Genomic DNA, 115343 nt, shown 5'->3' with positions numbered 1-115343 from the left:
GACTGGTCGATCAGGCGGTGGACGCAGTCCTGGTTGCCGATGCCGCTGCCGCCGTCGTCGCAGATGACCACCTTGACGGTGCGCCCGTGCAGGCCGCCGCGGTCGTTGAGGGACTGGACGAAGGCCAGCGCGCCGTAGCGCGGGCCGCTGAACACCTCGCTGCCGACCGGGCTGGTCAGCGAGGTGACGATGCCGATCCGGATCTCGGAGGCGGTGACCCCGGTGTCGGAGGCCGGGTTGCCCCCCGACGAGGTGCCCGGGCCGGAGGCGGGGCGGGAGGTGAACGCGCTGTCCGGCAGCCGGGTCCCGCAGCCGGTCGCGAGCAGCAGGACGGCTGCCAGCAGCCCGGCGGCGAACCGGGCGGCGCGGGGCCGCCGGGCGCGGGGCCGCCGGGCGCGGGGCCCCGCGGCACCCGCCCAGCGGGCGGCGCCGGGCCGGTCCGGGCCCGGACCGGCGGCTTCCGGGCGGCCCGTGCGGGCGGACCGCCGACGACCGGACGCGTCGGCGGCCCGGGGGAACAGGCCCGCCGTCAGCTGCATCCGGGGATCGGGGTGCCGGTCGCGCCGCCGGCCTGGGTGAGCAGACCGCAGAGGCTGGCGCGGGACACCTTCCAGGTGCCGTTCTCCAGCACCGCCTGGCCGGTGGCGCTGGGCTCGACCACGGTGCCCTGGAGGGAGAGCTCGTACGTGACGGTGGCCTCGGTCGCCGAGTTGAAGCTCACGTCGGTGACCCTGGCCTTCACCTGGCCGACCCGCGGGTCCTGGGAGAAGCCCTGGAGGACCGGCAGCAGCTCCTCACCGTTCTGGAGCAGCGCGGCCTTGTCGGGGATCGAGGTGTTGGGGTCGAAGAACTTCTCCCAGTTGGCGGTGACCTGGCTCTTGGCCGCCGCCACGTCGGCGGGCGCGGTGGCCCCGGCGGTGGGACTGCCGGTCCCGCCCGCGCTGCCGGTCGGCGAGCCGGTGGCGGCCGTGGGGAGGGTCGGCGAGGGGGACGCCGAGGAGCCGGACCCGCTGCTGCCGCACGCGGCCGCCGCGCCCACCAGCAGCAGGGCCAGCAGGACGCCCGCCCAGCGCCGGACCGGAGCGCCCTGCCGGACCGGGACGCCGTGCCGGACCGGAGCGCCCTGCCGGACCGGAACGCCGTGCCGGACCGGAGCGCCGTGGGGGTCGTCGGCGTCGTGAGTGTCGTGGGCGTCGCTCTTCCTCACGTGCATGGTGTTCCTCTCGACGGCGGCGGGTGGGGTCCACCCGGCCCGCTCTGCCGGTGTCCGGATGCTGTTCCAGGCCGATGCTGGAAATGTCGCAAGTGACACCATCAAGGCGGATCCATGGACGAATCGCAATCCGAGGGCGAAATCGACCGGCGCGCCGCACCGGGGGACCCCGGCGGACGCGGCACCGGGCTGCGGCGACCCGGCGTGCGCGGGGGGCGGATCGTCCGGGACGCGCGCGAGTGGGTCGGCTGGATCGTCGCGGCCGCGGGCGCCGCACTCTGCGTCCTGGGCTGGTACGGGGTGTCGGGCGAGAGTTTCGCCGAGCAGCAGATCCCCTACCTGGCGTCGTCGACGATCCCGGGCGCGGCCCTGATCGTGGCGGGCGCCGTTCTGCTCGCCCACCGCCCGTGCCGCGGCCCCGCGCAGGAACGCCCGGAACCGCCGGAGCGGCGGGGAGGTGGCCGCCCCGACCTGACCGACCTGCGGGTGGAGCAGCTGCACGCCCTCCTGGTGGAGCCCGCCGACGGGGCGCCCCCCGACGGGAGCGCGGCCGGGCCGGCCGACCCGGCGGCCCGGCCGGCGACCGGCACTGCCGCACCGCGCGACACCGTCCTGCTGGCCGTGCCCGAGGGAACGCTCTACCACCGCCCGGACTGCCCGCTGGTGGCCGGCAAGTCCCGGGCCGAACCGGTCGACGCGGCCACCGTGCGGGTGCGCCGGCTGACGCCCTGCCGGATCTGCGAGCCCCGCGAGCCCGGCGGCCCCACCACCCCCGCCGGCCCCGCCGACGCCCCCGGCCCGCCCCCCGTCTCCGCCCCGGACCCGGCCGGGCACCCCCGCCCCACCCGTCCGGGCGAGTCCGCCCCACCGGCCGGCTGAGGCGGCGGTCCCCGTGCCGGACGTCCCCGCCCTCGACTCCCTCGGCCTTACCGTCGACCTCGCCCTCGCCGGGCTCACCGTCGGCAGCGCGGCCGCCCTGAGCGGCATCGGCCTGGTGGTCTGCCACCGGGCCACCGGCGTGCTCAACATCGCCCAGGGCGCCCAGGCCATGCTCGTCGCCTACCTGCTGCGCGACCTCGTCGTCGTCCGGCAGTGGCCGGTCTGGCCGGCCGTCGCGTGCTGCCTGCTGCTGGTCTCGCCCGCGCTCGGGGTGCTGCTGGACGTCCTGGTCTACCGGCCGCTGCAACGGCGCGGGGCGGGCGTGGCCGAGACGACGGTGGCCGGGATCGGGGTGTTCGTGCTGCTCATCGGGCTGGTGGTGCTGGTCTGGGGCAGCGCCCCGCTGGGCGGTGCGCCGTCGCCCTTCGGCGGCACGCCGATCGCGCTCCCCGGCGGCCACAGCCTGCGCCCGGACACCGTGGCGCAGCTCGCCGCCATCGCCGTCCTCTGGATCACGGTGGCCGCGATCACCCGGTTCACCCGCTTCGGCCTCCGCCTGCGCGCCGTGGTGGACGACCGCCGGCTCGCCGGGCTCGCCGGGGTGGACGCCGACCGGGTGTCAGCGGCCGGTTGGGCGTTCGGCTCGCTCACCGCGGGGCTGGTCGGCATCGCCCTCGCCCCCTACCTGCTGCTCGACCCGTACGGGCTGCCGCTGCTGGTGATGGAGACCATCGCCGTCGCGGTGGCGGCGCGGCTGCGCAGCATCCCGGTCGCGGTGGCCACCGGTCTCGCCCTGGGGATCGCGCAGGCCGAGCTGACCAGGGTGCGCCCGTCCGGGCAGCTGCTGCCGCTGGTCCAGGCCCTGCAGGCCAACCTCTTCGTGGTCGCGCTGCTGGCCACCGCCCTGCTGGCCGGGCCGGGGATCGCGGGCGAGTACGGCGACCGGGCCCCGCTGCCCGCCCGCCGTGCCGGGCGGGACGGCGCGGCCGTCGGGGGCCGGGCGGCCGGGGCGGTCTGCCTGGTGCTGCTCCTGCTGCCCCTGGGGTTCCGCGGGAACGACCTGCGCAGCGCGCTGCTCGTGCCGGCGCTGGCCCTCGTGCTGCTCTCCGTGGTGGTGGTGACCGGCTACGGCGGGCAGATCTCGCTCGGCCAGGCCGGGTACGCGGGACTGGGCTCGCTCGGAACGGCCCTGCTGATGTCGGGTCGGATCCCCGGCGTGCCGGCGCTGCCGGCCGCGCCCGCGCTGCTCTTCGCCGTCCTGGCCACGGCACCGCTCGGGCTGCTCACCGGCTGGCCGGCGATCCGGCGGCGGGGGCTCGCCCTGGCGCTGGTCACCTTCGCCGTCGGTACGGCGATGAGCCGGTTCGTCTTCCAGCAGCCGTACGCGACCACCGGGCTCACCCTGGACAGGCCCGCCTTCCTGGCCGGCGACCGGGCCTTCTACCTCGCCGAACTGCTGCTGCTGGGGCTGGGCCTGGCGGTGGTGCACGGGCTGCACCGGGGGCGGCTTGGCCGGGCGCTGACGGCGATGCGCGACCACGAGCCGGGCGCGGTCGCGGCGGGGGTCGACGTCCCCGGGCTCAAGCTGTTCGCCTTCGTGGCGGGGGCGGCCCTGGCGGCGCTCGGCGGCGGCCTGATGGGCCTGGCCGGGCGGGCCTTCGACGCCGCTTCGTTCGACCCGGTGCGCGGGCTGCTCTGGTTCGCGGCGGTGGTGGTGGCCGGTGCGGACAGCGCACTCGGGGCGGTCCTGGCCGCCGCGCTGCTGACCGGCCTGGACGCGGGCACGACGGCCGGGGTGTCGGCGGTGGCGGTGGGGCTGCTCGCGGCGGCGATCGGCCGGCTCCCCGGCGGCCTCGCGGGCCTGGCGGAGCGGCTGGCGGACCGTCGGCCGCAGCACCGGCCAGGCGCCCCGTCGGCGGGCGCCGGGGCGGCGCTCGCGCCCGCACGGCTCACCCCGGCGGGGCGGCGGGTCCGCGCGCTGGCCGCGGCGCGGCGGGCGGACGGTCCTCCGGCGGGAGCCGACCCGTGAGCCGGCCCGGCGCCCGCCCGGCCGCCGGGGCCCGGCCCGGCGCCGCCGCCCGGCTGACGGCACGCGGGCTGGTCCGCCGCTACGGCGGCATCGAGGCCGTGGCCAGCGTCGACCTGACCGCGCCGCCGGGGCGGATCACCGCCCTGATCGGGCCGAACGGCGCCGGCAAGAGCACCCTGTTCGACTGCCTGGCCGGGACGGTCCGCCCGGACGCCGGCCGGGTGCTCCTGGGCGGCCGCGAGGTGACCCGGCTGCCGGCCCACGCCCGGGTGCGGATCGGCCTGGCCCGGACGTTCCAGCAGATCGCCGTCTTCCCGACCCTCTCGGTCGCGGACAACGTCCGGGTCGGCGCCGAGCAGCGGCCCGGCGCCCGGCGGGACGCCCGCGCGGTGGACGCGGCAGCCGGACGCGCCCTGGCCCTGGTCGGCCTCCAGGAGCTCGCCGCACAGCCGGCCGGCGAGCAGCCGACCGGGGTGCTGCGCCTGGTCGAGCTCGCCCGTGCCCTGGCCGGCGACCCGCGCGTCCTGCTGCTCGACGAGCCGGCGGCCGGGCTGGACACGGCGCAGACCGCCCGGCTGGTCGCCGTCCTGCGCGGGCTGGCCGACCGGGGCATGGCGCTGCTCCTGGTCGAGCACGATCCCGACCTGGTCGCCGAACTCGCCGACGCCGTCTACGCGATGGCCGACGGCCGGGTGGTGGCCCACGGCCCGGCCGGCGCCGTGCTCACCGACGCCCGGGTCGCCCGGGCCTGGGGGCGGGACCGGCGGGGAGGCGACCCGCACCCGTGACCGTCGAAGCCGCCCTGCACGCCGCCCGGGTCCGCTACGGCCCGCTCGAAGCGCTGCACGGCGTGGACCTCGCCTTCCCCGCCGGGGCGGTGACGGTCCTGCTCGGCCGCAACGGAGCCGGCCGGACCAGCGCGCTGCACGCGCTGGCCGGGGTGGTGCGCCTGGCCGCCGGGTGGGTGGAGTGGCAGGGGCGGGACGTCACCGCACTCTCCGCCCACCGGCGGGTGCGGCTGGGGCTGGCGCTGGTGCCGGCCGAGCGGGCGGTGTTCGCCTCGCTCACGGTGGCCGAACACCTCGGCCTCGCCCGGGGCGGCGGCGGGCCGGCCCCCGCGCCCGCAGCGACGGACGAGGTGCTGGAGCTCTTCCCCGAACTGGCCGCTCTGCTCCCCCGCCCGGCCGGTACGCTCTCCGGCGGACAGCAGCAACTCGTGGCCTTGGCTAGGGCGTTGAGCACCGGTCCGCGGCTCCTGCTGCTCGACGAACCGGACCGCGGGCTGGCGCCGGCCGTCACCGCCCGGCTCCACGCGCACCTGCTCGCGCTGGCCGCGACCGGGGGGCGGACGGTCGTCCTCACCGCACAGTCCCTGCCGCTCGGCCTGGCCGGGGCGGCCGTCGTCCACGTGCTGCACCGCGGCGAGGTCAGCTTCTCCGGCGAGCCCGCCGAACCGGAGGCGCAGCGGACCGTGGAGTGGCGATCGACGGGCCCGGGGCGGAGATCAGTTCACCCGGGTCCGGCGCCGCCGTGATGGCGTCCAACAGGCTCCGGGCGGACTCCAGTTCGCGGATCGTCTCGGTGATGCGGGCTCGCTCGACGGCGAGGCCGTCGAGGAGCTCGGGGCAGGTCGGCCCGGGCCGGCGCTCGCCCGGGCCGGGGAGGCCGGGCAGGATCTCGGCGATCACCGCGCTGCCCAGGCCCGCCGCGAGCAGGGTGCGGATGCCGTGGACGGCGCGCACGTCGTGCTCGCCGTACTCGCGGTAACCGCTGGGCCGGCGTTCGGGGCTGAGCAGGCCCTGCTCCTCGTAGTAGCGCAGCGCGCGGGCGCTCACTCCGGTGCGCCGGGCCAGTTCTCCGATCCGCAACGCGATTCCTCCCGACTGCCTCGAACAGCGGCCGCGGCGCGACCGGCCGCGGCGGCCGGCTCCCCGGCGGTCCACCACCGGCCGCCCCGCGTCCTTGACTCTCACGTCGACGTGAAGGTCTAGCGTAACCGCCGTGAACGAGATTCGATCCTCCTCAACTTCCGATTCCCCCACTCCCGTTACCGTGCTCGGCCTCGGCCCGATGGGCCGGGCGCTGGCGGCGGCCCTGCTCACGGCGGGCCACCGCGTGACGGTCTGGAACCGCACGCCCGGCCGGGAGGCCGAGTTGCTCGCCAACGGTGCCGGAACCGCCGCCGACGCCGCCGAGGCGGTGGCGGCCAGCCCGCTCACGCTGCTCTGCGTCCGCGACCACGACGCCGTCACGGCGGTCCGCGCAGGCATCGCCGACGCCCTGCGGGGACGGACCCTGGTCAGCGCCACCTCCGTCGCTCCCGACCAGGCCCGCGAGACCGCGGCATGGGCCGCCGAGCACGACGTGCGACTGCTCAACGCGGCGATCCTCACCCCCACCGCGACCATCGGCGGACCGAACGGAGTGATCGTCTGCAGTGGTGACGCGGAGCCGTTCCACTCCCACCGGCCGACGCTGGCGGCCCTCGCCGGCACCGTCGACCACCTGGGCACCGACCCCGGTCGGGCGGCAGCCTACGACGCCGCGCTGCTCGACCTCTTCTGGACCACCGTGCACGGCTGCCTGCACGCCTTCGCGCTGGCCCGCGCCGAGGGCATCGCCGCCACCCGGCTCGCCCCCTACGCCCAGGGGTTGCCGCGGATCCTGCCCGCCCTCATCGACGGGTACGCCCAGTGCGTGGACACGGGCGATCACCCCGGTGACCGGAGCAACGTGGCCTCCGCCGCCGCCGGGCTGGCCCACGTCGCCCACACCGCCCGTGCCCGGGGTCTGGACACCGGCGTCCTCGACGCCGCGCTCGCCGTCACCGAACGGGCGGTCGCCACGGGCCACGCGGCGGCCGGGGTGTCCGCCCTCGCCGAGGTCCTGGGCGGCAGGCCGCCCCGGACCTGACGCGCCATGCGGCTCCGCGGACCGGCGGACCGGAGGACCGGCCGCCGCTACTGGGCCAGGTAGCCGCCGTCCACCGGCAGGACGGCGCCGGTGATGAACGAGGCGTCGTCGGAGGCCAGGAAGAGCACTGCCGCGGCCACCTCGGCGGGGTCGCCCAACCGCCCCATGGGGTGCAGCTTCTCGATCGCCGCCAGGTACTCGGGGCCGCCCGGCTCGTCCTGGAGCCGGCGGACGCGCTCGGTGGTGATGGTCCCGGGAGCCACCGCGTTGACCCGGATGCCGCGGGAGGCCCACTCCACGGCGAGGTGCTTGGTCAGCCCCGACGCGACGAACTTGGCCGGCCCGTAGACCGCCTGGCCGCGCTGGCCCGCCTCGCCGGAGATCGAGGAGACACAGACGATCGCGCCGCCGGCACCGCCGTGCCCGGCGGCGCCCGGTCCCTCCGCCCGGACCATCGCCTCCACGGCGTACTTGCAGGTCAGGAACATCCCGCGGCCGTCCACCGCCATCACCCGGTCCCAGTCCTCGGCGCCCGCCTCGGTGATCTCCATCAGCGGGATCACGCCCGCGTTCGCCACCAGGACGTCGAGCCGGCCGTGCCGCTCGACGGCGGCCTCGATCATGCGGCGGGCGTCGTCGTCCCGCGAGACGTCGCCGACCACCGTGGTGACGGCCCGGGGCAGCGCGTCCGCCAGCCGCCCCAGGCCGTCCCGGTCGACGTCGGTCGCCACGACCGCCGCCCCCTCGGCGGCGAAGCGCTCGGCGACGGCCCGTCCGATACCGCTCGCCGCACCCGTCACCACGCACACCTTGCCGGCCAGCCGTCCGGCGGCCGGCACCCCGCCCTGCGGGAGTCCGCTCAGTTCGGTCATGGCACCCGACCCTACCGATCGAACGTCAGGAACACGTGCAGGCGCCGCAGTTGATCCCGACGCGGCGGGCGGACACCGGCGGGTGCGCAGCGCCTTCCCGAACCTGACCACCGCCCGCGGACCGGGCCGGTGGCGGCGCCGCCCGGACGGAACACTGCCCGGGCGGCGCCGGCCCCTTCCGCGTCAGGACGTCGGGTGCGCCCCGCCGTCGGTCACCGGGGCGAGCCGGAAGTCGACGGCCTGCCACGCCGCCTCCGCCCTGGCGACGGCCTGCCCGCGGTCGGCGCCCACGGCCAGGACGTACCCCTGGCGGCTGCCGGACCCGGTCAGCGGGCCGAGCCGGCGGCCGGGCTGCGCCGCGGCCTTCACGGTGACGACACCGGGGAGCTCCCGGGCGGCGTCGATCCCGTCGACGGCGAGGACCTCGACGTTCTCATGGGCGAAGAACCGGATGGCGGCGCCGCCCCCGGCCGGCGTGCGGCGGAACCGGCCGTCGAGGCCGAGCATCCCGGCGGCCGTGGCGGCGGCCAGCGGCACACCGGTGACCAGCTCCACCATCTCCCAGATCTGGTCCCCGCCGAAGCGGGTCTGGGTCTCGATCACGACCGGCGAGCCGTCCGACCGCAGCATCACCTCGGTGTGGGCGGGCCCCCAGCGGTGGCCCAGCGCTTCGAGCAGCGCGACGACCGTCTCCTCGACGGCCTGGGTCGCTGCGGCGTCGAGGGCGGCCGGGAGCTGGTGACCGGTCTCGACGAAGGAGGGCGCGCCCGAGGTGATCTTCTCGGTGACCGCCACCAGCTCGTGCTTGCCGTCCAGGGTGAGCGTCTCGACGCTCAGCTCCCGTCCGGTGACGAACTCCTCGGCGATCACCGCGCCGCCGGCCGCCGCGGCCCGCCGCCACGCCTCGGCCGCCTCCTCGGGGCCGCGGGCCAGCGTCACGCCGCGGCTGCCGGAACCGTCGGCGGGCTTGACGATGACGGGGGCGTCGAGCTCCCGCTGGAAGCGGGCCGCCTCGTCGGCCGCGCCGCAGGGCCGGTAGCGCACGGACGGCAGGCCGTGCTCGGCCAGCAGTGCGCGCATCCGGGTCTTGTCCCGGCTGCGCTCGACGGCCGGCACCGGGTTGTGCGCGATGCCCAGGCTCTCCCCGATCAGGGCGGCGGTGAGCAGGTGCGGCTCGGCGAAGGAGACCACGGCGTCGAAGGGGGTGCCCGCCCCGTGCAGCTGCTCGGCCAGCGAGCGGGCCCAGGCGCCGTCCAGCTCCTCCTGGACGAACAGCCCGTCCGCCCGCTCCCGCTGGAGGTCGCTCAGGTTGGCGCGTTGCTGCAGGAGCGTGATCCGCGCGTCGAGCTCGGCCATCGAACGGAAGCCGGAGTCCTTGCCGCCGACGACCAGGAGGTGCGGCCGGTCGCGTCGGCGCTCCGCGGCTCCTCCCTGCGGGCGGGTCAGCACGAGGTCGGCCATCTCCCAGACCGCCCCGATGTCCCGCTGCAGGTCGTCCGCGCCCTCGGCGGTCAGCTCGGCGGAGAGGACCTGCCAGTGGCCCTCCGCCGCCGTTCCGGCGATCACCCCGGGCGCGTGGTAGAGGCTGTGCCGGGCGTACGTCGGCAGGGCGGTGACCCGGTCGAACCCGTTCAGCCCGGTGAAGACGCCGGTGACGCGCGGGAACGGGGTGACGATGCCGAAGGGCCGGTCGAAGCGGGCCTCGAGGTCCGGCCGCTCACCGCGCAGCACCGCCGCATAGGCGGCCATGAAGGAGATCCCGTGGGCCTGGTGGAGCACCCGGGCCCGGTGGCCCCCGGGCCGGACACCGACCTCCAGGAGCCGGGGCCCCTTGGCGGTGAGGATGAACTCCACGTGCGCGGCGCACAGTCGCAGCCCCATGGCCCGCACGGCGGCGACCGCGAGCTCGGCCATCGTCCGCCTGTGCTCCTCTCCCGCCAGGCTGGGAGCGAAGCGGGCGAAGTGGTGGAAGTCGTCGCCGCCCAGATCCGCCCCGGTGAGGACGTCGACGACCGGGCTGGGCCACGGCGTGCCGTCGCGGTCGACCACGAGGTCGACCGAGTGGTTGCTGCCGGCCAGGAACTCCTCGACCTGCAGGGCCGTGAACCGCTCGGGCAGTCCCTTGCCCCGCACGTGGTCGGCCACGCCCCCGCGGATGTGCTCGAAGGTCTCGGCCGCGGCCTCCGGGCCGGGCACGGTGAGCACGAAGAGACTGGAGTACAGCGCCGCCGGCTTGACCACGACCGGCCACCCGTGCGCCTCGCCGAAGTCCAGGACGTCCTGCACCGACTCGGCCGGGCCGAACCGTCCGGTGCTGTCCGGGCCGATCCGCTCGGTGAAGAGCCGGCGCATCAGCTCCTTCGAGCGCAGGCCCGCGACCTCCGCCTCCGGCAGCGCGGGCAGCCCGAGCACCGTCAGCAGCCGCGCGTAGGGCTCGACGTACGCCTCGCGCAGGTTGAGCACGCAGACCCCGGGCTCCTCGCCGAGCCGGGCGGCGAGCGGCTCGACGCCCTCGGCGGGATCCCACGGGACAACCACGTCGAAGGCCCCGTCGTCGGCGCACCAGCCGTGCGAGCGCACGTCGCGGATCAGCCCGACCCGGTAGCCGGCGTCCCGGAGCGGCTCGAACTCGCCGTACCGGGCGTTGCCGAGGAAGAGCACCAGGTCCTGTGCGGTCATCGGGCGACCTCCATCGCGTCCGCGTCGTCGAATCCGTAGGCCACCGAGGCGAACGAGCCGGCCAGGACGGCCACCTCGTCGGCCGTCTCGCGCGCCGCGCCCCCGGCCGCGGCGCGCGCCATAAGGTCCGCCAGTCGCCACATCTCGGCGGGCCCCATGCCCCGGCGGGTCACTTCCTGGACCCCCAGCCGCAGCACGACCCGCCCCTCCACCGGTCGGGCGTTGAGCATCAGCCCGGCCCGCATCAGTGCGCCGGCGAGCTCGTAGCCGCCCGGCCGCCCCGGGCGCTCCGGCGCCTCGACCAGGAGGACGTGGCTCGCGCTCTCCTGCTCCCGCCCCGGCGGGCGGTACACGGCGAAGCCCGATTCGCCCAGCGCGTGGGCCAGCGCGGCCCGGTTCGCCAGCATGTCCCGCGCGTACCCCGCGGCGTGCACGCCCATCTCCAGCGTGGTCACGTAGTTGGCGAGGGTCGGCCCGGTCTGCTGGGACGAGATCAGGGACATCCCCAGGCGGTCGGAGAAGTCCCGGCCGGCGTCGGCGTCGGCGAAGGCGACCAGGCCCTTGTGCGCCCCGGGGAAGCTCTTGTGGGTGTTGCCCTGGACGATGTCGCAACCCTCGCCGATCGGGTCCTGGAACTCACCGCCCGCCACCAGGCCCAGGGTGTGCGAGGCGTCGTACACCAGCAGGGCGCCGGGGCCGACGACCGCCCGCAGCTCCCGCAGCGGCAGCGGCGCCAGCGGCACGCCGTGGTCGAGGAAGACCATGGCGCCCGGGCTCCTGCGCCAGAGCTCCGCGAAGGCCGCGAGGTCGACCGTCCCGTTCTCGCGGGACCACGGGAGGCAGGCGCTGCGCCGGCCCATCGACTCCAGCAGCGGTCCGGTCGCGAAGTGGCCGCCGTTCTCCGGGGCGATGGACCAGACCGTCCCGCCCGGCTCGGTGAGCAGCGCGAAGACCGACATCGTGGCGTGCAGCCCGGACAGCGGCCGGAAGTCCACCCAGGCGGCGCCGAGCAGCCGCCGGGCCGTCTCGACGGCGGCCTGCTCCAGCCGGTCGACGCCGGGGTAGGCGGCCGACAGCAGACCGGAGCGCAGCAGCGGGTCCATGCCCCGGCGCTCCCGCTCGTGGCCGATCAGGTAGCGGTTCGCCAGGGGGCTGTGCAGCATGCGCTCGGCGGTGCGGGAGAGCACGTTCTCGAAGGCGGCGAGGTTGACGGTGGAGGAGATCCGGTCGGCGTCGGCGCGTACGGCGGCGAGCAGGCCGGCCGCCGGGGCGGCGGGGGCGCCGGACCGGCGCGCCCGCGCCGGTCCGGCGACGGCCAGGGAGGCCGTCATCCCTCGCCTCGCAGCCGGGCGCCCTCGGCGTCCCAGCGGCTGCGGAACTCCAGGGCCTTCTCCAGGTAGTCCTCCGGCTTGTAGCCCTTGGCGAACTCCTCGACGATCGCGGCGCCGCCGAAGCCGTACTCGCCCAGCTTCTCCAGCGATCCCCACAGGTCGAAGTCGCCCTCGCCGATCGGGATGTGGGTGTGGTCGGCGCCCTTGATGTCGGCGATGTGGGCCGTCTGGACGTACGGCGCGACGGTCGCCAGCGCCTCGTCGTAGTCGCCGCGCGGCAGGTGCACGGTGGCCAGGTGCGGCACGTCCAGGGTCAGCCAGGTGCCGGTGCTGCGACACAGCTCGACGTGCTCCTCGGGGGTGAAGACCACGTAGCGCGGGCGGTTGGCGCCCATGTTCTCGATGCAGAGCTGGATGCCCGTGCTGGCGATCAGCGGCTGCACCTTGTCCAGCGAGGAGCGCAGCACGTCGAGCAGCACGTCGTTGCTGCGGCGGGACATGTAGCCCGGGTGGTAGGTGACCCGCTCCACGCCGAGGTCGGCGGCGAAGTGCACGGCGCGCCGCAGGTAGTTGACCGACTCCGCGCGCTCGTCCTCGTCCGGCGACACCAGGTCGGTGTGCGGCCCGTACCAGGCCGCGTGCACCGACACGTCCAGGCCGTGGGTCGCGATGACGGAACGCATGCCGTCGACGATCTTCTCGTACTCGGGCGCGGTCGCCCCGAAGAGGACCTCCTGCGCCTCCTCGGCGATCTCGAACTCGATGTCGGTGAAGTGCCCGGCCAGGAACTCCATGTGCTCAACGATCTCGGCGGGGTTGTCCCAGATGTTGGTGGAGAACCCGATGCGCGGGCGGACCAGCGCCTTGCTGTCGAGGATGTCGGTCACAGGGCTACCTCTTTCGTGGAGTCGAAGCTGGCGAAGAAGTCGACGAGCAGCATGTCCCGGACGCCGATGGCGGCACCGGGGGCGGAGGTGATCGGCGAGACGTCGTGCAGGACCCGGCGGTCGTCGAGGACGATCGACTCCAGCGGGTCGGTGAGCACGGCCCGGTGGATCTCGCGCCGGTCGAGGTCGTACAGGCGCGACTGCGCGCCCTCCACCCCCTCGCGGCGGATGAGCACCTGGGCGACGTAGCTGTGGCCGTCCTGGTGGACACCCTCCGGCGCCGGGTCGCCCTCGGCGTCGGGCAGGGCGACCACCCGGATCTGGTGGACGCCGCAGGTGTCGACGGTGTGCCGGGGGCCGGGCAGGCGCTCCCGGAAGGCCCGCACGACGGCGCGCAGCGCCGGGCCGGCGGCGACGGCGTCGTGCAGCGGCGCGAACAGCCGGGGCACTCCGCCGACGAGGCTGTTCACCGCCCGGTCCTGGAGGAACGTGCCGTGCGGCAGCGGCTCCAGACCGTCGTCCAGCAGCCGGAACCTGCCGTACCGGCGGAAGCGGTAGGGCCGATCGGTCCCGAGGTACTCGTCGGCCGGCAGGTCGTTCCAGGAGTCCAGGAAGGAGTCCAGGGCCTGCGGCGGAAGGCCGTGGAGGGCCTCCCGCAGGACGTCGGAGGGGAAGTGGGCGAACGGGGCGGTCTCCGGTGCCCCGGCGGCGGCCGGTCTCCCGGCGCTCGCCGGAAGGTCGGGCGCGACCGCTGCGTCCGGTGTGGTCATGGGTGTGGTGGGCATGGTTCCTCGCTTGTCGTGCTGCCTCAGGTCTGGCTTTCCGGCAGTCGGACGACCAGGGCGCCGAGCCCGTCGCCGACGGTCAGCTGGCAGCTCAGACGGCTCTCCGGGCGGCGCTCCACGGCGGTGTAGTCGAGCATCTCGTCCTCGTCGTCGTCGGGCTCGGGCGGCGACTCCCCCTCGACCTCCTCGACGAACACGTGGCAGGTCGCGCAGACCATGCGTCCGCCGCACTGGCCGACGATGCCGTCGATTCCCTCCTCGACCGCGGCGTCCATGACGGTCACGCCGACCGGCACGTCCAGCACGGACCGGGATCCATCGGGTTCAACATAGGTGATCTTGGCCATGATGCCGGCAATTCACTCTCGGTGTGACGTGGCGTCAAATAGCTTTCCTCCGACCGGCGGAGGATGCCGGGAGTACCCGTGACGGGGCCCGGCGGAAGGACGTGCGGACCGGGCGCGGCCGGACCGCGTGAATGCACACCCGGCCGCCGGTACCCGGCTTCTGACAGGCAATCGGTAATCAGGAAACAGCTGGACGTGTCGCCCGCCCCCACGGGACGACATCCGGTCCGGTGCCCGTGATTCGGCACCGTCCTCAATCACGCGACGAGCCGGGCCAATTCGGCGTCGACTCCATCGGCGTCATCACGCAAACCCCCCGGCTCCACTCGGCGACGCGGCGCCACGCTAACGGCCCCTGAACTGGCGTGTCAACGGTTCCCCGAAGGCGAATTGACGCTTCGCCAGACACGGGTCGGTACGTACCGGTCGGACCCGATCGGTGTCAATCGTCGGCTGCGTCACAGCCAATTCGGAGGGGGCGGGGCGGCGGTTCCGGGACTACTTCGAGTGCGAAGCGGCCTGCTCGGCCGCCGACCGGTCCCCAGCCGCCGGAGCCGCCCCGTCCGCGGGTGCTCCCTCAGCGGCCGGCTCCGGCCTCCCGGACCACACCGCGCCGGCCGACGCCGCCGCGAACAGCGCCGCGAGGACCGCCCAGGCCCAGAACCCCAGCGGGAGCAGGGCCGACACCAGGAGGGTCGGCCCGACGATCCGCTGGGCCGTCATCCCCATGCTGAAGGTGGCCAGATAGCGCGCCCTGGCCGCGGCCGGCGCAAGCACGTAGGAGAGCTCCCAACCCGCCACCGACTGCAGGTTCTCGCCGACCGTCACCGCCACCACCGCGCCGGTCGTGCAGACCAGGCAGACCCACACCGGCACCCGCTCGGCGACGGCGAACAGCCCGCAGCCGACCACCAGCGACAGCGCCGTGGCCTTCAGCAGCCGCACGGAGCCCTCGACGCCCGTCGCGAAGCGGTGCACCCACGCCTGGAGCAGGACCGTGAGGACGGTGTTGACGGCGAGCAGGACGGAGAGCCAGGCGTGGGGCAGCTCGGTGCGCTGCACCACCCAGATCGGCAGCAGGACGACGATCAGCGAGTCGAAGAGCGAGAGCACGCCGTTGGAGACGGTGAACACCATGAACCGCGGGTCGCGGTACGGCGCGGCGCCGGACCGCACGTCCGCGGCGGGCGCCGTCGGGATCCCGTCCGAGGCCCGGACCGCCCACAGCGCCATCCAGGCGATCACCAGGAAGGACACCGCGTCCACCAGGAACACGGCCTGGAACGCGGCGGTCACGTGCAGACCGAGCACGAGCCCGGCCACCAGCAGCCCACCGGTGAGGCCCGCGTTGCGCACCGCCCGGATCGAGGCCAGGGTACGGGTGCGCTCCTCCTGCCCGGCCACGCCGGAGACGATCACCTGGAGCAGCGGCGAACAGGCACGCTCGGCCGCGAGCAGTGCACAGGTGAGAACGGCGTACCCGGCGAAGCCGTGGATCAGCGCGTAGGCGGCGAATCCCGCGCCGCGCAGGCACATCAGCGCGACGTAGGTGCGGACGACGCCCCACCGGTCGGCGACGTGCCCCAGCGGCAACGGACTGAGCAGGCCGAAAACGGCGGCGACCGAAAGGGTCGTCGCGACCTGGGCCGCGGGAAATCGCAGCACGCCCACGAAGTAAAGCGTGGACGCGGCCAGGAAAAGCCCGTTGCCGAACGAGTCGACCAGCGCCCCGGCGACCAGCATGCGGCTTCCGCGCTTTGCCGGGACGACCTCCGCCGCGATACGAGCGACAATTCCCACCGGCCCGAACCCCCGTCGCCGTGCACACCCCCGTGACAGCGGCCCACCCTAGTGGACCGCCCACCGACCGGCAAGTGACCGGAACGCCGCCTATTTCACTGAATTCCGAATGGAGTTGACGCCGCGTCGGGTCCGATCGGTTCCCGTCGATTCGGCCGTTGACCGTTGCCGACCCCGTTGTGCAGACTCTTCGAAAACCGATCCCGATGTTCCGGAGAGTCCGTTGCCCAGCACCACACCACCGCCCCGCGCCCTCCTGGTCGGATGGAAGCCGGTGGCGATCGAGGCCCTCCGGGCGGAGGGCTGCTCGGTCGTCTGCGCGGTCAGCGCGACCGATGCGGAGCGGGCCCGCAGCGGCACGGACGCCGGGATCGTGGTGGCCGACCAGGCCGGTGACGTCGAGTCGGTGCTCTTCGCGCTGGGGCGGGCCGGGCTCTCCCCGGGCGGCTTCGACCTCGTCACCAGCGGCCAGGAGTACTCGCTCGTGGCCGCCGCCGCCATCGGCGCGATCGGTGGCGTCCGCTCCCTCCCGGTCGCGGTCGCGATCGCGCTCCGGGACAAGTTCGTGCAGAAGGAGCGCGTCCGCGCGGCCGGCGTCGCCACCGCCCGGTGCGAGGCCTTCGACGACCCGTCGGGCGTCGAGCAGGCGGCCCTGCGGGTCGGCGGGTTCCCCGTCGTGGTCAAGCCGCTGGCGGGTGCCGGGGCACGGAACACCGCCCGGCTGGCCTCGCCCGAGGCGGCCCGGGCCTGGGCCGCCTCCGCCGCGGTCGGCCCCTGGCTGGTCGAGGAGTTCGTCCCCGGAGCCGAGCTGCACCTGGACGGCGTCGTGCGCGACGGGCGGATACGGCTGCTGGGCGCCTCCCGCTACCTCCGCAACGTGATCGACGTGCACAGCGGGGCGCTGGTGGGCTCGGTCTCCCTCACCGCCGCGGAACAGCCGGAGCTGTACGCGCGGGCCCACGCGCTGGTCGAGCGGGTGCTCGCCGCCCTGGGCCATGCCGACGGCGTGTTCCACATCGAGGTGTTCGAGCAGCCCGACGGCTCGCTGGTCTTCGGCGAGTGCGGCGGCCGGGTCGGCGGCGGACGGATCGACGAGGTCACCCGCCGGGCGTTCGGCGGCGACCTGCACCGGCACTGGGCCGCCGCGACGCTGGGCGCGCCGGCACCCGAGGTGGCGCGGACCGCCGGCGGCTCGTTCGGCTGGGCCTTCCTCACCGCCCCGGCCGGACTGGTGCGCTCGGTGCCTTCTCCGGACGAGCTCCGCACCCGGCCCGGCGTCGTCGACGCCACCGTGAAGCTGCTCCCCGGCGAGCTCTCCAGGCCCGCCGTGAAGTCCTTCGACCGCGCCGGGGACGTCGTGGTGACCGGGGCCGACTCCGCGGAGGTGGCCGCCCGGCTGACCGCCTGCGCGGAGTGGTTCGCCTCGGCGGTCACGGTCGCCGCGGACGCCGGACCCGCCGCGTGAGCGCCCCCGGCACCCCCTGGGACCCGGCAGCACCCGGGGTGATGCCGCTGCCCTCCGGCCGGCTGGTCCGGGGGCGCGGCCTGCGCCGACCGCCGCCGCCCGGGCCCCGGCCGGACTTCGGCCTCTACCTGACGAGCCGCCGCCCCGCCGACCCGCCGTGGGAGAGCCGTTGGCTCCGCTGGCCGGACTTCCGCTTGCCCGCCGACCCGGTCGGGGCCGCCGCGGCCCTGCGCGACGCCTGGGAACGGTCGGCCCGGCAGCGGGTGGAGCTCGCCTGCGCCGGCGGCCGCGGCCGGACCGGAACGGCACTCGCCTGCCTGGCCGTCCTGGACGGCGTGCCGGCCGGCGAGGCGGTGGCGTACGTCCGGGAGCACTACGACCGGCGCGCCGTCGAGACGCCCTGGCAGCGCCGGTTCGTCGAGCGGTTCCGCTGATGCCCACGGCCCAGGGCGCAGCCCCGGCGGGCCGGCCGCACCGCCGACCCGGAGAATCCCGTGCGCCCCGTTCCGCGGCCGTGTTACGGTCGGGCCGTTCCTGTGCGACCGGAGACCGAGAGAGACGGGGAAGGTGAGATCGTGGCCGCGGTGAGATCCGCTGCGCCGGCGATGCCGCGCGGCGACCGGACGGCCGTTCTCCGTTCCCGGGCCCTGGTCTGACCTTTCCGCACCCACCACGCGCTGTCGTGCCCGCGGTGCGCCGGGGCCCTTCCTCGAAGGGTTTCACCATGCGTTCCACTTCCTCCGCCCACGCCCGTTCCTGGCTCACCCGCGCCGAGACCGCTGCGGACGTTCCGACCGTCCGGGCGCTGACGCTCGCGGCGTTCGGGCGGCTCCACGAGGCCGACCTCCTCGACGGGCTGCGCCGGGACGAGGCCTGGATCGACGGCCTCTCCGTCGTGGCCACCGACCCGGCCGACCCCGCCGGCACGCCCGTCGGGCACGTCGTGCTGACCCGCGCCTTCATCGGGGACGTCCCGGCGCTGGCGATGGGACCGGTGTCGGTGCACCCGGACCACCAGCTGTCGGGCGCCGGGTCCGCGGCCGTGCGCGCCGGACTCGACGCCGCCCGGAGCATGGGCGAGCGGTTCGTCGTCCTGCTCGGGCACCCGACGTACTACCCGCGGTTCGGCTTCGTCCGGGCCTCCGCCCACGGCATCCGCCTGAGCATCGACGAGCCCGACGAGGCCTGGATGGCGCTCGCCCTGGACGACCGCCACCCGCTCCCGTCCGGCCTGGTCCGCTGGGCCGCACCGTTCGGCATCTAGAGCCTCTCCGCCTCCCGCGACAGCATGGTGACGGTCCGTCTGGAGCGCGGTCCGGACGGACCGTCACCGGGCCGAAATGCGGTGGACGGCCCTCGGCCCGCCGGTTAGGTTGCGGAGCATGGCGACCACCCCGGACCCGGCCGACTGGCGCGCGGCGAACCGCGCGAACTGGGACGAGCGCGTCCCGATCCACGTGGCCGGCGACTTCTACGACGTGCCCGGCTTCGTCGCGGGCGACGACTCGCTCCGCGGTTTCGAGCTCGCCGAGGTCGGCGACGTCGACGGGAGGACGCTGCTCCACCTCCAGTGCCACATCGGGCTGGACACGCTCTCCTGGGCCCGGCGCGGGGCCGCCGTCACCGGCCTCGACTTCTCCGCACCCGCCGTGGAGACGGCCCGCGACCTCGCCGCCAAGATCGGCGCCGACGACGCCAGGTTCGTCGTCTCGGACGTGTACGACGCCGTGGACGCCCTCGGTGGGCGGACCTTCGACGTCGTCTACACCGGCTTCGGCGCCCTGTGCTGGCTCCCGGACATCGACCGCTGGGCGCGGACGGCGGCCGCCCTGGTCGCACCGGGCGGATTCCTCTACCTCGCCGAGTACCACCCGATCACCGACGTCCTCGGCGAGGACGGCCGGACGATCGAGGAGGACTACTTCCGGCGCGAGCCGACCGTCTGGGACGAACCCGGCACCTACGCCGATCCGGACGCCGCCACCACGGCCACGGTGACGGTCGAGTGGCGGCACGGCCTGGGCGACGTGGTCAGCGCGCTCGTCGCGGCCGGCCTGCGCCTGGAGTTCCTGCACGAGCACGACCACGCCCACTTCCGGCTCCCCGACGGCGGGGGCATCCCGAAGGTGTACTCGCTCCGCGCCGCGAAGCCGGCGCAGGAAGCGGCGGCGCCGAAAACGTAGGCGCAGGCGGGCCGGGTCGGGAGGGCCACTGCGCAGGAAGTCGGAGGGGCCGACTTCCTGCGTGCAGGTTGAGTATCCGTGCTCATGCCCGACGCCGCACCGACCGGGCACGCTGGCTGTCATGAGCGAGATCAACACGGCCGTGGCCGGCGTCGGGTGGTACCAGCGGATCCGCGACTGCGACTTCGTGGTGGCGACACTGGTCGGCGTCGGCAACCTGCTGCTGGGCGGGATGCTGTTCATGATGTGCCTCGGGTCGTCGATCACCTTCGGCGCGCCCACCTCGAACGACACGGCCCAGATGCACGACACCAGCCGACTCGCCCAGGAGGTGTTCTTCGGCTGGCTCCTGGTGGGGCTGCTGCTCTTCGGGGTGTTCCGGATGACCCGCTCGGTGATCACCCACCTGGCCTGCCTGATCGTGCCGCTGATCGGGCTCGTCGTGGTCTCGGGGGTGAGCAGGTAGGCACCGCGGGCTCGGGCCGCGGCCGTGCGCCTCAGAGGCGGACGCGCCGCCCGAGGCTCGCGGCGCCGCCGACGGCGGTCGCGGTGGCCGTGATGGTGGAGGGGGTGCCGAGGGAGTCGCCCATGTCGACGCCGATGCGGCCGCCGGCGCCGGCGCCGAGCCGCCCCTCGCGGGCGAGGTGGGCGGCGAGGCAGGCTGTGCTGTTGGCGTTGGCCACGTCCTCGGGGACGCCGATGGAGGGTGCGAACATCCTGGCCGCGAAGCGGAGTCCGGCCGCACCGGCCGCACCGGACGTGCCCGTCTCGCAGTGGACGTAGCAGCCCAGCAGGCCCAGGCTGTCACAGGCGGCACGGAGCCGGTCGAAGTCCGGCACCAGCGCGGCGAGCACGGTCGGCGTGGCCACCGGGAGGAGGAGCCGCGCCCGGCCGAGGGTGGCGATCCGGCCGCCGGGGGCGACCGCGTCCGCGGCGACGCCCAACGCGTCCAGGACGGCGTCCAGTTCACCGGGCGCGGGGCCCCTCAGGGTGACCGGTCCCGGCTCGAACGCGGCGTCGTAGTCGCCGTGCGCACGGGTGACCCGGCCGGCGAAGGAGCCGCCTCCCGTGCGGAGGGTGGCCCGGTAGTCGGAGCTGCCGGCGCGGGCGGCGAGGAACGCCAGGGCCGCAACGGTCCCGTGACCGCAGCCCGGAAGTTCCCCGGTGGTGGTGAAGAAGCGGAGCGAGACGTCGGCCCCGGGCGAGACGAAGACGGCGTGCGATGCCCCCGTGAGCCACGGCACCGTACGGCGCTGCTCGTCGGTGAGGGCGCCGAGACCGCGGAGACCGCCGAGGGCCGACTCGTCGACGACGGCGGTGGGGCTGCCGCCCCGGCCGGCGCGCTGGCACGCGTGCACGAGGGTGACGGGCAGGCCGCTCACGTCCGCGGCGACGGTGGCATCGAACACCCGGCAATCCTAGGCCGCATATGCCCGTTGCGGGGAGGGAGTCCGAGTCGAGGCGGCGGGTGAGCCGCACCCGCCGCCTCGTGCCTGGGGTCAGCCCAGGCGGTCGGGGAGCGGGGCGAGCGTGAAGTTGTCCCAGATGAAGTTGTCCATCTGGTGCTGGTCCCCGCTGAGGTTGATCACGCGGTCGATCTTGCCCTCGGCGTTGAAGTGCCACACCAGCGCCCAGAGTGTGTCGACCTTGCCGACGCCCTGCGTGCTGTAGCCACGGTGGACGTCGACGACGTACTCGTCGTTGGTGCCGAAGAAGACCGGCTCGGCCTGGAAGCCGGCCTTGCCGAGCTGGTCGAAGAAGCTGCGGACCTCGGCGATCCCGTGCTTGGTGCCGGAGAGCGGGTGCCGGCCCGGAATGGTCCACGCGATGTCCTCGGCGAGGACCGCGCTCATGGCCTCGACGTCGCCGGCCGCGTAGGCGGCGAAGAAGCGCTCGATGACCTCGGCCTTCGGGTCCTTGGTGCTCATTTCCCGTTCCCCCAGTGATTGTTGAGCATGTTGTGACGAGCCCATGAAAGCACGTTCGGAGCCGCGGAGCCCATCGATGATCCGAAGTTTGAGATGTGGGAGCGCGCAGGAAGTCGGAGGGGCCGACTTCCGGTGTCGCGTTCAGCGGGAGGGAGTTGGGGCTGCGGTCGGGGTGGTGGTGGCCGGAGGAGGCTGCCAGCGGGAGTGGGTGCCGGGCGGAAGGGCCCAGACGATCAAGGCGAGGAGAAGCGCGAGCGGGAGGACGGTGAGCGCGGCGGCCCCGGTGGTGTCGTGGTGGTGCTCAGGCGACATGGGCGACCGAGGTGACGGCGGGGAGTTCGATCTCGGCCCAGACGGTCTTGCCGCCCGGTGGGCGCGGCACGGCGCCCCAGCGGTCGGCGAGGGCGTCGATGAGCATGAGGCCGCGCCCGGACTGGGAGTCGGCGGTGGGGAGGGCGCCAGGGGCGGGATAGCGGTCGCCCCGGCAGTCCGAGACCTCGATACGCAGCAGGGCGCCACCCGCGGCGGTGGGCGTGAGGGCGAGACCGAGCTCGAACATGCGCCCGGGAACGCGACCGTGGGTGATCGCGTTGGCGGCCAGTTCGGCGACGACCAGCCGGGCGGAGTGGAACGGCTCCGAGGCCACGGAATCCAGCCCCCAGTCGGCGAGTTGGCGGCACGCGGTGCGCCGGCAGAGGGCGGCCCCCTTGGGGGTAGCGGGGAGGAGCGCGACGAGGGAGCGCGGCACCGGTGTGTCGAGGGCAATTTCGGACTTCATGAGCCAAAGCGTGGTGTGACGGACGTAGGCTGACCAGGCATTCGGCGAGTACGGAACGTATCTGTCCGGGTGCGGAAGGTGGCCTGTTCGGGCCGTTGGGCGTGACCTGGATTCAGGGGTGGTCGCAATGGGTGACGTACGGCGTGGCGGGGCGAGCGGTGAGGCCCGACCGGAATCGGCGGAAGACCTGACGGAGGTGTCGGACTTCTTCCGCGCCCTGGGCAAGCAGATCAAGCTGCTGCGCGAGCGCGCGGGGATGACGCAGAAGGACCTGGCCGGCCACGTCGGCTACACCGAGGCCCTGATCGGCGCGGTGGAGCGCGGGAAGCGGACGCCTCAGCCGGAGTTGCTGGACGCGGCGGACAAACTGCTGGACGCGGGCGGGCTGTTGAGCATCGCGAAGGACGACGTCCAGCGCGCGAAGGCCAAGGCCCGCGTACGGCACCCGGCCTGGTTCCGGGACTACGCGCGGCTGGAGGAGGAGGCCATCGAGCTTCACGACTTCAGCATGGTCGGCGTGCCCGGTTTGCTTCAGACTGAGGCGCACGCCCGGGCTGTCTTCGCCATGCGCCAGCCACTGCTCACGGAGGAAGTGATCGAAATGCGGGTGGCTGCCCGCATGGCGCGGCAGGAGATCCTCACACGCTGGCCACGGGCCATCTTCAGCTGGGTCATCGACGAGGGCGTGTTGCATAGGCCGCTGGGCGGCACAGACGTGCACGCGGCACAGCTACGTCGACTGCTGGAAGTCGGTCAGACGCGCGGAATGGTAGTCCAGGTACTACCGCTCGACAGAACGGAGCATGCGGGGATGGATGGACCATTCATCCTGATCACCCCCAAAGGGCGCCCCCAGAACGCCTACATCGAGGTTCAGACGAGCAGTAGGCTGATCTCGGATCAGGAGGAGGTACGTATCCTCAACGCACGATACGGCACCCTCAGGGCCCAGGCGCACACCCCCCAGGAGTCCCTATCCTTGATCGAGAAGATGCTGGGAGAGCGATGAGCACGAAGCTGGCATGGTTCAAGAGCAGCTACAGCGGCAGCGAGGGTGGCGCGTGCATCGAGGTCGCCTGGCACAAGAGCAGCCACAGCAGCAACGAGGGCGGCGCGTGCGTCGAGGTCGCCGAAACCACCACCGCCGTCCTCGTCCGTGACTCCAAGGACAAGAGCGGCCCCCACCTCACCGTCGACCCCGCCGCCTGGCAGGCCTTCGTCGCCTATGCCGCCACCGCCGAGGTCTGAGCACCACCCCCAAACGGCCCGCCGCTGTCCAGCGACGGGCCGTTGGCGTACCGTCTAACCGTTGGCCCCGAGCAGGGAGAGCCATGAGCCCCGAACTGGACTGGTTCAAGAGCAGCTACAGCGGCAACGAGGGCGGCGAGTGCATCGAGGTCGCCTGGCACAAGAGCAGCCACAGCAGCAACGAGGGCGGCCAGTGCATCGAGGTCGCCGAAACCACCACCGCCATCCTCGTCCGTGACTCCAAGGACAAGAGCGGCCCCCACCTCACCTTCAACCCCGCATCCTGGCAGGCCTTCCTCACCTACGCCGCCACCGCCGAGGCCTGAGCACCACCCCCACCCCCCAACGGCCCGCCGCTGTGCAGCGACGAGCCGTTGGTGTGGGTGGGCTCGTCACCCCTGGAGCCGTACTCCGTCCTTCTGTACGGCGGCGACAGCTCACCGGTCGGGCTCTGTGCGGCTCGGTCGCCTGCGCCCCGGGGCGGGCCATGCGAACGACAGCAGGGGCGGAAGTCGAAACCGACTTCCGCCCCTGCTCTTTGGAGCGCCGGGCCCGAATTGAACGAACCCCTCCCACTGAAAGTGGGCGTGCTACCGCTGCACCACCGACGCCTGACCGCCGGTCCTCGACCGCTTCCGCGCTCTCGTCCCGTCGACGAGGTAAACCTACCAACAGCTGATCAGTACGTGAAATCGGGCCGCGATCCGGTCCGGGTCTCCCCCGCATTACCTGGCAGGTAATCGACGCTCATCTCCCCGTCCGCGAAGGTTCTGTCCGTGGCCGGACAGCCCCACCCAGGCCCCCTGACCAGCGCAGACGAACGAGGTATCCCCATGCCCGCCACCACCGCCCGCACCAGCCTGATCGTCGCCGCCGCGGTCGCCGTAGGCCTCTCCACCGTCACCGCCGTCGCCACCGGGGCTTCCGCCGACCCGCGGGACACCGGCGTGGAGTGCGCCGAGGTCCGCGCGAAGGTCGACCGCGTGGAGGGGCCGGCTCACTCCCAACGCCTGCGCCTTCATGAAGCGCCAGCTCGCCTTCGGCGAGGTCCCGACCGGTACCCCGCCGGCGCCCGGCGACCTCTCCCACCCCCGCGTCCAGGCCTACCTCGACATCTTCGACGACGAGGCCACCCTCCGGGAGGCCGGCAGTGCACCGCAGCGCGGCCGCACGGCGATCGGCACCTCGATCACGGGCTCCCTCCGCCTCGCGCCCGACTTCCGCTACCGGGGCACCGAGATCGTTGCCGAGGGCGCGTCGATGATGTTCGGGCAGCGGCAACGGCACCACCACCGTCGCCGTCTACGACCCGGCGACCCAGAGCTTCTACCTCAACGACTCCAACGAGACGGAGAACGTGCGGCCCGCGATCAGGTTCGGCAACCCGGGCGACGTCCCGATCAAGGGCGACTGGGACGGCACCGGCAAGGAGACCATCGGCGTCTACCGGCCGAGCGACCAGACCTTCTACGGCGCCGCCGAGAACAGCAACCTGGTGATCTACAGCACGAAGTACGGCAACCCGGGTGATGTCCCGCTCGTGGGCAACTGGGGCTGACACACCCCGCCCCACTCCCGAACGAACGAGCGGCTGCGTCGGAATCTCCGGCGCGGCCGTTCGTATCCACCCTCTATGATCCCGCCCCAGGGGGAAGGCCGCTGAGCTGGTGCGACACCGCCGTGTCCGCTCCCCTCGGCGATGCACACCCGTGCCGCCGACCCGACGCCCGGGAGAAGAAGACTCGGTGACACTCACTCAACGCCTGGGACGCGGGCTGCTGGCCGGCGCCTCGGCGCTCGCGCTGGCGCTGCTGCCCGCGGGCCTCGCACCAACCACGGCGGCCGCCGCACCGGCCGGTGACGGGTCCGGGCCGACGCCGGTGGACCTCAACACCTCGCGCGCCTTCTCGGACACCTTCCGGCTGGACCCGTCCCTGGACACCGACCCGCTGTACGGGCTGAACGTCGGGCTCGACGCCCGGCAGTCGCCGCCGGCCGGGCAGCACGGGATCTCCTACACCCGGGTCTCCGGCCGCTGGGACACCGCGACCCCGCCCGACCAGTGGTTCGTCCAGGCCGGCCACCCGGACCACCCGAACCGGATGCTCTTCGCCAAGGGCGTCTCCGCGGTCATGCTCGGCGCGCCGGCCGTCGCCGACGGCACCGGCCACTACACCGTCTCGACGGTGATCGACCCGGTGGTCGGGGATACGGGCAGCGCCGACTGGGGCTCGATCGTGCTGAGCCGCAGCCACCGCAGCAACGGCTACGTCACCGGCGGCGACGTCGACCTCGGCCTCACCGTCACCTCGGCTGGCAAGCTCGCCCTCTTCCACGGCGGGGGCGGCGAAACGCCGTTCTGGACCGGCACCGTGGCACCGACCGCGCAGTACGCCGTCTCGCTCACCGTCTCCACTGGGGCCGACCGCGCCGTCACCCTCACCGTGAACGGCACGCCCTTCACCGTCTCCGCGCCGGCCGGGGTGACCCGGTGGCCGGGTAGCGCCTTCCTCTACCTCGGCGCCTATCTCTCCACCGAGGACCGCGTCACCACCTTCGGCGACGGCTCCGGCCACGGCCTGAACGTCAGCAAGGTCGACACCGGTGCCACCCGCAGCGCCAAGCCGCTCGTCGACACCTTCGACGGCGTGCCCAACGCCACCGCCGACTTCGGGCTCAACCAGGACCTCAGCGCCCGCCAGCCCAGCCTGATCTCCGCCAACTACACCGCCGTCTCGGGCGTCAAGGGCCTGGCCCTGAACCCGCCCGCGGGCTCGGTGCAGGTCAACAGCCCGGACCACCCGAACGTGCTCTCCTTCCCCAAGGGCACCGCGGCCGTCCGCCTGAACAAGCCGGCCACCTCGGACGTCCCGACCGGCGCCTACACGGTGCACGCCGTCCTGACGCCCGTGGTCGGCACCACCGGCGGCCAGGACTGGGCCTCCCTCGCCGTCAGCAACGCCTCCGGCGGCACGGGCGCCGTGGACGCCGAGGACGTCGCGCTCGGCCTGCGCGTCCAGGCCGACGGCGCCCTGACGCTCTTCCAGGGCGGCACGCCGACCGCACTGCCGGCCGTCCCCGCAGCGGGCTCGTACGACGTGTCGGTCGCGCTGGCGACCGGCGACAGGCAGCAGGCGACCGTGAAGGTCAACGGCGCCACGGTCTTCTCCGGACGCACCGCCGCCCAGCTGCCCCGCGACGGCTACGTCTCGCTCGGCGCCCACCACTCGGCGGCCGGCCAGGTCACCACGGTCGACGATCTGCGGGTCTCCATGCTGGGCGGGCTCGGCTACTACGGGTTCTTCGACATCCGGGACCCCGACTGGCCGAACTACGGCGCCAACCACGCGCCCGAGGTGGCGGCCTGGACCAACTTCAACACCTTCAACCGCGGCACCGACCCGCGGCTGGAGTTCCTGGACCAGTGCCGACCGGCCTCCTGCGTGATCGACCTCAACCAGGAGACCGTCCTCCCGCGCGACCCGGCCACGGACACGTGGCACTTCAAGCCGAATCCGAACGCCGCGCAGAACCTCGCCAACCTGGTGCAGCGCATCGGCTCGAACATCGACAAGATCTCGGCCGTCAACCTGAGTGACGAGGCCTACGCCCACGACCTGAGCCCCGCCGAGGTTCAGACGCAGGCGGACCAGATCAAGGCCGCCTTCCCGGACAAGTTGCTGATCATGAGCCAGTCCCGCGGGGCCGTCGACTGGGGCGCCACCGCCCTCATTCCCGCGGCCGTCGACATCGTCGGCTTCGACGAGTACTGCGTTGGCCGTCGCTCGACCCAGGAGGTGCTGGCCCATCTCAAGACCTTCCTCTCCTCGCCCGACCAGCACCTGATGCTCTTCCCCGAGTCCACCAACGAGTACAAGATCGCCGACGGCTGCTACGCCGACGGCGATCACCCCGTCGCGAAGACCGACGCCGAGGTCGCGGCGTTCAACGACGAGTACCGCGCGATCGCCGCACAGGACCCACGCGTCGTCTACCTGCAGAACTTCCGCTGGCTCGGCCCCGACCAGCCGAACAAGGTGCCGCTGACCGTCGCCGCGCAGCAGCGGATCGGCAAGGCCGTCGTGAACGCCACGCCCACCCCGACGCCCGCCTCGGTCGGCGTGTACCGGCCGTCCGACGGCAGCTTCGGCGAGGCCGCCCACAACGGCTGGTTCACCGGCCGGACGGTGTTCGGCGGCGGCAACGCCGTCCCACTGACGGGCCACTGGAACGGACCGGGCACCGACACCATCGGCGTCTACCACCCCGACACGGCGACCTTCCAGCTCTCGAACGACAACGTCACGGTCGCCGCCACCTTCCCGTTCGGGGTCCCCGGCGACGTCCCGCTGGTCGGCGACTGGAGCGGCCAGGGCCGGACCACCGTCGGCGTCTACCGCCCCAGCGACCAGACCTTCTACCTCTCGGACGACAATTCGTCCGTCAAGTACCGGATCCCGCTGGGAAATGCGGGCTGGAAGCCCCTGGTCGGCGACTGGGACGGCAACGGCACCACCACCGTCGCCGTCTACGACCCGAGCACCCAGCTCTTCTACCTGAACGACTCCAACCGGACGGAGAACGTGCGGCCCGCGATCAGGTTCGGCAACCCGGGCGACGTCCCGATCAAGGGCGACTGGGACGGGACCGGCAAGGAGACCATCGGCGTCTACCGGCCGAGCGACCAGACCTTCTACGGCGCCGCCGAGAACAGCAACCTGGTGATCTACAGCACGAAGTTCGGCAACCCGGGTGATGTCCCGCTCGTGGGCAACTGGGGCTGACACCCGCCCCACCGTGCGCCCTCCCGATCGCGTCGCGGCGATCGGGAGGGCGCTCCTCGTCCGGGTGGGCCGCCGCTACTCGGCGGCCACCGTCGCGGGCGTCCCGCCGGTCAGCCCCAGCAACTCGTCGTAGGTCATCGGCGGAGGCCGGACCGGCAGCACGGCACCCCGCAGCGGGGCGCCGATCAGATCAGACCCCGCTCCGGCCACCAAGGAGGAGACGCCACGTCTGCATGGGCGTACCGTACCCCGGGCCCGTCGCCGTCCGTACCGGCTTCCACGGACCGGACACACCCTCCGGCGGGGACCACCACATCACCCGTACATGATCACCAAGGTTACGCCCCGTCACGTCCGCGCCGGTCGATACCGCTCCCCCGTATGGGCTTCTGACGCGCCACCAGCTGCCGCAGGGATGCTTCGCCGGCAGACGATTAACCGGAGCATGACATTCTGTCAAGGAAGTGTGTGCACCTCGCTCAGGCACCGAACGGGCTTTCACTCCTATCACACGGTATGACTAGTATCGCCTCGTCATATAGCCCGTGCCCGGACGGTCCGGCCCCACCAGGCCGGCCGCCAGCCCCTAGGAGTCTGCTCTGCGCGCGCGTGCGAATCGGCGTCCCCGGACACCGAAGGCCCCCCGCAGGCGTCCACGCCTGTCACTGCGGACGGCTCTGCTCGTTCTGGCCATCGTCCCCAGCATCGCCCTCACCGCCATCTGGGCGGCCACCAGCGGCCACACCTTCCTGGACTTCCGGAGGCAGGCGGACCAGGGCATGCTGGCCAAAAAGGTCGGAAAGCCGTCCAACCACGTCTACTACAACCTCCAGGAGGAACGCCGACTCACCACCGAGGCGCTCGCCCGGCCCGGCAGCGTCACCGACGCGTTACGCCGCCAGCGCCAACTCACCGACGAGGCGGTGCGGGAGTTCCGGAGGGTCTCCGACGAGACCGCCGACACCGCGCCCGCCGAGATCCGCACCGCCGCCGCCGAGGCGCGGCAGGCGATGGACAAGCTGGCCGACCAGCGCGCGGCGGTCGACCGGGCCGCCGTCGACCAGCAGGCCGTCTACACGTACTTCACCGACCTGATCGCCGTCGACCTGCGGCTGTTCACCGAGCTCAGCCGCATCGACAACGGCGAGGTCACCTGGACCTCCAGGGCGCTGGTGAGCTCCCTCTGGGCCAAGGAGATGCTCTCCCGCGAGGACGCCCTCCTGGCCCGCGGCTGGCCCTCCGGCAAGCTCGCCATCGCGGACTACCAGCAGGTGCAGCAGGCCATCAGCACCCAGGACTACCTGTTCAACCTGCAGATCGTCCCGTTCGTCCCGGCCCAGGAGGTCTCCGCCTGGCACGAAGTGATGAACAGTCCGGTCTGGCGCAACAAGATCGCCGTCGAGCAGGCGCTGCTCCGCCCGGTCTCCGCCGACGCCGGCGGCTCGGTCAAGCTGCCGACGACCCAGGACCAGTGGCGCCAGGCCGTCGACCAGATCAACCCGCAGCTGGTGATCGTCATCGACACCCGCACCGACGACGTGGTCGAGGTCAGCAGGAGCTCCTTCCTCGCCCTGCTCTCCCGCTTCGTGCAGACCACCATCGCCGGCCTGATCGCCGTCATCGTCGTGGTCGTCACCAGCTGGCGGCTGACCCGCTCGATGCGCCGCCGGATCAAGGACCTCCAGGGCCAGGCCCAGGAACTCGAGCTCACGCTGCCCGAGGTCGTCGAACGGCTCTCCCGGGGGGAGCAGGTCGACGTCGAGGCCGAGACCCGCGCCATCACGGCCGGGGAGCACGGCAAGGGCAACGACGAGCTGGCCCGCCTCGGCCAGGCACTCAACCTGGCGCGCACCTCGGCGCTGGCGACCTCCGTCCGGCAGGCCGAGCAGCACCGCGGCTTCGAGCGGCTGCTCCAGCGCATCGCCCGCCGGACCCAGCTGCTGATCGGTCAGCAGCTGCGCAAGCTGGACGAGTTGGAGCGCAAGCATGACGACCCGGAGGTGCTGGAGGGCCTGTTCGACCTCGACCACCTCACCTCGCGCCTGCGCCGCTACGAGGAGAACCTCGTCATCATGGCCGGCGGCCAGCCGCAGCGGAAGTGGCGCAAGCCCGTCCCGCTGCTGGACGTGCTGCGCGCCGCACAGGGCGAGGTGCAGGACTACCGACGGATCATGGTCGACGTCGAGGGCCACCCGTGGATCTCGGAGCGGGCGGTCGGCCCGGTCGCGCACGTGATCGCCGAGCTGATGGAGAACGCGGCGACCTTCTCCAAGCCCCCCACCCCGGTCGAGGTGCGGGCCGCCATGGTCGGCCGCGGCCTCGCCGTGGAGATCGAGGACCGCGGGCTCGGCATGGACCCCGAACAGTACGACGCAGCAAACGAACTGATGAGCCGTCCGCCGCGCATGGACGTGCTGGCCCGGGCCAACGACATCCGCCTCGGCTTCTACGTGGTCGCCCGGCTGGCGGCCAACACCGGGCTGAAGATCGAGTTCCGGCCCTCGGCCTTCGGCGGCACCCGGGTGGTCGTGCTGGTCCCCGCCGAGCTGGTCATCGACGGCGACGCGGGTCTGCCGGACGCCACGCCGGTGGAGCCGATCCCGCTCGCCCGGCGGACGCGCAAGGCCGCGCTCGCCGCGCTGACGCCGGCCGCGGACGTACCGGCGGCCGGCGGTGCCGCGGGCACCGCCGCGGGGGTGCTTGCCGACGCCGCGGGCGCCGGTGCCGGCTCCGCCCACGGGCCGCTGAGCGCGACGGACGACGGGCAGCTGTCCGGGGCCGCGGTCGAGCCGCCGGAGACCGTGCTGGGCCCGTCGGCCGCCGCGGGGGCGCCGGTCGAGGCCTTCGCCCACGTCGAGTACATCCAGCCGCTCACCTCCGAGCCGGTCGAGCACCAGTCCCCGGCGGACGACCAGGGCACGGGCCCGCACGGAGGGTACGACCGGGTGGACGGGTTCGGCGGCGGCCGGTTCGGCGGCGACGGATTCGCCGGTGACGGGTACGACGGCGACGGGTACGACTCGCTGTTCGACGCGAAGCGCGCCCCCGTCCCGGCCCAGGCCGGGCACGACGCCCCGTCCGACGGCCACGCCGGCTACGTCGGGACGGCCGGGCAGTCCGTCGAACCGGGCCCGGTCGTGGAGTCCGATCGCTCCGGATCGTCCGGCTACGACGGAGCCGAGCACGCCGAACCGGTCCACAGCAGCCCCGAGCAGGGCACCCCGGTCCACGGCGCCCCGGTCTCCCCGGTCTCGCCCGCGTACGACGCGCCGGCCTACCCGGACATCGCCTACGCCAAGGTGACCGCCGCCGAGGCCCCGTACGCCGACGAGCAGTACCGGCCGGCCGAGCACTACCGCCTGGCCGAGCGGCGCGAGTACGCCCCGTCGGTCCCCTACAGCGCGCCGGCCGACGGCCAGCCGCCGCTGCCGCAGCGGATCCGCCAGGCCAGCCTGGCGGCCGAGCTGCGGGTGCCGCCGCCGGCCCGGTCCGACACCGCGGCCGCCGGCCACGGCGGCGTGCACGGCGCGCTGCCCGGCTCGGCCGGCCCGTTCGGCGACGCGACGAGCCCGTTCGAGCGCCCCCGCCCGACGCGCTCCGGCGCGGCGATCGGCGCCTTCCAGCGCCAGTCCCGCGCGGCCCGCGTCCAGGAGCCCGGCGAGGCCCACCTCCCGGCCGCCGCCGGCCCCGGCCGCCGGTCCCTCCCGGCGCCCTTCGACCCCCCGACCGCCGCGCCGGGCCCCTCGCCCTGGGCCCTGCCCGCCGCGGATCCCCGAACCACCAGGACGGATGACCAATCATGAATCGCACGATCGCCACCCACCAGGACCTGGACTGGCTGCTGGACGGACTCGTCGACTCGGTGGCCGGGACCAGAAGCGCCGTCCTGCTCTCCGACGACGGCCTGGTCGTCAGCCACTCGCGCACCATCGACCGGGCCGACGCCGAGCGGCTGGCGGCCGTCGCCACCGGCCAGCAGAGCCTGGCCCGGGGCGTGGGCCAGCTGTTCGACGGCGGGCCGGTGCACCAGGTCATCGTCGAGCTGTCCGAGGTCTGGCTGTTCGTCATCGCGGCCGCCCAGGGCACCCACCTGGCCGTGGTCGCCTCCCAGGAGGTCGACGCCGAGGTGATGTCGGTGGCCATGCACACCCTGGTGCAGCAGGTCGGCCAGAAGCTGACCACCCCGGTCCGCGGCGAGTTCGACGCCTTCGCGGCCAGGAACCGGGGTTGATGACCCGGTGATCCCGCACTGGAGCGAGGCGGTCGACGAGGACGAGGACGACGGCGCGGAGTCGATGGTGCGCCCGTACACCATCACCCGCGGCCGGACCACCCCCGAACGCGACGACCTCACCCTGATCACGGTGCTGACCACCGTCGAGGACGAGGCCCGCGCGGCCCTGGCCCGGGGTTCCCGTCCCGGGTCGCGCGGGCTGCAGCCCGAGCACCGGCTGATCCTGGAGCGCTGCCGCCGCCCGGCCGCCGTCGCCGAGGTGGCGGCCGGACTGGACCTGCCGATCTCGGTCACCAAGATCCTCCTCGGCGACCTGGTCTCCCACGGCCTGCTGCTGGCCCGGGCCCCACTCGCGGTGGCCCGGGCCGGCGGGGGCGTCGACCTCGGCCTGCTGACGGCCGTACGCGAAGGACTCCGGAGGCTCTGAACCATGGCACCGACCGCACCCCTCTCCCCGACCTCACCCCTCCCCTCGACCGCGCCGCTGCCCTCCGCGGCCGCCGGTACCCCCAGCGCACCGGCGGCCGTCAAGATCCTCATCGCCGGCGGCTTCGGCGTCGGCAAGACCACCCTGGTCGGCTCGGTCAGCGAGGTCGCCCCGCTGCGCACCGAGGAGTACCTGACCCGCGCCAGCGTGGGCGTGGACGACCTGTCCGGCGTGGACAGCAAGGACACCACCACCGTCGCGCTGGACTTCGGCCGGATCACCGTCAACCCCGACCTGGTGGTCTACCTGTTCGGCACGCCCGGCCAGGAACGCTTCTGGTTCATGTGGAACGACCTGGTGAACGGTGCGCTCGGCGGGATCGTCATCGCCGACACCCGCCGGCTGGACACCAGCTTCGCCTCGATCGACTTCTTCGAGAGCCGGGGCATCCCGTTCGTGGTGGCGATCAACTGCTTCCACGCGCAGAACACCCGCACCCCGGAGGAGATCCGGGCCGCGCTCGACCTCGACCCGCAGGTGCCGATGCTGCTCGGCGACGTGCGCGAGCGCGCCTTCGGGCGGGACCTGCTGCTGGCCTTGGTGGACCACCTGATGGACCTCGCCGACGTCCGGGGCGAGCCGCTCGGCTGAACGGCAGGGGCTCCCCGCCGCCCGGGCCGCCGCCCGGCCGGCCCTGCGCGGGTCCGTGCCAGCGCAGGGCCGGGACCGGGTTCGTCGGGATCAGCCCGCTCGACGCGACGGCGGGGGCGGGGGCGGCGGGCCCGGGGACGCCGACGGCGGCCGTGCCGTGGCGATCGCGTGCCGCCGCTCCCAGACCGCGGCCGAGATCCGGGCCAGCACCCGGGCCGCCGGGTCGTCCTCGTCCGCCCCGGAGGCCAGCGGCCCGGTGTAGCAGACCGCGAGCAGGTACGGCGGGCAGTCGGGCGGGGGGACCAGGCCGACGCTGTGCCGCGCCCCGGGGATCCAGCCGTTCTTGAAGGCGATCCGCGTCCCCGGCGGCAGGCCCGCCGCCAGGTCCACCCGGAAGGCGTTGCGCTCCAGGAGCGCGAGCAGCTCCGGCTCGTCGGCGACGGACTGCAGCAGGCGGACCAGGTCGCGCGCGCTCACCCGGTTCTGCACGCCCGCGTCGCGCGCCGCGTAGTCCTCGATGCCGCGCGGACTTCCGCTGCCTCGCGCCCCAGCCCGGCGCCAGACCTCGGCGACGGCCTCGGGCCCGACCTGCGCGAGGCAGAGGTTGGTGGCGAGGTTGGACGAGTGCGTGATCATCCGCTCGGCGAGGGTGCGCAGCGGCGCCGACCGGCCGAGCAGGCCCCAGGGCACCGGATCGCTGTCCCAGTCCGGGTCGTTGGCGAACTCGCCGCCGACGGCCGAGGCGAAGCGGTTCACGACGGGGATCTCGGCGTCGAGGTCCGCCCCGCTGCGGTGGAGCGCCGCCAGGACGGCCACCTTCATCGTGCTCGCCGCGTCGTGCAGCTCGTCCCCGGCCCGAACGAACACCGGCTCGCCGCGCCGGGGTGCCACCACCACAGAAACCATGCCCGCCCCCGTTCCCGAGCGGCACACCGCGCAAACCGATCCGGGCTCGGCGTGCCGCCTCCCCGGGAGCGGGGGCGCGGACGCCGTCACCGCCTGCGCCGCCTGCGCCCCGTGCCGCCGTCCGGCCCGCCGCCCGTGCGCGCTCCCGAACCGCCACCCGACCGGCCCAGGCGGGCGGCCGGGAGGGCGTCCGGCGCCGGCGGGCGGACGTCGTCCGCCGGGGCGGTCAACTCGGCGAGGTAGTGACGGCGTTCGATCGGGACGGCACCGAGGGCCCGGACGTGGGGGGTGTCCCACTGGGCGTCGAGCAGGCGGCCGCCGGCCGCACCGAAGCGGGCCGCGAGGTCCGCGACCGCGACCCGGCCGGCGTCGGGGCGGCGGTTGAACATCGAGTCCAGGCTCAGCACCGGCCCCGCCCGGATGCCGAAGACCCCGCCGACCAGCTCCTCCCCCTCCCAGACCTCCGCGCTGTGCGCCGCGCCGCAGCCGTGCAACCGGATGAGCGCCTCGCGCAGTTCAGGGGTGAGCCAGGCCGGTTCGCGGCCGTCCGCGCAGGCGGCGACGACCCGCTCGAACGCACGGTCGACGCTGGTCCACCAGCCCAGGCCGTTGCGCAGCCGCCGGGCCAGCCGGCTGCCGATGCGAACACCGTCCGGGGCGATCACCGGACGCGGGTCGGGGGACCACCAGGCCAGTCCGTACGGATCGTCCTCCGCGGAGGCGGCGCCCGGCAGCAGTACCACCTCGCCCGCGGCCACGGCCTCCTCGAAGCGGGCCTCGTTGAAGGCGCTGGCCAGCTCGTCGGCCGCTGGCATCGGGAAGAGCCCGTGCCGGTAGGCGGCCAGCAGGACGTCGGGGCCGAGGGCTCCGCCGAAGGCCACCGGAGCGTCGCCGGGCGCCCGCGCCAGGTCGAGGGCGGCGAACGCCCCGCCGTCACCCGGCGCGTGCGCCGCCCCGTCGGCGGCCCCGAGCGGACCGGGCGGCTCAGGCGGCCCGGGCGGCTCAGGCGGCCCGAGCGGGCCGTTCGCGCCGGGTGCGCCGGGTGCGCTAGGTGCGCCGGGTGCGCCGCTCACCGCTGCACCATCCCGACCGGCGGGGCCAGGAAGCCCTCCGCCGTCAACTGGTCCAGGTAGTGGTCGAGCAGTGCGTCGTCGACCGCCGGCAGGGCGATCCCGCTTCCCGTCAGCGCCCGCTCGGTGTTGGCCCGGTCGAAGAGCGGGAAGGTCGGGCGGAAGTACATCTCGCTGATGGAGAGGTCCGTCCCCGGGCTGCGGTCGACGAACAGCGGCACGAACGGGGTCATCGGGTGGGTCGGGTGCCGGGCGGCGAACCGGACCAGGTCCTGGACCCACGCGTGGTACGGGACTTCGTCCACCGGGTGGCCGCGCGCCCGCAGCCGCTCGGCGAGGTCGGCGAGGACGGCCGGGCGTGGCGAGGTGATGTGGTACACCTCGCCGATCGCGGGGGCGTGGGCCGCGATGTGGGCGACCGCCCGGCTGAACCGGTCGGCCGGCACGAAGTCGAGCAGCAGCCGGACGTCCGGGCACGTCCCGCTGTCCACCATGTACTTGATCAGTGCGCAGATCTCCGTCCCGGTGTTCATCACCCCGGTGGCCAGATCGCCGGTGACGTCGTTGGTGCGCAGCACGGTGACCGGCAGCCCGGCCGCGGCCGCGTTGTGAAGCAGTTGCTCGGCCACCCACTTGCTCTCCACGTAGCCGACGGCGAGCTTCTCCGGGTAGGCGAGCGGCGTCCGTTCGGTCACCTCGGCGACGCCCGCGGGGCCGAAGCCGGCGAGCACGGCGAGCGTGGAGAGGTAGTGCACCGGGATGCCGCGGCTGTGCCCGGCCAGCCGGACCACCTCGCGGGTGCCGCCGACGTTGGGCCCGCGCAGCTGGTGGTACGGGTAGATGAAGTTGACCTGGCCGCCCAGGTGGTGGATGGCGTCCAGGCTCTCGGCGAGCGCCTCGAAGCGGTGCTGGCCGAGGCCGAGCAGCGGCTCGGCGAGGTCGCCGACGAGCGGGACCACCCGGGCGTCGGCGAGGTCGTGCCGCAGGTAGCGCTGCTGCGCGGCCCGGATGCGCTCCAGGGCGTGCTCCTCGTCGGGCGCTCGGACCAGGCAGTGGATGCGCGCCCCGGTGCTGTGGAGCAGCTCGTGCAGCAGGTGGGCGCCGCAGTAGCCGGTGGCGCCGGTGAGCAGGATCTCGGCGGGCTCGGCCCGCGACGGGGCCGGGCTCCAGGACTGCCGGACGGGGGTGCCGAGTTCGGCCTCGGCGGCCCAGTCGACGGCGGCCTCGCCCAGGCCGTTGCGCCCGGCCGCACCGGCCCGGGCCGCCTGGGTGGCGGCGGCGAAGGCGCGCAGGGTGGAGTCGCGCAAGAGCGAGCGGGTGAGGAAGCGGATCCGGGTGACGTCGATGCCGAAGATGATCCGGGCCCGGGCGAGCATCTCCATGGCCAGGAGCGAGTTGCCGCCGAGCACGAAGAAGTCGTCGGCGGGGTGGACGTCCTCGATGCCGAGCAGTTCGGACCAGAGGTGGGCGACGGCGGGTTCGATGGCGCTGCCGCCCCCGTTCGGGCGGGCCCGGGTGCCGTCGGCGCGGTCGCCGTCGAGAGCGCGGTCGCCGTCGAGGGCGCGGTTCCCGTCGGCGTGCTCTCCGGTGGCGCCCCGGTCCGCACCGCGGGTCGCGCCGCCGCTAACGCCGGCACCGCCGCCGGTGTCGTCCGCGGGCCAGGTGTCCTCCGAGCCGGGGGCACGGCGCTGCAGCCGCGGGGTGGCGTGGGGCAGCCGGCGCCGGTCGATCTTGCCGGCCGGGGTGAGCGGCATGGTGTCGAGCAGGACGAAGTCGGCCGGGACCATGAAGTCCGGCAGCCGCTCGGCCAGGTACTCGCGGATGTGCGAGCGCCGCGCGTGGGCGCCCGAGCCGCCGCGCCCGGTCAGCGTGTAGTACGCGGTGAGGACGTGCGCCCCGTCGTCGCTGCCGTCGGCGGCGATGCGGGCCTGCCGGACGGCCGGGTGGCCGGCCAGCACCGACTCGACCTCGGCCGGGTCGACCCGGTATCCGCGGACCTTCACCTGGTCGTCGAAGCGGCCCAGGATCTCCAGGTTGCCGTCGGCCCGCCAGCGGCCGGCGTCACCCGTGCGGTACATCCGCTCGCCGGGCGAGGCGGCGTACGGGTCGGGGAGGAAGCGCTCCGCGGTGAGTCCCGGCTCCCGCCAGTAGCCGCGGGCGAGGCCCGGCCCGCCGAGGTAGATCTCGCCGCGCTCGCCCGGACGCACCGGGCTGAGCCGGGCGTCCAGCAGGTGCACCCGAACCCCCGGCAGCGGCCGCCCGATCGGCACCGGCGCCGCGCCGACGGCGGCCCCGGCGGCCGCGTCCAGCACCTCCGGGGTGACCTCGCAGAGCGTGGACGTCACGGCCGCCTCGGTCACCCCGTAGGCGTTGACCAGCCGGACCCCGGGCAGCCGGGTCAGACAGGTCCGGCAGTCGTCCGCGTGCACGGTGTCACCGCCGACGACGACCAGCCGCAGTCCGGCCGGAGGCGGACCGCCTTCCGGGAGCAGGGCGAGCACGTGGTGCCAGTAGGCGGGCGTGAGGTCCGCGACGGTCAGGCGCAGCTCGTCCATGCGGTGCACCAGCTCGGTCGGCGCCCAGGTGCGGGCTCCGCCGAGGACGAGGGTGGAGCCGCTGACCAGGGCCGCGAAGACCTGTTCCAGCGAGGTGTCGAAGCCGAGCGCAGCGAGCTGCAGCACCCGGTCGCGCGGGGTGAGGCCGTAGGCGCGGACCACGCGGTCCAGGGTGAAGACGAGGGAGCGGTGGGTGACCGGCACGCCCTTGGGGGTGCCGGTGGTGCCGGAGGTGTAGATCAGGTAGGCGAGGTCGTCCGGAGCGGCGGTGTCCACCACCGGTCCGTCCACCACCGGTCCGTCCACCACCGGTCCGTCCACCACCGGTGCGTCCTCCACCGGTCCGTCCACCACCGGTGCGTCCTCCTCATCGGCTCCCGCGTCCGGGCCGAGCACCGCGACACCCGGATAGCTCTGCCCGGGGCCGCCCACCGCCACCCGGGCGCGGCAGTCCTCGACCAGCTGGGCCAGCCGTCGCTCCGGGTGCGCCGGGTCGAGCGGCAGGAAGGCGCCACCGGCCTTGAGCACGGCCAGCCAGGCCGTCACCAGATCCGGCCCGCGTTCCAGGCAGACCGGCACCACCTGCTCCGGTCCGACCCCGTGGGCGCGCAGCGCCCCGGCCAGCCGGTCGCTGCGCCGGTCCAGCTCGCGGTAGGACAGCCCGCGGTCCTCGGCCAGGATCGCCACCGCCTCCGGGTCGTGCGCGGCGCGCGCCCGGAACAGCCCGTGGACGGTGTCGGCGAAGCCCGCTCGCGCCGGCCCGCGGACGGGCCCGGCCGGCCCGGAGAACCCGAGCCCGCCCCAGCGCCACTCGCGCTCCACGTAGGCGCGGCACTCCCCGCGCCCGGCCGGGCCGAACACGGTGGCCCAGCCGCCCGGCACGGTGGAGTCACCGGGCCAGATCGCATACTGACCGTCCTCGTTCCGCACCACGGTGTGACGACCGGAACTCGCGTCCCCGCGTGCGCCGTGTGCGCTGTCGACTGCATCATCCACCGGCTTGACCTCGTGCTGTGGCGGCAGAATGCTGGGAGGTGCGACATTTCCGACTATACGCACTCATGGCCCGTTTCGATCGTCCGGCCGAAAGCCGCCGGGCGGACCGGGCCGCTGCCCGAAGCCCCGGTCACGCACCACGCCCGGCAGGCACGGGAGCTGACCGGCCCGGGTCTGACAGGCAACCGCCTGGCGGCCACCGCACCCGGCAGCGACCGCACCTGACGGGCACCGCACCGGGTGAGGGGAGTTCCGCTCCGCCACCCGACCCGTCCGACCCGGGCGGGTGGTCCGAGGACCGGCGGAGCGGTGTCGCGGAGGAGGTAGCCTCGTTGACACGTCGGCGACAACGCCTGATGGTCTGTTACCTGTCGTGGATGGTGCTGTTCACCTGCGTCTACTACGTCAACCCGACCCAGCGGATCATCTGGTGGACCGGCATCGGCCTCGGCAGCGTCGCGGCCATCGTGGTCGGTGTGCACCTCAACCGTCCGGCGCACGCACTGCCCTGGTACCTGCTCGCCCTCGCCAACCTCAGCTTCACGGCGGGTGAGGTCGTCCAGGTCATCCAGATGCAGTTCCTGCACCTGGGCAGTCCCTTCCCGTCCGTCGCCGACGGCTTCTACCTGGCCGAGTACCTGCTGTACGCGGCAGGCGTGTTGGCCTTCATCCGCTGGCGAACGGCACATCAGGACCGGGCGGGAGTGCTCGACGCGCTCATCCTCACCATGGGCCTGGCCCTGCTGGCCTGGATCTACCTGATCCTCCCGTACGCCCGGAACCCCGACCTCACCTGGTTCCAGAAGGCCGTCTCGATCGCCTATCCGCTGGGCGACGTGGTCGTGCTGGCGCTGCTGCTGCGCCTGCTGGTGCCACGCGGCGGCGGCGGCCGCGCCCTGCAGCTGCTCACCGTCGGCACGGTCGGCCTGCTGGTCTCCGACATCCTGTACGGGCTGATCCTGCTGCACGGCAACTGGCACATCGGCACTCCCGTCGACCTCGGCTGGGCCGCCTTCTACACCGCCTGGGGCGCGGCCGCCCTCCATCCGTCGATGGTCGAACTGACCAGACCCGTGCCCAGCCAGCAGGTCGACATCAGGGCCGGCCGGCTCGCCCTGCTCACCCTCGCCTCGCTGATCGCACCGACGATCCTGATCATCGAGTCGGTCAACGGCAACACCAGCAACGCCGGGGTGATCGGCGCCTTCTCCGCCCTGATCTACATGCTGGTGCTGGCCCGGCTCGCGGTCGTCGTGATCGCCCGACGGCAGGCCGTCGCCCGTGAACGGGTACTGCGCGAGGCCGGCGCGTCACTGACCGCGGCCGTCACCGTCGAGGAGGTCGCCGACGCCGTCCAGGCCGCCGCCTCCACCCTGATGCCCACCGAGCCCGGCCACGTCGCCCTGCTCGCGGTCAGCGAAGCCGGCGTCCTGCACGTCCGGCACGCCGAGCGCGGCCCCACCCAGCACCCCCTCAGCGGCCGACCCGGCCCGGGCTCCGCCTCGGACTCAGACGAGGTGCTCGCGCTCGCCGCCGTCCGCGAGACGCGTTTACTGCCCGTCGAGGAGATCGGCTCCGACCTCGCCGTCCGCTTCGACGGCATGCCCTCGGCCCTGCTCTGCCCGCTCACCCTGGCCGAACGCCCCTCCGGCGACCCGCTGATCGGCGCGCTCATCGTCACCGGCACCGAGCAGGAGCTCACCAACCTGTGGGGCTCGCTGGAGATCCTCGCCGCCCAGGCCGCCCTGGCCGTCGAGCGCGTCATGCTGAGCCAGGAGGTCGCCCGCCGCAACAGCGAGCTCTACTTCCGCACCCTGGTGCAGAGCGCCAGCGACGTCATCCTGATCCTCAACGCCGACGACGGCGTCCAGTACGCCTCCTCGTCCGCCGAGCGCGTCCTCGGCTACCCCGACCTCCAGGGCGTTCTGATCACCGACCTCGTCCCGCCCGAGGACAGCCGGGCCGTCGGCAGCGCGCTCGCCCGGATGCGCGGCCTGGACGGCGTCGCCGACGGCCGTGAGCAGCAGCGCGAGCACTGGCGGCTGCTGCGCCAGGACCGCACCCCGATCGAGGCCGAGGTGCGCTGCAACGACCTGCGCGGCGATCCGACCGTCGGCGGCCTGGTGCTCACCCTGCGCGACGTGACCGAGCAGCGCCAGATGGAGCGCGAGCTCACCCACCGCGCCTTCCACGACTCGCTCACCGGGCTCGCCAACCGCGTCCTCTTCCAGGACCGGGTCGGCCACGCCCTCTCCCGCAGCGAGCGCAGCGGCGCCGTCACCGGCGTGCTCTTCATCGACCTGGACGACTTCAAGGTCGTCAACGACACCCAGGGCCACGCCGTCGGCGACGAACTGCTGGTCGCCGTCTCGCTGCGGGTCTCCACCGCCCTGCGCACCTCCGACACCGCGGCCCGGCTCGGCGGCGACGAGTTCGCCGTCCTGGTCGAGGACGCGATGCGCCCGGCGGACGTCGGGGCCATCGCCGACAGCGTGCTGGCGGCGTTCGCCGAGCCGTTCAAGCTGAGCGCGGGTGCCGTGCGGGTCGGCGCCAGCATCGGCGTCGCCACCACCGAGGACAGCGTGGACGCGACCGAGCTGCTCAGCCACGCCGACCTCGCGCTCTACTCCGCCAAGTCCGCCGGCAAACGCCAGTGGTGCCACTACCAGCCCGCGCTCCAGGCCGGCCTGGTCGAACGGCACGAGCTGAACGAGAACCTGGACACCGCGATCGCCGAATCCGCGTTCAATCTGTACTACCAGCCGATCGTCGACCTGGCGAGCGGCGCCCTGGTCGCCTTCGAGGCGCTGGTCCGCTGGCCGCACGACCGCCGCGGCATGGTCCTGCCCGACGAGTTCATCGCGCTCGCCGAGGAGAGCGGCCAGATCGTCCCCCTCGGCGCCTGGGTCCTGGAACGCGCGGCCCAGGAGGCGGCCATCTGGCACCGCCTGAGCGCCGGTCCCCGGCTCGCCCAGGGCCTGCCCCCGCTGCGGGTCAACGTCAACGTCTCGGCCCGGCAGTTCCGCGACGCCGGCTTCGTCGACGTGGTCCGCGGCGCCGTCCGCAGCTCCGGGATCACGCCGGACGCGCTCGTCCTGGAGCTGACCGAGTCGGTCCTGATGCGCCGCGACGAACGCGTGCACACCGACATGCGCACCCTGAGCGAGCTCGGCGTCGGCATCGCCATCGACGACTTCGGCACCGGTTACTCCTCGCTCTCCTACCTGCGCGAGTTCCCGATCTCCATCCTGAAGATCGACAAGTCCTTCATCGACGGCCTGGGCCTCTCCCAGCAGCAGTACGCCCTGGTCGAGGGCATCACCCGGATCGCCGACACCCTCGGCGTCCAGGTCATCGCCGAGGGCATCGAGAACACCGAGCAGCGCGACCTCCTCGCCGCCATGGGCTGCCCCCTCGGCCAGGGCTACCTCTTCGCCCATCCCCTCACCCCCGACCAGGCCCGCCGCCTCATCACCGACCGCTCCCCCCTCACCACCCCCGCCCCCCACCACACCTGACCCGGGGCCCCACCACACCCCCGGGCCCCCACGGGACGGCGACCAACCGTCACCTTCGGTCCAACGACGTTGTCAGTGCGTCCGCCTATGCTCAGACACCAGTCCTAGACGAGGAGACGTGTGAGCATCGACGACCTGACTGACGCGGACGCCGTTCGGACCGCGCTCAAGGAGTTCGACAGCCTCGGCCAGGAGGCCTTCCTCAAGCGCTACGACTACACGGAATCGGCCCAGTACTTCGTCCAGCACGACGATCGCCTCTATGACGCCGAGGCCATCGCCGGGGCGGCCCACGGCTACCAGCACCCCGAGCACGGGCCGTTGACCGAGCACGCGTTCCACGGCGACGCCGCACCGGTGACCGCGACGCTGCAGCACTTGGGTTTCACCGTGGTGGACGGGCAGCCCTCCACGCTTGAGGAGGAGTTGGCCTGGCGGCTCGCCATGTGGCGCAACCTGCAGGCCCGCCAGGACGCCGACGGCCTGCTGACCGCTGGCGAGGTCCGGGCGGTCCGGGCCTACGGCGGGCAGCAGGGCATCTGGGTCGACAAGAAGCGCACGCGGCGCCTCGATCCGCAGGGGCTGGCAGTTGGCCTCAAGCACACCGGTGTCGACTACCCCGATGAGATCAACGACAGCGGAGCGCTCTACCGCTACCCCGACACCAACCGCCGGGGTCAGGACGAGGCCGAGATCGAGGCCACGAAGACGGCCTCCCGGCGTTCGCTTCCGGTCTTCTTGATCTCCGAGCGGGGCACGCGGCGCGAGGTCCGCCTCGGTTGGGTCGCCGGCTGGGAGGACACCAGCAGCCAGTTCTACGTCAGCTTCGACGACACGCCTCCGCAGCAGCTCCTCGACCGCGACCGTTCCGACGACCACCCTTTCCAGCTGGAAGGGAATCGGCGCCGGACGCGCGCGGGAACGATCACGAGCCGCCCCGATCAGGCGAAGTTCAAGGTCGAGGTCATCCATCGCTACGGCTCCCGCTGCCCGTTCTCGGGCATCGGGGTGTCCGCCATGATCGAAGCGGCCCACCTACGCCCCGACGCGGAGAACGGGAGTCCCGACCCCCGCAACGGCATCCCCATGAATGCAGCGCTTCATCGGGCCTTCGATGCTCACCTGTTCGCCGTCCACCCGGACACGCTTCAGGTGATGGTCCGTCCTCAGGGACCGAGCCTCGCCGAGCTCGGGATCATCGAGCCGCAGCTGGCACTGCCCAAGTTGCCCCACAAGGAGGCCCTGGAGTGGCGCTACGCGAAGTGGCTGAAGTCAAACAAGATGACCGCAACCGACGCCGTCCCACCTGCCTGCGCCATCGCCTGACGGCCTTGCAGGGGAGCCTCGCACCCGGCCTCTGATCGGCAGGCGAAAGCGACCGGTGCCCGGTGCCTGCCACCCGACCACGAACCACCCGTCACGGGGTCGGGTGGGGGTGGCCGAGGTGGGGGAAGGTGGGGAGGAGGTCGGTGTGCGGGGGGATGTGGTCGGAGGTGATCCTGCCGCCGGAGACCATGGCGAGGCGGGCCGAGGTCACGTCGTCGCTGAGGGTGCGGCCGTTGGGGTAGGCGGCGGGGCGGGAGCGGTCGTAGCGGAGGATGTCGGGCAGGACGAGCTTGAGCGTCTCGGTGGCGGCCGCGGTGGTGTAGTCGCCGGTGTGCTGGAGGACGGCCGTCCAGGGCTCGCGGTAGGTGTCCCAGTCGTCGGCCGGCTCGCCGGCGTTGTAGGCGTCCTTGACCTCCTCGGCGTTGAAGTAGGCCGTCAGGGAGGGGTGGGCGCCGCGGTCGACGGAGACCAGCTGGCCGTCCTGGTACAGGCTGACGCGGGCCCAGACGCCGATCACCGGATCGGGGCCGAGATCGGCGTCCGGGACTTCGAGGGCGATGCCGAAGACGTTGGCCTCGGCCATCGCGTCCTTGCCGGTCCAGGTGAAGTCGTTGAGGATCCCCTCGAGGTCGGCGAAGAAGGGGTCGCTGCGCAGGCCGACGGAGAGCCTGCGGTCGCCCGCGTCCGCGACGTCGGGCGCGTCGCCGAACGCCACCGGCACGTCCGCGAAGACCACCTCGCCGGTCGGCTCGTGCTTCTGCGCTGCTGCGCCGGTCGCCCGGTGGACGGTGACGGTCTGTCCGCCGGTCCGGGAGCCGGCGAAGGTGAAGGAGTAGGCCACGTCCGCGCGGTCGTCCCCGTCGTTGTCGATGTTGATCCGGTAGACGGCGTCCGGGTGGAACTCGGCGGCCCGGGTGGGGGCGTAGGGGTTCACGTCCATGATGAGGACGGTCCGGCCGGGGGCGTCGGCCGCGGGGAAGGCGAACACGTCGGTGAGGTCGAGCCGGGCGTCGCCCCGCGGCGAGCGGAGGTTCGGACCGCTGAGGTGGTGGGACATGGCGCTGCGCTACCTCGTCTCTGTGGCCCCCCTGTGTGTCGGCACGCACTGTGGTACCAGCGCGGCCGGTCCGGCAGGGGGAGGCGCGCTTGATCGTCCACCCGCCGGCCTTACGCCCGCCGGCCCCTTTCGGAGGGCCGGCGGGCTCCCGGTCAGACCGTGGCCGTCGTGCCGGCCGTCGTACCGGCCGTCTCGCTGCCGGCCGGGACGTTGAGGGTGCGTTCGGCCTTGGCGACCGCGGCCCGGTAGTACAGCGAGGCGAGTTGGGAGGAGCCGGAGTCCCGCTGGAAGAATCCGTAGGAGAGGGCGGTCGGCCCGAAGCGCTCGATGCCGATGTAGCCGTTGAGTTGGACGCCCGCGAGGGTGCCGTCGAGGCGGACGGCGGGGGCGTCGTGGCGCTCGCCGAGGGTGATCGGGGTGACCGTGAAGGTCACGGAGGTGCCGGTGCCGTCGTCGAAGGTGAGGCTGTGGCAGTTCGCGAAGGCCTCGGTGACGGTGGCGAAGTCGCCGGTGAGCTTGGCGGGGTCCTCGGCGGTGAGTGACTCGGTGACCATCGGGTTGCCACCCGGCCCCTCGAACTCGACCCCCTGGTGCGGCTGTTGCGGCGTCGGTTCGGCGCCCTGCCGGGCGAGCAGGGCGCGTAGGGCGTCGCAGCCGGAGACCGGGGAGGCGCCGCCGCTCGGCGAGGAGCCGGTGCTGGGCGGGACCTCGGTGAAGTCGGGCCCGAGTTCGGCCGCCGTGAGCAGCGCCGTGCTCAACTGGGCGTCCGTGGGCAGCTGCGAGGCCGGCGCCGGTTGCGCCGCCTGCACGGTTGTGGTCCCGGAGGCCTGGACCGTGACGGCCGGCGGGCGGGGCGAGCCGGAGGCGACGTCCGCGGTGCCGAGGGTCGACACGGTCACGACGGCCGCCGCGGTGAGGGCGAGGAGAGGCCGCGAGTGGGACATACGGGCCCCCGATCAGGAGTCGGGCACGGGCAGGCGTCCAGTGTCCCACCGGGCCCGCCCGCTCGCCCGTCCGAGCGACGGATCCGCAGGTCAGGAAGGGTCTCCGGGGGCGGCCGGGAGCGTCTCCAGGGTCTCGGCGAGCCACTGCACCCAGAAGGTCTCCAACCCGATCCCGGCGCGCAGCACGGCGTGCTGCAGGCGGTTCTCCGCGTCCGCCCGCTCCGGCGGGAAGTCGCGCCGCTCGATCTCCTCGTAGTCGGCCAACTGCGCTCGGTGCAGGGCCAGATGGCGCGAGAGTTCGGCGTCGAGTCCGGCCGTGCCGACCACGGCGGCGGCGCGCAGGCGCAGCAGCAGCGGTTCGCGCATGGCCCTGGGCTGGTCGCCGCCGGCGGTCCACCGTTCGAGTTCGGCGCGGCCGGCCGGCAGGACCTCGTACTCCTTCTTCTGACCGCGTACCGGGCCGGACTGCGGGAGGGCCCGGATCAGACCGGAGGTCTCCAGGCGGCCCAGCTCGCGGTAGATCTGCTGGTGGCTGGCGGACCAGAAGAAGCCGATCGACTTGTCGAACCGCCGGGTCAGCTCCAGCCCCGAGGACGGCTTCTCCAGCAGGGCGGTGAGGATGGCGTGCGGCAGCGACATGCCGACGATCCTAGGCGTCCCGGCTCGCGCGCCGGCCCGCGCGCCGCTGAGCGCCGGCTCACGCCGGTTCACTCTGCCGAGCGCGGGGGCCGGTGGGGACACGCCGGACGGGCAGGCGGGGGGGACGGGAGTCGGCCGCGGGGACGGGAGCCGCGGGCCGGGGCGAGGGCGCGGGCCGGGGCGAGGGCGGCGTACCAGGCCTGCCCGACGGTCCTCCGCCCCGCCTCCCACCCCCCAACCCCACCCCACCCCACCCCGCCGTCAGAGCGCCGCCGCCAACTCCGTCCCCTGCTTGATCGCCCGCTTCGCGTCCAGCTCCGCCGCCACGTCGGCCCCGCCGATCAGGTGCGGCGTGAGGCCGCGCTCGCGCAGGGCGGCGTCCAGGTCACGCCGAGGCTCCTGCCCGGTGCAGAGCACGACCGTGTCGACGGGCAGCAGCTGCCGCTCGCCGTCGACGGTGATGTGCAGGCCGGCGTCGTCGATCAGGTCATAGGTCACGCCGGGGACCATCACGACGCCGCGGTGCTTGAGCTCGGTGCGGTGGATCCAGCCGGTGGTCTTGCCGAGCCCGGCCCCGACCTTGCCGGTCTTGCGCTGGAGGAGGTGGACGCTGCGCGGGGGCTTGGGCGCGACCGGTCGGGTGAGGCCGCCGCGCTCGCGGTACTCCGGGTCGATGCCCCACTTGGCCTGGAAGACCGGCGGGTTGAGGCTGGCGGCGTCGCCCTGGTCGGTGAGGTACTCGGCGACGTCGAAGCCGATGCCGCCCGCGCCGAGGACGGCCACCCGCTCGCCGACCGACGCGCCGTCGCGCAGCACGTCCAGGTAGCCGACGACCTTGGGGTGGTCGATGCCCGGGATGTCGGTCGGGGTCCTCGGGGTCACGCCGGTGGCGAGGACGATCTCGTCGAACCCCTCGGCGGCGAGCTGCTCGGCGTCCACCGGCGCGCCGAGCCGCAGCTCGACGTCCGACTCGGCGAGCCGCGTGCGGAAGTAGCGGAGGGTCTCGTCGAACTCCTCCTTGCCGGGGATGCGCCGGGCGACGTTCAGCTGACCGCCGATGGTGTCGGCGGCGTCGAACAGCGTGACGGCGTGGCCGCGCTCGGCGGCCGAGACGGCGAAGGCGAGGCCCGCCGGGCCGGCGCCGACGACTCCGATCCGCTTGCGCAGCCTGGTCGGCGCGAGGACGAGTTCGGTCTCGTGGCAGGCGCGCGGGTTGACCAGGCAGGAGGTGATCTGCCCGCTGAAGGTGTGGTCCAGGCAGGCCTGGTTGCAGCCGATGCAGGTGTTGATGGCGTCGGCGCGGTCGGCGCCCGCCTTGGCGACGAAGTCCGGGTCGGCCAGCAGCGGCCGGGCCAGCGAGACCAGGTCCGCGCAGCCGTCGGCGAGCAGCTGCTCGGCGATCTCCGGGGTGTTGATGCGGTTGACGGCGACCAGCGGGACGCCGACCGAGCCCATCACCTTCCTGGTCACCCAGGCGTAGGCGCCGCGCGGGACGGAGGTGGCGATGGTGGGGATGCGGGCCTCGTGCCAGCCGATGCCGGTGTTGATGATCGTCGCCCCGGCCGCCTCGACCGCCTGCGCGAGCTCGACGACCTCGGCGAGGGTGGAGCCGCCGGGGACGAGGTCGAGCATCGAGAGGCGGTAGATCAGGATGAAGTCGGGCCCGACCCGCTCGCGGACCCGCCGGACGATCTCGATCGGGAAGCGCATCCGGTTCTCGTACGAGCCGCCCCACTCGTCCTTGCGCCGGTTGGTGGCGGCCGCGATGAACTCGTTGATCAGGTAGCCCTCGGAGCCCATGATCTCGACGCCGTCGTAGCCCGCCCGCCGGGCGAGGGCGGCGCAGCGGGCGAAGTCCTCGACGGTCTGCTCGACCTGCTCGGCGGTGAGCTCGTTCGGCACGAACGGACTGATCGGGGCCTGGAGGGCGCTGGGGGCGACCAGGTCCGGGTGGTAGGCGTAGCGGCCGAAGTGCAGGATCTGCAGTGCGATCCGGCCGCCTTCGGCGTGGACGGCGTCGGTGACCAGGCGGTGCCGGTCGGCCTCGGCCTCGGTGGTGAGCATGGCGCCGCCGCCCCAGGGGCGGCCCGCCTCGTTGGGGGCGATGCCTCCGGTGACGATCAGGCCGACGCCGCCGCGGGCGCGCTCGGCGTAGAAGGCGGCCATCCGCTCGAAGCCGTCGGGGGCCTCCTCCAGGCCGACGTGCATCGACCCCATGATCACCCGGTTGGGGAGGGTGGTGAAGCCGAGGTCGAGCGGGCTCAGCAGGTGGGGGTAGGGCGGGGGCGGGGTGCTGGGCATCGGCGTCTCCTGGGTGTCCGGCTGAACGTGGGCGGTCCGGGGGTCCGGCGGCGCGGGCGCGGGCCGCGCGCCGGGCAGTGGGCGGTGGTGGTGGGCGTGGTTACCCAACGGTAGGGGACGCGCCGACCCCTATGCAACCAGTTGCACAAGGGGGTACCCGCCCGCCAGAACCGGACCGCTTCGTGGCCGAATCTTGTCGACACCCTGGAGTCGGTCCCTCACAGTTCGTTAGGGTCGGAGGTGGCAGCGGGGCAGAGCGGCCCCGCAGGCGTCGCGGAAGGGGCAGCCCGTGCGAGGTGGATCCATAGCCGTGGTCGGCGGCAGCATCGCCGGGTGCGCGTTCGCGCGGGCGGCCGTCCGGGGAGGTGCGGAGCAGGTCGTGGTGCTGGAGCGCAGCCCCGGCCGGCTGGAGGACCGCGGCGTCGGGCTCTGCGTCCTGGACCCCCGGTACGAGGAGCTGGTCCGGGCCGGCCACCTGGACGACGGCATCCGCCACCACCGCCTCGTCCTGCGTCGCTGGCTCACCCGCGAGGCGGCTCCCGCCGACGGAGCCGGCACCACCGACCCGCGCGGGCGGGTGCTCTGGGTCCAGGACCTCGGCTTCCGCTCCTACCACTGGGGCGTGCTCTGGCAGGCCCTGCGCGAACGCGCCCCGGACGCCGCGGAGTTCCGGCTCGGCGAGGCGGTCACCGCCGTCGACGCCACGGCGGTGGAGGACGGCGGCGAACCCGCCCGGGTGGAGACGGCGGCCGGCGGGCGGGAGGCGTACGACCTGGTGGTCGGCGCGGACGGCTACCGCTCCCTGGTGCGCGAGGCGCTCTGCCCGAAGGCCGCCGACCCGGCGGCCCGGCCCGCGTACGCCGGCTACGTCTGCTGGCGCGGCAGCTTCGACGCCCGGTTACTGGACGACCTGCCCGACGGCGCCGCGCCCTGGCCGGCGGACGAGATCATCACCGTCTGCTATCCCGGCGGCCAGGTGGTGCTCTACCGCATTCCGGGCCTGGAGCCCGGCTCCACCCAGGTCAACTGGGTCTTCTACGCCCCCACCCCCGCCTGGCTGCCGCTGGACGGCCCGACCAGCGTGCCGGCCGGCACCCTCAGCGGCGCGCGGTTCGCAGAGCTGGCCGCCCTGGCGGAGCGGCACCTGCCGCCCTACTGGGCCGCCGTGGTCGCCCTCACCCCGCGCGAACGGACCTTCATCCAACCGGTCTACGACCTGGACGTCCCACGCCGCACCGCCGGCCGGCTGCTGCTGGCCGGGGACGCGGCCAGCGTGGTCCGCCCGCACAACACCAGCGGCGTGGTCAAGGCGCTGCAGGACGCCTGGGCCTTCGAGGAGGCCTGGCGGTCCGCCGACTCGTGGACGGAACTGCTCTGCGCGTACGAGCGCGACCGCGGGCCGGTCGGGCGCGAGACGGTCGAGCTGGGCCGGCGGCTCGGGCGGGCGCAGGTCACCGAGGCGCCGGACTGGGCGGTGATGGACGGGCCCGCCATGGTCGACTGGTGGCACCGGCAGCTCGGCGGCGGAGGCGTGTTCGGCGGCCACGCACTCGCGCAGCCGCCGACCGGACGTCAGGCCCCGTGAGCCGCCGCCCCGAACCTCAGACGTTCACGCCGTAGTCGGTGGCGATGCCGCGCAGGCCGGAGGCGTAACCCTGGCCGATGGCGCGGAACTTCCACTCGGCGCCGTTGCGGTAGAGCTCGCCGAAGACCATCGCGGTCTCGGTCGAGGCGTCCTCGGTGAGGTCGTACCGGGCGATCTCCTGGCCGTTGGCCTGGTTGACGACCCGGATGAAGGCGTTGCGGACCTGGCCGAAGTTCTGCAGCCGGGCGTCGGCGTCGTAGATCGACACCGGGAAGACCACCTTGGCCACCTCGGTCGGCACGGCGGCGAGGTCGACCTTGATCTGCTCGTCGTCGCCGTCGCCGCCACCCGTCAGGTTGTCGCCGCTGTGCTCGACCGAACCCTCGGGGCTGCGCAGGTTGTTGAAGAAGACGAAGTGCTGGTCCGACACCACCTTGCCGAGCGCGGTGCAGAGCAGCGCGCTCGCGTCGAGGTCGTAGTCGGCACCCGTGGTGGTGCGCACGTCCCAACCGAGCCCGACGATGACGGCGGTCAGCCCCGGCGCCTCCTTGGTCAGCGAGACGTTCCCACCCTTGGCCAGCGAAACTCCCACGATGCCCTCCTCTGTCGCTCTCCTGGCGGAGAATCTACAGCACTGTAGAGATCACGAGAATCCGCCCGATCCGGTTCCCGGGGCGCACCCGACTCATCGTGCGCCGGGCACTCACGGCCTCACTCACTGCACGCCGGCGCTCAGGTCGCGCCGGTTACTCACGCCGCACCCGCCGCGATCAACTCCGCGACGTGCGGCGGCAGCAGACACGCTTGCCGGGCCAACAGCTCGACGAAGGCCGCCGTCAGCGGGTCCGGCCGGGTGCGGGTGTACGCCACCAGCGGGCGCCGCACGGGTGGCTCGGGGCGCCGGACCACCCCGTCGAACCCCACCGGCACGATGTTGGCCGGCACCAGCGCCGGCCCCAGCCCGGCGGCCGCGAGCAGCGGCGCGGCAGCCGTCTGCTCGGTCCGCACGGCGGCGCGCGGGCGGAACCCCGCCTCCGCACAGGCCCTGTCCACCAGGTCGGCGAGGCCGTTGCCGGGCGCGTAGTGCACCCAGTCGCGGTCCGCGAGGTCGGCCAGCGGGACGAACCGACGGTCGTTCCCGTGCCCCTCCCCCGCGGGAAGCGCGAGCACGAACTCCTCGACCCCGAGCTCCCTGATCGGCCCCTCCCAGTCCGGCGGCGTCGTCCCGACCGCGACGTCGGCCTGACCGGCCGCCATCGCCGCGCGCAGCTCGTCGTTGTGCGCGAACTCGCGCAACCGGATCCGCACCCCCGGATGGTCCCGCCGCCACGCCCGCAGGACCGGCGGAAGGATGCCGAGCCCGACCGAGTACACCGTGGCCAGCTCCAGCTCACCGCCGTCCAGCCCGGCCGTCAGGCGGGCGGCGGCCCGCAGCCGTTCGGCATCGGCGAGCGCCGCTCGGGCGTGCGGGAGCACGGCGCGCCCCATCGGCGTCAGCCGCACGGCCCGCGGCAGGCGCTCCAGCAGCGTGCCGCCGACGGCCTTCTCCAGCGCGCGGACCTGGTGCGAGAGCGCCGGCTGGGTGACGTGCAGCAGCTCGGCGGCGCGGGTGAACGAGCCGGTGTCGACGACGGCCACCAGGTACTCGAGCTGTCGGAGCGTGGTCATGCAGCCAGTTTATGGCTAGGGGTGAAAACAAGCCTTGGACGCATCACGGCTGGTCGACGCAGGGTTGAGCCCATGACCACTGCACTCCCCACGCCCCAGTCCTCCGCCCTCCCCCTCGACGGTCGCCGTGTCGTCGTCGTCGGCGCCGGGTCTAACACCGGCCGCGCCCTCGCCCGCGCCGCGTCCGAGGCCGGCGCCGAACTCGTCCTGGCCGGCCCCGACCCGCGCAAGCTGGAGTGGACGGCCGGCGAGCTGTCCGGCAAGGCCGAGGTGGTACCGGTGGACCTCGCCGACGAGACGTCGATCGCCGCCCTCGCCACGGCCACCGGCCGCTTCCACCACCTGGTCTCCACGGCCGCCATGCCCGCCAACGGCCCGCTCGCCGAGCTCGACCTCGCCGACGTCCACCGCGCGTTCGCCGCCAAGGTCTACGGCCCGCTGCTGCTCGCCAAGCACCTCGCCGCCCAGGCCGCGACCGACACCCCCGAGGGCGCGTCGTTCACCTTCTTCTCCGGCGTGGCCGCCTGGCGCCCGGCCCCGGCCCGCACCGTGATGGCGACCACCAACGGCGCCCTGGCGTTCCTCGTCCAGGCACTCGCCGTCGAGATCGCCCCGGTCCGCGTGAACGCCGTCTCCCCCGGCATCGTCGACAGCGGCGCCTGGGACCGCCTCGGCGCCGACAAGGACCCGTTCCTCCGCTCCGTCGCCGACCGCAACCCGGCCCGCCGCATCGGCACCCCCGCCGACCTCGTCCACGCCACCCACTTCGCCATGACCAGCCCCTTCGTCACCGGCACGGTCCTCCACGTGGACGGGGGTGGGCGCCTGGTGTGATAGGCCTCAAGTGGTCGGTCAGCAGACGGCCTGATCAGGGGATTTGCAGTCGGCACCCCCTTGATGACACCAGCCGTCGACGTCGCCGAAGGTGACGGGGGCGATCCCGGAGAGCTCTGGGATCGCCCCCGGCTCGGCCCGCATCACCGTTGCCGAAGCGCCGATGGGGTAATCGACCAAGCCTCGGCCGTGACTGGACCCCGCTATGCCGGCATGACCCGCCACAGGTTCTTCCCTGCATCCCATACCGCCCAATGCTCCAGAGGCATCCTCGGGAGTCCGGCCAGGTGGGGATTCGCTTGAGCGATGTGCGAGTAATGGACCAGCCTGGGCTCGGGTCCCTCTCCCTCTCCACTGAACGCCTGAATGTCGCCCTCGTCATCCAGGAAGACCGATTCCACCTGCGCCCCACCGAACACGCCCTCGGACACGTACGCGACGTCGCCATCTTCCGGTAGATAGAAGGGGCCAAGACCTTCCGGGATTCCGATATCAGAGTCCAAGAATTCGATCATTTCACACCCTCGCCCATCAGGTGCAGGAGCAACGTCAGTCGCCCCTCACCACGGCCCAGGAACCATCATCGCTGTCGCGAAGTGCCCAATTGCCTTTCCTGAGACCAGGAACCGCCGCAGCAAGGTCGGGCTGGCCGGGCACGTGCTCGAAGTGGATCAGCACGGGGCCCTCCGGGCCGGACTTGTCCTCCTCGGAGAAGAACTGCCACGAGCCGTCGCGATCCCTGCAGACACTGACCACTTCACTCCCCTGTGAGACCGAAGTGGAGACGTAGACCTTCCGCCCCGGTTCGACCTCGCCAAGGCTCTCCACTTCCAGCCTGACGTGGCGACTAAACAGGAACCTCATACCAGCTTCCGAAGATCACGTGAATTCCGACGGGTCCGAAACCTGCCAGCGGTCTCGCCCCAAGCCCGCCCGACGATCCTATCGCCCACCAGAACGGGCAAGCGGCCCTGCTCCAGATGAGTAACTCCGAAGCAGGACCGCTCGCCCTCGCGCGTCATGCCGTTCCCGGCACCTCCCGGGCAAAGACGTTCAACTCGGCGGCGCCCACCGGATCCTCCCCGGCCACGTATTCCGCAACGATCTCCTCGATCCGAGAGACGAACCGAAGACGGATCCTGAACGGGATCGCCCCCTTGTCTCCCGAGACGAAGGACATCCTGAGCTGACCGGCCTGCCCGTCGAACCAGGCATAGACGACACCCGGCCGACCGGTTCCGTCCGACTGGGCGTCCGCCGCCCATTCGTCCATCGCCCGACTCAACGCCGCGGCGATCCGCACCGGATCAGCGTCACGGAACCCGTCCACCAGCCGGGGGAAGTACTCAGGGTTCTCGATGGCCACTTCGTGGACGTTGGCGCCTCCACGCCAGACGCTGAGACCCATCACCTCGTCAATGCGCTCCAGAATCTCTGAGCGATACATGACAGGCATGCCGATTCCTTCGTAAATGACAGACCCGTAGGCTCGAAAATCCACCGATCCAGCCGCGGCACTGACGTTACTAGACACCGCGGTGAGAGTACGGCCACGCTGGCACACTCGGGCCTAGGGCGCCGCCCATCGGGACGCCCCCGCAGCGCTTTCCACACCGCGACCTTCTCATTCCGCAGATGCAGTGAAGCCCCCGCCCTGGTGGGCGGGGGCCTCCTGCGGGCAGCCTCTATCTAGTCAGTCGGCCCTACACATCGTACTGCGTTGAGATGTTGCGACCTCCGGACTCCGCGACAAATCGTTCGACTGCCGCGACCACCCTAGAAACTTCGATGGAATCAAGGCCATCCGAAGGAAAGCACTCCACCAGCCAATCCTCCGAAGGGTCCTCCCCTTCGGCAATCTCGATCTCCCAGTCATCTGAAGCAATGAACTGAGGAATCGAGTTGAAGACGCCAAGAAAGTCGCAGATCTTCTGTGACAAAACATCACCGTCGAGCGGGCCGGAAGCGGACACCTGAATAGACACTTGACCCCTTGCGATTAGGTCATGAAACAATCCTGCAATGGATTATATCATCTACGCCTTGCATGAGCGCTCATGGCGTTCCTCTGGATGTTGGAACATGCCAGGCAGTGCGGCAGGAGCAACTGGTGACGACTGTTCAGAAGCCCTTGCTTCTTAAGAACCGCATTGGCCGGCCAGTGATCAGGAATCCAGTTTCCGGTCTTGGTCCCCGCAGACGCCGCACCACACCGGTGGCAACCAAACCTGTTACCTATGCCATTGACGGCGGTGCGGACATCCTTTCTGAACCGCTGGGCGCTACTTGGAGCCTTGATTGCCTTCTTTGCAAAGGGACCCGGCATGAAGATGCCATCCCCGTTCCGCATTCGCACCGGAAGCTTGCACTCCGGGTAAGACTCGTTGTGGACCAGCGCATCGATGTCACCGAGCGCCACCACAAAGGTGTGAAGGTCTCCGACCGCGAGGTTGACGACAAACTGGTCGGCAACCCAGCCGCGATCCTGAACAGCGTAGACGACGTGAGCGTTCCCATCGGAACCCACCATGCTGTCGCCCGGCCGCACCTCCTCGGCCTTAGTCCAGCCACGATCGGCGATCCAAACCGGATGCTCGGCGGTGACCTCCAGGTACCCATTGGCAGGGTCCGCATCATTGTCAATCTGAATGAGATGCTTGCTGCCGAAGCCGGTGATTACCGCCAGAACGGGCTTTGCAGTCGACTCGCCCGTCTCTGGGTCTATGGCATCCACATAGTCGCCGACTTGAAGTGAACTGATCGGCAGATAGGTCCCATCTGCCATCAGCACGGGTGTATCGGGGCTAAAGGAGTTACAGCCGGACTTTCGGAATACCGCTCTTGCCGCTGATGCGATCCTGCCGCCCGAGCGAGCAGCTGCACGAGTGGTCTTTGCCACCGTCGCCGCGACCTTGACTACGGGGCCGGCGCCGACTGTCTGGGCGACGGCCGTGATCGCCATTTCGGCGGCCTTGGCCCAGTTGCCCGTGGCCGCGTAGGACACCGACGAGACCGCCGCTGCCACCGCGCCGATGGGGCCGGGGATCATGGACGCGACTTCGGCGACGACCGCGACGACCTGGACCGTCTTCTTCAGCCACTTGGGCATGCCCCAGTTGCCGTCGAGGTCGGTGCAGTTGACCGGGTCGCCGGTGCAGTAGTCGTACGGGCTGGCGTTGCCGCCCGGCATCGGGTCGATCTGCAGGAAGCGGCCCAGGGCCGGGCTGTAGAGGCGGGCACCCATGAGGATGTCGCCGTCCTGGGCCTCGGCGGAGCGCTGCTTGCCGCCGAGCCAGCCGTAGCGGACGTTCGCCTGGCCGTCCTGCGGGATGCCGAACTCGTCGAAGTCCAGCACCACCGGCTTGGTCAGCGCGGTGTCGGTGGTGATGACCACCGAGCCGAACAGGTTGGTCAGCTGGAGCTGGACGTCACCGGTCTTGCTGGTGGTGGCGGCCAGGTCCGCGTCCGGGCCCGAGACGTTGCGGGTCAGCGTGCCCTGGGTGGTGTCCTCGATGGTCCAGCGGACCTCGTCGGAGTCGTCACCGTAGTGGTTCAGCTTCGACGTGGCGTTGGCCCAGGAGCCGTCGGCCTGCTTCTTGCTGGTGGTGAACGCGGTCAGGCGGTGCGCCGCGTCGACGGCCCACTCCTGCTTGGTGTCCCCCTTCTCCTGCGCGGCGACGCGGTCGTTCGCCCAGTAGGTGTTCGTGGCACCGGTCGCGGTCTTCACCGTCCGCCCGAAGGCGTCGTAGGTGAAGCCGTTGTCGGTGAGCCGGTCGGCGCTGTCGTATGTGTGGTTCTCCGCCGTGGCCCCACCGGTGCTGCACTCGCCGGCCGCCCCGTGCGGGGAGGTCTGCTTGGACAGGCGGTTGGAGTGCGCGTCGAACGCGTACTGCCGGGTGACGCAGCCGGTGGCGACCGTGGACTGCTCGGCCTTCACCAGCCGGCCGAGCCGGTCGTACCGGTAGGAGCGGGTAGCGGTGGAGCTGGTGTCCTTGGCGACCTGGCCCTGGGTGGAGATGTCGGTGGTCTGGGCCCAGATCACCTTGTTGTCGGACGTGCGGGTGTAGGTGCGGCTGGTCGCCTCGCCCACCGCATTGGTGGTGTCCTTGCGGACGATGCCACCGGGGTAGGTCTGCTCGACCAGCTGGCCGTCCGGACCGTACTTGGCGGTAAACTCGCCCGCCACGCTGTCGGTCACCGAGGTGACCAGCCCGCGCGGCTCCTTGACCCGGTCGTAGGCGTAGGTGGTGGACCCGGTCGGGTCGCTCACCTTCACCGGCTTGCCGTACTTGTCGAACTCCGTGGTGGTGGTACCGCCGTCGGCGTCCGTGTAGGAGATCAGCCGGCCCAGGACGTCGAGCACGCGCACCAGCGACTTGCCGCCCGCGTTCGTCTTGACGATGTCACCCGTGGCCGGGTCGTACTCGGTGGTGACCTTCGGCAGCGCCTGGCCCTCGTCCGAGGTGATCTCGGTGGAGGTGATCCGGTCCGCACCGTCAAAGGTGGTGACGGTCTTCCGGCTCTTGCCCGCGTTGGACTCGGTGGTCTCCTCCGCCTCGCCGAACGGCGAGTAGCGGGTGACCCGCTTGACCGGCAGGGTGGTCGGCATCCGCGACGCGTCCGCCCCGGTCACCGCGCCGCCCGGCATGGTCACACACGGCAGGCCCGCCCACTCCGGACGGTTGGCGCACGCCGCGTCATCGGCGTTGGCACCGGCGGTGTAGAACACCGACTTGACCGTGCCCGCGTCCGCGCCGTTCGAGCCCGGCTTGCGGGACTCCAGCGCGCGGCCCGACGCGTCGTACTTCACGTACGACGTCAGGTTGGCGCCGCCGGTGGCAGCGTCGGTGGTGACCGACGTCGCCGTCTTCAGCGTCCACCCGGAGGTGCCGCCGATCGGCGTGCCGTAGCCGGTCTTGGTGACCCGCTTCTCCACGTCGTCGGCGTAGCCCTCGATGCGAGCGCCGTCGGTCGCGGTGGTGACCAGGTGGTAGGCCTGGCCGTCCGGCTTCCCCTCGTCGTAGGTGTTGGTGTTGTGGTCCCGCGCCACCACCGACGTGCCCGCCGGCAGGGTCGGGTTGAGCGTCGTCTTGGTCAGAGTGACCGTGTCGACGCCGGTGTGGAACCGCTCGCCGACCGTGTTGGCGTTGGTGCCGGTGACGGTGAGCTTGAGCTCGTGGTCACCGCGGGTCAGGTGGACGGCCTGGCCCGTCGCGTACGGCGCCACAGCGCCGGTCGCAGCGTAGGTGTCGATCGGCTGGCCGACGTTCTGCCCGTCGATCGCCCACTGGATGACACCGTGGTCGTTGAACTTGGTCAGCTGACCGCTGAGGAGGTAGTCACCCTCCTCCGGCACGCTGACGCGCACACTGTCGAACGCGCCCGCTTGAGTACCGCGGATGCTCAGGTGAGCGCCGCCCGACCAGGTCAGACCACAGCAGTTGTTGTCGACCTGCACCCGGGTGTTGGTGCCCAGCTGCGGGAGCTTCTCGGCCTCCGACGTCACCGTGACCGGCGCGGACTGCCCGGCGACCTCCTCGGCGAGGGTGGCCCGGTAGGCCGGGGCCAGGGTCTCCAGGACGTCCAGGCCGTCGGCCGAGTACGTCGTCCGCGAGTCGAGCAGACGCGCCCGGGACGCGGAGTCCGAGGGCAGGTTCAGCTCGGCCGCGAACTTGTCCGCGTCCGGGTGGGTCCCCAGCGCGATAGAACGGTTCGTCGCCTCCAGGGTGCGGACGGCGTGGCCGTAGCGGTCGTACTCGGTGGTGTCGATGTCTCCGCCGGGGGTGACCGACGGGGTCGCGGTGTTGACCTCGTTGCCGGAGGCGTTCAGGTAGTGGACGGTGGCCGGCTTGTAGCCGTCCGGACCGGGCTTGACCGCCGAAGCGGTGTTGGCACCCGGGTCGTCCTCCGGCCCGAACACGGCGGTGGCATCGGTCGGCGCATCGGTCTGCGCCCACTTGGCCACGTCCGCGCCGGCCAGGTCGTACGGACCGCCGGCGCCGCGGGTCAGCGGCACCTCGTAGACCACCGAGGTCGCGATCTCGCCGTTGACCTGGTTCTTGCTGCCGGGCACCAGGGTGCTCCGGCGGACCTTCAACAGCCGGCCCGGATCCTGGTCCGCAGCCGCCTTGCCGTAGTCGAAGCTCCACGGCAGCTCGCCGGCGGCGGCGATGCCGGTGACCCGGCCGTCCGCGTCGTAGCTGTACGTGGTCTTCAGCGGCTGCGCCAGGCGCGGGTCCCAGACCTGCGCCAGCCGGCCCTTGTCGTCGTACGCGTAGTGCGCGACCTCGACGGCCTCCTGCTTGGAGGTCGCCGGGTTCCACGACCAGACCTTCACCGAGCGGATCCGGTCGAGGTAGTCACCCGGGGTCGCGGCCGTGGCGGTGGTCGCCTTGGCGTAGTCGTACTCCGAGACCTCGCAGCCGCGCGGCAGCGGATCGACCGTGCAACCGTTGACGTCGTCGACGCCCGGCTCGACCGCCGGGATGACGCGCTTGACCAGCGAGCGGCCGTCGGTCGTGTCGTACTGGTAGCGGGTGGTCGACGCGGCCTCCGGCCCCGTCTCGCTCACCACCTGGTAGATGCTCGAACCAGCCTGGCGGGCGAAGACGGTCTTGGAGCCGTCCAGCTCGCTCAGCTCGTACGTGGTGCCGGCGGTCTGGACGTCCCAGATCTGCCACGCTCCGGCCCAGCAGACCCAGATCGAGGCACCCTGGTCGGCGTCGAGGCACTTGCCCGAGTGACGGTTCATCACCGTGCCGTCGGTGCGGACCTCCCACTGCTGGTTGTCGCCGCCGTTGCAGCCCCACAGAGTGAGCGGCGTGGCGTTGCCCGTCTGGCCCCAGGGGTTGTCGAGGCAGTAGCCGAGCAGGCGCAGGGTGAGATCGTCCCCACGGGTCCACTGCTGGTTCGCCGCGCCCGTGCACGCCGCAGGCTGCAGCCTGGCACCGTTGCCGGCCGCGCCGTTCGGCACCTCCAGACACTGACCCGTGGCCGGCAGCACGATGGCGCCGGACTTGGCGGACACGGCCTTGAGGGAGAGCGACTCGGCGCCCGGCTCGGGGAAGAAGGTGCCGTCGGTGCCCTTGGCGAAGGTCAGCGAGGTGTCGTCGTTGCCCTTGATCTCGACCAGGTCGGACTGGGGGAACGAGAGCGAGCGGTAGTCGGAGCCGGTACCGGCGTCCGGGCCGCCGGCCCACTGCGGACCGAACGGGGCGACGATCTCCTTCAGCGACAGGTCGTCGAAGTAGACCTCCTTGCCGCTTCCGCCCGGGTTGCCGTTGTAGAGGCGGAACCACGCCTCGGTGGCGTCCGTAGGGACGACCATGTCCAGCGTCAGCTGCTGCCAGCCATCGGTGAACGCGGCCTTCGGGGAGGCCGTCTCGCCGTAACCGGCACCGGTCCGGTAGACGCCGACCAGGCGCAGCCCGCGGTTGGCCAGCGGGTTGTCGAGACCGGTGGCGCCGGGAACGTAGATCCAGCCGGTCAGCCGGTAGGTGCGCCCGGGCTTCATGCCGTTGCCCATGGTGTACTCCGGGCCGAGCGCGGCGAAGGAGTCCCAGGTACCGGAGCCGCCGGGAACTACCAGCAGCGAGTCGGTGGAGCTGTCGTGACCGCGCGCGGTCGAGCGCGAGAGGGTGGCCTCGCCGGCGGTGAAGCCGGTCAGGTCGGTGCCGATCTGGCGCTGGTTGACCGTCAGGCGTTCGCCCTGCGGCTGCCAGCCGCGGCCGAGGTCGCGCGAGGAGGTGGTGCGGGCCACCGACATGCCGAACTCGTTGGCGTCCGTCACATCGGTGGAGTAGTCACCGGTCAGCAGGTTGACCGAGCCGGGACCGACGGAGGTGCCCGCCGCGCCGTCGGCGTTGCGGTCCACCGTCATGGTGTTCCACACCGTGGCGTAGCCGTTGCCGGAGCCGTCCTCGGGGAAGAGCAGGGCCCGGACCTGGACGACACCGCCGATGTTGCCGAGGGTGTCGAGCACGTTCCAGTTGGCGTGGGTGCCGAGGTCGGTCAGCCGCGGCTTGTCCTCGGCGACCGGGGTGTTGTCGGCCTTGGTGAGGTTGGTGCGCGGCACGTTGTACTCGGTCGCGCCCGGCCCGCGGCGGTACTGGTAGACCACCCGCTTGAACTGGGACTGCGCGTCGACGGAGAGCTTGACGCGCTTCGCGGCCTGGGTGCCGTTGACCGGCGAGCTCATGCCCGCCTGGCCCACCTGGAAGGTGTGCGTGGCCGGCGGGGACAGGTTGCCCGCGCGGTCCTTGGACTGCACGCTGAGCACGCGCCGGCCCTCGGTGGTCGGCGTGATCGACGTGGTCAGAGCCCCGGTGGCCGCGACCGTCACCGGCGTTCCACCGTCGAGGGTGTAGACGTAGGCCGTGGTGTCGTCGGTGCCTGCGGCGGGCGAGAAGGTGAACGAACCCGGCTGGTTGGCCGTGCCGTGCCAGAGGCCGTCGGCCGGATAGTCGGCCGAGCTGACGAACGGCGCACCCGGCTTGACGGTGTCGGCGACCACGTAGGTGCCGACCCAGCCCGACTGGCCCTTGCTGTCGTCGAGCATCGCCCAGATCGAGTACTGGACTCCCTCGTCGAGCCTGGCGATGCCGTAGTCGGAGGGGCGGACGGTCGCGATCGCGCCGTTCGGGGTGTCCTTGACGATCCGGCCGACGAAGGTCCCACCTCGCCACAGGTCCAGGGTGATCTTCAGCGAGTCACCGTCGACATCGGCGGCCTGCACCTGAAAGCGCGGGTTGGGGTCGGAGGTGTAGCGCGGGTTCCCCTGCTGGGAAGGCTGCACCTCCACCGTCGCCGGGGTCGCCGGGATGGTGTTGTACGTGATCGACAGGTACGGCGGGGCTCCGCCCTCGGCCGAGCTGAACCGCTTCCACGACAGGTTGCTGGACTCGTCCGCAGCCTTCAGGCCGATGCCGTAGTCGTGGTAGCCGAAGCCGGCCCAGTACTTGACCAGGTCGGTGACGTTGGCACGGGCCCAGGCGGTGCCGTCGGAGCCGGAGCACTCGTGGGAGTCGGCTCCGCCGTCGGCATCCCAGGTGTCGTTCGAGGTGGCGTACTTGGTGCCCCAGGACGGCTGGTTGTTCCAGCGCGTCCACCAGGCAGCTCCGCCGGCCTCCCAGACCTCCCACTGCTTCGGGACGCAGGACGAGGAGTGGTAGTTGTACAGGTTCAGCGTCGCGCCGAGGATCTGCTTGCCGTTGAAGTCCGCGCCCGGGAAGGTCAGGAACGAACGGGCCACGACGCTGCCGTCGTAGCTGCCCAGCTTCAGGTCCTCGGATGCGGAGGCGTCGAAGTTCTCGTTCGTCTGCACGTACGTGTCGTACGTGGGGTCGACGTTGACGATCGGGTCGACCGTGACCGGGTACTGCGTCTTCGGCGCGGCGAGGAATGCCGCGTCCGGGGTGAAGACCAGCTCGGTGTCAGCGCCCTGGCCCCGCACCTCCATGGTCACCGGACCCCTGTTGAGGTGCTCCTGCGAGGCCGGGTCGACCACGGCGTCCCACATCACCGGAGCCGGGATCTTCACCGCGAGCTTGCCGGACGCCTTGTCCAGCAACTGGATGGAGCCGTCCTGCTGCGGCGCCACCGACATGCCCGTGGTGTCCAGCGGAATCGTCAGGGTGCCGGCCTGGGACACCGCCGAGCGGTTCTTGACGATCAGGAACTGCTCGAAGCCGGTGCGGGTGGCCTGCAGGACCAGGTCCACGCCGGGGCGGGCGTCGACGTAGGTGGCCTTGTTGCCCTCCAGCTTCGGCTTCGGCAGCTTGCCGAGCCAGCCGAAGCGGACCTGCTGGTCACCGGAGCCGATCTTCACCAGCTCGCGCTCGACAGGAGCCTGCGGCTGGGCCGGCTGCGGGTCGGCGGCCGGTGCGGCGGCGCGGGCACCCGCCCGGGAGGCGCGCTCGGTGGCGTCGGCCGTGGCGGCCACCGACGGCGAAGGACTCGCCGAGGCGCTCGGCGCCGCAGTCGGCGCCGCGGACGCTGCCGCGGGTGTAGGGGCCGCTCCGGCAATGGCGCTCGGGGTGGCCGAGGTGCTCGCGTTCGGCACAGCAGACGTCGAGGCGCTGGCGCTGGGCGCGGCGGACGGCAGCGCAGACGGGCTGGTCATGGCGGACGGAGTCGGCGTGGCGGACGGGGACGCCGAGGCGGACGGCAGGCTGTCGCCGACCGTCACGCCGGCGTCGCCGCCCTCGAAGACCAGGCCCTCGGGGTGGGCCTTCGGGGCCACCTTGCCGTCCGGCGTCTGCACCAGGGTGGTGTCGACCGGCACCCACGCCTCGCCGACCTTCATCCGGATCGGGCCGGTGGAGCGGTCCGAGGTCAGCGTCCCGTCCGCGTTCGCCCACAAGGTGGTGAACTCGGTCCGGGCGTTGGTGACCTCGATCCGGTGGCCCTGGAGGCGGGCCGCGAGCAGTGCGGAGGCCTCGTCGGGCGCCTCGGTCGATGGGCTGGCGGGCGGCGTCTGCGGATTCGGTGCCGCTTGGGCCACCGGTGCCGTCATGGCGTCGAGCGCGACACCGGCCTGTACGAGCAGACCGAGCGTCAGAACCGCCGATATTCGGCGCATCCAGCGCGAAGAAAAGGCCCCGCCGGAGTAACCGGACGAGGCCAAGGAGCGTCGTGACATCAAGACTCTCTCAAGAGATTACCAAGGCTTCTCATGGCATATTCAAAGCCGAATGACAATCTCTCATTCTCAGCCGACACCCATTTACCAATCGGGATGACAATTCCGTAACGGATCACCGGCGCGCTGCAACTCGCACTGTTTGTCGCGATTGACCGTCTTGTTGTGATTGCTGCGCTTGGCCTGCAATCAGAGCAATTCCTCGGGCTCCGCCGTAGACTGACGGGACGGCGGCGGAACGCCGCGCCCGCTCCGGTCCCCGCCCTCCGCGCGGCGACTTCCGGGAGGCCCCCATGCGCCAGCGGCACAGCTTCCACCTCGACCGGGGCACCCACTCGGTCACGGTGAACGTCCGCTCCGGCTGGATCACCGAGACGGAACTGCTGGTGGACGGCAAGGAGCTCGCCTTCCATCGCGTCCATGGGCGCGGCGTCTACCCGCTCCCGCTCTCGGCTCAGCCGACCGGCGAGTCACCGGTGCCGCTGTCCGTCCGGCTGGAGCGGACCGGAGTCCCGGAGCACCCGCTCGCCTGCGTGCTGGTGCTGGACGACACCACCCACCCGATGCCGGAGCGGACGGGCCATTGAGCCCTCTGAGCCCCTCAAGCCCGGCCGAGCCGGCGCAGGACGCAGACGCACCACTTCGCCCGAACGACGTTCCGTGATTCCAGGAGGCACGATCACTCACCCAGAATGCGCAATCACGGCGGAAGTTGACTATTTATCAGAACGGCCTGACGGTCATTCGCATGCAGAGGCTGCCGCAGCCCGAGAATCCCCCTGGAAAACTACCGGCCGGTAGTCGACAGGAGTTCTGCGACGGCCGAGCGCGCCCGGTCGGCGTCCTCGGCCACCAGGCCTATGCGGGTCCGCCGGTGCAGCACGTCGTCGGCGTCCAGGGCCCCCTCGTGGGACATCGCGTAGGCGACCTCGGCGCGGGTCACGTCCAGGCCGTCGGCGATCGGCGCCAGGTCGCCCGCCGCGAGGACCTCGTGGGCCGCGCCGCCGTGGCGGGCGAGCAGGGAGTCCGGGGCGGCGGCCGGGGCGGGCCGGCTGTCGCGGTGGGCGGGCGCCCCGACCAGGGGCAGCCGGGACGTCCAGCAGGCGCGGGCGGACAGTCCGCGCAGCCGGACGGCGGCGTCCACCGCGTCCTGGGCCATCCGCCGGTAGGTGGTCAGCTTGCCGCCGACCACGGTGATCACACCCTCCGGGGACTCCAGCACGGCGTGCTGGCGGGAGAGGTCGGCCGTGGCGCCGTCACCGGTGTCGATCAGCGGCCGCAGGCCGGCGTAGGCGCCGCGCACGTCCGCCCTGGTCAGCATCGTCCGCAGGGCCGCGTTGACGGTGTCGAGGAGGAAGGTGATCTCGCCGTCGGTCGGCTGCGGCTCGTCCGGGATCGGGCCGGGCGCGTCCTCGTCGGTGAGGCCGATCGCCACCCGGCCGAGCTGCTGGGGCAGGGCGAAGACGAAGCGGCTGGTGGATCCGGGCACCGGGACGGTGAGGGCGGCGGTCGGGTGGCCGAGGGCCGCCGCGTCGACCACCAGGTGGGTGCCGCGGCTGGGCCGCAGCCGGATCGACGGGTCCACCTCGCCCGCCCAGACGCCGCTGGCGTTGACCACCGCGCGGGCGGTGAGGGTGAGCGACTGCCCGGTGAGGCCGTCGATCAGCCGGGCCGAGGTGCCGGTGACCTGCTCCGCCCGCACCCGGGTGAGCACCGTGGCGCCGTACTGCGCGGCCGTCCGGGCGAGGGCCACCACGAGCCTTGCGTCGTCGACCAGTTGGCCGTCGTGGGCGACCAGGCCGCCGGACAGTCCGTCGGTGCGCACGCCGGGCACCAACTGGCGGGCGCGCCCGGCGTCGACCCGGCGCACCCGCGGCAGCAGCGCGCCGGGCGTCCCGGCGCTCAGCCGCAGGGCGTCGCCGGCGACGAAGCCGACCCGGACCAGCGAGGCCTGCCCGGGCCGCATCAAGCCGTTGATCAGCGGCACCAGTTGGGGCATCGGGCGGACCAGGTGCGGGGCGGTACGGGTCATCAGCACGCCGCGCTCGACGGCGCTCTCCCGGGCCACCCCGACCCGGCCGGAGGCGAGGTAGCGCAGGCCGCCGTGGACCAGCTTGGAGCTCCAGCGGCTCGTCCCGAACGCGAGGTCGCGCGCCTCGACCAGGACGGTGCGCAGCCCGCGGGCGGCCGCGTCCAGGGCGGCTCCGGCCCCGGTGACGCCGCCGCCGATCACCAGCAGGTCGACGGCGGGCGCGTCGGCGAGGGCGTCCAGTTCCAACACCCTCCGTCGGGCGTCGAGTCGGGTGGTTCCGGCGTAGGGCCCGGCGGTGGTCGTCATGGCGCGAGGTGTCCGTTCGTTCGGCGGATGCGGTGGGGTACGACGGATGCGGTGGCGGATACGACGGGATGCGGTGGCGGATGCGACGGCTACGTGGCGGATGCGGTGGTGGCGGGTGGGGGGCCCGTTCCGGTCGTCAGGCCCGCGCCGGAGGCGGGCCCATCAGGGCTCCGGGGACCCCGGCGGTCAGGGCGCGAGGTAGCCGTCCAGGGCGCGGGTCAGTTCGCGCCGCCAGGCCGCCTCCGGCAGCAGGGCGGCGACCATGCGGTGGGACTGGACGGTGGACTGGGCGATCAGCAGCACCATCGCGGCGAGCTCGACCGGCTCGCCCTCCCTGATCGAGCCGTGGGCCTGCCCCTGCTCGATGCCGGCCCGCAGCGCCTCCAGCAGCCCGCGCTGGCTGGTGCCGAGCCGCTCCACCACGTACTCGAAGAGCGTGTCGGAGTCGGCCGAGCGCAGCAGCGCGCCGAGCACCGGGTGGTCGCGCAGCCGGACGGCCACCTCGACCACGCCGTCGACGAAGGCGGCCCGGTCCTCGCCGGCCAGCCGGACGGTGGCCTGGGTGGCGCCGATCTCGCGGGTCAGCAGGGCCCCGATCACCGCCCGGACGTCGGGCCAGCGCCGGTAGACGGTCGGGCGGCTGACCCCGGCCCGGCGGGCGATCTCGGACAGCTGGGTCCGCCGCACGCCGAGGTGGACGATCAGCTCGGCGGCGGCGTCGAGGATCGCGTCGTCGGTGCTGCGGGGCTGCGGCGGCTGCGGCTGCAAGTGCGGCTGCGGCTGCGGCTGGCCCTCGCGGTCGCCGTGAGCGTCGGGAGCGTCGTTACTACTTGACATGATGTGTGAAACTGTAACGCATGGAACCCGAGACGCAAGCAGGACCGGCCGGCGCCGCGCTGCCGCTCCCCCCGATGAAGTGGGACGCCTGGGGCGACCCGGCCCTCGCCAAGGAGCTGTCCGCCGACGTCAAGGCGCTGCTGGCCGCCGCCCTCGGCGTCACCGGTGACGCGGCGCCCGGACCGAGCGCCGACGAGGTCCTGCTGCACCCCTCGCGGCTGACCGCCGAGGACCTCAAGGCCCTGGCCGCCGTGGTCGGCGAGGCGCACGTCAGCGCCGCCGACGCCGACCGCCTCCCCCGGGCCGGCGGCAAGTCCACGCCCGACCTGCTGCGCCGCCGCAGCCGCGAGCCGCAGGACGCCCCGGACGCCGTCGTGCTGCCCGGCAGCGAGGACGAGATCGCCGCCCTGCTCGCCCTCTGCGCCGAGCGCCGGATCGCCGTCGTGCCGTTCGGCGGCGGCACCAGCGTCGTCGGCGGCCTCGACCCCGAACGCGGTGGGCTCGCCGCCGTCGTCTCGCTCGACCTGCGCCGCTTCGACGCCCTGCTCGACCTGGACGAGACCTCCGGCGAGGCCGTCCTGGGCGCCGGCCTCACCGGCCCGGCGGCGGAGGCCCTGCTGGCCGAGCGCGGCTTCGAACTCGGCCACTACCCGCAGAGCTTCCGCTTCGCCACCATCGGCGGCTTCGCGGCCACCCGCTCCTCCGGCCAGGACTCCGCCGGGTACGGGCGGTTCGACGAGATGGTGCGCGGCCTGCGCGTCGTCACCCCGGTGGGCGTGCTGGACCTCGGCCGCGCCCCCGCCTCCGCCGCCGGCCCCGACCTGCGCGAGCTGTTCCTCGGCTCCGAGGGCACGCTGGGGATCATCACCGCGGTGCGCGTGCGGATCCACCCCGTCCCCGCCACGAAGGCCTACGAGGCCTGGTCCTTCCCGGACTTCGCGACCGGCACCGCCGCCCTGCGCGCCGTGGAGCAGCAGGGCACCGGGCCGACCGTCATCCGGCTCTCCGACGAGGCCGAGACCATGGTCAACCTGGCCATGACGGAGAAGATCGGCGGCGAGCCGGCCGTCACCGGCTGCCTCGCGGTCACCGTGTTCGAGGGCACCCCCGAGCAGGTCGCCACCCGCCACGAACTGACCAGGGCGGCGCTGCTGGCCGCCGGCGGCACCTCGCTCGGCGAGGCACCGGCCCGGGCGTGGGAGCACGGCCGGTTCAACGCGCCGTACCTGCGCGACTCGCTGCTCACCGCCGGCGCGCTGTGCGAGACGCTGGAGACGGCCACCGACTGGCGCCGGCTCCCCGACCTGCGGCTCGCCGTCACGGCGGCGCTGACCGAGGCCCTGCCCGGCGCGCTCGTCCTCTGCCACATCTCGCACGTCTACCCGACCGGCGCCTCGCTCTACTTCACCGTGGTCGCCGCGCTCGGACCGGACCCGCTGACCCGGTGGGCCGGCGCCAAGCGCGCCGCGTGCGACGCGATCGCGGCCCAGGGCGGCACCATCACCCACCACCACGCCGTCGGCGCCGACCACCGGCCGTGGATGACCGACGAGGTGGGCGAGGTGGGCGTGCGGATCCTGCGCGCGGTCAAGGCCGAGCTGGACCCGGCGGGCATCCTCAACCCGGGCAAGCTGATCCCGTGAGCGGCCGGAGAACCATCGCCCGCGTCGTTCTCCTCACCAATCCGGCTGCGGCCGCCGGCCACTCCGAGCCGGCGGCCCGCCGCGCCGAGGCCAGGCTGCGCGCCCTGGGCGTCGAGGTCGACGCCCGGGCGGGCGGCTCGGCCGAGGAGTCGCTGGACCTCGCCCGCACCGCGGTGACGCGGGGCGGGTGCGACGCGCTGGTCGTCGTCGGCGGCGACGGCATGATCAACCTGGGCATCCAGGCTGCGGCCGGCACCGACCTGCCGCTCGGCGTCGTCCCGGCCGGCACCGGCAACGACCACGCCCGCGCGTACGGCCTGCCGCGCGACGAGCCGGAGGCGGCGGCCGAGGTGATCGCCGCCGGGCACACCCGGACGGTGGACCTCGGGCGGGTCACCGGCCCCGACGGCACGGCGCACTGGTTCGGCTCGGTGCTCGCCAGCGGCTTCGACTCCCTGGTGAGCGACCGCACCAACCGGCTGCGCTGGCCGCGCGGCCGGATGCGCTACAACCTCGCCATCCTGGTCGAGTTCGCCAACCTCCGGCCGCTGCCGTTCCGGATCACCCTCGCCGACGGCACGGTCGTCGAGCGCGACCTCACGCTCGCCGCGGTCGGCAACACCGGCAGCTACGGCGGCGGCATGCTGATCTGCCCCACCGCCGACCCGGCGGACGGCCTGCTCGACGTCACCCTGGTCGACGCCATGCCGCGGCGGCGGATCGCCCGCTTCTTCCCCACCATCTTCAAGGGCACGCACGTCGAGCACCAGGAGGTCACCACCCACCGCACCGCGTCGCTGCGGATCGAGTCGCCGGGCATCACGGCCTACGCGGACGGCGAGTTCATGGCGGCCCTGCCCGTGGACGTGGCGGCCGTGCCGGGCGCGCTGCACCTGCTCACCCCGGCCGGTCCACCCGCTCGGTAGCACCCGGCCCGGTAGCACCTTGGCCAGGTAGCAGCCGCCCCGGTGCCACCGCCGGTGAGGCGCCGACCTGCGGTTCAACCGTCGCCCGCCGGCACCGGCGCGCGCTCCCCCGCGGATTCCGCCGACGGCACGACGGTCCTCCCCCGGCGACAGTATGCTGACGGGCCTCGACTCCGTCCGCTCCCGGGCCCCTTCCGGCCCGGGGCCGGGTCGGGTTCCGGACCGCACCTGGGGGAGCTCCGTGGACGTGCAGATCGTGGTGGCCGGCGACGAGACCGCCGCCGAGGCCGAATCGCTCGCGGACTGGCTGCGCGGCGAACCCGGACTCGCGGGCGTCGGCCTCACCGGGCGGCCACCCGCACGCGGCGAACTCGGCTCCGTCCTGGACACCCTGACGGTCGCCCTCGGGGCCGGGGGCGCCGTCTCGGTGCTGGCCGCCTCGCTGCGCACCTGGTTCGCCCAGCCCCGGCGCAGCGACGTCCGGCTCCGGATCCGGCGACCGGGCGGCGAGTCGGTCGAGATCGACGCGAAGCGGGTGGGCGCGGCCGAGCTGGAGACCGTGCTGCGCCAGGTGCTCGACCGCGACGAGACCGGGCAGGGGTGAGATGCGCCTGCCGGATCCCGAGCGGTCCCGGATCGTCCTGATCGGCGCGGGAACGTACACCGATCCGCAGCTCCCGGACCTCGACACGGTGCCGCGGACCATCACCGACCTCGCCGCCCTGTTCACCGACGCCACGCACGGACTGGTGGCCGAGAAGCACTGCACGGTCCTGCTGGACGACGGCGACCTGCGCACGGTCGGCCGCCGCCTGCGCACCGCCGCGCAGGAGGCCGAGGACCTGCTGCTGGTCTACTTCGCCGGGCACGGCCTGGTCGGCGGCCGTCGCCACGACCTCTACCTCGCCCTGACGGACAGCGAGTTCGCGGCCCCGGAGTTCAACTCGCTGGAGTACGACAAGCTGCGCAGCGCCGTCCTCGACAGCCCCGCGGCCGCCAAACTCATCGTGCTGGACTGCTGCTTCTCCGGCCGCGCCGTGACCGACTCGATGGCGGGCGCCGCCGGCGACCGGATCGACCGCCTGGAGGTGGCGGGCACCTACGTCCTCACCTCGGCGCAGCGTGACCAGGTGGCCCTGTCCATCCCCGGGGAGCCGCACACCGCGTTCTCCGGACGGCTGATCCGGCTGCTGCGGGAGGGTGTCGTGGGCGGCCCCGAACTCCTCACCGTGGACGACCTCTACCACCGGCTCACCAGGACGATGACCGCCGAGGGCCTGCCGGTCCCCCTCAACCGGGGCACCCGGACGGCCAGCCTCATCGCCCTCGGCGGCAACCGCGCCTTCACGGCGACGGCCGCCCCCGAGCTGCGCCGGCGCCGGGCAGCGGCGGAGCGGCGGGGCCGGGGGGCCGGCGACTGGCGGGGCGCGGTGGAGGAGCTGGAGCGCGTGCTCGCCGAGCAGACCCGGCTGCTCGGCGCCGGCCACGAGGACACCCTGCGCACCCGGCAGACCCACGCGCTCTGCCTCGGCGGCGCCGGCGATCCGGCCGGTGCGGCGCAGGCGCTGGGACCGGTTCTGGCCGAGCAGACCCGGCTGCTCGGCGCCGACCACGAGGACACCCTGCGCAGCCGCCAGTACCTCGCCGTCGGCCTCGGCGAGGCCGGCCGGCGGGAGGAGGCGATCGCCCTGCTGCGCGTGCTGCTCGCGGACCGCAGCCGCGTCCTCGGCGCCGAGCACGAGGACACGTTGTCCAGCCGGCACGTGCTGGCCCGCAACCTCGCGCACTGCGGGCTGCCGGGCGCGGTGGAGGAGGCGGTGGCGTTGCTGCGGCAGTTGACGGCGGAGCGGGACCGGGTGCTCGGCGCCGACCATCCGCACACCCGCCGGACCAGGGCGGACCTGGAGGCTCTCGGGGGAGGCGGGGACGGTGATTGAGCGCTATTCGGACTCCGCGCGGCGCACCCTCAGCCTGGCCGACGAGGAGGCCCGGGGACTCGACCACCACTACCTCGGGACGGAGCACCTCCTGCTGGGTCTGCTCCGCACCGGCGAGAGCGTCGCGGCCCGGGCCCTGGACAGCCTCGGGGTCTCCGCCGACGCCGCCCGAAGGGCCGTGGAGAACTACATCGGCAGGGGCCGGGACACGCCGACCGGCCACATCCCCTTCACGCCACGGGCCAAGAAGGTCCTGGAACTGAGCGACCAGGAGCGCCGGCAGCTCGGCCACGCCCTGATCGAACCCGAACACCTCCTGCTCGCCATCGTCCGGCAGGGCGAGGGAGAAGCGGCCCGGACGCTGGTCGGGCTGGGCACGGATCTCGACACCGTGCGTGCCCGGGTCATGCAGGTCACCGCGCCCGACGCGCCCCCGGCCCCGGCTCCGGCTCCGGCCCCGGCCCCGGCCCCGGAACGCTCCCTCCTGGAACAGCTCTCCCGCGACCTCGGTCGGGACGCCTCGGACCCCGGCGCCGCCCCCGTGATCGGCCGGCAGCACGAGGTCCGGCGGATCGTGCAGGTCCTCTCCCGCCGGGAGCAGAACGTCCCGCTGCTGGTCGGCCCGCCGGGGGTCGGGAAGTCGAGCGTGGCCCTGGGGCTGGCCCGGGCCATCGCCGCGGGCCACGTGCCGGGCGACCTCGCCGGCCTGACCGTCCGCGTGCTCGACCTCGGCGCGCTGTTCACCGACCCGCGGCACGACGGCCGGTTCGGCGAGCTGATGACCGGCATCCTCGACGAGGTCCAGCGTGACGACCGGCTCGCCCTCTTCCTCGACAACGCGTTCACCGTCCTGCAGACCCAGGACGGACGGGCGCCGGCCCTGGCGTTCCTCCGGCCTGTCCTCGGCCGCCCCGGCGTGCGGGTCATCGCGGCCTGCACCACTGCGGAGTACCGGCAGCGGGACCCGGACGCCGGCCTCGACCGCCTGGTCCAGGTGCTCACGGTGGACGAGCCGGCGATGGAGGAGGTGATGGAGATCCTCCGGCAGGCCGCCCCGCGGCTGGCGGAGCATCACGGCGTGCCGATCCCGGACGAGGTGCCGGCACAGGCCGCACTCCTCGCCCGGGAACTGCTGCCCGACCAGGCGCTGCCCGGATCGGCGATCGCCCTGCTCGACGAGGCCGGCGCGCTGGCCCGCCTGCGGTCTGCCGATCCGGCCGGCCTGCAGCGGTCGCGCAGGCTCACCGAACTCCGCGAGGCCCGCACGGCCGCCCTCCGGCAGCAGGATCAGGCGCTGGCCGACTTCTATGGCGCGCTACTCGTCGACGAGTCGTCCTCGACGGACCCGCAGCGTCAACAGGCCACGGAGCACGACGCCGGGGCCGACGCCGGGGCCGGGGCCGGGGCCGGACGGGTCACCGTCTCCGACCTCGCGGACGCCCTGGCAGCCCGTACCCCGAGTGCGCCGGCCGTCGAGCGGCCCCGGCTCGCGCCGCCCACCCCGCACGACCCGTCGGTCTGGGCGATGAGCTGAGCCCAGGTGGCGGCCGGCCCCCGGCCTTGCCGTCACCAGCCGCCGCGGCGCCGGTCGAGGACGGCCTGGAGGCGGCGGACCTCGGCGACCAGCCGCGGCACGTCCTGGCGGGCGGCGGCGATGAATTCGAGGTCCGCGTGGAGCAGGGGATCGCGCGAGGCCACCTGGTCGGCGCCGACGTACCGGCGCACGTAGATCGCCTCGTCGGTCTCCGCGTCGGGCTGGATCTCGATGAAGCTTTCCCCGCCGAGGCCCCGCTCCGGCCCCTCCAGTCTGGCCAGCCACGGGCCCGGCGCGGCTGCGGCCGCGCGCCGTTCGATGGTGGTGAGTTCGTACTCGGTCAACGGTCCGTCAGAAGCCATACGGTGATCCTCCCCGGCGGGGGTCCGGATGTCCACGGGCCCTCTCCGCAACGGTGCGTGAACCGGACGGGGCCCCGCGGTGCTGCCGCCGCCCCGGCCGGCGATCGGCCCCACCGCGACGCATGCGGAGCGCCCCGGCTCGGTGCGGGCGAGCCGGGGCGCTGGACAGGGTGGAGCGGGGTGGGGCGGGGTGGAGCAGGGCGGCCCGGACGGGCCGCGGCGGCTCAGGACTTCGACGCGGCCGGGCTCGGCAGGGAGCCGGTCAGGAGCGGCCATTCGCGGTGGAACGGCGGCAGCGGGAGCTTGCCCTCGATGATCGGGGTGCCGAAGATCTTGAGGTGCGCGGTGAGGGCTCCGTTCAGGTCGACGCCGCCGAGGAGCGCCCAACCGCCCTTGACCTGGGGCTTGCCACCGGGCAGGTCGACGGCCAGTTCGCCGTCGGCCTGGGCGCGCAGGTAGGGGGCGACGGTGGCCTCGACGCCGACCGTGTCGTAGAGGCCGACGCTGACCTCGGCACCGAGCGCGGCCCGGACGGCGGCCTTGCCGGTGACGCGGACGTGGACCGGGGAGACCTTGGTGTCGGCGGCGTCCGTCACCGGGGACCAGCCGCGGCCGCCGGTGTAGTCGGAGCGGACCGACCAGGTGCCGGTGATCTCCTGCTCGGCCTCCACGTGCACCTGGCCGTCGGCGCCGATCTCCAGGTAGCAGGTGAGCCCGAGGTTGACCACCACCGGCAGACCCGCCACGGTCACGACCGGGCTGGCCTGGAGCTTGGCGAACGGCAGGCGGATCGGGGCGGCGCCGGTGCTGCGACGGAGGTCGCCGCTGACCTTCCACTGGGCGTGGGCGCCCAGGTCGAACCCGATCGACGCGGTGCGCGGGGTGCCCACGCCGGCCCCGTGGTACGCGAAGTGCAGCGAGGGTGCAGCTGGACGGACGCGGCGGCGTCGGCGCTCAGGCCCTCGGGCAGCGGGATCGGGGCCTTGACGTCGACCTCCAGGGTGCCGGAGGCGTCGGCGGTGGTGGTGCCGCTCTCCCGGGCGACGGTCGCCTTGAGGTCCTTGACCAGCGGGGTGACCTTGATGCCGTTCGGGTCGACCGGGACCTGCCCGTCGGCCTCGGCCTTGCCCAGCAGCTCGGAGAGGGTCGCCGGGCGGGTGGACAGGGTGACGGCCCCGCCGCCGGCGGACTTCACCGCGGTCACGGCGACCAGCGCGCCCTGCGGCGCCGCCTCGGTCGGCGGGCTCGCGATCAGCTGGCCGGGCTTGACGGCCTCGGCGGGCGAGGGGCCGGCCGAGGGAGTGGCCGACGCGGTCGCCGTGGCAGTGGCGGACGGTGCGGCGGACGACGACGCCGACGGCGCGGCCGACGGACCGGTCGCCTGTGCCGCCGTCAGGACCGCCGTGCCGGCGGCCGGGTCGTAGGCGGTGAGCTGGAGGTTCTTGGCCTCCGGGGCGACGGCCGCGCCGTCCTTGCCCGGCGCCCCGACCGCGGCCTGCTGAACGCCCGGCTGGGCGGCGGCCACCGGGAGGGTGCCGGGCGCGGGCCCCCCGGCGGCGGGCGCCGCCGGGGCGGACCCGGTCGGCGCGGCGGCCGGGGCGGTGGCGCGGGCGTGCGGGACACCGGACGGCCGGGAGGCCGCCGGGCTCGCGGCGGCCGCGGAAGGGGAGGCCGCGGCGGCGACGGGGACCGCGCCGGGACCGTCGACGGTGATCGAGGTCGCCTGCTGCGTGCCCGAGGTGGGCCCGCACGCGGCGACCCCGAGCAGCAGAAGCGAAACGAGGGCAGGGCGGACCGCCGTGCCGAGGGGACTCTTCAACGGAACTCTTTCGAAGCGGCGGACGCGCACACGACTGCCCGGGAACCAGTGGCTTCAACGGCGGCCCGAACGGCCGCGCGAGCGCCATGTTACTGACGGGGAATAACCTTGTCGAAGACATGAAGACTGGTCGGCCAACCGCCGGACCGTTCGACAACTACCGCCGCACGAGCGTCAGTTGAGTACCGAAGAAGGCCCGCCCCCGCCCTTCGGCGGGTGGTCCACAGCCCGCCGATCCGCCGACCGGCGGACCCGCACCCCCGCCGTTCGACCGGGCTCGGGCGGGCGGTTCCCCGCCAGGAGACGACACTCTCACCCGGCCCCCGCAGGATGGGTTCCGACCGGACACAGCACCGCCACAACAGTCCGGAGCCCCGCGGCGCCCCCGCCGCAGCCACCCCCGACACCACGCTCCGGCCCGCTACCGCCGGGCGGCGCCCGCCGGGCTCCCGTCCCGGCCGGGGCGCCGGTCCGCGGCCGCCCGCAGCGCCGCCGCCGTGGGCTCGTCGGCCGGCAGGAAGGCCTCCAGCTTCAGCTCCGCGAGGGTGATGTCGACGGCGGTGGCGAAGGTCGTCACCGTCGTCATCAGGTGCAGGTCCCCGAGCGAGCTGCGCAGGTGCAGGGGGACGGCGAAACCCAGGTGGTCGGGTCCCGGCGTCCCCGACGCGGGCACGTAGGAAGCCAGTTCGGCGTGCAGCTCGCCGAGATGGGCGGTCCGCTCGACGACGTGTCGGGCCCACGCGGGGAAGTTGCGGATGCGCGGCGCCATGCCGTCGGGGTGCAGGGCCAGCCGGTAGGCGTTGGTGCCGGGACCGACCAGCGCCGGGTCCGCGCCCTCGGTGATCAGGTCGAGCGCCGCGTTGGCGGCGACCACGTCGCCCCGCCGGTCCACCACCAGGGCCGGGTAGGGCAGATGGCCGGCGAGGATGTGGTCGATGGCCGCCCGCACGGGAGCGAGGTCCGGCCCGTCGAGCGGGCTCTCGGAGTAGGCGGGGGCGTAACCGGCCGCCAGCAGCAGCTCGTTGCGCTCCCGCAGCGGCAGATCGAGCGATTCGGCGAGCCGGACCACCATGCCCCGGCCCGGCACCGACCGGCCGGACTCGATGAAGCTGAGGTGGCGCTGGGTGGTTCCGGCGCGGGTGGCGAGGTCGAGCTGGCTGACCCGGCGCCCGGTACGGCGCTCGCGGAGCGTCTGGGGAAAGTCCACGAGGACGTTCTAACCCACCGGACGACGAACCGGCCATTCCTTCCAGGGAATTGAGAGCGATTCCCCCACCGACGAGGATCGCGGCATGGACATCGGTGTGCTTCTTCCGACCGGCCGGGCCCAGTGGGGCGCCGCCGGCGACCCGCGGGAGCTGTTCGGCTTCGCCCGCCTCGCCGAGGACTCCGGCTACTCGTCGCTCTTCGTCAACGACTCCCTCCTCGGTCCGCGGATCGAGGCCCTGACCATGCTGGCCGCCCTCGCCCCGCTCACCGAGCGGGTGACGCTCGGCACCGGCGCCCTGCTGCCGGTGCTGCGCCGGCCCGTGCAGACCGCGCAGGCGCTCGCCTCGGTCGACCTGCTCTCCGGCGGCCGGCTGACCGTCGCGGTCGGCGCCGGCTTCCCCGGCCGGTTCGGGCGGCCGCTGCACGAACTGTCCCAGGTGCCGTGGGAACGCCGGTTCGCCCGGCTGGACGAGACGGTGGCGCTCTGGCGGGCGCTGTGGAGCGGGGCCACCGCCTTCCGCGGCGAGTTCCACGACTTCTCCGCACTCCCGTCGACGACCGCGCCGGCCCGCCCCGGCGGCCCCCCGATCTGGCTCGGCGGCGCGACCCCGGCCGCACTGGCCCGCACCGGCCGGCTGTACGACGGCTGGCTCCCCTACCCCCCGGATCCGGCCGACTACCGCTCCGGGCTGGCCGACGTCCGGAAGGCCGCCGCCGGGGCCGGACGGCCGGAGGCCGGCATCACCCCGGCCCTCTTCGTGTCCGTCCGGATCGACGCCGACCCGGCGCTCGGCCGGCGCGCGCTCGACGCCTACGCCCACGCCGTCTACGGCATGCCGCTGGCGGAGCTGGAACGGATCCAGGCGGTGGTCGCCGGCACCGCGACCGAAGTCGCCGCCGCGCTCGCGCACTACCGGGAAGCGGGCGCACGCCACGTCGTCGCCCGGCTCGGAGCGCTCGACTTCGCCGACCAGCACGACCAGCTGCGCCGGCTCGCCGAGCTCCTGCCCGACCTGTCCCTGCTCTGACCGCCCGTCAGATACCCTTCCGGGCAGCCACCGCACCGGCGTCGATGGCCGCCAGCAGTGCCGCGTGGTCGGCCTCCGTCCGGTCGGCGTAGCGGACGGAGAAGTCGGCGATCGCCTCCGCGAAGGTGTCGGAGGTGCCCAGGTAGCCGGCGATCGCCAGGCGGTCGCCGGAGCGGGCGTGGGCACGGGCCAGCGCTCGGCCGCAGAGGTCGGCGTAGGCGCGCAGGACGGACGGGGGCATGTCGGCGACGTCCGCCGAGCCCTTCATGTCGCGCAGCTGCCGGCCGTAGAAGTGCCGGCCGGCCGTACCGGTGGTCCAGCCGAGGAAGATGTCGCTGGCGGCCTGCATCAGGCGCTGACCGGTGACGACGCGCCGGCCACCGTGGACGACCGGCGCCTCGGCGTGCGGGCGGGAGGCGGGCAGGTGCTCCTCCAGCACGGACCGGCCGGCCTCCTTGACCTGGAGGAACAGCGGGTCCTCGGCGTCCCGGCCCTCCAGCAGGACGATGAAGCAGCGCGTGCCGACACTGCCGACGCCCACCACCTTGCGGGCGGCGTCCACGAACCGGAACCGGTCGAGCAGCACCCGGCGGTCATCCGCGAGGGTGGCGCGGTAGTCGCTGAAGATCTTGCCGAGCCGCCGCAGCTCGGTCCGCGGGACCGGCTCGATCAGCGGCGGGTCACTGATGATGCGGCGGTGGCCGTCCTCCGTCGTCTCGGTGAGCTTGCCGAAGGCCTGCAGGCTGGTGCGACGCCGGGCGTGCTCCAGGCCGGCCTCCAGCTTGGCCCGGCGCTTGCCCTTGCGGACCAGCGGGAGGAGGTCCTCGGTGTCGATCCGGGCGTACCAGACGTCGAGCTCGGCCATCCCCGCCAGGCGCCGGATAGCGGTCGCGTAGCCCTGCCCGGCGGTGAGCGCGGCCCGGCGGACGCTGCCCGCGTCCTGCCCGTTGGCCCGGGCCGCGACGGCCACGCTCGCGGCCAGGCGTTTGACGTCCCACTCGAACGGGCCGGGGTAGGTCTCGTCGAAGTCGTTGAGGTCGAAGAGCAGCGACCGCTCCGGCGAGGCGTACACGCCGAAGTTCAACAGGTGGGCATCGCCGCAGAGTTGGACGGTGATGCCGGTGTCGGGCAGGGCCGCGAGATCGGCGGCCATGATCGCGGCGGCGCCGCGCAGGAAGGCGAACGGGGAGTCGGACATCCGGCCGTAGCGGATCGGCAGCAGTTCGGTGAGGCGGTCGGCGCCCTGCCGCTCCAGCACGCCGATCGGGTCCGGGCGGTCCGCGTCCGGGATCCAGCGGCCGTGCGCGGAGCGCGGGACCCGGTCGCGCGCGGCCCGGCCGCGCCGGCGGCGTTCGGCGGGACTGGTCATGCGCTCCTCCAGGTCGTGCCGGGCGGGTGCCTCCTGCTGGCGACGCTAGGTCACCCGCCGGGGCCCGGCACGTCGGGGCGCGGGCGGGCCGTTCCCGGGCCCGCCCGCGCTCCGCCGGCCGGGTGACGGCCGGGGGTCCGACCTGGGGTACGACCGGGGGTCCGGCCTGGGGTACGGCCGGGGGTGCGGCCGGCCCGCGGTTCCCGGGACAGCCGCTCACCGCCACGACCCCCTCACTCCACGACGAAGTCCGCCATCATCGCCATGTCCTCGTGCTCCAGGTTGTGGCAGTGCAGCATGTACGTGCCCGGGTAGTCGGTGAAGCGGACCAGCACCTCCACCGACTCGGCCGGCCGCAGGTCGATGGTGTCCTTCCACCCCGCGTCGTACGGGCCCGGCGCGGCGCCGTTGCGCGACAGCACCTGGAAGTGGTCCAGGTGGAGGTGGACGGGGTGGTGCACGTCCGTGAAGAACCTCCAGATCTCGGTGCTGCCGAGGGCCGGGGCGGCGACGGCACGGCCGGGCTCGTAGGCCTGGTTGTTGATGGTCCAGCCGGAGCTGCGGCTGCGCCGGAAGCCGAACCTCCGGGTGGCGACGGCGTTCGCCGGGTCGAGCCGTTCGAGGTTGCAGAGCCGCTCGGGAACGGTGGAGTCGTCCGTGACTGTGCGGGAGGAGACGTCGAAGCGCATCACCTCGGCGGTCCGCTCGCTGCCGAAGCGGTTGACCAGCCGGACCGAGGTGCCCGGCGCGAAGCGGGCGAAGTCGACGACGATCTCGAACCGCTCGGCCGGCGCGATCTCGACGGCGTCGTGCGCCACCGGGGCCTCCAGCAGGCCGCCGTCGCCGGCGATCTGGACGAGTGCGTCGCCGCCGGCGGGCTGCGGGTCGAGCTCCAGGCGGTAGAGGCGGGCGTTGGAGGCGTTCAGCAGGCGGAGCCGGTACCGCGCCCGGTCGACCGCCAGACGCGGCCACGGCGCGCCGTTGACCAGGATCACGTCACCGAGGACGCCGTTCATGTAGTCGTCGGTGACGCCGGGCACGGCGAGCGCCGGGTCGACGGCCGGGTACAGGAACGACCCGTCCTCGGCGAAGGAGCGGTCGGCGAGCATCAGCGGCAGGTCACGGTCGCCGCGCGGCAGCGGCAGGGCGTCGTCCTCGTCGTCGAGCACGAGGTGGAAGCCGGCCAGGCCGCGCCAGATGCCGGGGCCGGTGAAGCCCATCCGGTGGTCGTGGTACCAGAGGGTGGCCGCCCGCTGGCGGCCGGGATAGGTGTACGTGCGGTCGCCGTCCGTGGTCCGACCGAACGGCACCTGCGCCATCCCGGGCATCCCTGCCATCCCCGCCGTCCCCGCCGCCCCCTGCAGGTCGCTCGACCGGGCCGCACCGGCCAGGTGGGCCGCGTGGGACGTGCCGGGCGCCGGACCCGCGCCTGACGGATGGCCGGCCGCCGCCGGCAGGATCAGGTCGATCGGGTAGCCGTCGCTCTCCGCCGGGGTGTGCCCGCCGTGCAGGTGGACCACCGAGGGCACCGGCAGCTCGTTGCGGTGGCGCACCACGGCCTGCCGGCCGGAGCGGACGGCCAGGGTCGGCCCGGGGTAGCTGCCGCCGTACGTCCACATCTCGGTCGGCAGGCCGGGCAGGATCTCCAGCCGGGCGACCTGCTGGGTGATCTCGTAGTGGTCGGTGGTGCCGTCGGTGCGCACCGGGCGCAGGACGGCCGGCACCGGAAGCGGCACCTGGAACGGCTCCGGCAGGTCGACGAGGCTGTCCAGCAGCCGGCCCGGCTGGCCCTCGGCGAGCAGCCGCGCGGCGGCGGGGAGGGTGAACGCCCCGAGCGCACCCGCGCCCAGCACGGACGCGCCGAGCCCGAGGAACCGGCGGCGCCTCACTGGGCCACCTCCATGGGCCCTCCCGGGCGGGGCAGCAGTCCGCCGCCGTCGGCCCCGGGCGCCCCGTCCCGGGCCGACCGCCCGACGGGCAGCCGCAGGCGCCACGCGCCGACCGCGGCGAAGAGCGTGGCGCTCACCAGCAGCACGCCGAACAGCACGTGCAGGCCCACCGCGCGGTGGTAGCCGAGGGCGATCTGCACCGCGGTGGCGGCGGTCAGGAGGACCGGGACACCGAACGGCCAGAGCGGGCCGCGGCCGATCCAGCGGACCAGCAGCCCCGCCACCGCCTGGGCGAACGCGACGACCGCCATGGCCGTCCCGCCGGCCGCGTGCAGCGCGAGCGACTCGTAGTGGCCGTTGAGGAAGCTGCCGGCCAGTGCGCTCTGCACCACGGCGAGCACGGCCAGCGCGGTGGCGGTCGCCCGCAGCAGGATCAGCGGCCAGCGGGGGGCGGGGGCCACGGGAGGACTGCTCATGGTGGGCTTCTCTCTGCTCGGCCGGGCGGGGAACGGGAAAGCGCCCCCGGAGGCGGCTCGGGCCCCGGACGGCGCGGCGGAGAGCGTAGCTGATCATTTGTCACGATTGGCGCTGATACGCATCGTTCGCCCTGATGTCCACCCCGTCGGGCCGATCCGGACGGGGTCGTCACCCGAACGGGCGGTGCGCCGTGGTGGCGCACCGCCCGTCCCCGTCACCGCCGCCGGCTGGCTGCCGCCGCGGGCCACCGCCGGCGGATCACTGGCGGCCGCCGCCCGCCGCCACCGGCCGGGCACGGAGCAACGCCCGTCCGGGGAGGCCCGTCGCGGCCAGGCAGAGCAGCACCGCCCCGGCGGCCAGCGGCAGCGCCGTCCCGGCCGGGATGTGCGGGGCGGCGCCGGCGATGCCCCGGGTGATCGGCACCAGGGTGATCCAGGCGATCACCCCGCCCACCAGCAGTCCGGTGGCGGCCACCAGCAGCGCCTCCCAGCGCAGCATTCCGCGCACCTGGCGGCGGGTGGTCCCGGCCAGGCGCAGCAGCGCGACCTCCCGGCGCCGGTCGAGCACCGTCATCACCAGGGTGTTGGCGGCGGTGACGGCCGCGAAGCCGCCCAGTACGCCCGCCATGACCGTATTGGCCCAGGCGCCGAGCTCCCGGGCCCGGTCGGCCTGGGCCACGTAGCCGGCCCGGTCGGCGACGGTGACCGCGCCGGCCCCGGCGTGCCCGCCCCCGCCCACCTTCGTGCCGCCCTGGCCGTTCTGACCGCCCTGGCCGCCCTGGCCGCCCGACGGGGAGCCGAGGTCCGCCAGCCGGGCCGCCACCGCGGCCCGGTCCGCGCCCGGCGCGTCCGCCACCAGCACCTGGCTGTCGTAGCCGGCGGTGACGTGCTCGGCGACGGCCGCCCGCGGCAGCAGCACCTGCCCGAAGCCGAGGCCGCGCTCGTAGGTGGCGACCACCGTCGGCCGGACGGCGGTGCCGTCGCCGAGCCAGAGCGGGGCCCGCTCGCCGACCTCGACGCCCAGGTCCGCGGCGAGCGCGGCGTCCAGGGCGACGGTGTCGGCCGAGCGTCCGAGGTCGGCCAGCGAGCCGCTCCGCACACCCAGGTCGAGCACCCGGGGCAGCTTCGCCGGGTCGCCGTCGATGCCGAGGGCGTTGACGCTGGAGAGCGTGTCGCCGCTGCGGTGGACCACGCCGGTGCGCAGCACGCCGACGGCGGCCTCCACGCCCGGTACCCGGGCGGCCCGATCGGCGGTGCCGGCCGGCAGCCCGGGGCCGGCCGGGGCGACCACGTGGTCGGCGGTGATGCCGTCGCGCAGCTGCTCGCCCGTCACGTGGCTGAGCGTGGTCTGCAGGAAGAGCAGCGTCCCGCAGAAGGCGGTGACCATCACGATCGGCGTGATCGCGGAAGCCAGCCGGCGGGCGTTGGCCCGGCTGTTGTCGGCGGCCAGCGAGCCGGGGGCGCCGCCCCCGAGGCGCAGCGGGGCGCCGAGCAGCCCGGCGGCCGTCCGGGCCACCCAGGGCCCGAGCAGTGCGGTGGCCAGCAGGAAGCACATCACCACGCCCAGCGCGGTGTTGGCGGCGTTGGTCCCGTCCAGGCCGGCCGCGACCCCGGCGAGGGCGACTCCCCCGGCGGCGAACAGCAGCCCGGCGACGGTCCGCACCCTGCCCGGTCGGCCGGGCTCGACGGCGGCCTCGCCGAGCGCCTGGCTCGGCCGCAGCCTGGAGGGCCGGCGGGCGGCGAGGAAGCCGGCCCCCAGCGCGGCCAGCGTGCAGGTGGCGACGGCGGCCAGCATCGGCACCGGGCCGACGGAGAGCCCGACCGCCCGCGGGACGGCACCGCGGTCCACCATCTCTCCGAACCACCAGCGGGCCAGGGCAAGTCCGGGGAGGATGCCGAGGGCGGCGGCGACGGGCGCCACCAGCACCGCCTCGGTGGCGATGGTGCGGCGGATCTGCCGCGGGGTCGCGCCGATCGCGCGCAGCAGGGCGAACTCGCGGGCCCGCTGGCCGGTGGCCAGGGCGACGGTGCTCATCACGGCGAAGACGGCGGTCATCGCCGCGATGCCGCCGAACGAGCCGCCGAGCCCGGTCAGCATGGCCCGGCTCTCGGTGAGCGCGGGCGTCTCGGCGGCGCCGCGGGCGGCGCCGGTGAGCACCTCGGCGGAGTCGCCGACGGCCTGGCGGACCTGCGCGGCCAGGGCCTCGGGCTCGACGCCCGGACGCGGTTGGACGGCGATCGCGTCGACCTTGCCCGGGTGGCCGGAGATCCGGTCGGCGACCGGGTCGGCGAACCAGGCGGTGGGGCGGGTGGGGGCTGCGGTCGCGGTCGCCGGCTGGGCGACCAGGCCGGAGATCCGGTAGCTGCCGCTGCCGCCGGGCGCGGTGAGCGCCACCACGGCGCCCGGCGCGAGATGCGCGGCGCGCGCGCTGTCCGCGTCGAGGACGGCCTCGCCCGCGCCGGGGGCGCGGCCCTCGACCAGCTTCTCCTCCGGCCCGGCGATCCCGACCGAGGCGAAGCCGCGGCCGGTCAGGACGGGCAGCCCGGAGGCCGGATCGGCCGGGACCGGGAAGGCGGTGTCCGGCCGGGCCGCGGCCACGCCGGGCCGGGCGGCGATCCGCCCGGCCAGCGCCGCGTCCACCCGGGCCCGCTCGGGCAGCGCCTGCTCGACGTCGTCCCGGTCCTCACCCCTCCCGACCTCGATCGAGACGGCGGGGTCGGCCGCGACCACCACAGGCGCCGCGGCGTACCGGACCGGCGGCACGCTCGCGGTGATGCCGGTCTGCAGCAGGGTGCCGCAGGCCATGATGACGGCCGCGCCGAAGAACAGGGCCAGGAAGGTGCCCGCGAAGGACGCGGGCCGGAAGCGCACCGAGGCGCGGGCCAGACCGTTGCTCACGCCGCCACTCCCACCGGGCGTGCGGTCAGCGCGACCATCCGGTCCGCGACCGCCTGCGGGTCCGGGTGGAGGAGCTCGCCGGCGATCGCGCCGTCGGCCAGGAAGAGCGCACGATCGGTGAACGAGGCGGCCACCGGGTCGTGCGTCACCATGACGACGGTCGCCCCCATGGAGTCCACCGCCTGCCGGAGCAGGCCCAGCACCTCGTGGGCGGTCCGGGTGTCCAGCGCACCGGTCGGCTCGTCGGCGAAGACCACGTCCGGGCGGGTGATCAGCGCGCGGGCGATCGCGACGCGCTGCTGCTGCCCGCCGGAGAGCTGTCCGGGCCGCCGGCCGGCGTGCTGGCCGAGGCCCACCTGGGCCAGCAGCTCCCTGGCCCGGGAGCGGTCCTGGCGCTCGCCGGCGAGGCGCTGCGGCAGCAGGACGTTCTGCAGCACCGTCAGCGAGGGCAGCAGGTTGAAGGACTGGAAGATGAAGCCGATCCGGCTGCGGCGCAGCTTGGTGAGCTTGTTCTCGCTCAGCCGGCTGATCTCCTCGCCGCCCAGGTACACCTCGCCGGCGTCGGGCCGGTCCAGCCCGGCCGCGCACTGCAGGAAGGTGCTCTTGCCGGAACCGGAAGGGCCCATCACGGCGGTGAAGGTGCCGTGGTCCAGCGCGAGGTCGATGCCGCGCAGCGCCTGGACGGCCTCGTCGCCGCGGCCGTAGGTGCGCCGGACGCCCCGCAGCTCGATCGCGGCGCGCGAGGCGAAGTGGCCGTACTGCTCGGCGGGTTGACGGTCGCGGCGGGGTGCCATGGTGGGGCCTTCCTTCGGGAGTCGTCGCTGGTCGTCGACGTGTTCCAGGCTAGGAAGGCGGCGCCGCCGCAACCATGGAGGCCGCTGGCGGACGGGGGGTGGGGTTTTCCCCACCCCGGTCGGGGGGGGTCGCGGCCGGGGTGGGGACGAGCCCGGCCCACGCCGGCGGCGGACCACCGCCGGCCCGGACCGCCCCCGACCCGGACCGCCCCCGGTCCGGGCCGGGGAGGGGGCGGTGCGGAGGCCCCGGCTCAGACCGTCTCGGCCCCGATCCCCTCGTACGCGGCGCGGAGCTCGGCCAGCGCCGGGTGGGCCGGGTCGAAGGCGGTGTCGTCGATCGCCGCGATCGGGCGGACGCCGACCCCCGCGTTGAGCGCGAAGGCCGCCGCGTAGCGGGCCGGGCCGCTGCCGGCGTCGACGCGCTCGCGCCGCTGCGGCCCGGGGTGGGCGCCGGCGAGCAGCGCGGCGGTGACGCCCGGGAGTGCGTCGCCCTCGGGCCAGACCACCTGCCCGTCCACGTCGAGGAAGCCGAGGTTCCAGGTGGCGCCCTCGGTGATCCGGCCGTCCGGGTCGGTCAGCAACGCGTCGTCGTAACCGTCCAGTTGGGCCAGCCGGCGGTGCCGGACGAGACCGAAGAGACCGACGTGCTTCACCTCCGGCAGCTCCCGGCGGTACGCCGCGGTGCGCACGCGCAGCGGGCCCGGGACCGCAGCCGGCGCCGGGCGGGTGGTGACCAGGAGCCGGGGTTCGGCCGCGGCGGCCGGGCGCTCCAGGCCCAACGCCGGGTCGAACACGGTGACGCGCACGATCACCGGCGCCCCGTCCGCCGGCAGCGCGCCGCGGATCCGGTCCCGGACGGCGTCCCGGTCCAGCTCGGCGGCGAACACCGTCCGGCAGTCCCGCACCAGCCGGTCCAGGTGGAGCGCGAGGCCGCGCACCCGGCCGGCCTCGGCCCGCAGGGTGGTGAAGTGCCCGTAGTTGAGCAGCCCCAGGACGGCCAGTTGCGCGGCACTCGCCGGCGCACCGTCGATCTCGATCTCGGTCTCAGCCATCCTCCGAGTCTCCCAGCCGCCCGCCGGCCGCGCCGACCCGGCGGCCGGCCGGGGCCGGGACCGCCGCGGCCGGGAGTGCGGGGGGCGGGAGTGCGGTGGCCGGGAGCGCGGGGTCCTGGAGCGCGGGGGCGGCCGCGGACCGGCGGCCGGCGCCGCGGGCCGACCGCTCGAAGTGCTCGATCTGGTGGGCCAGCCCCTCCGGCTCACCGATGTCCGCCCACCGCTCGGCCTCCGCCCACCACTGCGGGCCGCGCACCAGCGGCAGACCGGCCAGCGCGAGGTGGAGCGCGAGCGTCGGGCGGGCGTAGCCGCGCACCCAGCCGCCGGCCTGCCGGTAGGCCGCCGTCTCGTCCAGCCGCAGCCAGCGGCCCTCGCGGCCGGCGGCGAGCAGCGGCACCCAGCCGTGCGGCCCGTCCGCGACCGCCAGCACCAGCCTGCCGCCCTCCTCCCGCACCCGGTAGGGCGGGAGTTGAGGCATCCTGGAGAGGCCGATCGCCCGCTTCCAGGACACCACCCAGAGCCCGCGCCGGAGGTAGTACCGGACGGCGTGCCGCCAGGTCCAGTGCGCCTCCAGCCGGTAGCCCGGCAGGCCTTCCGTGGTCGCCGCCCGGTAGACCTCGTCGAGCGCCGCGGCGGCCAGGCCGCGGCCGCGCGCCGAGGGCCGGAGGTAGAGCGAGGAGACGGCCAGCTGGCCCGGCCCCCTGGTCCAGTTGTCCACCGCGACGGTGCCGGCCGGCGCCCCGCCCGGAGCCTGCGGGTCGAGCACCCAGTACCGGCGCCGGTACAGCTCACCGCCCGGCCACTCGCGGCCGCCCTCACCGAGCCGCTCGCGCCACTGCAGCTCGGCCGACGGGTCGAGGGCCTCCGGGTCGACGTGCTCCGCCAACTCCCCCTCCGCCAGGGAGGCGAGGTCCCAGCACGCGAACCGCCGCACCTCCCCCTCGCCCACCGCCCGCAACAGCCGCCCGCCCGCCAACCGCTCCTGCGCCCGTTCCACCGACGCGTCCCACGACCTCACCACGGCACCAACGATAGCGAGATCCGGACACCGAACGTGACCGGCTCGGCACCGAACGTCAGCGCGAAGATGCGCACCCGGCTCACCCGACCCAGGCGTACCACCGGTGCGGTGCCCCGCACGCGCCCGCGCACCGCCGCGACCCCGGCTGCCGCATCGCGCGTCAGCCGACCACCCGGCGCGCGCGCCGCCGCGCCCACCGGCGCTGCACGGGCGCGGCCGGGGGCCGGGTCAGGGCGACCGCGGCGATCACCGCGGCGCCGCCGAGCAGGGCGTTCCAGCCGACGGACTCACCGAGCAGCAGCGCACCGAGGGCGGTCGACCAGAGCGGCGTCACGTAGGTGACGGCGGCGGCCACCGCCGTCCCGGCGGTGCGGACCAGGTCGAGGTTGATGACGTAGGCCACCCCGGTGCCGACTGCCCCGAGCACCAGCAGGGCGGCGGCCGGGCCGGCGCCGGGCCAGCACGGAAGGCCGGCGGCGAGCGGCGCGACCACCGCCGACTCGGCGGCCCCGCAGACGATCTGCGTGGCGGAGAGGGCGGTGGCGGTGTACGGGCGGGTGGAGAGGTGGCGGCGCAGGTAGGCGAAGCCGGCGCCGTAGCAGCAGGTGGCCGCCAGGCAGGCGAGACCGCCACCGGCCTCCCCCGAGCCGAAGCCGTGCCAGACGCCCAGGACGGTCAGCACTCCGGCGAAGCCGAGGGCGAGCCCGGCCAGTCCGCGCGGCCCCGGCCGCCGCTCCCCCGGCACCGCGGCGACGGTGAAGAGCAGGGTGAACAGCGGGGTGGCCGCGTTCACCACCCCGGCGAGCACCGAGCCGACCCTGCTCTCGCCGTAGGAGAACAGCGCGAACGGCACGGCGTTGAGCAGCACGGCGGCCACCGCCGAGTGCCCCCAGACGGCGAGGTCGCGCGGCGCCGGCTCGCGGCGCAGCGCGAGGATCGTCCAGAGCGCCGTGGCGCCGAGGACGCAGCGCCAGCACGCCACCCAGACCGGGGGCACCCCCGCATCCACCGCCACCTTGATCAGCGCGAAGCTCGCACCCCAGATCGCCGACAGCGCCACGAACCTCGGCCACCAGCGCCGGCCCCCGGCCCTCCCGACCGCACCCGCCGCATGCACCGCGCCCGCCACGCCCGCCGCACCTGTCGCACCCGCGGGACCGACCACCCCGACCACCCCGACCTCTCCTCGCTCGCACCGGCCCCCGTCCGGCCGGTCCCGCCGAGCGCACCACGCAGGGCGGGACCGGCCGAACGGGACCCCCGTGGACAGAGGGTGGCGCGGAGGCGGATCATGAGTCCAACAAGTGGTCGGCGTCACCGGATGAGGAAGTCTCATGCCCCCGGAGGTCAATCTGGCCCAGCTCAGGGCGCTGATCGCGGTCGCCGACGCGGGCGGATTCGGGGCGGCCGCCGCAGAGCTGGGGATCAGCCAGTCCGCCGTCTCGCACGCGGTGGCCGCGCTGGAGCGGGCCCTCGGCGCGCCGGTACTGCTCCGCACCTCCCCGAGCCGGCCGACCCCGCTGGGCGAGCAGATCCTGCCGCACGCACGGACGGCGGTCGCCTCGGCCGCCGCCGTGAGCGCCATCGCCACCCGGCACTCGGGCGGCCTCACCGGAACCGTCCGGCTCGCCGCCCCGACCACCGTCTGCCAGGGCCTGCTGCCCGCCCTGCTGCAGGACTGGCGAGCGGCCCACCCCCGGCTCACCGTCCGGGTCTTCGAAGGGGAGGACGACGAGCTGTCGGTCTGGCTGGAGGCCGGCACGGTGGACGCCGCCGTGCTGGTGGACGCCGACCCCGTGCCACCGGGAGCGGTCGGGCTCGGTGCGGACTCGATGCACGCGCTGCTGCGCCGCGACCACCCGCTGGCCGGGGAACCCGCCGTCGACGTCGCCGATCTGGAGGACGACGACTTCCTGCTCTCGGAGGGCGGCTGCGAGCGCCACATCCGCGAGTCCTACCGGCGGGCCGGCGCCCGGTTCGCGCCGCGGCACCGGATCCGCGACCTGAACACCCTGATCGGCATGGTGCACGCGGGCGTCGGGGTCTCGGTGATGCCCGCGCTGGCGCTGACGATGCTGCCGGCCGACTGCGTGCTCGTCCCGATCCGGCCCGCCGTGCACCGCACACTCACCCTCACCGGCCCGGCGACCCGCCCGTGGTCCCCGGCCGTGACCGGGCTGTTGGCCGCCGTCCGGCGCCGGGACGGCGGTCTGCGCCCCGCCGCGACGGAGACCGGCGCACCGGCCGGAGCCTGATCGCCCGTCCAGAGCCTGAGCGCCCGTCCGGAGCCGGCCGCTGGACGGCGGGCCGTCCGGGGCCGGTGGACGGCGCCCGCTGACACGCCGCTGCCAGGGTCGGCCGCCCGGTGCGCACCGGCGCCCCGTCCGGTGGCACCTTGCTGCCAGACAGCCATGTGCCACCGCGTCACGACGCCGTCGGGCCCACGGATCGGCCAGTCTGGTGCTGTGTACATGATTTGCGTCCGCGCCGAGACACGGGACGGCCCGCCGTCCGGCACCGCGGTGGAGGCGACCGCCGTGCGGGAGGGGTTGGAGCAGGCGCTCCGCGGCCCCGCCCGGCTCGGCCACGCCCGGATCCGGATCACGGCCGAGGCCCTGGACGCCGTCGTCTTCATGACGGCCGGCTGCCTACTGGAGGCCGAGGCGGAGCTCCGCACCGCCTGCGGCGAACTCACCGCCGAGGGAGGCCTGTTGGCGGGCTGGCAGGTGCGGCGCTGCGAGGCCGAGTCCTGGCTGGCCCTGGGGTTGCGCGAACTGCCCAGCCGCCGCTGACCGGCGCCCCGTGCGGGGAAGCCCGGCGCTGCCGGGGTCCCGCCCGGGCACGCCCCGGCCCCGCGCCCGCCGACAGCGGGCACGGGGCCGGGGCGCCGTACCGGTTCCGGCCGGGCAGGGCCGGACCGGACCGGTGCGATCGTCAGACCCGGTCGGCCGCGATCAGCAGGTACTGGAACGAACCGTCCTTGTACGAGGAGATGAACGCCTCCTCGATCCCCGTGACCAGCGAGGACGTGGCGCGCAGCTCCCAGTAGGGCAGGGTCGCGGGGGTCAGGTCGATGACGGCCTGGGGCACCAGGCGGTTGTCGGCCATCGCCCGCAGGTACTCACGGCGCGAGTGGATGTTGCACTCGAAGTGCGCGTTGATCTGCGAGACCCACTTCGACGGCTGGCCGTAGATCGGGTTCCAGCAGCCCGTGATGGTCACGTACCGGCCGCCGACCGAGAGGATGCGGGAGTGCTCGGCGAACAGGTCGTGCAGGTCGACGTACATGCTGGACTCGTTGTTCCACGAGCCCGCCACCGAGCCGGTGGCGAACGGCATGTCGAGCATGTTGCAGACCCGGGAGCGCACCGAGTCCTGGATGCCGAGCTCCTTGGCGCGCCGGTTGGCGAACTCGGCCTGCTTCGCCGAGAGGGTGACGCCCTCGACCTTGCAGCCGAAGCGCTGGTGGGCCATCACCATGGAGCCGCCGCGGCCGCAGCCGGCGTCGACGAGCGTGGCGTCGGGCGTGACGGCACCCAGGTTGTCGAGGAGCACGTCGGCCTGGGCGGACTCCAGGCGGTGCAGTTCGGCGATGACCTTCTTCTCGCGCTCGCTGTCGTCCGGCTCGCCCAGCGAGGCGTGGTCGACGTCCCCGATGCCGTAGTGGTGGTGGTAGAGGCCGTCGACGTCGCCCAGGCGCAGGTTCACGGGCCTGGCCTCATGGTCCCAGTAGCGGGCGATGTCGCCCTGGTAGGGCGTTGCCGGGCCCGGAATGGGCGCGGTGCCGTTCGCGGTGGTGATATCGGTGAGGGACATGGATGAGCTCCTTGGTTACCAGAAATCAGGCAGGCTGTAGCGATAGGTGTTGGTCTGGTGCCAGTGGTGGTTTCCGTCCACCCACACGGCCACGCCGCGCAGGAACCGCACCACGCTCGGGGCGGGGCAGGCGGCGGCCAGGGCGGCCGCCTCGGCCTCGAAGGTGCGCATGAGGTCGTTGTGGACCTCGACCGCCTTGAGGTAAGCGTCGCGTTCACCGACGCCCTCGCGCTCGGCGATCACCACGGGCAGGTTGAGGTGCCGGCCGGGGCTGGCGAGCTCCTTGGTGTACGAGTAGAGGTCGTTGACGATGGTGGTGGCGTTGGAGGCCAGGGCGATGACGCGCTGCATCGCGGGCTGGGCGTGCAGGTCGGCGGGCAGCTCGTAGCCGCCCACGGTGTCCGTGATGGTGGGGCAGGGGCGGAAGTTGTTGAACTGGCGCATCGCCAGGTACTCCCACACCGTCGGTACGTGGTCCGTCTCCGCCCAGGCCGCCTCGCAGAGGTAGCCCAGGTGCAGCCGGGCCATGTCGTGCCGGAACCGGTCCGACTGGGAGGGGGTCGCCGCGCGCTTGAAGTAGTCCATCGCGGAGCGGTAGGCCCGCCGCGGCGCGTCCGACGCGAGCGACTGCTCCCAGTCCGGCCCGTACTCCGCCGTGGTGTGCAGCGGGTCGAGGGCGGTGTGGGCCATCAGCAGCCGCCCGCCGAGTCCCACGGGCGAGCCGCCGTGGTCCTCGCAGTAGTAGTCGTCGACCGCGTTCTCCGCGGCCATCAGCCGGGTGGCGACCATCAGGTGGTCGACGCCGGGGGCGTCGGGGTGGCAGGCCACCATGTAGCGGCCCAGCGAGAAGCCGTCGAACTGGTCCTCCCACTCCGGTGGGTAGAGCTGGACCTCGTCGATCGCCCATTCCTTGATCCGGCGGCCGACCTCCGCGACGCGCCCGGGGTCGGGCTCGGGCACCGGGTGGAAGTAGAGGCCGGGAACGGGGTCCCCGGGCTGCGGCCCCTTCGGGACCGGCGCCGCCTCCGCCGCACGCGGGGCCAGGTTCAGACCCGCCGTGCCGAGGCCGCTGGGACCACTGAGGATCCGGTCCAGGGCCGTCCCGCTCATGACCGCACCACCCCGGCCTCCGCACGGCCTGGGTGCGGAGGTCGCGACGCCAGCGGTGTCTGCGGTCTGGTGACCACGGGCATGGAAGGGCCTTCCTCTGAGAAGGATTGCGGGTGATGACGGGTCGTCTGGCCACGCCCCCGGAGAGGGAGTTCCGCAGGCGGCCCCGTCTCGCTCGCCCAACGGTAGGCGTGGCGGCGCGGACTGGACCGCTCCGCAGCACGCTCTGCACCCGATAGGGTGAACGTTCGCGCTCGGCGTGTTTGAACGTCCGCATTCCGTGATCGCCTCCGCGCCGCGTGTCGGCTTGCAGGGCGTCCGCACACGGCGAAGCCCCGCCCGTCCGGGGGCTTGGGTTCTAACGGTCGTCGCAACACCTCAGCTCAAGGTGTGCGATGGACTTCGAGATTCGCGGGGAGCGGAAGCCGCAGGGGCGTAGGAAGCTCCGTGCCGAGCGGGCGGAATACTTCCGGCTTGTGCGACAGGGCTACAGCAACAAGGAGGCGTCCCGGCTGGTGGGCGTCCACGAGCGGACTGGACGCGAGTGGCGCAACGGCCGGACGGACCCGAACAGGTTCCGGGCGCCCGCTCGACCCGAGCGGGCGCCCGCCTGCGCATCCGGACCGTCGCGGTACCTGCGCGAGGACGAGCGCATCCACATCGCCGACCGGCTCCGGGAGAAGGCCACCGTCCGCGCGATAGCGGCCGAGCTCGGCCGCAGCCCGTCCACGATCAGCCGGGAGATCCGACGCAACTGCCATCCCGACAGTGGCAGTTACCGACCCCATGCCGCGCAGGCCCGTGCCGACGAGCGGCGCCCTCGCCCCAAGTCGGGGAAGATCGCCCTCAACCCCGAGCTGCGGGCCGCGATCCAGGCCGGCCTGGACGAGCAGTGGAGCCCGGAACAGATCTGCCACGCTCTGCGCAGAACCTTCCCCGACCGGCCGGAGATGCACGTGGCCCACGAAACGATCTACCAGGCGCTCTACGTCCAGGGCCGCGGTGAGCTGCGGCGCGAGCTGGCCGGCGCCCTGCGCTCCGGCCGGGCCCGCCGCAAGCCTCAGCGCCAGACCAACTGCCGCCAGCCCCGTTTCACCGACCCGATGGTCATGATCAGCGAACGCCCAGCCGAGGCGGAGGACCGGGCGGTGCCCGGGCACTGGGAAGGGGATCTGATCATCGGCAAGGACGGCGCCTCCGCGATCGGCACCCTGGTCGAGCGCCACACCCGCTACGTGATGCTCCTGCACCTGCCGAACGGCCGCACCGCCGAGCACGTGCGCGACGCCCTCACGGAGACCGTCCAGACTCTGCCCGCACACCTGATGCGCTCGCTGACCTGGGACCAGGGCAGCGAGATGGCCGCCCACAAGAGCTTCACCGTCGCCACCGGCGTTCCGGTTTACTTCTGCGACCCGGCCAGTCCCTGGCAGCGCGGCTCGAACGAGAACACGAACGGCCTGCTGCGGCAGTACTTTCCCAAGGGCACCGACCTGTCCGTCCACGGCCCGGAACACCTCGCGGCGGTGGCCGTCCAGCTCAACGGCCGCCCACGCAAAACGCTCGGCTGGGAAACCCCAGCCGAGCGCCTGCATAAACTCGTCGCGGCCTGATCAAACCGACCACGTGTTGCAACGATCCCTGGAAACCGCCGGGAGGACGAGCGGGGCTTCGGTACGAGGGGGCGGGTGCGGCCGGCCGGCGGGACGGGCGCGTCACAGCCTCTCGGGGACGGGGTTGCCCACGGCCTCGATGGCGCGCCGGACGGGGACCTTCACCAGCACGGCGAAGCCGATCACGAAGAACACCAGCAGGGAGATGATCGCCGCGCGGTAGCTGCCGGTCATCTGGTACGCGAGGCCGAAGACCAGCGGCCCCATCCAGCTGGTGCCGCGGTCGCTGACCTTGTAGACGCTGAAGTACTCGGCCTCCCGGCCGGCCGGGATGAGGTGCGAGAACAGCGAGCGGGAGAGCGCCTGGCTGCCGCCGAGCACCAGACCGATCATGCAGGCCAGGGCGAAGAACCAGGCGGGCCGGTGGGCGGGCATGAAGTAGCCGAGGGCGAGGATGACCACCCAGGCCGCCAGGGAGCCGAGCACGGTGCGCTTGGCGCCGTGGCGGCGGGCGATCCGGCCGAGGAGCAGTGCGCCGCCGACCGCCACGATCTGGATCAGGAGCACCGCGGCGACCAGCGAGGTCTCGTCCATGCCGAGCTCCTCGCTGCCGTAGAGCGAGGCCTGGGAGATGACGGTCTGGATGCCGTCGTTGTAGCAGAGGAAGGCGCCCAGGTAGAGCAGCGTGAGCGGGTACTGGCGCATGCTGCGCAGCGTGCGGGCGAGTTCGCGCAGGCTGCCGGCGGCGGGACGGTCGGGCTCGGCCGCGGCGGGGCCGGCGGCCGCCCCGGCCCGGGAGGGCAGCCGCAGCATCGGGACGACGGTGAACAGCGCCCACCAGAGGCCGGCCGAGGCCAGGCAGATCCGCACGGCGGTGCCAGAGGAGAGGCCGAGTGCGCCGTGCCCCTCGAACAGCGCGAGGTTGGCGATCAGCAGCAGTCCGCCGCCCGCGTAGCCGAAGGCCCAGCCCTTGGAGGACACGGCGTCGCGCTCGTCGGGGGAGGCCAGGGCCGGGAGGTAGGCGTAGGAGAGCGCGACCGACACCGCGTACGCGATGTTGGCGACGACCAGCAGCGCGCCGCCCAGCAGGTAGCGGTCGCCGTCGAGGAGGAACATCCCCATCGTGGCTATGGCCCCGACGTACGCGAAGCCGCACATCAGCTCCTTGTGCCGCCCGGTCCGGTCCGCGACCGTCCCGGTCAGCAGCATCACCGGGACCGACACCAGCACGGAGAGGGAGACGGCGTAGGGGAAGAACGAGCCGGCACGGATCGACAGGCCGAGCGGGTGCACCTCACCTGCGGCATCGGCGGCCGTCTTGGCCACCGAGGTCAGGTACGGCCCGAGGAACACCGCCAGGACGGTGGCCGAGAAGGCCGCGTTGGCCCAGTCGTTGATGTACCAGCCGAACTGCATCCGGCGCAGGGTCCGACCGTCGGTGGCGGTCTCCACGTCGTCCGGCAAGGGGTCCTTCAGGTGGGCCGCGGTGCTCATGTGGTTCCTATCGCGGTGCTGGAGCCGGTGCTGCCGTCGGTCCAGCAGCCGTTCTCGCCGAGGACGTCCCGCAGGACGTCGATGCGATCGGCCATGATGCCATCCACACCCAGATCGAGGAGAGCCCTGATCCGTGTGGGATCGTCCACAGTCCAGACGTGCACCTGCAGGCCGAGGCGGTGGGCGGCGCGGACGAAGGCCCGGTCGACGACCCGCACCCCGAGGTGCCGCTCCGGCACCTGGGCGCACACCCCGGCGAACGGCGTCCGGCGCCCCCGCAGCAGCGGCCCCGCCAGCGAGAGCAGCCGCAGCCGGGCCACCTCGCGCGGGCCGAGCGAGGTTGCCAGCCGGGGACCGGCGGCGGCCCGGACCGCGGCGAGGCGGCTGTCGGAGAAGCCGCCGACGCAGACCCGGTCCCAGGCGTCGGTCCGGCGGATCGCCTCGACCAGCGGTCCGACGGCGGGCGCCGCCTTGACGTCGATGTTGAAGCGGGCCTCGGGGAACGCGGCGAGCAGGTCCTCCAGCAGCGGTACCGGCTCGGTGCCGCCGATCCGGGCCTGCTTGACGGCCTCCCACGGCAGCTCGGCCACCGCCCCGGTGCGGTCGGTGACCCGGTCGAGGCGGGAGTCGTGGAAGGCCACCAGCACGCCGTCGCGGGTGGCGTGCACGTCGGTCTCCAGGTAGCGGTACCCGAGGGCGACGGCAGCCTCGAAGGCGGCGAGCGAGTTCTCCGGACGGCCGAGGTCCCCACCCCGGTGCGCGAAGGCCAACGGCCCCGGGTGGTCGAGGAAGGGGTGCATGTCGTGCTCCGAGGTGCTGGGGGGTGGGCCCGGCGGGCCCGTGAGGCCAGGCGGTGCTGCCCGCTCCGACGGCGGCCCGGATCGTGCGCGTTACAGTATGACGCACCCTGTCAAGCAGTAACGCTTCCGGTGGGGACTGCGGCCGGCGCGTGGCCGGTCCGCGACCGCTCGGGCCGTGACCGCTCGGGCCGCGGCCGGACCCGGCGGTCCGGGTCCGGCCGCCCGGGCGCCCCCGCGCCCCGCGCCCGGGGCGCTCCGAGCCCCGGAGGGCCCGGAGCGCGCCGGGATCAGCGGAGCCCGGCGAAGAGGTCGTTCTCGGGCAGGGCCGCGCCGGTGGTGTCCCGGACCCGCACGAAGGTCTCCACGCCCATCAGCTCGGTGAACCGCTCCTTGCCCATCTTGAGGAAGAAGATGTTCTCGCCCTGGCTGGCGTGCGCGGCGAGGGCGTCGAACTTCCGGCCCCCGAACTCGGTGGTGTCCACCCAGGTGGTGATCTCCTCGTCAGGGAGCCCGATCTCGGGCATCGCGGCCGCCTCCGACGGATCCGGCTCCTCCCAGTCCGCGCCGAACTCGCGCATGACCTCGCCCATCCGCCTCATCGCCGAGTGCGGCGCCGTCGTCCAGTAGACCTTCGGCGTCATCCCGGTCAGCTCCAGCGCCGCCATCGTGATGCGGTTCGCCTGGATGTGGTCCGGGTGCCCGTAGAAGCCGTTCTCGTCGTAGGTCACCACCACGTCGGGCCGGTAGCGCAGCAGGAGCTCGGCGAGGCGGGCGGCGCCCTCCTCCACCGGGGTGCGCCAGAACGAGCCGGGCGCGTCGTTCGTCGCCCAGCCCATCATCCCGGAGTCGGCGTACTCCAGCAGCTCCAGGTGACCCACGTTCAGCACCTCGCAACTGGCCTGGAGTTCCCGGCGGCGCATCGCGGCCACCGCCAGCGGGTCGTGTCCGGGATCGCCCGGCTTGGCACCGCCGGGCCCGTCACCGCAGCTGCCGTCGGTGCAGGTGACGAGGACCGTCCGGATGCCCTCCGCCGCGTACCGCGCGAGGACACCCCCCGTCCCCGTGGCCTCGTCGTCGGGGTGGGCGTGCACTGCCATCAGCGTCAAGGGCCGGTCGGCCATGAAGATCATCCTCCGGTCTGAAAGAACTCGCCTGGTCTTCGCCATGAGAACCGGCGGCCGCCCGCAGTATTCCGCGGCCGGCGCGCCCGGGCGTCGACGTGGGCTCCGCCGCGGCGCTCGAAGAGGGCGACGGCCTCGTCCCGACCGTGCAGGGTGATCGTGGGGTTCCTGCGCCGCACCGTGCCGTGCGGCACGGTCGGCCCCGGCTCCGCCCTCAGCGGTGCTCGGGGTTGTCGAAGTCGAAGCGGCAGCCGGCGTCCCATTCCGAGCGCTGGTTGCCGTGGGCGGGGATGCCGCCGGCGTCCTTGAGCATCCGGGCGAGGTGGAGCTGGTTCCAGGTCATGAAGGTGGTGTTGCGGTTGGTGAAGTCGTTCTCCGGCCCGCCGGAGCCCGGGTCCAGGTAGGAGGGACCGGGGCCCGCCTCGCCCACCCAGCCCGCGTCGGCCTGCGGGGGGACGGTGTACCCGAGGTGCTGGAGGCTGTAGAGGACGTTCATCGCACAGTGCTTCGCACCGTCCTCGTTCCCGGTGATCAGGCACCCGCCGACCCGGCCGTAGTACGCGTACTGACCGCGGTCGTTCAGGATCGACGAGCAGGCGTACAGCCGCTCGATCACCTTCTTCATCACGGAGGAGTTGTCCCCCAGCCAGATCGGCCCGGCCAGCGTGAGGATGTCGGCGGCCATGACCTGCGAGTAGACCACCGGCCAGTCGTCGGTCTCCCAGCCGTGCTCCGTCATGTCCGGCCACACGCCGGTCGCGATGTCCAGGTCCACCGCCCGCAGCACGTCCACCCGGACGCCCTGGCGCTGCATGATGCCGGTGCTGACGTCGATCAGCCCCTGGGTGTTGCTGCGCTCGGGCGAGCGCTTCAGGGTGCAGTTGATCACCACGGCACTCAGGTCGTCGTAGGTCACACCTGGCTCCGGCATGGGCGCGCACTCCTTCGGGTGGCTTCGGGCGGGGCCGCTGCGGCCCCGCCTCCAGTCCACCAGCGCCCGGCACCGCACCGCCCGACGGGCTGCGCCACCTGCCGCACACCCCCACCCCGACGGAGTGCCTCCCGGCACCGGGCGGCCGGAACGGCCCGGAACGCGTCGACGGCACCCGGAAGCCGCGGGGCTTCCGGGTGCCGTCACCGGACGAGGCCGGTCGGATCGCGTCAGGCCGCGCCGGACCGCTTCAGGCCGGTCAGACCGCCGGGGCCGGGTAGGTCGGGTACTCGACGCCGGAGACGTGCTGGACGACCCGGATGACCTGGCACGAGTAGCCGAACTCGTTGTCGTACCACAGGTAGAGGATCGCGTTGTCGCCGTCGACCTTGAGGGCGCCGGCGTCGACGATCGACGCGTGGCGCGAGCCGATGAAGTCGCTCGACACCGCGTCGGGGGCGGTGATGAAGTCGATCTGGCGCTTCAGCGGCGAGGTCAGCGAGACGTTGCGGAGGTAGTCGAGGACCTCCTCGCGGTTGGTCGCGCGGGCGAGCTGCAGGTTGAGGATCGCGATCGAGACGTCCGGAACGGGGACGCGGATCGAGCTGCCGCTGATCTTCGCCTTGAGCTCCGGCAGGGCCTTGGCGACGGCCGAGGCGGCACCGGTCTCGGTGATCACCATGTTCAGCGGCGCCGAGCGGCCGCGACGGTCCGCCTTGTGGTAGTTGTCCAGCAGGTTCTGGTCGTTGGTGAACGAGTGGACGGTCTCCACGTGGCCGCGCAGCACGCCGTACTCGTCGTCCATGGCCTTCAGCGGCGGGACGATCGCGTTGGTGGTGCAGGACGCGCAGGACAGGATCTGCTCGTCCGGCTTGATCGTGTCGTGGTTGACGCCGTGCACGATGTTCGGGACGTCGCCCTTGCCCGGGGCGGTCAGGACGACCTTGTCGATGCCGGGGCGGAGGTGCTTGGACAGCCCCTCGCGGTCACGCCACTTCCCGGTGTTGTCGATGAGGATGGCGTCCTTGATGCCGTACGCCGTGTAGTCGACCTCGGACGGGTCGTTGGCGTAGATCACCTTGATCTCGTTGCCGTTGGCGACGATCGTGCTGTTCGCCTCGTCAACGGTGATGGTGCCCTGGAACTGGCCGTGGATGGAGTCGCGGCGCAGCAGCGAGGCGCGCTTGACGATGTCCTGGTCGCCGCCCTGGCGGACCACGATGGCCTTCAGCCGCAGGCCGTTGCCGGAGGCCTTCTCGATCAGCAGGCGGGCGACGAGGCGGCCGATCCGGCCGAAGCCGTAGAGGACGACGTCACGCGAGCCGCAGCGCTCGATCTTGTTCTCGCCGGTGGCGCCGATGACGGCTTCGGCGGTGAACTCCTCCACCGAGAGACCGCGGCTGTCCGCCTTGTAGGTCGCGGCGAGCATGCCGATGTCGATCTGCGAGGGGCCGAGGTCGAGGGCGGTGAGGGCCTGGAGGAAGGGCAGCGTCTCGGTGACCGAGAGCTCCTCGCCGGCGATCTGGCGGGCGAAGCGGTGGGTCTTCAGGATGCTGACCACCGACTTGTTCACCAGCGAGCGGCTGTGAACCAGGACGGTGACGTCCCGCTCCCGGTGCAGTCGGCCGATGATCGGAATCATCGACTCCGCGATCTCCTCGCGGTTCATCCAGTCCGTGAACACGTCGTCGTTGACAGTCACAAGTCCATCTTTCGAGCTGAGGGTGTTGCCCCCCATGCTAGCTTTGGCCGTTTTCGATCACTGCGGCGGACCCCCTCTGAGCATGGGCTTCCCCCCCGCCACCCCCTCAAGGCCGGCGCCCCGCGCCCGAGCGCCCCCTGTCGTACGCATACGAACCCCCAGGCATCCGCCCTCACCCCGGAGCGATCGCGAGCCGCGGCTCGCCCCACCGGGCCCGCGGGGGCGGGATGCGCTCGTCGCCGGCGGCGGCCGCCGCCGGCCCTCTCTCCGCGGCACCGGCGCGGCGGCCGCCCGCGTCGGTGCCCGCCGGGCCCGCGCGCTCGTTTCGTGCCGCGTCGAACCTGTGGAATGCCGCGGCATCCAGGCCCACGATGCGACCGAAACCTTTCGCCCACGGATTGGCCGGATTCGAATCGGCAGCGCGCGGCCGCGGCGTCCGGTCCTCCGCGAACCGCACCCCGGAAAGGGGCGCGACCGCCCCCGACGCGCGACGGAAGCCGGAGGTCACGAGCGGATTGCGCGCCGCTCGGGCGACCACCTCCGGGAACAGCCGCCCGGTACGCACAAACTGCTTGATTTTAGCCACACTTGACTAGCCCTTTGGCGTTCGAAATCATCGAGCGGGCGGCGGCCGGGCCGTCGGCGGGGGGAGTCACGGCCGCGATCTCCGTCCGGGCCGTCCGGGCCGTCCGAAACTGTCCGGCGGCCGGCGCGACGTCCGGATGGCGGTCGGGAGACCACGGGCCGGAAAGGTCGCCGCGACGTGTATCCACGGCGCCTGCGGGCGGATCAGAGAGAGTGAGGACGGCCGCCAGCCGCGGCCCGTCCCCGCCGACCGAGAGGGAGAAGCGCTGTGGACACCGAAGGCGGAACGCCCGCGGCGAGGCCGGCCGCGCTGCCCGAGGGAGAGCCGTCGAGCGCGGAACCCGACCGAGTGCGCGACCTCCTCGCGAACGCCTGCGGTGCAGTCCGGTGAGCGACCTGCCGAAGGGCTCGGTGCGGAGGTTCCTCAAGGTGGCGTCACTGCCGCTCGGGTACGCGGGGCGCACCGCCTTCGGGGTGACCAAGCGGCTCGCGGGCGGCGCCGAGGACCTGATCAGGACTGAGATCGAGGAACGCACCGCCAGGCAGCTCTTCGCCGTCATCGGTGAACTCAAGGGCGGCGCGCAGAAGTTCGCCCAGGTCCTCAGCGTGATGGAGAGCGCGCTGCCGGAGAACCTCGTCCGGCCCTACCGGGCGGCGCTGACCAGCCTGCAGGAGGCGGGACCGGCCCTGCCGGCCCGTGCCGTGCACACGGTGCTGCGCGAGCAACTCGGGGACGACTGGCGGGAGCTGCTGACGGAGTTCACCGACCGGCCGGTGGCGACCGCCTCCATCGGCCAGGTGCACCGGGGGCGCTGGCACGACGGCAGGGACGTCGCGATCAAGGTCCAGCATCCCGGCGCCGCCGAGGCCCTCACCTCGGACTTCGATCAACTGAGCCGGATGGGCTGGATCATCGACCGGGTGACGGGCGGCGAGCTCAAGGTCGACGAGGTGGTCAGGGAGCTGCGCGAGCGGATGGCGGAGGAGCTGGACTACCTCCTGGAGGCCGACTCCCAGACCGTGTTCGCGCAGGCCTTCGCCGACGACCCGGACTTCGTCGTGCCCCGGGTGGTCAAGGCCACCGAACGCGTGCTGGTGACCGAGTGGATGGACGGCACGCCGGCGTCCGCCGTCATGTCCGACGGCGACCAGGCGGACCGGGACCGGCTGGGACTGCTGCTCACCCGGTTCAACCACGCGGGGCCGAACCGCTGCGGCATGATGCACGCCGACCCGCACCCCGGGAACTTCCGCCTCACCGACGACGGCCGGCTCGGGGTGCTCGACTTCGGCGCCGTGGCCCGGCTGCCCGACGGCCCGGTGCCGTGGATGGGCCCGATGATGCGGGCCTGCGCCGACGGCGACACGGAGCGGATGGTCGCGGTGATGCGGGAGGTGGGACTCCTCAGGGACCGCAAGGACGACGGGGGCGAGGCGGCCGGGGAGGCCGAGGACTGGGGCTGGCTGAACCGCTCGCTGGAGATGCTCGTCCAGCCCCTGGCCGAGGAGGTCTTCGCCTTCGACCGCGCATGGCTGCGCGAGGCCGTGCGCAGGGCCACGCTCACCAAGGACGCGGAGATCCTGAGGGAGCGCATGGTGACCATGCCGGAGCACGTGCTCATGCAACGGGTGTGGATGGCCGAACTGGCCATGCTCAGCCAGCTGGGCGCCCGGATTCCGTACCGGGCGGAGGCCATTGCGGGAATGCCGGGTTTCGCGCTCGACTCCTCCGGCTCCGGTTCACCCTCCCCTGGCCCCGATGGCCGTACGCGGTGAGAGCGGCGGGCGGACCCGGTCGTGCCGGGCGCCCGTGCGCGCCGCATTTCACCGGCCGGGAAACCGCTCGATCCGCCCCCACCACCTCCACCTGCCGTTTCTTTGCGACCCTTAGCAGCGCGCGCTTTCCGCCGGCCTCGTGTTCACCGTTCCGAGACCCCCGGAATCCGCATGCCCGTGCATCCTCCGAAAGGCCAAACGGAAGCCGGATTCCCCTTCTTGACAGCGTCCGGTCGACCGCACCCGTGCACTCCACCGGGTTTCGTGCGTGCAAATGCGACCGTTGACATGACACCCCTGCGGCGCCGTATAGTTGGCGGCTGTAGCGCCATTCCAGCAGTTGTTGAGACGCGACGCTATGCCTACTCATGGTGACTCGTCAGCTGTGCACAGCCGTCCGGGATCGGCCGGCGGGACGAACACATGAGAGCGACGGGGGATAGAACATGAAGGCTCTTGCTCTGCATCGTCTTGTCGACGAATGCCTGGCCGGAAACCAGGACAGCTGGAACCAGATCGTCGACAGTTACACACCACTGATCTGGGCCATAGTCCGGGGACACCGACTTTCCACGGCCGACTGCGAAGACGTCATCCAGACGACCTGGCTGCGGGTGATCCAGCACCTGGGACAGCTCAGGGACCCGGAGAAGCTGGCGCACTGGCTCTCGGCGGCGGCACGCCGCGAGAGCCTCAAGCACATCCGCAGGTCCGGGCGGAGCACGCCCGCCGACGAACCCGAGGTGTTCGACCGCCCCGAGCCGTCCGAGAACCAGCCGGAGGAAGAGGCGCTCAAGCAGGAGACGCGCGACGAGGTCCTCCTCGCCTACTGCTCGCTCTCGCCCAAGTGCCAGGCGCTGCTAGGACTGCTGGTGGCCGACCCGCCCATGTCGTACGACGAGGTCAGCGCGACGCTGGGGATCCCCCGCGGATCCATCGGCCCCTTCAGGAGCCGGTGCCTGAAGCACCTGGAGCGCGCCCTGGCCGTCGAGGCCGACCGCTCCGAGCGTGCGCGGGAACTGTTCGAGACCATCAAGGGAATGGGTCTGCGCGCCTTCGCCCTGGAGAGCGGGGCCGGACTAGGAACGGCCGGCGGCGGCAGTCGGGTGACGGTCGGCTGACCCCACGGGCGCGGCGCCCGGGGCGACGCGCGCACCATCGGGCGCCGCCGCTTCGTGGACGATGAACGGGAAGAGTGCCTTCGCGTTCTCGAGCGCTCGGGAAGTGGGCCGTCCGACCGCCTCCGCCAACTTCTCCAGCGCCCCACCACCGACGTCTTCCAACCCGCTCACCCCCAGCATTTAGTTCATCCCTTAACTACGCACTACAGGGTAGGGGAAAGTTCACCGAACGACAATCCGTCAGGCATTGTCGAGATTCGGACCTTCACATTTCGGCCACCGTCGGGAGGGAACCCGGGGGCCCGGCCACCTCGTTTCACGGTGACATCTCCCGGCAATGCGCCCACGATGTCGCGTTCCAGCACTCCATGGGGACAACATGAGCGATTCGACCACGCAGTCCGGCGACTGGCTGCGCCGATTCCACCCGGCCGACGCGGCCCCGACCCGACTGGTGTGTTTTCCGCACGCAGGCGGTTCGGCCACCTACTACTTCCCGGTGTCCCAGGCCCTGTCACCCGCCGTCGACGTGGTCGCCGTGCAGTACCCGGGGCGCCAGGACCGGCGCGGCGAGGAGCCGGTCGACGACGTCTGCAAGCTCGCCGACATCCTGGCCGAGGTGCTCCGGCCCTGGACGGACCGTCCGTTCGCGCTCTTCGGACACAGCCTCGGCGCGACCCTCGCCTACGAGGTCGCCCTCCGGCTCGAGGCCGACGGCGTCGACCCGGTCACGCTGTTCGCGTCCGGCCGGCGAGCACCCGCCTGTCACCGGGAAGGCAGCAAGGTGTACCTCAGCGACGACGCGACGCTGCTCGGCACCATCAAGGAACTCAGCGGCACCAGCCCGCAGCTGCTGGAGGACGACGAGCTGATGCGCAGTCTGCTGCCGGCCATCCGGGCCGACTACAAGGCGGCCGAGACCTACCGCCGGCACCCCGGGACACCGCTGCTGCGCTGCCCGGTGATCACGCTGACGGGTGACGCCGACCCGGAGGTCACCCGCGCCGAGGCCGAGGCCTGGGAGAGCCACACCGCGGGCGCCTTCACGCTGCACGAGTACGCCGGCGGCCACTTCTACCTCAACGACCACGCACCGGCCGTGATCGCCCGCATCCGCGAGGCACTCGTCCGCTGACACCGGCCGCGCCCGGCCGGCGCGCCGGTCACGGGGGCCGGCACGGTGCCGGAGCAGGAACGGAAGCGGGGGCACCCCGGGCACAGGGCCGGGGGTGCCCCCGCTTCCGTCATGTCCGGCCGTTCACTCGGAGTAGGCCCGCTGGACGAGGGCCGCGATGTCCAGCCCGTCGATCTCCTCGTCGAGCTCCTCCATCGCCGCCGCCTCCGCGTCCTGCGTCGGCTCCGGTGCGGGACCGTCCTCGGGGAACATCCGCTCCCTCAGGTGCTCCGCCAGCGCGGCCGGGGTCGGGTAGTTGAAGACGACGGTCGCGGGGATCTCCACGCCCGTGTCCGTGCGGACGTGGTTGCGGAACTCGACACCGCTCAGGGAGTCGAAGCCGATCTCCTTGAAGGACATCTCGCCCTCGATGTCGTCGGTGGACGGGTAGCCCAGCACCAGGGCCGCCGTCGACAGCAACAGCTCCAGCAGGGCCTCGGTGCGGTCGCCGGACGACAGCCCGGCCAGGCGCCGCACGAACGACGACCCGTCCTCCCCGCGGACCGGCTCCGGCCCGCGCGCGGCCGCGACCATCCCTCGGAACAGCGCCGGTACCGCCTTCTGCTGCCGCAGCGCCGTCCGGTCGAGCGCCACCGGAACCACCAGGGCCCGGCCGAGGGCGAGTGCGGTGTCGAACAGCGCGGTCCCGTCGGCCGCGGCGAGCGGCACCATGCCGGCCCGCCGGAAGCGCGCCAGGTCGACGTCGCCGAGCGTGCCCGCCATGCCGAGCTCCCAGGGGCCCCACGCGAGCGAGGTCGCGGGCAGGCCCGACGCCCTGCGGTGAGCCGCCAGGGCGTCGAGGAACGTGTTGGCCGCGGCGTAGTTCGCCTGGCCGGCCGTCCCGATCGCGCCGGCGACGGAGGAGTACAGCACGAACGCCGACAGCGGGAGGCCCTCGGTCAGCTCGTGCAGGTGCCACGCCGCGTCCGCCTTGGGCCGGAACACCCGGTCGAGCTGCTCCGCCGTCATGGACTCCACACCGCCGTCCTCCAGCACGCCCGCCATGTGGACCACCGCGGTCAGCGGCGCGTCCGGCGCGACGGCTCCGATCGCCCCGGCCAGTGCGGCGCGGTCGGACACGTCGCAGGCGGTGACGGTGACGTCCGCACCGAGCCTGGTCAGCTCCTCGACCAGGTCGGTGGCGCCCGGCGCGGCGAGCCCGCGCCTGCTGAGCATCAGCAGGCTCCGCACGCCGTGCTCGGCCACCAGGTGCCGGGCGAACAGCGCGCCGAGGCCACCGGTCGCGCCGGTGAGCAGCACCGTCCCGCTACCCAGCACCGGGCCGCCGGCCTCCGCCGGCGACGCCGTCACCGGAGCGAGGCGCGGCGCGTAGGCGACGCCGCGGCGTACGGCGACCTGCGGCTCGCCGGACAGGTCCAGCGATCGGAGGGTGCGCAGCGACTCCTCGCGGCCGTCGGTGTCGACGAGCACGAAACGGTCCGGATGCTCCGCCTGGACCGATCGCACCAGACCCCAGACCGGTGCGGCGGCCAGGTCGGGCGTCTCGTCCTCGGAGACGGCGACGGCGTTGCGGGTCACGATGACCCGCCGGTCCGTGCCGGACCCGTCGTGCAGCCAGGTCCGCACCAGGGCCAGCACCTCGTGGGCGGTGGCCCGGGCGGTGCCGGGGACGTCGTCGTCCCCGCCCACCGTCACGTGGGTGAAGCGGTCCTCCGGCAGCGTTCGCTCGGGCTCGGCCGGGCCGGACACCCGCGTCCACTCGACGGCGAACAGACTGTCGGCCGTCGCGCCCGAGGCCAGTTGCGCCACGGAGGCCGGCATGAGCGCCAGCGAGTCGACGGTCAGGACCGGAGCGCCGCCCGGGGTCGTGATCCGCAGCGACACCTCGTTGGTGCCGATGCGGGCGGCGTGCACGCGCAGGTCCGTTCCGCCGGCGCCGTGGAGCCGCACCCCGGAGAAGGAGTACGGGAGGAGCACCTGTCCGGCGTCCGCGCCGGCGAGCAGCGACAGCACCGGGTGAAGGGCCGCGTCCAGCAGTGCCGGGTGGACGGCGAACCCGGTCGCGGCGTGCGGCACGCCGTCCGGGAGCCGGATCTCGCCGTGCGCCTCCTCCTCGGTCTGCCACAGGCCGAGCAGGCCCCGGAAGGCCGGTCCGTACGCGTAGCCCCGCTCGGCGAGGCGGGGGTAGAGGTCGGCCGGGTCCACCGGTGCCGCCCCGGCCGGCGGCCGGGCGGGCGGCGCGGACTCCGAGCCGGGGGCCTGCGGCGCCTCGTCGGCGGTGAGCACACCGGTGGCGTGCAGCGTCCACGGCCGGGACCCGGCGGGCCTGGTGTGGAACCCGATCTCGCGCCGGCCCGAGCCGTCGGGGGCGCCGACGGTGATCTGCAGCTGGACCGGGTCGTCACCGAGGACCAGCGGCGTCTGGAGGTTCAGCTCCTCGATGCGGCGGCAGCCCGCCGCGTCCAGGGTCTGCAGGGCCATCTCCACGTACGCGGTACCGGGGAGGACGGTCCGGCCGAAGACGGCGTGGTCGGCGAGCCAGGTGTCGCAAGTGGCCGAGACCTGGCCGCTGAAGACGATCTGGTCGCCCACGGCGAGCTCGGTGACGGCGGAGAGGAGCGGGTGGCGGACGGCGTCGAGCCCGGTGCCCGCGACACCGCCCCGCGGCGCCTCGCTCCCCGCCCAGTAGCGCTGGCGGTCGAAGGCGTAGGTGGGCAGGTCGACGTGGCGTCCGGCGCCGCCGACGGCGTCGAGGTACGCACGCCAGTCCACGGGCGCGCCGGCGACGTGCATCCGGGCCAACGCCTCGCCGAGGGAGCGGGATTCGGAGCGCGCCTTGCGGGCCAGCGGGATCACGGGCGTGTCCGGTGCCACCTGGGCGAGGGTCTCCTGGGCCATGGCGGACAGCACTCCGTCCGGGCCGACCTCGACGAACGCCTCGACCCCGAGGGCCACGGCGGCGCGCACGCCGTCGGCGAACCGTACGGCCTCGCGGACGTGGCGCACCCAGTACTCGGGGCGGTCCAGCTCGCCGGCCCCCGCCGGGCCGCCGGTCACGTTCGAGATCACCGGGATGCGCGGGGCCGCGTACGAGAGCGACCGTGCCACCCGCTCGAACTCCGCCAGCATGGGCTCCATCAGCGGTGAGTGGAAGGCGTGCGACACGCGCAGCCGCCGGGTCTTGTAGCCCGCGGCGGAGAACGTGGACGCGAGGCCGAGGACCACGTCCTCCGCGCCGGAGACGACGGTGGAGGTGGGGCCGTTGACCGCGGCGACCGAGACGGAGTCCTCGTTGCCCGCCAGCGCCTCGCGGATCTCGTCCTCGTCGGCCTGGACGGCCACCATCGCACCGCCCCGGGGCAGGGCCTGCATCAGCCGGCCGCGCGCGGCGACCAGGCGGACCGCGTCGGCGAGCGGGAGGACGCCGGCCACGTGGGCGGCGGCGATCTCTCCGACGGAGTGTCCGATCAGGACGGCCGGCTCCGTGCCGAAGGACTCCAGCAGCCGGTAGGCCGCCACCTCGAACGCGAACAGCGCGGGCTGCGTCATCGCCGTTCCGTCGAGCAGCCCGGCCCGGTCGGAGCCGGGCTCCGCATCGACGACCTCGTCGAGCGGGTGCTCCAGCAGCGGGGCGAACGCGTCCCGGACCTCGTTCCACACCCGGGCGAACACGGGGAAGTCGCGGGCCAGTTCGCGACCCATGCCGAGCCGCTGGCTGCCCTGCCCGGAGAACAGGACGGCGAGGGGCGGAGCAGCGCTCGCGGAGCCGACCACCAGGCCGGCGGCCCGGTCGCCCGCGGCCAGCGCGGTCAGGCCGGACATCAGTTCCGCCCGTCCGGCACCGAGCACCACCGCGCGGTGGTCGAACACGCTCCGGCCGGTCGCGAGGGTCCGGGCGACGTCGGCGGCGCCGGGTGCCGGGTCGGCGGAGAGGGCTCCGGCCAGCCGCTCGGCCTGCGCGGTCAGGCCCGCCGCGGTCCGGGCGGACACCAGCCACGGCAGCACGCCGGCCGGCTCGGCGGAGGGCGTCCGCTCGTCGGGGTCGCCCTGCTCGACGATGACGTGGGCGTTGGTGCCGCTGATGCCGAACGAGGAGACGCCGGCGCGGCGCGGCCGGCCGGCCTCCGGCCAGGCCCGCTGCTCGGTCAGCAGTTCCACGGCGCCCGCCGACCAGTCGACGTGCGAGGTCGGCTCGTCGGCGAACAGCGTCCTCGGCAGGACCCCGTGACGCATGGCCATGACCATCTTGATCACACCGGCGACGCCCGCGGCGGCCTGCGTGTGCCCGATGTTCGACTTGACCGACCCCAGCCACAGCGGCTGCGGGCGGTCCTCCCCGTACGTGGCCAGCAGTGCCTGCGCCTCGATCGGGTCCCCGAGCGCGGTACCGGTCCCGTGCGCCTCGACCGCGTCGACGTCGGCCGTGCCCAGACCGGCACCGGCCAGCGCCTGCCGGATGACCCGCTCCTGGGAGGGGCCGTTCGGGGCGGTCAGGCCGTTGCTCTCGCCGTCCTGGTTGATCGCGCTGCCCCGGAGCACCGCGAGCACGCGGTGGCCGTGGCGCCGGGCGTCCGAGAGCCGTTCCAGCACCAGCACGCCGACGCCCTCGGACCAGCCGGTGCCGTCGGCCGCCTCGGAGAACGCCTTGCAGCGGCCGTCCGCGGCGAGACCCCCCTGCCGGGAGAACTCGACGAAGATGCCGGGCGTCGACATGACCGTCACGCCACCGGCGAGGGCCAGCGAGCAGTCCCCCGCCCGCAGGGACTGCGCGGCCATGTGCAGGGCCACCAGCGACGACGAGCAGGCGGTGTCGACGGTCACCGCCGGGCCCTCGAAGCCGAACGTGTAGGCGACCCTGCCGGACACCACGCTGGCCGCGGAGCCGGTCAGGGCGTGCCCGGCCAGGTTCTCGGGGACCTCCCCCAGACGCGGCAGGTAGTCCTGGCCCATCGCGCCCATGAACACGGCGGTCCGGCTGCGGCGCAGCCCCGCCGGGTCCTGGCCCGCACGCTCCAGCGCCTCCCAGGCCACCTCCAGCACCAGTCGCTGCTGCGGGTCCATCGAGGTCGCCTCGCGCGGGCTGATCCGGAAGAAGCCCGCGTCGAAGTCGCCCGCGTCGGGCAGGAAGCCGCCGACCCGGGCGTAGTCCCCGCCGGCTGCGGCGGGCCAGCCGCGGTCCTGCGGGAACGGCGTGACCGCGTCGACGCCGTCCACGACCAGCCGCCAGAGGTCCTCGGGCGAGGCCACCCCGCCCGGGTACCGGCAGCCCATGCCGATGATGGCGATCGGGTCGTCGGAGGGGGCCGCGGAGCGGTCCTCGTCGGGGCGGCCGTCCGGCTGCTCGTGCCCGGACAGCTCGCCGCGCATGTGCCGCACGACGGCCCTCGGGGTCGGGTGGTCGAACAGCAGCGAGGTCGGCATGTGCAGCCCGGCGGCCTCGTTGAGGCGGTCCCGCAGATCGACGGCCGTCACCGAGTCGAAGCCGAGCTCCTTGAACGTGCTGTCCGCCTCGACGGAGGCCGGGTCGCTGTGCCCGAGCACGGCCGCCGCGTGCGAACGGACCAGCCGCCACAGCTCCTGGTCGCTCGGCCGGGAACCGCCGGCCGTGCCGGCCGGTCCGCAGGCCCCGGGCTGCACCGCCGGACCGGGCTGCTCGGCGTGTTCCGCCTGTTCCGCCTGTTCCGGCTGTTCCGGACGGAACGCCGTCGGGGGTTCCGCCGTCCGGGCCGGCCCGACCTGCTCACCGCCCACCCAGAAGGGCTCGCGCTGGAACGCGTAGGCCGGCAGGTCCACCCGGCGGGCACCGCGGAACAGGCTCCGCCAGTCGACCGCGACGCCCTTGGTGTACAGCTCGGCCATCGACAGCAGCAGACGGCGGACGTCGTCGTCGTCCCGGCGCAGCGTCCCCTGCGCGAGGACGCCGTCGACGGTGTCCCGGACCGCCATGGCCAGCACGGGGTGCGGGCTGACCTCCAGGAACACCTCGTGCCCGTCCCCCGCGGCCCGCCGGACGGTGTCCGCGAACCGGACCGGCCGGCGCAGGTTGGCGTACCAGTACTCGGGGCCGAGTTCCGCCGCGCCCAGGGGGCCGCCGGTGACGGTCGAGTAGAAGGCGACGTCGGCGTCGGCCGCCGTGATGCCCTCCGCCGCGGCCAGGATCTCCTCGCGGACGACCTCCACCAGCGGGGAGTGGGAGGGGAAGCCGATCCGCACGACCCGCCCGCGGATGCCGCGCGCCTCGCAGTCGGCGACGAACGCGCGCACCGCGTCGCTCTCACCGGCGACCGACACCGCCCGAGGAGCGTTGACCGCCGCGATCGCCACCCGGTCGGTGTCGACGTCCTCGGCCGGCATCGCGAGCGACGCCACCTCCCCCCGACCGACCAGTCCGGTGGCGATGACCTGGCTGCGCCGGACGATCAGCCGGATGCCGTCGGCCAGGGGGAGCATCCCCGCCGCGCAGACGGCCGCGACCTCGCCCTGCGAGTGGCCCATGACCGCATCGGGGGCGAGGCCCACGGACCGCCACACCTCCGCCAGGGACACCATCACGGCGAACAGCGCGGGCTGCATCACGCCGACCCGCTCCAGGGCCTCCCCGTCGGCGAGGACGTCCCGCAGCGACCAGTCGGTCAGCTCGCCCAGCAGCCGCTCGCACTCGTCCATCCGGGCGGCGAACACCGGGTTCGACTCCCACAGGGCGAGGGCCATCCCGGCCCAGTGCGAGCCCCCGCCGGGGAAGACCCAGACGAGGCCCGTCCTGGCGGACGCCTCACCCGTGACGACGTTCGCGGACGCCGTACCCGCCGCCAGCGCGGCGAGGCCGTCGAGGAGTTCGGTGCGGTCCGCCGCGATGACCACCGCCCGGTGCCTCAGCGCCGCTCGGGTCGTCACGGTGGACCAGCCGACGTCGGCGGGCCCGAGGTCCGGGTCGGACTCCACCCGCCGCCGCAGCCGCTCCGCCTGGGCGCGCAGCGCCGCCGCGGACTTGGCGGACACCACGACGGGCACCGGGGAGTCGCCGGAGGAGGAGGCGGGCACGGTGTCGGGGGCCGGGTGGGCGCCGACGACGAGGTGGCAGTTGGTCCCGCCGATGCCGAAGGAGCTCACCCCGGCGAGCCGGTCACCGGCCGGCCACGGCCCGGTGGACGCGTTCACCCGGAGCTTCCACTCCTGCATCGGGATGGCCGGGTGCGGCTCGGTGAAGTTGAGGCTCGCCGGGAGGAGGCCGTGCTTCACCGACAGCGCGACCTTGATCAGGCCGACGACTCCCGCGGCCGGTTCGAGGTGCCCGATGTTGGTCTTCACCGACCCGACGAGCAGCGGCCGCCCCGGGTCGCGGCCCTCGCCGAACACCGCACCGAGCGCCCCCGCCTCCACCGGGTCGCCCGCCCGCGTACCGGTGCCGTGCAGTTCGACGTACCGCACCTGGTCGGGCGTCACGCCGGCCGCGGCGTGCGCCTCCCGCAGGAGCGCCTGCTGCGCCTCGCCGGCCGGGACGGTCAGGGCCTGCCCGGCGCCGTCGTGGTTGACCGCGCCGCCGAGCAGCACGCAGTAGATCCGGTCGCCGTCCGCGACCGCGTCCGCCAGCCTCTTGAGGACGACCACGCCCGCGCCCTCGCCCCGGACGAATCCGTTGGCACGGGCGTCGAAGGTGAAGCTGCGGCCGTCCGGGGAGAGCGCGCCCGCCCGCGCGAAGGGCAGCGCGCCCTCCGGCACCAGGTTCAGGTGGACCCCGCCGGCCAGGGCCACCCGGGCCGCGCCCGAGCGCAGGCTCTCGGCGGCCAGGTGCACGGCGACGAGGGAGGAGGACTGGGCGGTGTCCACGACGAGGCTGGGCCCGTGGAGGTCGAACCAGTGGGAGATCCGGTTGGCGATCAGCCCGCGGTTCAGCCCCGCCAGCGAGTGGTGGGACACCGCGTCGGGACCGTGCCGGTGCACCAGCGACATGTAGTCGTCGCCCGCGGCACCGATGAACACCGCCGTCGCGCTGCCGCGCAGGCCGTCCGGCGTGGCACCGGCGTCCTCCAGCGCGGTCCAGCTGAGTTCGAGCGCGAGGCGCTGGCGCGGGTCCATCGCCTCGGCCTCGCGCGGCGAGATCCCGAAGAACCCGGCGTCGAAGTCGGCGACGCCGTCCACGAACCCGCCCCGCCGGTAGCGGGCCAGCTCCGGTACGTCGTACCAGCGCTCCGCCGGCGCTTCCACGATCGCGTCGACGCCGTCCCGGAGCATCCGCCAGAAGGCGGGGACGTCGGCGGCCCCCGGGACCCGGCACGACATGCCCACGACGGCAACGGCTTGCTGATTCACTTCAGTCCTCTTCCCCGATGTGCTCGGCCACCGCCACTCGGCGGAAGGCCCACGTCACTTGGCAGTGGAGGTCCCGCGCACCGGCCGCCGCCGCCCTGCGGCGGCGGCCGGTACCCGGGCGTGCCCCCGCAGGGGCACCCCTTCACTCCGGCGTTCTCCGTGCCGCCGTCCGACGTCGAGCCGGCGGACACGGTCGGTCACCCCCGGGCCGCGTTCGGAGGGGCGTTGGCCAGGCCGCCGCCCGTCACGCGGTGTCCGCCCGGGCCATCCGGATCAGGGCCGCGGCGTCCATGTCGTCGATCGAGGCGGCCGTTCGCCCGTCGTCGGCCGCACTCCCCGTCCCGTCCACGTGGTCGGTCCGTGCGAGGTCCCGCAGGGTGTCGACCAGACCGGCCTTGCGGAGCCGGCCGATCGGGATCGACGCCAGCAGGGCGCGGATCTCCTCCTCCTCGGACCGCGGCTCGACGGACGCGCCGTCCAGAGCGGCCTCCGAGAGGAGGAACCGGGCGATCGCCACCGGGGTGGGGTGGTCGAAGACCAGCGTGGCGGGCAGCCGCAGGCCGGTGTCCTGCGTCAGCCGGTTGCGCAGCTCGACCGCGCTCAGCGAGTCGAACCCGAGCTCCTTGAACGCCCGGTTCGCGGTGATCGCCGCGGCGGACGCGTGCCCGAGGACGGCGGCCACCTGCGACTGCACCAGATCCAGCACCACCCGCTCGCGGTCGGCCTCCGCCACGCCCGCGAGGCGCTGCGCCAGCGAGCCGCTCGTACCCGCCCGGCGGGCCGGCGCGGGAACCAGGCCGCGGAGCAGGGCCGGCAGCAGACCCGCCCTCGCCTGGGTCCGGAGGGCGGCCGTGTCGAGCTTCACGGGCGCGAGCAGGGACGTGTCCGAGGCGAGTGCCTGGTCGAACAGGGCGAGGCCGAGCTCGGCCGGCATGGCGCCGATGCCCAGGCGCGCCAGGCGGGTCCGGTCGGCCTCGGCCAGCTCGCCACTCATGCCGCCGGCTTCGGCCCAGAGGCCCCAGGCCAGCGAGGTCGCGGGCAGGCCCTCGGCACGACGCTTGACCGCGAGGGCGTCGAGCGCCGCGTTGGCCGCGCCGTAGTTGGCCTGACCGGGGCTGCCGATCAGTGCCGCGGCGGAGGAGAACAGGACGAACGCCGCCAGGTCCATCCCCGCGGTGAGCTCGTGCAGGTGCCACGCCGCGTCGAGCTTGGGCCGCATGACCCGCTCGATCTGGTCGGCGGTCATCGACTCGATCAAACCGTCGTCCAGCACACCGGCCGCGTGCACGACCGCGGTGAGCGGCTTCTCCAACGAGCCGATGACGCACGCCACTTGGTCGCGGTCCGCGACGTCGCAGGCCTCGACCCGCGCGGTCGCGCCGGCCGCCGCCAGCTCCGCCACCAGCTCGGCCACACCCTCCGCCGCCGCACCGCGCCGGCTCACCAGCACCAGGTCACGGACCCCGTGACGCTCCACCAGGTGCTTCGCGAACAGCGCACCCAGACCGGACGTACCACCGGTGACCAGCACCGGCCCGTCGAGGACGGGCAGCGCGCGCGGCGTCGCCGACGACCGGGCGAGGCGCGGCGCGAGCAGCCGACCTGCGCGCACGGCGAGCTGCGGCTCGTCGGTGGCGAGCACCGCGGCCCAGTCCGGAGCGGCGCCGTCGGCGACGTCCACGACCGCGAAGCGGCCGGGGTGTTCCACCTGGGCGCCGTGCACCAGGCCCCACACCGAGGCCTGCACGACGTCCGGCGCTCCGCCGTCCGCGGCGACGCCGTTGCGGGTGGCCACGACGAGCCGTGCCCGCCCGAGCCGCTCGATCGCCAGCCAGCGCTTCACCACGGCCAGGGCCTCGGCCACGGCCGTCAGTGCCGCACCGGCCGTGTCACCGTCGGCCGTGCCGCCGCCAGGGGTCCCGACGGAGGCGACGACCGCCTCCGGTGCCTCGGCACCGTCGGCGAGCGCCTTCTCCAGTGCGTCGAGGTCCGCGAAGTCCTCACCGAGGACGGCCACCCGCACCGGCGTCGGCGACGACGCGGACGTGACCTCGGCCCAGTCGAGCTGGAAGAGGGAGCTCCGCTTGGCGCGCTGCCCGGACTCCAGCTGTGCCTGCTCCACGGGCCGCATGTCCAGCCGCGCCATGCTCAGCACGGGCTCACCGAGCTCGCTCGCGATGTCGACCTTCATCGCACCGTCGCCGGTCGGGCTGATCCGCGCCCGGACCCGGGACTGCCCCGTCCTGCCGAGCCGAACGCCCGACCAGGAGAACGGCAGCACCGCGGACACGCCCTCGCCCTGCTGCAGCAGGCCACCGTGCATGGCGGCGTCGAAGAGGGCCGGGTGGATGCCGAAGCCCTCACCATCGGTGTCGCCGGGCAGGGCGACCTCCGCGTACACGTCGGCCCCGGAGCGCCACACCGCACGCACGCCCTGGAAGGCGGGCCCGTAGTCGTAGCCCAGATCGGTCATACCCGAATAGAGAGCGTCCACCGACGCCTCCTCGGCCCCCGCGGGCGGCCATTCGGCGGCCCAGGGGGCAGCGGAACCGGTATCGGGAGCGAGCAGCCCGCGAGCGTGACAGGTCGTCTCCCTCCGCTCGTCGTCGTCGCCGTTCTCCGGGCGGGTGTACACCGCCACCTCACGCCGACCGTCGTCGTCGGCCCGGCCGACCGTCACCTGGACCTGCCGGGTGATGCCTTCCTCCAGGAGCAGCGGTGCCTCCAGGACGAGTTCGTCGACGACGGGGGTGTCGGTCTGGTGGCCGGCGGTGAGGGCGAGCTCGACCAGTGCGGTTCCGGGCACGATCACCGTGCCGAGGACGACGTGGTCACGGGTCCAGGGCTGGGTGTCGGTGGACAGCCGGCCGGTCAGGACCCACTCGTCACGGTCACCGACCTGGACGGCCGCCGCCAGAACCGGATGCCCGATCCGGGACTGCCCGGCCGCCGCCACATCCCCCGCACCGCTGCCCGGCGCGAGCCAGTACCGCTCACGCTGGAACGCATACGTCGGCAGCTTGACCCGGACCGCACCCGTCTCCCTGTAGAACGCGGACCAGTCCACCTCCACACCCGCCACATGCGCCTGCCCCAGGAACCGGACGAAGGTCTCCACCTCGGCATGCCTGGCCCGCAGCGCCGGAACCAGCACGGCGTCCTGCACCCCCAACTCGTCCAGACTCTGGCGGGCCATCGCGGTCAGCACACCATCCGGCCCCAACT

The 115343-nt window shown here is 73.7% G+C and carries 89 protein-coding genes and 1 tRNA gene (1 of these 90 only partly in view); 36 read left to right on the top strand and 54 right to left on the bottom strand.

Annotated elements, in window-relative coordinates; all coding sequences use genetic code 11:
* Together MCM47_RS16130 and MCM47_RS16125 are read right to left on the bottom strand one after the other, a co-directional pair.
* A protein-coding gene (locus MCM47_RS16130) for an ABC transporter substrate-binding protein (RefSeq protein ID WP_238862312.1) crosses the window boundary here: on the bottom strand, positions 1-539 show its start. 979 nt of this gene lie to the left of the window's left edge; the window shows 539 of its 1518 coding nt (coding positions 1-539); its start codon is at positions 537-539; its stop codon lies beyond the left edge, outside the window.
* A complete protein-coding gene (locus tag MCM47_RS16125; protein WP_238862311.1) occupies positions 530-1213 on the bottom strand; it encodes a hypothetical protein in 684 nt (227 codons plus the stop codon). The genes MCM47_RS16130 and MCM47_RS16125 overlap by 10 nt, the downstream gene beginning before the upstream one ends.
* A 114-nt stretch (positions 1214-1327) precedes the next feature.
* Between MCM47_RS16125 and MCM47_RS16120 the strand changes: the two genes are divergently transcribed.
* From MCM47_RS16120 to MCM47_RS16105, 4 genes are read left to right on the top strand one after another with little or no spacing between them, the layout of a single operon-like run.
* Positions 1328-2092, top strand: coding sequence for a hypothetical protein (locus tag MCM47_RS16120; protein ID WP_374209140.1), 765 nt, complete (start codon positions 1328-1330; stop codon positions 2090-2092).
* A gap of 13 nt (positions 2093-2105) precedes the next feature.
* A complete protein-coding gene (locus tag MCM47_RS16115; protein ID WP_238862310.1) occupies positions 2106-4121 on the top strand; it encodes an ABC transporter permease in 2016 nt (671 codons plus the stop codon).
* Complete coding sequence (locus tag MCM47_RS16110; protein WP_238862309.1) at positions 4118-4909, top strand: ABC transporter ATP-binding protein; 792 nt, start codon at positions 4118-4120, stop codon at positions 4907-4909. The genes MCM47_RS16115 and MCM47_RS16110 overlap by 4 nt, the downstream gene beginning before the upstream one ends.
* Positions 4906-5655, top strand: coding sequence for an ABC transporter ATP-binding protein (locus MCM47_RS16105; protein WP_238862308.1), 750 nt, complete (start codon positions 4906-4908; stop codon positions 5653-5655). The genes MCM47_RS16110 and MCM47_RS16105 overlap by 4 nt, the downstream gene beginning before the upstream one ends.
* Here the strand turns inward: MCM47_RS16105 and MCM47_RS16100 are convergent.
* A complete protein-coding gene (locus MCM47_RS16100; protein WP_238862307.1) occupies positions 5549-5989 on the bottom strand; it encodes a MerR family transcriptional regulator in 441 nt (146 codons plus the stop codon). The genes MCM47_RS16105 and MCM47_RS16100 overlap by 107 nt on opposite strands.
* Positions 5990-6122: 133 nt before the next feature.
* Here MCM47_RS16100 and MCM47_RS16095 point away from each other — a divergent pair, with 133 nt between their 5' ends.
* Positions 6123-7034: an NAD(P)-binding domain-containing protein gene (locus MCM47_RS16095; RefSeq protein ID WP_238862306.1), complete on the top strand. Its 912-nt coding sequence runs from the start codon at positions 6123-6125 to the stop codon at positions 7032-7034.
* Positions 7035-7081: 47 nt separating this feature from the next.
* Here the strand turns inward: MCM47_RS16095 and MCM47_RS16090 are convergent, their stop codons facing one another.
* From MCM47_RS16090 to MCM47_RS16060, 7 genes are all read right to left on the bottom strand, one after another.
* Positions 7082-7906: an SDR family NAD(P)-dependent oxidoreductase gene (locus tag MCM47_RS16090; protein WP_238862305.1), complete on the bottom strand. Its 825-nt coding sequence runs from the start codon at positions 7904-7906 to the stop codon at positions 7082-7084.
* Between the two features lie 183 nt (positions 7907-8089).
* Complete coding sequence (locus MCM47_RS16085; RefSeq protein ID WP_238862304.1) at positions 8090-10585, bottom strand: ATP-grasp domain-containing protein; 2496 nt, start codon at positions 10583-10585, stop codon at positions 8090-8092.
* On the bottom strand, positions 10582-11916 hold the full coding sequence (locus MCM47_RS16080; protein ID WP_238862303.1) for a hypothetical protein: 1335 nt from the start codon (positions 11914-11916) through the stop codon (positions 10582-10584). Before MCM47_RS16080 ends, MCM47_RS16085 begins: the two co-directional genes overlap by 4 nt.
* Entirely contained in the window at positions 11913-12803 is an 891-nt protein-coding gene (locus MCM47_RS16075; protein WP_238862302.1) for a sugar phosphate isomerase/epimerase, read from the bottom strand. The genes MCM47_RS16080 and MCM47_RS16075 overlap by 4 nt, the downstream gene beginning before the upstream one ends.
* Complete coding sequence (locus tag MCM47_RS16070; protein ID WP_238862301.1) at positions 12800-13588, bottom strand: 2OG-Fe dioxygenase family protein; 789 nt, start codon at positions 13586-13588, stop codon at positions 12800-12802. The genes MCM47_RS16075 and MCM47_RS16070 overlap by 4 nt, the downstream gene beginning before the upstream one ends.
* Positions 13589-13611: 23 nt before the next feature.
* On the bottom strand, positions 13612-13935 hold the full coding sequence (locus MCM47_RS16065) for a 2Fe-2S iron-sulfur cluster-binding protein (RefSeq protein ID WP_255752295.1): 324 nt from the start codon (positions 13933-13935) through the stop codon (positions 13612-13614).
* 498 nt (positions 13936-14433) lie between these two features.
* Positions 14434-15678, bottom strand: a complete 1245-nt coding sequence (locus tag MCM47_RS16060) for an MFS transporter (protein ID WP_238862299.1) — start codon at positions 15676-15678, stop codon at positions 14434-14436.
* 280 nt (positions 15679-15958) lie between these two features.
* Here MCM47_RS16060 and MCM47_RS16055 point away from each other — a divergent pair, with 280 nt between their 5' ends.
* The 5 genes from MCM47_RS16055 to MCM47_RS16035 all read left to right on the top strand — a co-directional run bounded on the left by MCM47_RS16055 (position 15959) and on the right by MCM47_RS16035 (position 19849).
* A complete protein-coding gene (locus MCM47_RS16055; protein WP_238862298.1) occupies positions 15959-17200 on the top strand; it encodes an ATP-grasp domain-containing protein in 1242 nt (413 codons plus the stop codon).
* Between the two features lie 41 nt (positions 17201-17241).
* Entirely contained in the window at positions 17242-17634 is a 393-nt protein-coding gene (locus MCM47_RS16050) for a protein phosphatase (RefSeq protein ID WP_238862645.1), read from the top strand.
* Between the two features lie 290 nt (positions 17635-17924).
* Positions 17925-18464, top strand: coding sequence for a GNAT family N-acetyltransferase (locus MCM47_RS16045; RefSeq protein ID WP_238862297.1), 540 nt, complete (start codon positions 17925-17927; stop codon positions 18462-18464).
* A gap of 118 nt (positions 18465-18582) precedes the next feature.
* Positions 18583-19383, top strand: coding sequence for a bifunctional 2-polyprenyl-6-hydroxyphenol methylase/3-demethylubiquinol 3-O-methyltransferase UbiG (locus MCM47_RS16040; RefSeq protein WP_238862296.1), 801 nt, complete (start codon positions 18583-18585; stop codon positions 19381-19383).
* Between the two features lie 121 nt (positions 19384-19504).
* Positions 19505-19849, top strand: a complete 345-nt coding sequence (locus tag MCM47_RS16035) for a hypothetical protein (protein ID WP_238862295.1) — start codon at positions 19505-19507, stop codon at positions 19847-19849.
* A 31-nt stretch (positions 19850-19880) separates the two neighbouring features.
* Here MCM47_RS16035 and MCM47_RS16030 read toward each other — a convergent pair whose 3' ends face one another.
* The 4 genes from MCM47_RS16030 to MCM47_RS16015 all read right to left on the bottom strand — a co-directional run bounded on the left by MCM47_RS16030 (position 19881) and on the right by MCM47_RS16015 (position 22089).
* Positions 19881-20792: a PhzF family phenazine biosynthesis protein gene (locus tag MCM47_RS16030; RefSeq protein ID WP_238862294.1), complete on the bottom strand. Its 912-nt coding sequence runs from the start codon at positions 20790-20792 to the stop codon at positions 19881-19883.
* 90 nt (positions 20793-20882) lie between these two features.
* Positions 20883-21311: a nuclear transport factor 2 family protein gene (locus tag MCM47_RS16025; RefSeq protein ID WP_238862293.1), complete on the bottom strand. Its 429-nt coding sequence runs from the start codon at positions 21309-21311 to the stop codon at positions 20883-20885.
* Positions 21312-21452: 141 nt separating this feature from the next.
* A complete protein-coding gene (locus tag MCM47_RS16020) occupies positions 21453-21623 on the bottom strand; it encodes a hypothetical protein (protein WP_238862292.1) in 171 nt (56 codons plus the stop codon).
* Entirely contained in the window at positions 21613-22089 is a 477-nt protein-coding gene (locus tag MCM47_RS16015; RefSeq protein WP_238862291.1) for an ATP-binding protein, read from the bottom strand. Before MCM47_RS16015 ends, MCM47_RS16020 begins: the two co-directional genes overlap by 11 nt.
* A 127-nt stretch (positions 22090-22216) precedes the next feature.
* On the opposite strand from MCM47_RS16015, the gene MCM47_RS16010 reads away from it, so the two are divergent.
* The 3 genes from MCM47_RS16010 (at position 22217) to MCM47_RS16000 (ending at position 23663) form a co-directional block, all read left to right on the top strand.
* Positions 22217-23098: a helix-turn-helix transcriptional regulator gene (locus MCM47_RS16010; protein WP_238862290.1), complete on the top strand. Its 882-nt coding sequence runs from the start codon at positions 22217-22219 to the stop codon at positions 23096-23098.
* A complete protein-coding gene (locus MCM47_RS16005) occupies positions 23095-23337 on the top strand; it encodes a DUF397 domain-containing protein (protein ID WP_238862289.1) in 243 nt (80 codons plus the stop codon). The genes MCM47_RS16010 and MCM47_RS16005 overlap by 4 nt, the downstream gene beginning before the upstream one ends.
* Before the next feature lie 83 nt (positions 23338-23420).
* Positions 23421-23663: a DUF397 domain-containing protein gene (locus tag MCM47_RS16000; RefSeq protein ID WP_238862288.1), complete on the top strand. Its 243-nt coding sequence runs from the start codon at positions 23421-23423 to the stop codon at positions 23661-23663.
* A gap of 213 nt (positions 23664-23876) precedes the next feature.
* Here MCM47_RS16000 and MCM47_RS15995 read toward each other — a convergent pair.
* A tRNA-Glu gene (locus MCM47_RS15995) sits at positions 23877-23948 on the bottom strand.
* Positions 23949-24694: 746 nt separating this feature from the next.
* Here MCM47_RS15995 and MCM47_RS15990 point away from each other — a divergent pair.
* Both MCM47_RS15990 and MCM47_RS15985 read left to right on the top strand, forming a co-directional pair.
* Positions 24695-24895 carry a hypothetical protein gene (locus MCM47_RS15990; RefSeq protein ID WP_238862287.1) on the top strand — a complete coding sequence of 67 codons (201 nt, stop codon included), beginning with the start codon at positions 24695-24697 and terminating at the stop codon, positions 24893-24895.
* A 187-nt stretch (positions 24896-25082) separates the two neighbouring features.
* Positions 25083-28121: a hypothetical protein gene (locus MCM47_RS15985; protein ID WP_238862286.1), complete on the top strand. Its 3039-nt coding sequence runs from the start codon at positions 25083-25085 to the stop codon at positions 28119-28121.
* Positions 28122-28196: 75 nt separating this feature from the next.
* On the opposite strand, the gene MCM47_RS15980 is transcribed toward MCM47_RS15985, so the two are convergent.
* Entirely contained in the window at positions 28197-28334 is a 138-nt protein-coding gene (locus tag MCM47_RS15980; protein ID WP_238862285.1) for a hypothetical protein, read from the bottom strand.
* A 566-nt stretch (positions 28335-28900) separates the two neighbouring features.
* Here MCM47_RS15980 and MCM47_RS15975 point away from each other — a divergent pair.
* The 4 genes from MCM47_RS15975 to MCM47_RS15960 all read left to right on the top strand — a co-directional run bounded on the left by MCM47_RS15975 (position 28901) and on the right by MCM47_RS15960 (position 33433).
* The gene (locus MCM47_RS15975) at positions 28901-31924 is read left to right on the top strand and encodes an ATP-binding protein (RefSeq protein ID WP_238862284.1); all 3024 of its coding nucleotides are present in this window, start codon (positions 28901-28903) and stop codon (positions 31922-31924) included.
* Complete coding sequence (locus MCM47_RS15970) at positions 31921-32352, top strand: roadblock/LC7 domain-containing protein (protein ID WP_238862283.1); 432 nt, start codon at positions 31921-31923, stop codon at positions 32350-32352. The genes MCM47_RS15975 and MCM47_RS15970 overlap by 4 nt, the downstream gene beginning before the upstream one ends.
* Before the next feature lie 64 nt (positions 32353-32416).
* Positions 32417-32782 (top strand): DUF742 domain-containing protein, encoded by a 366-nt coding sequence (locus MCM47_RS15965; RefSeq protein ID WP_238862644.1) that lies wholly within the window; start codon positions 32417-32419, stop codon positions 32780-32782.
* A gap of 3 nt (positions 32783-32785) precedes the next feature.
* The gene (locus tag MCM47_RS15960; RefSeq protein ID WP_238862282.1) at positions 32786-33433 is read left to right on the top strand and encodes an ATP/GTP-binding protein; all 648 of its coding nucleotides are present in this window, start codon (positions 32786-32788) and stop codon (positions 33431-33433) included.
* Positions 33434-33523: 90 nt separating this feature from the next.
* Here MCM47_RS15960 and MCM47_RS15955 read toward each other — a convergent pair whose 3' ends face one another.
* From MCM47_RS15955 to MCM47_RS15945, 3 genes are all read right to left on the bottom strand, one after another.
* The gene (locus tag MCM47_RS15955) at positions 33524-34339 is read right to left on the bottom strand and encodes a serine hydrolase (protein ID WP_238862281.1); all 816 of its coding nucleotides are present in this window, start codon (positions 34337-34339) and stop codon (positions 33524-33526) included.
* Positions 34340-34425: 86 nt separating this feature from the next.
* The gene (locus MCM47_RS15950; RefSeq protein WP_238862280.1) at positions 34426-35412 is read right to left on the bottom strand and encodes a leucyl/phenylalanyl-tRNA--protein transferase; all 987 of its coding nucleotides are present in this window, start codon (positions 35410-35412) and stop codon (positions 34426-34428) included.
* Positions 35409-38960 (bottom strand): amino acid adenylation domain-containing protein, encoded by a 3552-nt coding sequence (locus MCM47_RS15945; protein WP_308222326.1) that lies wholly within the window; start codon positions 38958-38960, stop codon positions 35409-35411. Before MCM47_RS15945 ends, MCM47_RS15950 begins: the two co-directional genes overlap by 4 nt.
* 332 nt (positions 38961-39292) lie before the next feature.
* Here MCM47_RS15945 and MCM47_RS15940 point away from each other — a divergent pair, with 332 nt between their 5' ends.
* Positions 39293-42478: a bifunctional diguanylate cyclase/phosphodiesterase gene (locus MCM47_RS15940; protein ID WP_238862278.1), complete on the top strand. Its 3186-nt coding sequence runs from the start codon at positions 39293-39295 to the stop codon at positions 42476-42478.
* Between the two features lie 120 nt (positions 42479-42598).
* A complete protein-coding gene (locus tag MCM47_RS15935; protein ID WP_238862277.1) occupies positions 42599-43804 on the top strand; it encodes an HNH endonuclease in 1206 nt (401 codons plus the stop codon).
* A gap of 91 nt (positions 43805-43895) precedes the next feature.
* On the opposite strand, the gene MCM47_RS15930 is transcribed toward MCM47_RS15935, so the two are convergent.
* From MCM47_RS15930 to MCM47_RS15915, 4 genes are all read right to left on the bottom strand, one after another.
* Positions 43896-44861 carry a DUF4331 family protein gene (locus tag MCM47_RS15930; RefSeq protein ID WP_238862276.1) on the bottom strand — a complete coding sequence of 322 codons (966 nt, stop codon included), beginning with the start codon at positions 44859-44861 and terminating at the stop codon, positions 43896-43898.
* A gap of 152 nt (positions 44862-45013) precedes the next feature.
* Entirely contained in the window at positions 45014-45760 is a 747-nt protein-coding gene (locus MCM47_RS15925; RefSeq protein WP_238862275.1) for a hypothetical protein, read from the bottom strand.
* A gap of 135 nt (positions 45761-45895) precedes the next feature.
* Positions 45896-46444 carry a PadR family transcriptional regulator gene (locus MCM47_RS15920; RefSeq protein WP_238862274.1) on the bottom strand — a complete coding sequence of 183 codons (549 nt, stop codon included), beginning with the start codon at positions 46442-46444 and terminating at the stop codon, positions 45896-45898.
* Positions 46445-46705: 261 nt separating this feature from the next.
* Positions 46706-48745 (bottom strand): NADPH-dependent 2,4-dienoyl-CoA reductase, encoded by a 2040-nt coding sequence (locus MCM47_RS15915; protein WP_238862273.1) that lies wholly within the window; start codon positions 48743-48745, stop codon positions 46706-46708.
* 289 nt (positions 48746-49034) lie between these two features.
* Here MCM47_RS15915 and MCM47_RS15910 point away from each other — a divergent pair, with 289 nt between their 5' ends.
* Positions 49035-50330, top strand: a complete 1296-nt coding sequence (locus MCM47_RS15910) for an FAD-dependent monooxygenase (protein WP_238862272.1) — start codon at positions 49035-49037, stop codon at positions 50328-50330.
* A 16-nt stretch (positions 50331-50346) separates the two neighbouring features.
* Here MCM47_RS15910 and MCM47_RS15905 read toward each other — a convergent pair whose 3' ends face one another.
* The gene (locus tag MCM47_RS15905; RefSeq protein WP_238862271.1) at positions 50347-50922 is read right to left on the bottom strand and encodes a TerD family protein; all 576 of its coding nucleotides are present in this window, start codon (positions 50920-50922) and stop codon (positions 50347-50349) included.
* A gap of 158 nt (positions 50923-51080) precedes the next feature.
* Positions 51081-51998 (bottom strand): LysR family transcriptional regulator, encoded by a 918-nt coding sequence (locus MCM47_RS15900; protein WP_238862270.1) that lies wholly within the window; start codon positions 51996-51998, stop codon positions 51081-51083.
* A 72-nt stretch (positions 51999-52070) separates the two neighbouring features.
* Here MCM47_RS15900 and MCM47_RS15895 point away from each other — a divergent pair, with 72 nt between their 5' ends.
* On the top strand, positions 52071-52832 hold the full coding sequence (locus MCM47_RS15895; protein WP_238862269.1) for an SDR family oxidoreductase: 762 nt from the start codon (positions 52071-52073) through the stop codon (positions 52830-52832).
* 203 nt (positions 52833-53035) lie between these two features.
* On the opposite strand, the gene MCM47_RS15890 is transcribed toward MCM47_RS15895, so the two are convergent.
* The 5 genes from MCM47_RS15890 to MCM47_RS15870 form a co-directional block, all read right to left on the bottom strand.
* On the bottom strand, positions 53036-53347 hold the full coding sequence (locus tag MCM47_RS15890) for a hypothetical protein (protein WP_238862268.1): 312 nt from the start codon (positions 53345-53347) through the stop codon (positions 53036-53038).
* A gap of 34 nt (positions 53348-53381) precedes the next feature.
* A complete protein-coding gene (locus tag MCM47_RS15885) occupies positions 53382-53696 on the bottom strand; it encodes a hypothetical protein (RefSeq protein WP_238862267.1) in 315 nt (104 codons plus the stop codon).
* A gap of 154 nt (positions 53697-53850) precedes the next feature.
* Positions 53851-54366: a hypothetical protein gene (locus tag MCM47_RS15880; RefSeq protein WP_238862266.1), complete on the bottom strand. Its 516-nt coding sequence runs from the start codon at positions 54364-54366 to the stop codon at positions 53851-53853.
* A 169-nt stretch (positions 54367-54535) separates the two neighbouring features.
* Entirely contained in the window at positions 54536-54817 is a 282-nt protein-coding gene (locus tag MCM47_RS15875) for a hypothetical protein (RefSeq protein WP_238862265.1), read from the bottom strand.
* 47 nt (positions 54818-54864) lie between these two features.
* The gene (locus MCM47_RS15870) at positions 54865-63411 is read right to left on the bottom strand and encodes a DNRLRE domain-containing protein (protein WP_238862264.1); all 8547 of its coding nucleotides are present in this window, start codon (positions 63409-63411) and stop codon (positions 54865-54867) included.
* Between the two features lie 353 nt (positions 63412-63764).
* On the opposite strand from MCM47_RS15870, the gene MCM47_RS15865 reads away from it, so the two are divergent.
* Entirely contained in the window at positions 63765-64058 is a 294-nt protein-coding gene (locus tag MCM47_RS15865) for a hypothetical protein (RefSeq protein WP_238862263.1), read from the top strand.
* 200 nt (positions 64059-64258) lie between these two features.
* On the opposite strand, the gene MCM47_RS15860 is transcribed toward MCM47_RS15865, so the two are convergent.
* Together MCM47_RS15860 and MCM47_RS15855 are read right to left on the bottom strand one after the other, a co-directional pair.
* Complete coding sequence (locus MCM47_RS15860; protein ID WP_238862262.1) at positions 64259-65809, bottom strand: glycerol-3-phosphate dehydrogenase/oxidase; 1551 nt, start codon at positions 65807-65809, stop codon at positions 64259-64261.
* A 186-nt stretch (positions 65810-65995) separates the two neighbouring features.
* Entirely contained in the window at positions 65996-66646 is a 651-nt protein-coding gene (locus MCM47_RS15855) for a TetR/AcrR family transcriptional regulator (protein WP_238862261.1), read from the bottom strand.
* Positions 66647-66666: 20 nt separating this feature from the next.
* Between MCM47_RS15855 and MCM47_RS15850 the strand changes: the two genes are divergently transcribed.
* The 5 genes from MCM47_RS15850 to MCM47_RS15830 all read left to right on the top strand — a co-directional run bounded on the left by MCM47_RS15850 (position 66667) and on the right by MCM47_RS15830 (position 72686).
* Positions 66667-68289: an FAD-binding oxidoreductase gene (locus tag MCM47_RS15850; RefSeq protein ID WP_238862260.1), complete on the top strand. Its 1623-nt coding sequence runs from the start codon at positions 66667-66669 to the stop codon at positions 68287-68289.
* A complete protein-coding gene (locus MCM47_RS15845; RefSeq protein WP_238862259.1) occupies positions 68286-69215 on the top strand; it encodes a diacylglycerol kinase in 930 nt (309 codons plus the stop codon). Before MCM47_RS15850 ends, MCM47_RS15845 begins: the two co-directional genes overlap by 4 nt.
* 241 nt (positions 69216-69456) lie before the next feature.
* Positions 69457-69819 (top strand): hypothetical protein, encoded by a 363-nt coding sequence (locus MCM47_RS15840; RefSeq protein ID WP_238862258.1) that lies wholly within the window; start codon positions 69457-69459, stop codon positions 69817-69819.
* 1 nt (position 69820) lies between these two features.
* Positions 69821-71152 (top strand): tetratricopeptide repeat protein, encoded by a 1332-nt coding sequence (locus MCM47_RS15835; protein ID WP_238862257.1) that lies wholly within the window; start codon positions 69821-69823, stop codon positions 71150-71152.
* Positions 71145-72686, top strand: a complete 1542-nt coding sequence (locus MCM47_RS15830; protein ID WP_238862256.1) for a Clp protease N-terminal domain-containing protein — start codon at positions 71145-71147, stop codon at positions 72684-72686. Before MCM47_RS15835 ends, MCM47_RS15830 begins: the two co-directional genes overlap by 8 nt.
* A 32-nt stretch (positions 72687-72718) precedes the next feature.
* On the opposite strand, the gene MCM47_RS15825 is transcribed toward MCM47_RS15830, so the two are convergent.
* The 4 genes from MCM47_RS15825 to MCM47_RS15810 form a co-directional block, all read right to left on the bottom strand.
* Positions 72719-73048: a hypothetical protein gene (locus MCM47_RS15825; RefSeq protein WP_238862255.1), complete on the bottom strand. Its 330-nt coding sequence runs from the start codon at positions 73046-73048 to the stop codon at positions 72719-72721.
* Between the two features lie 224 nt (positions 73049-73272).
* Entirely contained in the window at positions 73273-73794 is a 522-nt protein-coding gene (locus tag MCM47_RS15820) for a hypothetical protein (protein WP_238862254.1), read from the bottom strand.
* Between the two features lie 2 nt (positions 73795-73796).
* Positions 73797-74867, bottom strand: coding sequence for a hypothetical protein (locus MCM47_RS15815; RefSeq protein WP_238862253.1), 1071 nt, complete (start codon positions 74865-74867; stop codon positions 73797-73799).
* 421 nt (positions 74868-75288) lie between these two features.
* Entirely contained in the window at positions 75289-76074 is a 786-nt protein-coding gene (locus MCM47_RS15810; protein ID WP_238862252.1) for a helix-turn-helix domain-containing protein, read from the bottom strand.
* Positions 76075-76159: 85 nt separating this feature from the next.
* On the opposite strand from MCM47_RS15810, the gene MCM47_RS15805 reads away from it, so the two are divergent.
* Positions 76160-77104 (top strand): LLM class flavin-dependent oxidoreductase, encoded by a 945-nt coding sequence (locus tag MCM47_RS15805; protein ID WP_238862251.1) that lies wholly within the window; start codon positions 76160-76162, stop codon positions 77102-77104.
* Between the two features lie 7 nt (positions 77105-77111).
* Here the strand turns inward: MCM47_RS15805 and MCM47_RS15800 are convergent, their stop codons facing one another.
* The 8 genes from MCM47_RS15800 to MCM47_RS15765 form a co-directional block, all read right to left on the bottom strand.
* Positions 77112-78473 carry a DUF2252 domain-containing protein gene (locus MCM47_RS15800; protein WP_238862250.1) on the bottom strand — a complete coding sequence of 454 codons (1362 nt, stop codon included), beginning with the start codon at positions 78471-78473 and terminating at the stop codon, positions 77112-77114.
* A 233-nt stretch (positions 78474-78706) separates the two neighbouring features.
* Positions 78707-80362, bottom strand: a complete 1656-nt coding sequence (locus MCM47_RS15795) for a multicopper oxidase family protein (RefSeq protein WP_238862249.1) — start codon at positions 80360-80362, stop codon at positions 78707-78709.
* Positions 80359-80838, bottom strand: coding sequence for a hypothetical protein (locus tag MCM47_RS15790; protein WP_238862248.1), 480 nt, complete (start codon positions 80836-80838; stop codon positions 80359-80361). The genes MCM47_RS15795 and MCM47_RS15790 overlap by 4 nt, the downstream gene beginning before the upstream one ends.
* A 259-nt stretch (positions 80839-81097) precedes the next feature.
* The gene (locus tag MCM47_RS15785; protein ID WP_238862247.1) at positions 81098-83737 is read right to left on the bottom strand and encodes an FtsX-like permease family protein; all 2640 of its coding nucleotides are present in this window, start codon (positions 83735-83737) and stop codon (positions 81098-81100) included.
* Entirely contained in the window at positions 83734-84531 is a 798-nt protein-coding gene (locus MCM47_RS15780; protein ID WP_238862246.1) for an ABC transporter ATP-binding protein, read from the bottom strand. Before MCM47_RS15780 ends, MCM47_RS15785 begins: the two co-directional genes overlap by 4 nt.
* Before the next feature lie 251 nt (positions 84532-84782).
* Positions 84783-85583, bottom strand: coding sequence for an aminotransferase class IV (locus tag MCM47_RS15775; RefSeq protein ID WP_238862245.1), 801 nt, complete (start codon positions 85581-85583; stop codon positions 84783-84785).
* The gene (locus tag MCM47_RS15770) at positions 85576-86604 is read right to left on the bottom strand and encodes a GNAT family N-acetyltransferase (RefSeq protein WP_238862244.1); all 1029 of its coding nucleotides are present in this window, start codon (positions 86602-86604) and stop codon (positions 85576-85578) included. The genes MCM47_RS15775 and MCM47_RS15770 overlap by 8 nt, the downstream gene beginning before the upstream one ends.
* Positions 86605-86764: 160 nt before the next feature.
* On the bottom strand, positions 86765-87664 hold the full coding sequence (locus tag MCM47_RS15765) for a DMT family transporter (protein WP_238862243.1): 900 nt from the start codon (positions 87662-87664) through the stop codon (positions 86765-86767).
* Positions 87665-87938: 274 nt separating this feature from the next.
* Between MCM47_RS15765 and MCM47_RS15760 the strand changes: the two genes are divergently transcribed.
* Together MCM47_RS15760 and MCM47_RS15755 are read left to right on the top strand one after the other, a co-directional pair.
* Positions 87939-88859, top strand: a complete 921-nt coding sequence (locus MCM47_RS15760; RefSeq protein ID WP_238862242.1) for a LysR family transcriptional regulator substrate-binding protein — start codon at positions 87939-87941, stop codon at positions 88857-88859.
* A 210-nt stretch (positions 88860-89069) separates the two neighbouring features.
* Positions 89070-89396: a hypothetical protein gene (locus MCM47_RS15755; RefSeq protein ID WP_238862241.1), complete on the top strand. Its 327-nt coding sequence runs from the start codon at positions 89070-89072 to the stop codon at positions 89394-89396.
* Positions 89397-89538: 142 nt separating this feature from the next.
* Here the strand turns inward: MCM47_RS15755 and MCM47_RS15750 are convergent, their stop codons facing one another.
* On the bottom strand, positions 89539-90420 hold the full coding sequence (locus tag MCM47_RS15750; RefSeq protein ID WP_238862240.1) for a geranyl diphosphate 2-C-methyltransferase: 882 nt from the start codon (positions 90418-90420) through the stop codon (positions 89539-89541).
* A 15-nt stretch (positions 90421-90435) separates the two neighbouring features.
* Positions 90436-91713, bottom strand: a complete 1278-nt coding sequence (locus MCM47_RS15745) for a family 2 encapsulin nanocompartment cargo protein terpene cyclase (protein ID WP_238862239.1) — start codon at positions 91711-91713, stop codon at positions 90436-90438.
* Between the two features lie 212 nt (positions 91714-91925).
* Here MCM47_RS15745 and MCM47_RS15740 point away from each other — a divergent pair, with 212 nt between their 5' ends.
* A complete protein-coding gene (locus tag MCM47_RS15740; RefSeq protein WP_238862238.1) occupies positions 91926-93143 on the top strand; it encodes an IS30 family transposase in 1218 nt (405 codons plus the stop codon).
* A gap of 102 nt (positions 93144-93245) precedes the next feature.
* Here the strand turns inward: MCM47_RS15740 and MCM47_RS15735 are convergent, their stop codons facing one another.
* The 6 genes from MCM47_RS15735 to MCM47_RS15710 all read right to left on the bottom strand — a co-directional run bounded on the left by MCM47_RS15735 (position 93246) and on the right by MCM47_RS15710 (position 99777).
* Entirely contained in the window at positions 93246-94637 is a 1392-nt protein-coding gene (locus MCM47_RS15735) for an MFS transporter (RefSeq protein ID WP_374209139.1), read from the bottom strand.
* The gene (locus MCM47_RS15730; RefSeq protein WP_238862237.1) at positions 94634-95437 is read right to left on the bottom strand and encodes a glycerophosphodiester phosphodiesterase; all 804 of its coding nucleotides are present in this window, start codon (positions 95435-95437) and stop codon (positions 94634-94636) included. The genes MCM47_RS15735 and MCM47_RS15730 overlap by 4 nt, the downstream gene beginning before the upstream one ends.
* A gap of 287 nt (positions 95438-95724) precedes the next feature.
* Positions 95725-96558 (bottom strand): PIG-L family deacetylase, encoded by an 834-nt coding sequence (locus MCM47_RS15725; RefSeq protein ID WP_238862236.1) that lies wholly within the window; start codon positions 96556-96558, stop codon positions 95725-95727.
* Positions 96559-96772: 214 nt separating this feature from the next.
* Positions 96773-97489 (bottom strand): flavodoxin family protein, encoded by a 717-nt coding sequence (locus MCM47_RS15720; protein WP_238862235.1) that lies wholly within the window; start codon positions 97487-97489, stop codon positions 96773-96775.
* A 259-nt stretch (positions 97490-97748) separates the two neighbouring features.
* On the bottom strand, positions 97749-99191 hold the full coding sequence (locus MCM47_RS15715; RefSeq protein WP_238862234.1) for a glyceraldehyde-3-phosphate dehydrogenase: 1443 nt from the start codon (positions 99189-99191) through the stop codon (positions 97749-97751).
* Positions 99192-99363: 172 nt separating this feature from the next.
* Positions 99364-99777: a hypothetical protein gene (locus tag MCM47_RS15710; protein ID WP_238862233.1), complete on the bottom strand. Its 414-nt coding sequence runs from the start codon at positions 99775-99777 to the stop codon at positions 99364-99366.
* A gap of 386 nt (positions 99778-100163) precedes the next feature.
* On the opposite strand from MCM47_RS15710, the gene MCM47_RS15705 reads away from it, so the two are divergent.
* The 3 genes from MCM47_RS15705 to MCM47_RS15695 all read left to right on the top strand — a co-directional run bounded on the left by MCM47_RS15705 (position 100164) and on the right by MCM47_RS15695 (position 103808).
* Positions 100164-101552, top strand: coding sequence for an AarF/ABC1/UbiB kinase family protein (locus MCM47_RS15705; RefSeq protein ID WP_238862232.1), 1389 nt, complete (start codon positions 100164-100166; stop codon positions 101550-101552).
* 446 nt (positions 101553-101998) lie between these two features.
* Positions 101999-102673 (top strand): RNA polymerase sigma factor, encoded by a 675-nt coding sequence (locus MCM47_RS15700; RefSeq protein ID WP_238862231.1) that lies wholly within the window; start codon positions 101999-102001, stop codon positions 102671-102673.
* A 379-nt stretch (positions 102674-103052) separates the two neighbouring features.
* Complete coding sequence (locus tag MCM47_RS15695; protein WP_238862230.1) at positions 103053-103808, top strand: thioesterase II family protein; 756 nt, start codon at positions 103053-103055, stop codon at positions 103806-103808.
* A 123-nt stretch (positions 103809-103931) separates the two neighbouring features.
* Here MCM47_RS15695 and MCM47_RS15690 read toward each other — a convergent pair whose 3' ends face one another.
* On the bottom strand, positions 103932-112118 hold the full coding sequence (locus tag MCM47_RS15690) for an SDR family NAD(P)-dependent oxidoreductase (protein ID WP_238862229.1): 8187 nt from the start codon (positions 112116-112118) through the stop codon (positions 103932-103934).
* A gap of 244 nt (positions 112119-112362) precedes the next feature.
* The gene (locus MCM47_RS15685) at positions 112363-115314 is read right to left on the bottom strand and encodes a type I polyketide synthase (protein WP_238862228.1); all 2952 of its coding nucleotides are present in this window, start codon (positions 115312-115314) and stop codon (positions 112363-112365) included.
* Positions 115315-115343 lie beyond the last annotated feature (29 nt).

Origin of the sequence: Kitasatospora sp. A2-31, assembly GCF_022288725.1 — a bacterium.
Classification (GTDB): Bacteria; Actinomycetota; Actinomycetes; order Streptomycetales; family Streptomycetaceae; genus Kitasatospora.
Note: the sequence above shows the minus strand (reverse complement) of the source record. Positions and strands in the feature narration are given on the sequence as shown.

What these genes read in the sequence shown, in the direction of transcription:
- MCM47_RS16125 (WP_238862311.1), bottom strand. Translation starts at nt 1,213, where the DNA reads ATGCACGTGAGGAAGAGCGACGCCCACGACACTCACGACGCCGACGAC.
- MCM47_RS16120 (WP_374209140.1), top strand. Translation starts at nt 1,328, where the DNA reads ATGGACGAATCGCAATCCGAGGGCGAAATCGACCGGCGCGCCGCACCG.
- MCM47_RS16090 (WP_238862305.1), bottom strand. Translation starts at nt 7,906, where the DNA reads ATGACCGAACTGAGCGGACTCCCGCAGGGCGGGGTGCCGGCCGCCGGA.
- MCM47_RS16085 (WP_238862304.1), bottom strand. Translation starts at nt 10,585, where the DNA reads ATGACCGCACAGGACCTGGTGCTCTTCCTCGGCAACGCCCGGTACGGC.
- MCM47_RS16080 (WP_238862303.1), bottom strand. Translation starts at nt 11,916, where the DNA reads ATGACGGCCTCCCTGGCCGTCGCCGGACCGGCGCGGGCGCGCCGGTCC.
- MCM47_RS16070 (WP_238862301.1), bottom strand. Translation starts at nt 13,588, where the DNA reads ATGCCCACCACACCCATGACCACACCGGACGCAGCGGTCGCGCCCGAC.
- MCM47_RS16065 (WP_255752295.1), bottom strand. Translation starts at nt 13,935, where the DNA reads ATGGCCAAGATCACCTATGTTGAACCCGATGGATCCCGGTCCGTGCTG.
- MCM47_RS16060 (WP_238862299.1), bottom strand. Translation starts at nt 15,678, where the DNA reads ATGCTGGTCGCCGGGGCGCTGGTCGACTCGTTCGGCAACGGGCTTTTC.
- MCM47_RS16050 (WP_238862645.1), top strand. Translation starts at nt 17,242, where the DNA reads ATGCCGCTGCCCTCCGGCCGGCTGGTCCGGGGGCGCGGCCTGCGCCGA.
- MCM47_RS16045 (WP_238862297.1), top strand. Translation starts at nt 17,925, where the DNA reads ATGCGTTCCACTTCCTCCGCCCACGCCCGTTCCTGGCTCACCCGCGCC.
- MCM47_RS16040 (WP_238862296.1), top strand. Translation starts at nt 18,583, where the DNA reads ATGGCGACCACCCCGGACCCGGCCGACTGGCGCGCGGCGAACCGCGCG.
- MCM47_RS16035 (WP_238862295.1), top strand. Translation starts at nt 19,505, where the DNA reads ATGAGCGAGATCAACACGGCCGTGGCCGGCGTCGGGTGGTACCAGCGG.
- MCM47_RS16025 (WP_238862293.1), bottom strand. Translation starts at nt 21,311, where the DNA reads ATGAGCACCAAGGACCCGAAGGCCGAGGTCATCGAGCGCTTCTTCGCC.
- MCM47_RS16020 (WP_238862292.1), bottom strand. Translation starts at nt 21,623, where the DNA reads ATGTCGCCTGAGCACCACCACGACACCACCGGGGCCGCCGCGCTCACC.
- MCM47_RS16015 (WP_238862291.1), bottom strand. Translation starts at nt 22,089, where the DNA reads ATGAAGTCCGAAATTGCCCTCGACACACCGGTGCCGCGCTCCCTCGTC.
- MCM47_RS16010 (WP_238862290.1), top strand. Translation starts at nt 22,217, where the DNA reads ATGGGTGACGTACGGCGTGGCGGGGCGAGCGGTGAGGCCCGACCGGAA.
- MCM47_RS16005 (WP_238862289.1), top strand. Translation starts at nt 23,095, where the DNA reads ATGAGCACGAAGCTGGCATGGTTCAAGAGCAGCTACAGCGGCAGCGAG.
- MCM47_RS16000 (WP_238862288.1), top strand. Translation starts at nt 23,421, where the DNA reads ATGAGCCCCGAACTGGACTGGTTCAAGAGCAGCTACAGCGGCAACGAG.
- MCM47_RS15975 (WP_238862284.1), top strand. Translation starts at nt 28,901, where the DNA reads ATGCTGGCCAAAAAGGTCGGAAAGCCGTCCAACCACGTCTACTACAAC.
- MCM47_RS15970 (WP_238862283.1), top strand. Translation starts at nt 31,921, where the DNA reads ATGAATCGCACGATCGCCACCCACCAGGACCTGGACTGGCTGCTGGAC.
- MCM47_RS15965 (WP_238862644.1), top strand. Translation starts at nt 32,417, where the DNA reads ATGGTGCGCCCGTACACCATCACCCGCGGCCGGACCACCCCCGAACGC.
- MCM47_RS15960 (WP_238862282.1), top strand. Translation starts at nt 32,786, where the DNA reads ATGGCACCGACCGCACCCCTCTCCCCGACCTCACCCCTCCCCTCGACC.
- MCM47_RS15955 (WP_238862281.1), bottom strand. Translation starts at nt 34,339, where the DNA reads ATGGTTTCTGTGGTGGTGGCACCCCGGCGCGGCGAGCCGGTGTTCGTT.
- MCM47_RS15930 (WP_238862276.1), bottom strand. Translation starts at nt 44,861, where the DNA reads ATGTCCCACCACCTCAGCGGTCCGAACCTCCGCTCGCCGCGGGGCGAC.
- MCM47_RS15920 (WP_238862274.1), bottom strand. Translation starts at nt 46,444, where the DNA reads ATGTCGCTGCCGCACGCCATCCTCACCGCCCTGCTGGAGAAGCCGTCC.
- MCM47_RS15915 (WP_238862273.1), bottom strand. Translation starts at nt 48,745, where the DNA reads ATGCCCAGCACCCCGCCCCCGCCCTACCCCCACCTGCTGAGCCCGCTC.
- MCM47_RS15900 (WP_238862270.1), bottom strand. Translation starts at nt 51,998, where the DNA reads ATGACCACGCTCCGACAGCTCGAGTACCTGGTGGCCGTCGTCGACACC.
- MCM47_RS15895 (WP_238862269.1), top strand. Translation starts at nt 52,071, where the DNA reads ATGACCACTGCACTCCCCACGCCCCAGTCCTCCGCCCTCCCCCTCGAC.
- MCM47_RS15890 (WP_238862268.1), bottom strand. Translation starts at nt 53,347, where the DNA reads ATGATCGAATTCTTGGACTCTGATATCGGAATCCCGGAAGGTCTTGGC.
- MCM47_RS15885 (WP_238862267.1), bottom strand. Translation starts at nt 53,696, where the DNA reads ATGAGGTTCCTGTTTAGTCGCCACGTCAGGCTGGAAGTGGAGAGCCTT.
- MCM47_RS15870 (WP_238862264.1), bottom strand. Translation starts at nt 63,411, where the DNA reads ATGCGCCGAATATCGGCGGTTCTGACGCTCGGTCTGCTCGTACAGGCC.
- MCM47_RS15865 (WP_238862263.1), top strand. Translation starts at nt 63,765, where the DNA reads ATGCGCCAGCGGCACAGCTTCCACCTCGACCGGGGCACCCACTCGGTC.
- MCM47_RS15860 (WP_238862262.1), bottom strand. Translation starts at nt 65,809, where the DNA reads ATGACGACCACCGCCGGGCCCTACGCCGGAACCACCCGACTCGACGCC.
- MCM47_RS15855 (WP_238862261.1), bottom strand. Translation starts at nt 66,646, where the DNA reads ATGTCAAGTAGTAACGACGCTCCCGACGCTCACGGCGACCGCGAGGGC.
- MCM47_RS15850 (WP_238862260.1), top strand. Translation starts at nt 66,667, where the DNA reads ATGGAACCCGAGACGCAAGCAGGACCGGCCGGCGCCGCGCTGCCGCTC.
- MCM47_RS15835 (WP_238862257.1), top strand. Translation starts at nt 69,821, where the DNA reads ATGCGCCTGCCGGATCCCGAGCGGTCCCGGATCGTCCTGATCGGCGCG.
- MCM47_RS15825 (WP_238862255.1), bottom strand. Translation starts at nt 73,048, where the DNA reads ATGGCTTCTGACGGACCGTTGACCGAGTACGAACTCACCACCATCGAA.
- MCM47_RS15805 (WP_238862251.1), top strand. Translation starts at nt 76,160, where the DNA reads ATGGACATCGGTGTGCTTCTTCCGACCGGCCGGGCCCAGTGGGGCGCC.
- MCM47_RS15800 (WP_238862250.1), bottom strand. Translation starts at nt 78,473, where the DNA reads ATGACCAGTCCCGCCGAACGCCGCCGGCGCGGCCGGGCCGCGCGCGAC.
- MCM47_RS15790 (WP_238862248.1), bottom strand. Translation starts at nt 80,838, where the DNA reads ATGAGCAGTCCTCCCGTGGCCCCCGCCCCCCGCTGGCCGCTGATCCTG.
- MCM47_RS15780 (WP_238862246.1), bottom strand. Translation starts at nt 84,531, where the DNA reads ATGGCACCCCGCCGCGACCGTCAACCCGCCGAGCAGTACGGCCACTTC.
- MCM47_RS15775 (WP_238862245.1), bottom strand. Translation starts at nt 85,583, where the DNA reads ATGGCTGAGACCGAGATCGAGATCGACGGTGCGCCGGCGAGTGCCGCG.
- MCM47_RS15760 (WP_238862242.1), top strand. Translation starts at nt 87,939, where the DNA reads ATGCCCCCGGAGGTCAATCTGGCCCAGCTCAGGGCGCTGATCGCGGTC.
- MCM47_RS15750 (WP_238862240.1), bottom strand. Translation starts at nt 90,420, where the DNA reads ATGTCCCTCACCGATATCACCACCGCGAACGGCACCGCGCCCATTCCG.
- MCM47_RS15740 (WP_238862238.1), top strand. Translation starts at nt 91,926, where the DNA reads ATGGACTTCGAGATTCGCGGGGAGCGGAAGCCGCAGGGGCGTAGGAAG.
- MCM47_RS15735 (WP_374209139.1), bottom strand. Translation starts at nt 94,637, where the DNA reads ATGAGCACCGCGGCCCACCTGAAGGACCCCTTGCCGGACGACGTGGAG.
- MCM47_RS15730 (WP_238862237.1), bottom strand. Translation starts at nt 95,437, where the DNA reads ATGCACCCCTTCCTCGACCACCCGGGGCCGTTGGCCTTCGCGCACCGG.
- MCM47_RS15725 (WP_238862236.1), bottom strand. Translation starts at nt 96,558, where the DNA reads ATGGCCGACCGGCCCTTGACGCTGATGGCAGTGCACGCCCACCCCGAC.
- MCM47_RS15720 (WP_238862235.1), bottom strand. Translation starts at nt 97,489, where the DNA reads ATGCCGGAGCCAGGTGTGACCTACGACGACCTGAGTGCCGTGGTGATC.
- MCM47_RS15700 (WP_238862231.1), top strand. Translation starts at nt 101,999, where the DNA reads ATGAAGGCTCTTGCTCTGCATCGTCTTGTCGACGAATGCCTGGCCGGA.
- MCM47_RS15695 (WP_238862230.1), top strand. Translation starts at nt 103,053, where the DNA reads ATGAGCGATTCGACCACGCAGTCCGGCGACTGGCTGCGCCGATTCCAC.
- MCM47_RS15685 (WP_238862228.1), bottom strand. Translation starts at nt 115,314, where the DNA reads ATGGCCCGCCAGAGTCTGGACGAGTTGGGGGTGCAGGACGCCGTGCTG.